Consider the following 115,343-nt stretch of genomic DNA (forward strand, 5'->3'; position numbering starts at 1 on the left):
TCGTACCACTGGCGGGGTTTGAGCGCGGTGTCGTCCACCTCTTTGCGCAACACCTCTTTGGACAGCGGCGGGCGGTCGTAGGGCAGGTGCACCTCGTCGCTGACGATGGTGATGGGCCCGGAATACTCCGAGCGCCGCAGCTGCTCGGCGGTGCGGGCGGCGGCCAGGCCGCCGCCGACGATCACGATTCCGTTGCTGGCGCTTGCGTCACTACTCACGTGGAGTTCTTAGCACGATGGCCGCTCAGTACTTTAGGGCGCCCTTATCAACGGGGATCTGCGTGCCGGTCAGCGTGCCCGAGCCGTCGCCGGCCAGCCAGGCCACCACGTCGGCGACCTCGTCGGCGGTCATGAAACCGTTGGGCTGCACCGGCATTGGCGGGAAGCTGTGCACGAAGCTGGGATGGCGGGCGAAGATCTCCATCATCGCCTCGGGCTCGATCATCGGGGTTTCGACCGAGTACGGGTGGATGGAGTTGACCCGGATACCGTATTCGCCGAGCTCGATGGCCAGCGTGTTGGTGAGCGCGGTCAACCCGTGTTTGCTGGCCGAGTAGTGGCCGTTGCCGGGGGTGGCCTTGAGCCCGGCCGAGGAGCTGACCACCACGATGGAGCCGCCGTTGCCCGCCTCGATCATCGCCGGCACGGTGGCGCGCAGGGTGCGCCAGGTGCCGGTCAGGTTGACGCCGATGACGGTGTCCCACTGCTCGTCGGTGAGTTCCCAGACGCGGCCCCAGCTGAGCACGCCGGCGTTGGCCACCACGACGTCCAGCCGGCCGAACTGCTCCATGCCGTCGGCGACCAGCTCCCGCAGGGCGGCGTCGTCGCGGACGTCGAGGACGCGGGTCAAGGCCTTGCGGCCCTGATCTTCCACCAGCCGGGCGGTCTCGTCGAGGTCCTCGGGGCTGGCCGGGGCGTAGGTGACGCTGGCCGACACCGGCGCGCAGATGTCGCACGCGATGATGTCGGCGCCCTCGGCGGCCAGCCGCACCGCGTGCGAGCGTCCCTGCCCGCGGGCCGCCCCGGTGATGAATGCCACCCGCCCCTGCAGTGATCCGGCCTGTCCCGCCACAGCTCATCCCTTCGACCGCCAGTAGACCAAGCCAGGCTAGCAGCGGAACTGAAACGTGTTCTAATTCGCCCGGCGGTTGCCGGAAACCGCGTCAGATCTCGGCGATGATCGCGGCCCGCCGGCTGTTGTATTCCTGCTCGGTGAGCGCCCCGCTGGCGTGCAGATCGTTGAGCTCCTGCAGCCGCGCGGCGATCGACGGTCCCGGCGGGGCGGCCACCGGCGCCGACGGCTGCCCGGTCGCCGGTTGCCCCGCCGGCGCGGGTTGCCCGGCCGGCGCCTGCTGCTGGGCCGCCCGGCGCACCACCGCCTGGATCTGGGCGCGCAGCGCCGGGTTCGACCGGATGTCGACCATCCGGTTCAAAGGGATGTTGTTGGCCTTGAGGATCTGCATGATCTCCATCAGCGGGCCGGCCTGCCCGCTCAGGTCGTAGGTGGTGTTGTCCTCGGCGACGGTGAACTGCGCCGGCACCAGGCCGTTGACCAAAGCGCTTCGCTCCCAGTCGATTCGGTATTCGTTGGTGGTGGGATTGACCAGCACCACCACCTTGCGGGCGTTGAGGTTGCCCAGCCGGGTGACGCTGGCGATGACGCGGTCCTCGCTGTCGAACGGCACCAGCCCGGGGCCGGCGATGTGCAGGTGCACCTTGACGACCTGCTGGTTGTTCACCCAGGTCCCGGTTTCGGTGATGCCGGTGATCTGGGCCAGCGCCAGCACCCCGTTCTGCTCGAGCGCGGCCAGTTTCTCCGACGACTTCGCCCCGTAGTTGGCCAGCGCGAGCGCGATCAGCACGTCGGCCACGGTGATGAGCAGGCCGACGTAGAACATCCACTGCAGCAGGCTGCCGAGCCCCAGCGTGAAGTACACGACCAAGAAGATCGGCCCGACCAGGCCGCCGCACAGCAAAACCACCAACTGTGCTTTCAGGTAGCGCGCTAACACTTGCCCCTCCTCGGTCTTGCTGGGGAATCCGTGTCAGATTAGCGCTCACGGCGTCGCCGCGGCGGCGATACGCGCAAACCGCTTACCCGGACTCCGGCGGCACGATGGGCACTCGGCGCACCGGGGCGGTCGCGGGTTGCGCCTGGGCGGGGGCGTGCGGCGCGGGGCGCGCCGAGACAGGCAGCGCCGGCCGGCCGAGGTCTGCGGCGCCGCTCGGGCTGCGCGGCCGCCGCGGCGTGCCGGCCGGCGCCGGCGCCGACGAAGCCGCCGGCTGCACGGGGACGGGAACCGGCCGGCGCGTACGCGGCGTCGCCACCCGGCCGGCCGGCCGGGCGGTGGCCGAGGCCAGCGTCGCCGATCCCGCGGGGCCGCCGCGACCGGCGTGCCGGCCGGCCGGGGTGCCGCGGCGCCGCCGGCGCCACCGCCGCCGCCAGGGCGCCGCGGGTGCCGTCGGCGCCGAACCGCCCACCGCGCCGCTGACCGCCGGCAGCTGCGCGGCCACCGATGCCGGGCCGGCCGCGCTCTGCAGCGGCGTGGTGTTGGCGGCCTCGGTGACGGCGTACTGCAGCGCGCCGCCGTTCATCAACTGCACGAACTGGCTGTGGAAGGCGGCGGCCTGGGCGGACAGCGCCTGATAGACCTGGGAGTGGGCGTCGAACAGGGCGGCGATGCTGGCCGACACCTCGTCGGCGCCGGGAGCCAGCACCCCGGAGGTGGGACCCAGCGCCGCGGTGTTCGCGGAACTGATCGTCGACCCGATCCGGGCCAGATCCGTCGCGGCAGCCGCGACGAATTCCGGAGTCGCTTGAACGAACGACATCGGCACCACCCCGCCACGTCCTACGGTCCCCGAGGGACAACTACCGCAAAATCCTAGTGCAGGCCGCGCGGTCGGCGCATTATTTCTCCGGCGTCGATCCGGGTCCGCGGGGCGCACAGCAGAACAAAGCCCGGATCGCCGCGTGGGCAATCCGGGCTTTGAACCGACTGAGCGAACTACTTGATGATCTTGACGACCCGGCCGGCGCCGACGGTGCGACCACCCTCGCGGATGGCGAACCGCAGACCCTCGTCCATGGCGACGGGCTGGATCAGCTTCACCGAGATGTTGGTGTTGTCACCGGGCATCACCATCTCGGTGCCCTCCGGCAGCGTCACCACACCGGTCACGTCGGTGGTGCGGAAGTAGAACTGCGGGCGGTAGTTGTTGAAGAACGGCGTGTGCCGGCCGCCCTCGTCCTTGGACAGGATGTAGACCTGGCCCTCGAACTCGGTGTGTGGCGTGGTGGTGCCGGGCTTGGTGACGACCTGACCGCGCTCGACGTCCTCACGCTTGATACCACGCAGCAGCAGACCGACGTTGTCACCGGCCTGGCCCTGGTCGAGCAGCTTGCGGAACATCTCCACACCGGTGACCGTGGTCTTGGTGCTGGACGGGCGGATGCCGACGATCTCGACTTCCTCGTTCACGTTGATCACGCCGCGCTCGACACGGCCGGTGACCACCGTGCCACGACCGGTGATGGTGAAGACGTCCTCCACCGGCATCAGGAACGGCTTGTCCGTCTCGCGGACCGGGTCCGGGATCGACTCGTCGACGGCCTCCATCAGCTGCTCGACGGACTCCACCCACTTGGCGTCGCCCTCGAGCGCCTTGAGCGCCGACACCCGCACCACCGGGGCGTCCTCGTCGAACTCCTGGGCGGCCAGCAGCTCGCGGACCTCCATCTCGACGAGCTCGAGCAGCTCCTCGTCGTCGACCATGTCGGCCTTGTTCAGCGCGACCAGGATGTAGGGCACACCGACCTGACGGGCCAGCAGCACGTGCTCGCGGGTCTGCGGCATCGGGCCGTCGGTGGCGGCGACCACCAGGATCGCGCCGTCCATCTGGGCGGCGCCGGTGATCATGTTCTTGATGTAGTCGGCGTGACCCGGGGCGTCGACGTGAGCGTAATGCCGCTTGTCGGTCTGGTACTCCACGTGGGAGATGTTGATGGTGATACCGCGCTGACGCTCCTCGGGCGCGTTGTCGATCTGGTCGAACGCGCGGGACTCGTTCAGGTCCGGGTACTTGTCGTGCAGAACCTTGGTGATAGCCGCGGTCAGCGTGGTCTTGCCGTGGTCAACGTGACCGATGGTCCCGATGTTGACGTGCGGCTTCGTCCGCTCGAACTTCGCCTTCGCCACTTCTGTGTCCTCCTGGACTAGTTGGTGCTTGTTAAAGCAGTGTTGGTGTTTTCAGTTGTGCCGCGCCCAAGGCATTCCAATGACCCGGCAAGATTACTCCGCTGCCAGTAGCTACTGACCCGTCGCCTTCGCTGAGCCGATTGCTCGGCTCCGAGCCAGTGAGTTGACACTCACTGACCCGTCGCCTTCGCGATGATCTCCTTCGACACGTTGGCCGGCACTTCGGCGTAGGAGTCGAAGACCATGGAGTAGTTCGCCCGGCCTTGGGTCTTGGACCGCAGGTCGCCGACGTAGCCGAACATCTCCGACAGCGGCACGTGCGCCTTGACCACGCGAGCGCCGCTGCGCTCCTCCATGGCCTGGATCTGGCCACGGCGGGAGTTCAGGTCGCCGATCACGTCGCCCATGTAGTCCTCGGGCGTGGTGACCTCGACGGCCATGATCGGTTCCAGGATGACCGGCTGGGCTTGCGCCGCAGCCTTTTTCAGCACCTGCGAACCGGCGATCTTGAAGGCCATCTCCGACGAGTCGACCTCGTGGAAGGCACCGTCGAGCAGGGTCACCTTGAGGTTCACCAGCGGGTAACCGGCCAGCACACCGTACTGCATGGCGTCCTGCGCGCCGGCGTCGACCGACGGGATGTACTCGCGCGGGATGCGGCCACCGGTGACCTTGTTCTCGAACTCGTAGGTCGCGCCGTCCTCGCCGGTGAACGGTTCGAGGTTGATGATGACCTTCGCGAACTGGCCCGAGCCACCGGTCTGCTTCTTGTGGGTGTACTCGACGTTCTCCACCTTGCGGCGGATGGTCTCCTTGTAGGCCACCTGCGGCTTGCCGACGTTGGCCTCGACCTTGAACTCGCGGCGCATCCGGTCCACCAGGATGTCCAGGTGCAGCTCACCCATGCCACCGATGACGGTCTGGCCGGTCTCCTGGTCCAGGTGCACCTTGAAGGTGGGGTCCTCCTCGGCGAGCTTCTGGATCGACAGGCTCAGCTTCTCCTGGTCGCTCTTGGTCTTGGGCTCGATGGCCACCTCGATGACCGGGTCGGGGAAGGTCATCGACTCCAGCACGATCTGGTGGTTCGGATCGCTCAGGGTGTCACCGGTGGTGGTGTCCTTCAGCCCGATCACCGCGTAGATGTGACCGGCCGAGGCGGTCTCCACCGGGTTCTCCTTGTTGGAGTGCATCTGGAACAGCTTGCCCAGCCGCTCCTTCTTGCCCTTGGTGGAGTTGATGACCTGGCTGCCCGAGTCGACCTTGCCCGAGTACACCCGGACGTAGGTCAGCTTGCCGAAGAACGGGTGCGTGGCGACCTTGAACGCCAGCGCGGAGAATGGCTCGTCCGTCGACGGCTTGCGGGTGATCAGCTCTTCTTCCTTGCCGGGGACGTGGCCCTCGGCGGGCGGGACGTCCAGCGGCGACGGCAGGTAGTCGATGACCGCGTCCAGCATGGGCTGCACGCCCTTGTTCTTGAACGCGCTGCCGCACAGCACCGGGTAGGCCTCCGAGCTGATGGTCAGCTTGCGGATGGCTCCCTTGATCTCCTCGATCGTGAGCTCTTCACCGCCGAGGTACTTGTCCAGCAGCGCCTCGTCCGTCTCGGCGACGGCCTCGAGCAGCTTGGTGCGGTACTCCTCGGCCTTCTCCTGCAGGTCGGCGGGGATGTCGACGACGTCGTACTTCTCGCCGAGCTTGGCCTCGGCGCTCCACACCTTGGCCTTCATCTCGACCAGGTCGACGACGCCCTCGAAGTCGCCCTCGGAGCCGACGGGGATCTGGATCGGGATGACGTTGGCGCCCAACCGCTCCTCCATGGTGCGCACGGAGAAGTAGAAGTCGGCGCCGATCTTGTCCATCTTGTTGACGAAGCAGATGCGCGGGACGTCGTACTTGTCGGCCTGGCGCCACACCTGCTCGGACTGCGGCTCGACGCCCTCCTTGCCGTCGAACACCGCGACCGCGCCGTCGAGCACGCGCAGGCTGCGCTCCACCTCCACGGTGAAGTCGACGTGGCCCGGGGTGTCGATGATGTTGATCTGGTTGTCGTTCCAGAAGCAGGTGGTGGCCGCGGAGGTGATGGTGATCCCCCGCTCCTGCTCCTGCTCCATCCAGTCCATGGTGGCGGCGCCGTCGTGCACCTCACCGATCTTGTAGCTGATGCCGGTGTAGTAGAGGATGCGCTCGGTCGTCGTCGTCTTGCCGGCGTCGATGTGCGCCATGATGCCGATGTTGCGGACCTTGGTCAGGTCGGTCAGCACGTCCTTCTGTGCCACAGAAGTCTTCCCACTCTTTCGATTGCTCGGTTAGTTCGCTGTCGCCGCCGCCACTGTGCGCGCGGCGTTGATCACCAGCGGTAGTGCGCGAAGGCGCGGTTGGCCTCGGCCATCTTGTGGGTGTCCTCGCGCCGCTTGACGGAGGCCCCGAGGCCGTTGCTGGCATCCAGGATCTCGTTTGCCAGCCGCTCGACCATGGTCTTCTCCCGGCGTTGCCGCGAGAAGCTGACAAGCCAGCGCAGCGCCAGCGTGGTGGACCGGTCCGGACGCACCTCGACGGGCACCTGGTAGGTGGCACCGCCGACCCGGCGGCTGCGCACCTCGAGGGCGGGCTTGACGTTGTCGAGAGCACGCTTGAGCGTGATCACGGGATCGGTACCTGTCTTCTCCCGGGCGTTCTCGAGCGCACCATACACAATGCGCTCGGCGAGCGATTTCTTCCCCTTCAGCAGGACTTTGTTCACCAGCTGGGTGACCAGTTGCGACCCGTAGACCGGGTCGTTGACCAACGGGCGCTTCGGCGCGGGCCCCTTGCGCGGCATCAGCTCTTCTCCTTCTTGGCGCCGTAACGGCTGCGAGCCTGCTTGCGGTTCTTGACACCCTGGGTGTCCAGCGAGCCGCGGATGATCTTGTACCGCACACCGGGCAGGTCCTTCACCCGGCCGCCGCGCACCAGCACCATGGAGTGCTCCTGCAGGTTGTGGCCCTCGCCGGGGATGTAGGCGGTGACCTCGACCTGGCTCGTCAGCTTCACGCGGGCGACCTTCCGAAGCGCCGAGTTCGGCTTCTTCGGGGTGGTGGTGTACACGCGGGTGCATACGCCACGGCGCTGCGGGCTGCCCTTGAGAGCCGCGGTCTTGACCTTGCCGATCTTGTCCCGACGACCCTTGCGGACCAGCTGCTGAATGGTTGGCATCTAGGCGGCTTTCTGTGTTGGTGTTGGCGTCTTTTGGGCGGTGTCAAGTCTTCGTAGTGCAGTTATGACCGGTCGGGTCACCCCGCGGCCGGGTGTGTCGCATGCGCTGCGCACCGGACCGGGGTCCGATGCATCCTGGACACGCGAATTCGCCCGGCATTCACTTCCTTACGGTTAGGCGCCGTAAGCCGCCAGGCACGAGGAACCACAATACCCGCCGCCGGTCTCGCAGGTCAAAGCGGCGAACTAGCCGTGCGCGGTGCGCCGTTCCAGACCCGCCGCCAGCCGCAGCACCATGTCGGAGAACAAGGCGTCGGTGTCGATGTCGTCCATCACGCCGGTCATCTCCAGCAGCACGAAGCCGTGCAGGGCGGACCAGAATTCCAGCGCGGCGTGGAACGCCTCCTCGCCGTCCAGCCCGTAGGAGGACAGCACCGAGATCACCGGTGCGGCCGCGCCGCGGGTGGCGGCGGTGTACTCGGGATCGTCACCGCCCAGCGGCATCCGGGTGAAGGCCGAGTAGCGGCCGGGGTGGTGGTGGGCGTAGCTGCGGTAGGCGCCGGCCATGACCAGCACCGCGTCGTCGCGGGCGCGGCCCTCGCCGACCCGGTTGAGCATGGTGATGATGTCGTCGATGACCCGGATCCGCACGGCGCGGCGCAGGTCCTCCAGGCTGTCCACGTGGTTGTACAGCGACGGCCCCTTGGTGCCCAGCTGGGTGGCCAGGGCGTTGATGGTCAGCGCGTCCCAGCCCTCGCGATCCAGGAACGTCAGCGCGCCGTCGATGATCCCCTCGCGGCTCAGCTTGGCCGGGCGGGCGGCGGGCCGTCCCGCGCGCTGCCGCCCGGCCGCCGTCGGCGGTTCGGGTTGAGCTGCCATGCGGTCGCCCTTCGATCGGGTACGGATCAACTAATGACTCTAGTTGACGCGCGCCGAAGGAAAAGAAACTCTGCCCTCCGGCGGGCATCTGCACGTAATGTCATGCTTGCCTCGTTCGAGCATCTTCGAGCCGCGTGACAAAAGGGGGCCCGCCGTGAAGTGGACGACCGTCGCCGGGTCACTGGCCGCCTGCGCGCTTGCCGTCCTCGCCGGGGCGGTTGCCCCGCCGCGGGTCGCGCAGGCCAAGAACGGCGACACCCACATCATCGGGCAGGACACCGAGCAGACCATCGACTGCAACGACGCCACCCTGCTGGTCAACGGCACCGGCAACGTCGTCACCGCGCTGGGCAACTGCTATGCCGTGACGGTGATGGGTTCGTCGAACACCGTTATCGCCGACTCGGTTTCGCACGACATCACCGTGTACGGCTATGACCAGACGGTGTTCTACAAGAGCGGTCAGCCGTTCCTGTGGGACCGCGGCCGCGAATTGGGCATGACCAACCGGCTCCAACAGGTGCCTGGTTAAAGCACAGCAGCACAACATAATTCGAATCAAGGGGGAACGAGGAACCATGCCCGCCCGTACGCCCACACCTGTCCGTGACCGCTGGCTGCGCCTGACCGTGGCACCGGCCGCGGCCGCGCTGCTGCTGGCCGGCTGTAGTTCGACGGCCAACCCGCCGGCGGGCTCGTCGACGACCACCACCAAGAGCACCGCCACGACGAGTGCCGGCGCGGCGCCGACGACGGGATCGGGCGGGGCGAGCACCACCGCGTCCATCGAGATCGGCAACACGATCAATTACGGGTCGATGGGCACCACCACCACCCTGGACTGCGCCGGCGGCAAGTCGCTGAACGTGGGCGGCTCGGACAACACCCTGACCGTCACCGGGACCTGCGAGTCGGCGACCGTCAGCGGCACCAACAACAAGATCACCTTCGACAAGGTCAACACCCGCATCACCGTGCTGGGGATGAACAACACGATCACCTACAAGGACGGTGACCCCAAGGTCGATAAGATCGGCCAGAGCAACACCATCAACAAGGGCGGCTGACCCTCAGCCGGCCCTCAAACCGCGGAGGCGCCGTGCCGTCCCGCGCCCGCGGCGAACCGGCCGGCGCCTTCGTTGGCCTCGGCGGCCACCCGGGAGATGCTGGCGAATTCGAAGTCGAGTGCCTCGGATTCCGTTGCGCCCCACTGATGTAGCGCCGAGAGCCGGTCCGAGCGCAGGCACTGCTGCGGCAGCGCGGCCAGTTGCGCCGCCAATTCCTCGGCCGCCCGGCGCGATTGACCTTTGGGGACAACGCGATTCGCCAAGCCGATGGCCTGGGCTTCGTCGGCGGCCACGGCGCGGCCGGTGAGGATCATGTCCATCGCGCGGCTGTGCCCGATCAGCCGCGGCAGCCGCACCGTGCCGCCGTCGATCAGCGGGACCCCCCAGCGGCGGCAGAACACCCCGAACACGGCGTCCTGCTCGACCACCCGCAGGTCACACCAGATGGCCAGCTCCAGACCGCCGGCGACGGCGTAGCCGCTGACCGCGGCGATGACCGGTTTGGACAGCACCATCCGGGTCGGGCCCATCGGGCCGGGGCCACTCCGGTGCACGGCGTTGGCCTCGGGCGTGCCGAACGCCTTCAAATCGGCTCCGGCGCAGAATGTTCCGCCCTCGCCCCACAGCACGGCCACCGACGCGGAGTCGTCGCGGTCGAACTCCTCGAACGCCGCGTACAGCGCGGCCGCCGTCGGGCCGTTGACCGCGTTGCGCGCCGCCGGCCGGTTGATGATCACCGTGGTGACCGGGCCGTTGCGTTCGATTCGCACCGGATCGCTCATGTCGCCTCCGCAAATAGTGGGTCGCGCCGCGCCATCAGCTCCGCGGCGAAGTCGTGGTAGGCCGCCCGCAGCCGGGTGCCGGGCCAGTCCGGGGGCAGCAGTTCGTCGGGCAGCACCGGGTCGGTGAGCAGGTGCCGGACCATCGCCGCGGCCACCACGAAACGGCCGGGAACGTCTGGCGCCGCGGCCATCTCGTCGAGCAGCCGATGCCCGGCCCGGGCCCAGTCGGGCAGGTCCCACAGCCGCCCCGCCAGGTCGGCGGGGTCGTCGTCGCGGGCGGTGATCACCCGCGCCCGGTCGGTGACGTCTGGTCCGAGCTGGGTGTCGATATTGTCCGGGCGCATCCACACGCCCTCGCGCAGTTCACCGAACCGCTTGTCGTGCATGGCATTTCGCAGCGCAGCGCGGGTACGCGCGTCGTCGCCCACGCTGGTCACGATCAGCGTGACCCACTGCCCGCGCCAGGGACGGACCTTGGGGTCGATGGCGTCGTCCTGTCGCCGCTGGCGCGCGAGCAGGCGATCCGAGAGCCGGTAGCCGTCGGCCGAGCGGATCAGGTCGCCGGCATTCACCATCCGGGTCAGCGCCACCCGCAGTGTCGACTCCTTGATGCCGAAATCGGAAGTGAGCCTGACCAATTCGCCGGCCCGGGCGTGCGCGGGGTGCGCACCGAGCAGCACGCTGAGCACCACCGACCGCGCTGTCAGATCCGGCATCGCTACACCTGCGAGGCCTGCCGGCCGTGGTCGCCGAACGGTTCGTCGCGATGCCGCACCGCCTCACGGAATCCGTGCTTCACGGCGTCGGCGACGAAGGCGTGGCCCTCCGGGGTGTGCCGGGCGACGCCGTCGAACACCGTGCTGACCATCCGGCTGGTGGCCACCCCCTGTTGCAGCAGAGCGGAATTCAGCGCGAGCTTGACCATGATCAGCTGGTTGACCGGCACCGCGGCGATCCGCTGCACCAGCCGCTCGGTGCGCTCGTCGAGATCGGCCGGATCGGGCGCCTCGACGGCCAGACCCCATTCGGCGGCTTGCGCGCCGGTGATGCAATCGCCGGTGAACAGCAGCCGCTTGGCGCGCTGATCGCCCAGCCGGTGCGCCCACAGGCCGGCGGCCGGCACGCCCCACACCCGCGTCGGCGGGTAGCCGATCTTGGCGTCGGCTGCGGCGATCACCTGGTCGGCGTGCAGCGCGATGTCGGTGCCGCCGGCCACGCAGTAGCCGTGGATCTTGACCACCGTCGGTTTGTCGGCGTGCATCAGGGAGGAGAAGCCCCGCACGAAACGGCTCATCATCTGATAGTCGATCATCGGGTCCCACGGCTGATCGGGTAAATGGTTGACCGCCTGGGTTTTTCCGTCCAGCACGGTGCCCGCATAGGCACCGGTCCCGCCGGCCGAGCCGGTGCGATCGGCGTAGGCGCTCAGGTCGAAGCCCGCGCAGAAACCCGCGCCGCGGCCGGAGACCAGGATGACGTGCACGTTGGGATCCAGGTCGGCCCGCTCCACCAGCGCGGAGAGCTCCAGCGGGGTGTCCGCGACGATCGCGTTGCCCTTCTCAGGGCGGTTGAAGGTGATCCGGGCAACCCGGTCGGTGACCTCATAGGTCATCGTTTTCAGGTTGTCGAAGTCGACCGGCCTGATCGCGTGGGTCATCGGCGCCGCCCCTCCTCATCGCCGTGCTCTGCATCGTCGCCGGCGCAAGTCATGTTGTGGTTCAGCCCTTTACCAGGGCCCGCTCGAGGATGGGCGCCAGGTCCAGCCCGTCGGGCATGGTGCCGAAGGCGCCTCCCCACCGGCGGTCCAGCCGGGTGGTCAGGAACGCCTCGGCGACGGCCGGATGGCCGTGGCGCACCAGCAGCGAGCCCTGCAGCGCCAGGCAGATGTCCTCGGCCACCTTGCGGGCCCGGTACTGGATGGTGTCCAGCTCGGCCAGGTCGGCCCGCAGCCGGTCGACGTGGCCGCCCAGGCGCGGATCCTGACCGGCGGCCTCGGCGAGTTCGTCGAACAGCACCTCGACGCATTCCGGGCGAGTTGCCATGGCGCGCAACGTGTCCAGCGCGCTGACATTGCCCGAGCCCTCCCAGATGCCCATCAGCGGCGCCTCCCGGTACAGCCGCGGCATGCCCGAGTCCTCGACGTAGCCGTTGCCGCCCAGGCATTCCAGCGCCTCGGCGGCGTGCGGGGTGGAACGCTTGCACACCCAGTACTTGCTGGCGGCCAGGCCGATGCGGCGCAGCAGGGCCTCACGCTGATCGCCGCGCACCGCCTTGTCGGTGGCGCCGGCCATCCGCATCGCGACCATGGTCGCGGCCTCGGCCTCGACGGCCAGATCGGCCAGCACGTTGCGCATCAACGGTTGGTCAATCAGGTAGGCGCCGAACGCCTTTCGGTGCTGGGCGTGGTAGATCGCGCGGGTCAGGCCGGTGCGCATGCTGGTGGCGCTGCCCAGCGTGCAGTCCAGCCGGGTCAGGTTCACCATCTCGATGATGGTCGGCACGCCGCGGCCCTCCTCGCCGACCAGCCAGGCGACGGCGCCGTCGTATTCGACCTCGCTGGACGCGTTGGCGTGGTTGCCGAGCTTGTCCTTGAGCCGCTGCAGGAACATCCGGTTGCGGGTGCCGTCGGGCAGCACCCGCGGCAGCAGGAAGCAAGACAGCCCGCCGGGTGCCTGGGCCAGCACCAGGAAGATGTCGCACATCGGCGCCGAGGTGAACCACTTGTGGCCGGTCAGGCGGTAGGAGCCGTCGCCGTTCGGCACGGCTTGGGTGGTGCCGGCGCGCACGTCGGAGCCACCCTGCTTCTCGGTCATCGACATGCCCGCGGTGATCCCGGCTTTGGTGGTGGCCACCCTGAGTTCCGGGTCGTATTCGCGGCTGGTCAGCAGCGGCTCGTACACCTTGGCCAGCTCGGGGTTGAAGCGCAGCGCGGGCACCACGGCATAGGTCATCGAGATCGGGCAGACGTGTCCCGGCTCGACCGTCCACACCGAGGTCTTGGCGGCGCGGACGACGTGCGCCCCCGGCCGGTCGTCGGCCCACGGCGCGGCGTGCAGGCCGTGGGCGATCGCGGTACGCATCAGCTCGTGGTAGGCCGGGTCGTACTCGACCTCGTCGACGCGGTAGCCGTTGCGGTCGTGGGTGTGCAGGATGGGCCGGTTGCGGTCGGCGAGCTCGCCCCAGCGCTGCGCCTGACGGCTGGCCGACAACGCCCCCACCTCGTTGACCTCGTCCAGGCCCCACTGCCCACCCTCGCGGATCAGGGCCTCGACGAGCACCGGGGAGCCGGCGGGGTTGTAGTTGTCCAGGGGTGGCACCTGGTTGGTGACGACATGCGTGTCCGACATGCCACCAATGTTACATTTTTCCGACAGTTGCACAAGAGGTGTAACAGCGCGCCGGGGTGCTCAGCTCTTGGTGTGCTCCCGCAGGAAGGCGATGTCGTCCTTGCGGCCCTCGTCGGCGGTTTCGCAGATCACCGGCGCGGCGGCGGCCTTGACCACGGTGACCAGCAGGTCGGGGTCGATCTGGCCGGTGCCGAAGTTGGCGTGTCGGTCGGCCCCCGAGCCCGCCGCGTCCCGGGAGTCGTTGCAGTGCACCAAATCGATGCGCCCGGTCAGCGCCTTGATCCGGTCCACGGCGTCGATCAGCGCCTCACCCGCGGCCCAGGCGTGGCAGGTGTCCAGGCAGAAGCCAATCCCCTTGTCGCCGATGCGATCCCACAGCCGGCCGATGGTGTCGAAGTGGCGGGCCATCGCGTGGTCGCCGCCGGCGGTGTTCTCCAGATACACCTGCACGTCGGTTTCCAGGTAGTCGAGCGCCTTCACCCAGCGTTCGAAACCGGCCTCCATGTCGTTGTCGTCGGCGTGGCCGCCGTGCACGATGACGGCCGTGGCGTTGATCTCCGCGGCGGCGTCGCAGGTGTCCTGCAGGATCTTGCGCGACGGGATGCGCACGCGGTTGTTCGCCGAGGCGACGTTGATGAGATACGGCGCGTGCACGTACAGCGGCACGCTCGACGCCTTGAGCGCCTCGGCGTCGTCGCGGGGTTGGGGTTTCTTCCAGCTCTGCGGGTTGGAGAGGAAGAACTGCACCGCGTCTGCGCCGTCCGCCTGCGCGGCGGCCAGCGGGTCGTCAATGCGGACGTGAGAACCGATGAGCACGTCGGCCAGTCTAGTGAGCGGTCGCGACAGACGGCGATGCCGAGCGTGCACTCATTGCGAAATCTCGCGCGAAAAGGCGCAGCCAGTACACGCTCGGCGGATGCGCCAGCGCAGTTGACTGACTTTCGCTGCAGGATGGTCCGACTAAAATTCGGTCCATGCCGTCGGAACTGCGCATTGATACCGCTGCCGTGCTGGCGATGGCCGACCGGTGGGGCGTTTCAGCGGGCGAACTAGGGCAAACAGCGGCTCCCGCAGGACTGGGTCTGTCGTGTCAGGCGAGCGCGGCCGCCGTGAACGCCGCCCACGCCGACGTCACCGCTTTCACAGCCGCGTTGGCCAGCCAGGTAGAAAGCCGCGCAACGCATGTCGCCGTCGCCCACACCTATTACGTTGCCAACGAAGCTGACTCGGCCACCGAGCTCGCCGCGGTGACACCGCCGGTGACCGGCGTGTAGCAATGTCCGCGGTCGTAGGTAGTCCCAGTCTTTCGCAACTGTTGGCCTGGCCCACCGAGCATCTGACCCAGGCGGCCGACCACTGGGAGACCGTCGGTGCGCGCAGCTACGGAGTGGCCAACCGGGTCTGGCGGGATGCACTCTCGATCGGTTGGCAAGGCGACGCAGCGGAATCGCTGCGTACCGCAACCCATGCCGACATGGTGACGACAAGCGCGGCAGTCGACCAGATGCACGCGGCGGCCAAAGTCGCGCGCAGCGGGGCTTCAGATCTCTCTGCGGCTCGATCTCGGGTGCGCTACGCAGTCGAAGATGCCCGTACGGCGGGGTTCAATGTCGGTGAAGACCTGTCAGTGACCGACCGCTCGAGTGGTGGGTCGGCCGCGCTGCGCGCCGCCCGACAAGCCCAAGCACAAACCTTGGCCAGTGACATCCGCCAACGCGCCGCGCAACTGGTCGGCCTCGATCAACAAGTAGCCGGCAGAGTGACCGCAGCCATGGCCGGTATCCGTGAGACCTTCCCGCAGAGCCCTAGTACCAATACACCTCCGAAACCCCAAATCCAAGCCGTTGATCGTCACTGGAAACAAGACCCAGCGCCAACGCCTGAACCGGATCCTGACACACCGTGGCAGGACCGGCCTCCTCCGCGGACATTGAAAGACGTCCGCGATGCGTTGCGGCAATTGCGTCCAGGCGTAAATAAGCCGGTTCGAGAAGTAGATACTCCCGACGAGTTAAAGAATTTCTGGGACTGGCTTACCAAAGGAGCTCGTGATTTGCCGCCACGCGGCGATACCTTGCGGAAGGCGCTGGGTGACGGGACCGAGATTGATCTTCGGCCAGACAGTGAATCGGGCGGACCGACCATTGAAGTAGTTACGCCGTCTGGCAAGAACCCGAAAGTGCACTTGCCGTTGCCGTTCGTCGATGACCCACCCGAGCCGCCCCCAGTGGTCACTCACCCTCCTGGGGCACCCGTGACGCCAGCGCCCGGTCATCCGCTTCCTACCCCGCTGCCGCGCGCGCAGTTCCCCGATCCGGCCGACTTGCCGCCGTGGCTGCAAAATCCTTCGCCGCCTGGGTTCAGCGTGAACCCGGTACAGCAACCACCTGTGTTCGCTTGGGATCAGCCGGACCCACCGGCACCACCGGTGCCCCACTCGGCGCCACCACCGGTGGGTGGCCACTCGTGGCTGCCGGAAATCGGCCATGATCTCAGTGAGGGAGGCAAGGCGGTGTTCGGCTGGGTGATGGTTGGCGGAGTTCTTGTGTGGACGATCCTCTCCGGGGGCGGCCAAAGCAGTGAGGGGGCCGTGCCATGAGCGGATCTTCTCCGTCACAAGGCTGGCAGCCGCTGCAAGCATCCTCGTTGGCCGAGATGCTTGCCGACGACGAAGACATCGAGGATGTCACCTTGTTAGCGGAACACCAGGTTCCCGGATGGCTGCAGCGGTTAGACGTTCCGCCGCACTGGCAGCTCATCGATTTTCCCGACAGCGCGGAACCGTCGCTAACGCGGATGGCCGTCCGTGGACCACTCGGTAATGGTGAATGGCAGGCCGCCGACACGATCAGTGTCTTCGCCTACACCGGCTGGCCCGCGTTCTATGACGTGTTCCAAAGCGCCGATCGGACGCTGCGTGGCCTCAATGCCGCCGGGATTGCCGTCAGGGTTCTGCCCGTGCCCCCCGTGCAACGGACAGCCGCAATTCGCAGCATCGGCTCGGCCGCAATCGGTGAGCGGAATGTTTGGGTCGAGCAAACCCACTATGTGGCTGGTTCTGAGCAACCGCAGGCGAGCCGGTTGATCGTGCACACCATTTTGGTCGAGGCCACATCCCGTCCCCGGTTCGCCGAGGACGTGAACCGGTTGAGCAACGCGGTTTACCAGGGTTTCGTTGGCACACTCGCCAACGAGTGCAGCAACGGCTAGTCAGTCGTCGCTGGCAACCACCAACGCCAAACGTTCGGTCCTCCGATCGATAAGCACAAACTCGAAGAAGCCCGTCACCGAGCCCACCGAGCTACCCCAGTCGTGTTCGGCGACACCGCGCAGATCGGGCAACTGGTACCGGCTGGTGGCCTCCAGGACACGCGGATACAGCTCCCGCTCCAATTCGTCACGGCGGTCGGCGGGCAGCGGTGCCGCGTACTCGGCCCACGTGCGGATCAACGTTTCGGCGCTGAAAGCCGATACGGGAAAGAAAACTTCGGGCGTAATGGCGTACAACCAATACGGCCCGTGAATGGTCTCCATGTCCTTCTCGCCGGTGCCGCCGTAGCTGTCGCGGTAGCGAACATGGCGGATCAATGACGCCAGAACCTCATAGTCGTCGGCTTCCGCCGGCAACGCGAATAGTTTGATGCTGACCCACTGATAGGTGTGGTTGCGGAAATTGATGAACACTTCGCCTCGGTAATCCAACCGATCTTCCGCGGGCACCGGTTCAGCCCCGACATTGTCAGGCTGCGCCATCGCGTTCACCTCCGCTGCTTTCGCACTTGTCGCATAAGAGCACACTCGGAATCTCGGCGAGAAGCAAGCCACTCGACCGGTAGCGCACGAAAAAGCCCCCGCACACGGCGGGGGCTTTTCGCACTGACTAGCGGTAGTCGCTGTAGCCGTAGTCGTCCAGCGGCACCGCGGCGCCGGTGGCCTGGCCGAAGTCCGGGCTATAGTACTGATCCTCGTACGACGGGATCGTGTACGCGGCGGCCCGGGCCTCCTCGGTCGGCTGCACCTGGATGTTGCGGTACCGGTTGATGCCGGTACCGGCCGGGATCAGCTTCCCGATGATCACGTTCTCCTTCAGACCGTTGAGCTTGTCGCTGCGGCAGTTGATCGCCGCGTCGGTCAGCACTCGCGTGGTCTCCTGGAACGACGCCGCGCTCAGCCACGAGTCGGTGGCGAGGCTCGCCTTCGTGATACCCATCAGCACCGGACGCCCGGCGGCGGGCTCGCCGCCCTCGGCCACCACCCGGCGGTTCTCCGCCTCGAACTCCGCGCGGTCGATCAGCGAGCCGGGCAGGAACTCCGTCGAGCCCGAGTCGATGATGGTGACGCGGCGCAGCATCTGGCGGACGATCACCTCGATGTGCTTGTCGTGGATCGACACACCCTGGGCGCGGTAGACCTCCTGGACCTCGCGGACCAGGTGGATCTGCACCTCGCGCGGGCCCTGCACACGCAGCACCTCATGCGGGTCGGCCGAGCCTTCCATCAGCTGCTGGCCCACCTCGACGTGGTCGCCGTCGGACAGCACCCGCTCGGAGCCGTCCTCGTGCTTGAACACGCGCAGCCGCTGCCGCTTGGACAGCTTGTCGTACACGACCTCCTCGCTGCCGTCGTCGGGAACGATGGTGATCTTGTAGAAGCGCTCACCGTCCTCGAGACGGACCCGCCCGGTGACGTCGGCGATCGGCGCCTTACCGCGCGGGATGCGGGCCTCGAACAGCTCCTGCACCCGGGGCAGACCGCCGGTGATGTCCTCACCGACACCACCCTGGTGGAAGGTACGCATGGTCAGCTGGGTACCGGGCTCACCGATGGACTGGGCGGCGACGATGCCGACGGCCTCGCCGATGTCGACCAGCTTCCCGGTGGCCATCGACCGGCCGTAGCAGGTCGCGCACACGCCGGTGCCCGTGGTGCAGGTCAGCACCGAGCGCACCTTGACCGACGTGATGCCGGCCGCCAGCAGGGCGTCGATCTCCGGGTCACCGAGGTCCTCGCCGCGGGCGACGATGACGTTGCCGGCCTCGTCGACCGCGTCGGTGCCCAAAGTCCGTGCGTACGCCGAGGTTTCGATGTACGGGTCACGGATCAGGGTGCCGTCGGGCTGACGCTCGGCCAGTTCGACGACGATGCCCCGCTCGGTCTCGCAGTCGTGCTCGCGCACGATGACGTCCTGGCTGACGTCCACCAGACGACGGGTCAGATAACCCGAGTCGGCGGTACGCAACGCGGTGTCCGCCAAGCCCTTTCGAGCGCCGTGCGTGTTGATGAAGTACTCCAGCACGGTCAGGCCCTCGCGGAACGACGACTTGACCGGACGCGGGATGAACTCACCCTTCGGGTTGGTCACCAGACCCTTCATGCCGGCCAGCGTCCGGGTCTGGGTGAAGTTACCGGTGGCGCCCGAGTCGACGATCGTGATGATCGGGTTGTCGGCCGGGTAGTGCTCGCGCAGCGCCTGACCGACCTCGTCGGTGGCTTCCTTCCAGATCTCCACCAGCGCCTCGTTGCGCTCGTCGTGGTTCAAAGCACCACGCTGGAACTGCTTTTCGACCTTCTCGGCCCGCTCCTCGTACTGGTCGAGGATCTCCTTCTTGCGCGGCGGAACCAACACGTCGGCCATCGACACGGTGACACCGCTGCGGGTCGCCCAATAGAAGCCGGCGTCCTTGAGCTTGTCCACGGTCTGCGCGACCACGATCATCGGGTAGCGCTCGGCCAGGTCGTTGATGATCGACGCCTGCACCTTCTTGTGCATCTGCTTGTTCACGAACGGGTAGCCCACCGGCAGCAGCTCGTTGAACAGCACCCGGCCCAGCGTGGTCTCGGCCATCCAGGCGTCGCCCGGCTGCCAGCCGTTGGCGCCGAACAGCTCGGCCTCGATCTCGGCGGGCGGACGCAACTGGGTCAGCCGCACCTTGATCTTGGCCCGCACCGAGAGCACCCCGCGGTCGGCGGCCATGATGGCCTCCGCCGGCGAGGAGTACACGCCCACCTCGGGGGTGTCCTTGGCCGCGGGCCGGTACTCGCCCTTGTCGCCTTCGACCTCGGTGGTCAGGTAGTACAGCCCGGTCACCATGTCCAGTCGCGGCATGGCCAGCGGCCGGCCCGACGCGGGAGACAGGATGTTGTTGGACGACAGCATCAGGATGCGGGCCTCGGCCTGCGCCTCGGCGCTCAACGGCAGGTGCACCGCCATCTGGTCACCGTCGAAGTCGGCGTTGAACGCCTCACACACCAACGGGTGCAGCTGAATTGCCTTGCCCTCCACCAGCATCGGCTCGAAGGCCTGGATGCCCAACCGGTGCAGGGTGGGCGCGCGGTTCAGCAGCACCGGGTGCTCGGCGATGACCTCTTCCAGCACGTCCCACACCTGCGGACGCTGGCGCTCCACCATCCGCTTGGCGCTCTTGATGTTCTGCGCGTGGTTGAGGTCGACCAGCCGCTTCATCACGAACGGCTTGAACAGCTCGAGCGCCATCAGCTTGGGCAGGCCGCACTGGTGCAGCTTGAGCTGCGGGCCGACCACGATGACCGAACGGCCCGAGTAGTCGACGCGCTTACCGAGCAGGTTCTGCCGGAACCGGCCCTGCTTGCCCTTGAGCAGGTCGCTCAACGACTTCAGCGGGCGGTTGCCCGGCCCGGTGACCGGGCGGCCGCGGCGGCCGTTGTCGAACAGCGCGTCGACGGACTCCTGCAGCATCCGCTTCTCGTTGTTGACGATGATCTCGGGCGCGCCGAGGTCGATCAGCCTCTTGAGCCGGTTGTTGCGGTTGATCACCCGGCGGTAGAGGTCGTTGAGGTCGCTGGTGGCGAACCGGCCACCGTCGAGCTGCACCATCGGGCGCAGCTCCGGCGGGATCACCGGCACGGCGTCGAGCACCATGCCCATCGGCGAGTTGCCGCTCTGCTGGAACGCGGCGACCACCTTGAGCCGCTTGAGGGCGCGAAGCTTCTTCTGCCCCTTGCCGTTTCGGATGACGTCACGCAGCTGCTCGGCCTCGGCGTCGATGTCGAAGTTCTCGATGAGCTTCTGGATCGACTCCGCGCCCATGGCGCCGGTGAAGTACTCACCGTAGCGGTCGACCAGCTCGCGGTAGAGGTTCTCGTCGACGATCAGCTGCTTGGGGGCCAGCTTGGTGAAGGTGTTCCAGATGTCCTCCAGCCGGTCCAGCTCGCGCTGGGCGCGGTCGCGGATCTGGCGCATCTCCCGCTCGCCGCTGTCGCGGACCTTGCGCCGCGCGTCGGCCTTGGCGCCCTCGGCCTCCAGCTCGGCCAGGTCGGCCTCCAGCTTCTGGGCGCGCGCCTCCAGGTCGGCGTCGCGCTGGTCCTCGACGGCCTTGCGCTCCACCATCATCTCGGCCTCGAGGGTGGAGAGCTCGTTGTGCCGCATCTCCTCGTCGACGGACGTGATCACGTACGCGGCGAAGTAGATGATCTTCTCGAGGTCCTTGGGCGCCAGGTCGAGCAGGTAGCCCAATCGCGACGGCACGCCCTTGAAGTACCAGATGTGCGTGACGGGCGCGGCCAACTCGATGTGGCCCATGCGCTCGCGGCGCACCTTGGCGCGGGTCACCTCGACGCCGCAGCGCTCACAGATGATGCCCTTGAAGCGCACGCGCTTGTACTTGCCGCAGTAGCACTCCCAGTCGCGAGTCGGTCCGAAGATCTTCTCGCAGAACAGGCCGTCCTTCTCCGGCTTGAGCGTGCGGTAGTTGATGGTCTCCGGCTTCTTGACCTCGCCGTACGACCATTGCCTGATGTCCTCCGCGGTGGCCAGACCGATCCGGAGTTCATCGAAGAAGTTGACGTCGAGCACGTAACTCCCTTTCCCCTTGCGGGTTTGGTTAGTGAAAAAGTTGGTTAAGCCAGGTCCTCGACGGACGCGGATTCGTTGCGGGACAAGTTGATTCCCAGGTTCGCCGCGGCCCGCTCCAGGTCCTCGTCCTCGCCTTCGCGCAGCTCGATCGCCGCGCCGTCGGAGGAGAGCACCTCGACGTTGAGGCACAGCGACTGCAGCTCCTTGAGCAACACCTTGAAGGACTCGGGGATACCCGGCTCCGGGATGTTCTCGCCCTTGACGATCGCCTCGTACACCTTGACCCGGCCGACCGTGTCGTCGGACTTGATGGTCAACAGCTCCTGCAGCGTGTACGCCGCGCCGTAGGCCTGCATGGCCCAGCACTCCATCTCACCGAAGCGCTGGCCACCGAACTGCGCCTTACCGCCCAGCGGCTGCTGGGTGATCATCGAGTACGGGCCGGTGGAGCGGGCGTGGATCTTGTCGTCCACCAGGTGGTGCAGCTTCATGATGTACATGTAGCCGACGGTCACCGGGTACGGGAACGGCTCCCCGGACCGGCCGTCGAACAGCACCGCCTTGCCGTCGCCGTCCACCATGACCTCGCCGTCGCGGTTGGGCAGCGTGCACGACAGCATGCCGGCCAGCTCCTCTTCCTTGGCGCCGTCGAACACCGGTGTCGACACGATCTGGTTCGGCTGTGCGTGCCGCAGCTCCTCGGGCAGGTTGACCGCCCACTCGGGATTGCCGTCGATGTTCCAGCCGGACTTGGCCACCCACCCCAGGTGGGTCTCCAGGATCTGGCCGATGTTCATCCGTCGCGGCACACCGTGGGTGTTCAGGATGATGTCCACCGGCGTGCCGTCCGGCAGGAACGGCATGTCCTCCTGCGGCAGGATCTTGCCGATGACGCCCTTGTTGCCGTGCCGGCCGGCAAGCTTGTCACCGTCGGAGATCTTGCGCTTCTGGGCCACGTAGACGCGGACCAGCTCGTTGACCCCGGCGGGCAGCTCGTCGTCGTCCTCGCGGGAGAACACCCGGATGCCGATGACCTTGCCGGACTCGCCGTGCGGCACCTTCAGCGAGGTGTCGCGGACCTCGCGGGCCTTCTCGCCGAAGATGGCGCGCAGCAGCCGCTCCTCCGGCGTCAGCTCGGTCTCCCCCTTCGGGGTGACCTTGCCGACCAGGATGTCGCCGTCGCGGACCTCGGCGCCGATGCGCACGATGCCGCGCTCGTCGAGGTCGGCCAGCACCTCGTCGGAGACGTTCGGGATGTCCCGGGTGATCTCCTCGGCGCCCAGCTTGGTGTCGCGGGCGTCGATCTCGTGCTCCTCGATGTGGATCGAGGTGAGCACGTCCTCCTCAACCAGCCGGTTGGAGAGGATGATCGCGTCCTCGTAGTTGTGGCCTTCCCACGGCATGATCGCCACGAGCAGGTTCTTGCCCAGCGCCATTTCGCCGTTCTCGGTGCACGGACCGTCGGCGATGACCTGGCCCGCCTCGACCCGGTCGCCGGCGTCGACGATCGGGCTCTGGTTGGCGCAGGTGCCGTGGTTGGACCGCTCGAACTTGCGCATCCGGTAGGTGTGCCGGGTGCCGTCGTCGGCCATAACGGTGATGTAGTCGGCGGAGACCTCCTCGATCACCCCGGACTTCTCGGCGACGACGACGTCGCCGGCGTCGATCGCGGCGCGCAGCTCCATGCCGGTGCCCACCAGCGGCGCCTCGCTGCGCACCAGCGGAACCGCCTGGCGCTGCATGTTGGCGCCCATCAGGGCACGGTTGGCGTCGTCGTGCTCGAGGAACGGGATCATCGCGGTGGCCACCGACACCATCTGGCGCGGCGACACGTCCATGTAGTCCACCTCGGACGAGGGCACGTACTCGACCTCGCCCGCCTTGCGGCGGACCAGCACCCGGGCCTCCGCGAACCGGCCCTTGTCGTCGATCGGCGAGTTGGCCTGCGCCACCACGTGGCGGTCCTCCTCGTCGGCGGTCAGGTAGTGGATCTCGTCGGTGACCACGCCGTCGACCACCTTGCGGTACGGCGTCTCGATGAACCCGAACGGGTTGACCCGCGCATACACCGACAGCGAGCCGATCAGACCGATGTTGGGACCCTCCGGGGTCTCGATCGGGCACATCCGGCCGTAGTGGGACGGGTGCACGTCGCGGACCTCCAGCCCGGCCCGCTCCCGGGACAGACCACCCGGGCCCAGCGCCGACAGGCGGCGCTTGTGGGTGAGCCCCGACAGCGGGTTGTTCTGGTCCATGAACTGGGACAGCTGGCTGGTGCCGAAGAACTCCTTGATCGCCGCCACGACTGGACGGATGTTGATCAGGGTCTGCGGCGTGATGGCCTCGACGTCCTGGGTGGTCATCCGCTCGCGGACGACGCGCTCCATCCGGGACATGCCGACCCGGATCTGGTTCTGGATCAGCTCACCGACGGTGCGCAGCCGGCGGTTGCCGAAGTGGTCGATGTCGTCGGTCTCCACCGGCACCTCGATGCCGCCGGGGACGGTCATCGTGGGCTGACCCTCGTGCAGGCGCACCAGGTACTCGATGGTGGCGACGACGTCTTCCTCGGTCAGCGTCGAGCTGGTGATCGGCTCACCGGCGTGCAGGCCGAGCTTCTTGTTGACCTTGTAGCGGCCCACCCGGGCCAGGTCGTAGCGCTTCTCCTTGAAGAACAGGTTCTCCAGCAGGGTCTGCGCGGACTCCTTGGTCGGCGGCTCGCCCGGGCGCAGCTTGCGGTAGATGTCCAGCAGCGCCTCGTCGGTGCCGGCGGTGTTGTCCTTCTCCAGCGTCGACATCATGATCTCGGAGAAGCCGAACCGCTCGGTGATCTGCTCGTTGGTCCAGCCCAGCGCCTTGAGCAGCACGGTGACCGGCTGGCGGCGCTTGCGGTCGATGCGCACGCCGACGGTGTCGCGCTTGTCGACGTCGAACTCCAGCCAGGCGCCGCGGCTGGGGATCACCTTGACGCTGTGCAGCGTCTTCTCGGTGGACTTGTCGATGGTCTCGTCGAAGTACACGCCCGGCGAGCGGACCAGCTGGCTGACCACCACGCGCTCGGTCCCGTTGATGATGAAGGTGCCCTTCTCGGTCATCATCGGGAAGTCGCCCATGAACACCGTCTGGCTCTTGATCTCGCCGGTGTTGTTGTTGATGAACTCGGCCGTGACGAACAGCGGGGCCGCGTACGTCATGTCCTTGTCTTTGCACTCGTCGACCGGCGCCTTGACCTCGTCGAAGCGGGGGTCGGAGAAAGACAGCGACATCGAGCCCGAGAAGTCCTCGATCGGCGACAGCTCGTCGAGCACCTCTTCCAGCCCGCCCTTGGGCTCCGCGTCGCCGCGGGCGATCGCGGCCTCACGCCACCGCGGCGCGCCGATCAGCCACTCGAAGGAGTCGATCTGCACGTCCAGCAGGCCGGGAACCTCGAGCGGTTCGCGCAGCTTGGCGAAGGAAACTCGGTTGGGCGCTCCGGGCACGGAGCCGTTCAAGGAACTTGATCCGTTTGAGGAACTTTGTGGGCGATCCGTCTTGCTCTGGCGGAAATCTGCCAAGATGCATCCTTCCAGCACCTCGTGCGACTCACGAAGGCCGGGGCCACCGGCTGCGTTCGCCGCGAATTGTGTCGGTTCGGCCGGCAAACGAACTGTCCGGATCTCACGCGCGCAACTAAAGAACTAAGCCACATCAAGGGGCTCAGGCTTAGACCACGGTGTCAAGTGGCGGGTGAGGTGGGCAGGAGGTAGCCAGCGCAACGTCCAACAATAGCGCAGGGCGGCGCATTCCTCAACTGTCCAGCACAAGCAATCCAGGGACATCGGCGCTGGCTGGCGTCTCGAGTTTCCGCTGGATACATGCTGCCCAACAGACTGGCCCGTTTACGGCCCGTCGTCAAGAGGGCGGGCCGCCAAGTTACGCGAAGTTATCGCGAACTTTCGGGCCGGCCGCGCTAGTCGCCGACCTCGTGTGCCCGGTACTTGTGGGTGCCCTCCAGGTCGTCGAGGATCGCCGCCTGCGCCTTCTGCGGCAGGGTGTGCAGGATCTCGCGCACCCGGGCCTGGCGCCGGGCGACGGCCTTGCGCTCCGGCATGCCCGGCGAGGCGACGATCTGGGGCGGCACGCCCTCGATCTCCTCCACACCGCCGGCGTGCTGGCCGGCCTCCAGCGCGGCCTGCTCTTCGGCCATGGTGGCCTCGTCCTTCTCCTCGGACATGCCGATCGGCCCGATGCGGCGGCCGTTGAGGAACTGCTTGACCACGGGCTCGTCGCTGGTCAGCAGCACCTCGCGGGGGCCGAACATGACCAGCTTGCGGCGGAACAGCATGCCCATGTTGTCCGGCACAGTGCGGGCGATGTTGATGTTGTGCGTGACGATCAGGACGGTGGCGTCGATCTGGGCGTTGATGTCGAGGATCAGCTGGCTCAGGTAGGCGGTGCGCACCGGGTCCAGACCGGAGTCCGGCTCGTCGCACAGGATGATCTGCGGGTCCATCACCAGGGCGCGGGCCAGGCTGGCGCGCTTGCGCATACCGCCGGAGATCTCGCCGGGGAACTTCTTCTCGTCGCCGCCCAGACCCACCAGTTCCAGCTTCTCCATGACGATGTCACGGATCTCGCTTTCCTTCTTCTTGGTGTGCTCGCGCAGCGGGAAGGCGGCGTTGTCGAACAGGTTCATCGAACCGAACAGGGCGCCGTCCTGGAACATCACGCCGAACAGGGTGCGGATCTCGTAGAGCTCCTTGGCCGAGCACTGCAGGATGTCGGTGCCGTCGATGACCACCGAGCCGCGCTCGGGGCGCAGCAGACCGATCAGCGATTTCAGGAACACCGATTTGCCGGTACCCGACGGCCCCAGCAGCACGCTGACCTCCCCGGCGGGGATTTCCAGGGTCACGTCCTCCCAAATTCGTGACGATCCGAAGGACTTCGTGAGGCCGTTCACCTCAATAGCGACACCCATGGGAGATCCTTCCGTCGACGCTCATGCCCGCCACCTGCCCTTTTCTGTGGCATGAGTCACTGTAGCGCACGCCTGCCACACGGCATCAGGGTTGCGCGGCACCGCCGTGCAAATTTGGCCGTCCCGAGATCACCCGGAACCGCGCGCGGCACAACTTATTTGACGCACGTGTTAGCCAGCGGGCACCCAGTTGCCGTGGAAGCCCATCGGGACCCGCTGCGGCAGGTGCACGGCCGCCACCTGCTCGAGACTCTGGGCGTCCAGCAACACCAGCTGGTTTTCGTCGCGGCCGCGGTGATAGCCGAAGCCCATCAGGATGCCGTCGTCCTCCGTGCCGTCTTGGCCGCCGGCCGGGTTGGGCACGAAGCACATCTCGCCGATCAAAAGGTCGGGGTCCAGCGGCGCGACCCGGCGCGAGCCGGTGGCGTAGTCGTGCTTGTACAGGCCGGTGGACATCTCCGAGGCGCCGTCGGACAGGTAGCCGCCGTCGGTGCCGACGGTGTAGCCGAAGCGGTGCCGCCGGCCCAGCAGGGCCTCGTTGATCCGGGGGAACTCCTGCGGGCGGTCGTCGCGCAGCTCGCTGCCGACCGCCCCGGTCGCCAGGTTGACGGTCCAGCGGTCCAGCGTCGGGCGGGTGTCGCCGGGACCGCGCAGGTCGCGGTCGAACATCCGCGAGTAGCGCACCACGTCGAGCACCAAAACCTTTGCGCCGTCACGTATTTCGGAGTAGGCGTTGAGCGGGTGGTAGACGTAGCAGGGCTCGATGTCGAACCACCGAACCTCGTCGTTACCGCCGTCGCGGGGCATGACGCCCAGCCGCGCCGGGTAGGCGTCGTTCCACCGGTAGGGCATCCGGTGCAGCGGCTGCCGATTGCGGTTCATCGCCGTGGCCATCGGGCCGGGCAGCTGCACCCGCCCGAGCAGCGACTGCACGACCAGCCGGGCCGGTGCGCTCAGCCAGCGCGGCACGTCGGCCGGCATCACCTGCACGGGGTCGAACGTCACCGGCAGGTCGTAGATCACCACGTACTCGTCGGTGAGCGAGAAGTCGTGCATCATCGGCGACCCGCTCACCTCGATGTCGACGGTGCGCCGCGCGCGCCCGGCGGTGTCGATCACCGAGTACTGCACGCGGCGCCCCCGCCCGAACGAGTAGGAGACGGCGTGCAATTCGCCGGTGCGGGGGTCGCGGTGCGGGTGGGCGGTGTAGCCGCCGAACAGGGTTCCGTCGAAGTCGCAGGTGCCGACGGTGTCCAGGTCCTCGGTGAGCCGGTAGTTGGCGCCGCCCCCTTCGACCAGGGCCAGCGTCTGCCCGGCGTGGCTGAGCACGTCGGTGTTGGGTCCGACGGACAGCATTCCGGCGCGCGGGTCCAGCCCGCCGGGCGCGGGCTCGCCGAGCGCGGCGCACACGTGCGCGGTGCGCACCCAGCGGTTGCGATACCAGCGGGCCCGCCCGTCGCGCAGCGCGACGCCGTGGACCATCCCGTCGCCGCTGAACCAGTGGTAGGTCGCCGGGTCGACCTCGGCGACCGGGTTGGGGCCGTTGCGCAGGTAGCGCCCGTCGAGGTGGTCGGGAATGCGTCCGGTGACGGGCAGGTCGAACGCGGTGACTTCGGCGCGCACCGGCGCCAGGAAGCCGTCCAGATAGGGATTGGCGACGGTGCGCGTGGTGGTCATGCCCGACTCCTATAACATTGATATGACGCTGTTATTGCGACGGTACGCCGGGGAAGGGACGATCGCAACGATGACTTCGCAACCAGCCCCGCAGCGCAACGTCCGCGACGGCATGCTCGCCGCGGCCGTGGCGCTGCTGCACGAGCACGGTGCCGACGCGCTGCAGACCCGCAAGGTCGCCGGGGCGGCGGGCACCTCGACGATGGCGGTGTACACACATTTCGGCGGGATGCGCGGGCTGATCGCCGAGGTGGCCGAGGAGGGGCTGCGGCAGTTCGACGCCGCGCTGACGGTGCCGCCGACCGACGACCCGGTCGCGGACCTGTTCGTGATCGGCGCGGCCTACCGGCGCTACGCGATCAAACATCGGCACATGTATCGGCTGATGTTCGGCAGCACCAGCGCGCACGGCATCAACGCGCCCGCCCACAACGTGCTGACGCTGACGGTGGCCGAGATCGAGCAGAACTACCCCAGCTTCGCGCACGTGGTGCGCGCGGTGCACCGGTGCATGCGGGCCGGGCGGATCACCGCCGGCTCGGCCGACGACGACGGCGCGGTGGTGGCGACGGCGGCCCAGTTCTGGGCGTCCATCCACGGGTTCGTGATGCTCGAGCTGGCCGGCTACTGCGGCGACGACGGCTCGGCGGTGCTGCCGGTGCTCGGCTCGATGACCTCGAATCTGCTTGTCGCTCTTGGCGATTCACCCAAGCGGGTGTCGCAGTCGATGCGCTCAGCGATGCTCGGGAGCTGAGCACACGAAACCCCCGGGGCCTGCACGGGCAGGCGTCCCGGGGGTATCGCGCGAACCGGCTTACTTGACGGTGACGGTGGCGCCGGCGGCCTCGAGCTTGGCCTTGGCGTCGTCGGCCGCCTCCTTGGCGACCTTCTCCAGCAGCGGCTTGGGCGCGCCGTCGACCAGGTCCTTGGCCTCCTTGAGGCCCAGGCCGGAGACGATCTCGCGGACCACCTTGATCACGCCGATCTTCTTGTCGCCGGCGGACTCGAGGATCACGTCGAACTCCGACTGCTCCTCGGCGGCCTCGGCGGGCGCGCCACCGGCGGCCGGGCCGGCCGCGGCGACGGCGACCGGGGCGGCCGCGGTGACCTCGAAGGTCTCCTCGAACTTCTTCACGAAGTCGGAGAGCTCCAGCAGGGTCATCTCCTTGAACGCGTCGAGCAGGTCGTCGGTGGACATCTTTGCCATGGGTGTGGGTCCTTCCTTGTTCTTCCCAAGTTCCGGGTTTGGTGGTTATTCGGCGTCGGCCGGGGCCTCGGGGGCCTCGGCGGGTGTTTCGGCAGCTGGTTGCGGGGCCTCGGCGGGGCATTCGGCGGCCTTCTTCTCCTGCAGGGCGGCCGCCAGGCGGGCGACCTGCGAGGCCGGGGCGTTGAATAGCCCGGCCGCCTTGGCCAGGTTGCCCTTCATCGCGCCGGCCAGCTTGGCCAGCAGCACCTCGCGGGACTCGAGGTCGGCGATGCGCTCCACCTCGGCGACCGAGAGCGCCCGGCCGTCCATGTAGCCGCCCTTGATGACCAGCGCCTTGTGCTCCTTGGCGAAGGTCTTGATGGCCTTGGCCGCGTCGACCGGTTCCCCGGTGACGAACGCGATGGCCGTCGGGCCGGCGAAGAGCTCGTCCAGGCCCTCGATGCCGGCCTCCGACGCCGCCCGCTTGACCAGCGTGTTCTTGGCCACCGAGTAGGTGGCCGCCCCGCTCAGCGAGCGCCGCAGCTCGGCCAGGTTGGCGACCGTCAGACCCCGGTACTCGGTGATCAGGGTCGCGGTCGCCTCCTTGAACTGCTCGGCGATGTCTGCAACGGCGGTGGCCTTGTCAGCCCTGGCCATGCCTACCTCCTGCTCCTGAAGTGAAAGTCAGTGCGACGTGTCGTCTCGTGTCCCCCGAAAACGACGAACGCCCCGGCGCAGGACACGGCCGGGGCGTAACGAACAACCGGCGCTGATGCCGGCGCTGCTGCCTCGTCCTCCTGCGTGGGCCGCCGGGATGTTCCCGGACCTTCGACCGATTGCTCGGTGACCGACGGTCTTCGGTGGATCGGCTAACACCATAGCGCGGGCCGCGCGATCAGCCAAAACGGCGTCTTCACGGTTCAGGTGACGGCTCGGTTCACGGCTCAGGTGACGGCTCCGGTGACCGCGACGGTGAGCAGCACATAGGCACCCAGCAGCAGGACCACCCGCAGCCGGTGGCGCCGGTCCCAGCGCGCCGCCAGTTCGCGCGACAGCTGCCCGGTGGCCGGCCATTTCGCGATCCGGTTGTTGATCGGCACCAGCATGGTCACCGTCACCAGCACCACCACGGCCATCAGGCCGGCGGCGACGCCGACCAGCCAGTCGTAGGGGGCGCCCCGTTCCTGCACGGCGAGCGAGCCCAGCAGCAACAACGTCATCGCGTACCAGAACGGCATCACCGTGCCCAGCGCCCGCGCGGCGCCGCCGCGGGCGGTGCGGAAGGCGTCGTCGGGCAGCCGGGCGATGAGCGGGTGGAAGAACACCGCGACCGCCAGCTCCACGCCGACCATCAGCCCCATGATCACGACCGCGAGTGCGTCGATGCTGTGGTCCATCGGGTCAGCCTAGGAGCCGGCGGGTCGCGCCAGGGTCGCCAGCCGGGCCGCGCCGATCAGTCCGGCATTGCCGCCGAGTTCCCCCGGCACCACCGTCAGCCCGGACAGGAAGTCCAGCCCGGCGTAGTGGGCCAGCCTTTCGCGCAGCGGGTCGAACAGCAGCGGCCCGGACTGGGCGACGCCTCCCCCGATCACCACCACGTCCAGATCGCACACCGCACCGACCGAGGCGATCATCGCCGCCAGCGCGTCGGCCGACCGGTGAAACGCCTTCTGCGCCAACGGGTCTGAGGCCGCGGCGGCGGCCAGGTCCCGGGCGCCGGCCCCCGGCGCCGCCGACCACCCGTTTTCGCGCGCCCAGCGCACCATCGACGGCCCGGAGGCCACCGTCTCCACGCAGCCGTGCCCGCCGCAGGTGCAGGGCCGGCCGTCCAGTTCGACCACCACGTGCCCGACGTGACCGGCGTTGCCGGTGCGGCCCGGGTAGGGGGCGCCGTCGAGCACCAGGCCGCCACCCACCCCGGTGGAGACCACCATGCCCAGCAGGAAGCGGACGCCGCGTCCCGCGCCCAGCCACTGCTCCCCCAGCGCCATGCAGAGCCCGTCGCCGCCCAGCACCACCGGTGTCGCGGGCACCACCGCGGCGACCTTGTCGCGCAACGGGAAACGGTGCCAGCCGGCGATGTTGATCGGGCTGACGGATCCGCTGGGTAGGTCGACGGGCCCGGCCGACGCGATACCCACGGCCGCGATCGGGGCGCCGGCCGCCCGCACCTCCTCGGCGATCAGGGCGTGCACCACATCCCACACGTCGTCGGCGGGTGCCGGGTTGGGGGTGGGGCGGACGGCGGTGTGGACCAGCGTGCCGGCCGAATCAACAAGTGCGGCAGCGATTTTGGTGCCGCCGATATCCAGGCCGAGAGTGAGCATGCCGATCAGTGCCGATGCGTGTTGTCGGGTTGGCGGGGGTCGCCGGGATGCTCGTAGCCGGGCGCGAGCCGCACCAGCGCGGCGCGGCGTTCGTCCAGCCACAGCCGGAAGGCCCGCCGCCGCGCCGCGCCGCGCAACTGCTCGCGGATCGCCGGTCGCACCTCGTCCAGCGGCGGGGCAACCAAAGCCGTTGTGTGCCAAACATTTTGGACGGGCTGCGACGGGGCGAACCGGAGCGGGTTGCGGGCGTGGTAGGCGGCCAGCTCCGGCTCGGCGACGTCCACCGCGGCGGTGACGTCGGCGAACAGCGCCCGGGCCAGCGGGTCGGCCAGCACGGCGGCGGCCACGCTGCCGATCTCCAGCCGGGCGGTCACGTCGGGCAACAGCTCGGCCTCGTTCGGCGCGCCGGCCGGGTCAGGCCGCGCGCGGCCGCCTCGGCGGCGATGACGCGGCGGGTCACGATCAGTTGGGTCAGCCAGCGCCGCAGTTGCCGGCCCTCGCTGGTGCCGGGTGGCGGCAGCGCCGCCGTGCCGCGCCCGCCGCGCAACCGGGCCTCGGCGGCGTCGACCTCGACGGAGGAAACCGGGACGCCGGCAACGGTCGCAACCGGGTGGCCGCTCATGTGACCGTCACCCGCACCGCCGGCGAGTAGAGCAGTTCGCCGGCGCAGCCGATCCGGACCAGCGCCCACCACTGGCCGGGGTCCAGCCAGGCCGGCGGGGCCAGCCGGAAGCCGAGGTCGACGGCGCCGCGGGCGGGCAGGACGGCGCCGACCGCGGCGGGCCCCATCCAGTCCCAGGTGCCCCACGGGCTGATCAGGTGGGCCTCCAGCGCCAGCTCGGCGCGGGCGTGGCTGCCGACGGCGACGGTCAGGTCCACGGCCTCGCCGGGTTCCAGTGTGACCTCGGCCGGCTCGTCGGCGAGGTAGATCAGCGGCGCCCGCTCGGCGTCGCCCACCGCCACCACGCACACGTCCTCGACGCCCTGGCGCCAGGACGCCGGGAGGTGCTCCCCGCTGAGGCGCAGTTCGGCCCGGACCGGATAGAGCCCCGGTGCGGCGCGGGCCGGGACCGACACCGCGATGTCGGCCTGCAGGTGCTGGCCGGCGCACAGCCGCAGCGGCAGCTCGGCCGGGTCGGCCGACCAGCCGTCCGGGCAGCGCAGCAGCACCGCGCCGGCCAGCGTGGCGTCGGTGCAGTCGCTGGCCGCCGACAGCCGCAGCGTGACCCTGCTGTCCGGGTCGGCCGACGCCCGCGCCGGATGCAGGTGGGCGACGGCGGGCAGCCCGCCGAGCGGCGCGGGGCCCCGGTTGTGCAACCAGTAGCGCGCGTAGAGCGGCTGGGCGGCCTCGGCGTGCGGCGCGAGCGCGGCGGCGCCGGCCGGGGCGGCCGGCGCGTGCAGGCGGGCCAGCACCGTGGCCACCTGGTAGCCGTGCAGGTCGATCGAATTCACTTGGCGGGACGGCTTTTCCAGCAGATCGGCGGCGTGCAGGTCGCTCACCGTGGCCACGTCGGAGTCGACGGCGACGCGGGTGCCCGCCCCGGCGGTTTCCACCAGCCGCAGGGCCACCGCGGTCGGGTCGGGCCGTGCCGCGCTGCCCGACGCCAGCGGGTTGCCGGCCGCCTTGAGGGCGGCCAGCTGGACCGATTCGGCGGGCTGCACCCGCAGCAGCGAACCGGCCGGCGGCAGACCGGGCCCGGTGCCCGCGCCGCCGCCCGCCGCGACGGCTAACAGCGGATTCCCGAATTGCGCGCTGCGAGCGGGGATTTCGGCGCGCCGCCAGTCGCCGGGGCCGCTGACCAACGCGTAGTCGAAATGGTGCGTCCAGTGCTGCAGCTGGAAATTGGAGCCGTCCGGCGCGCTGCGGCGCGGGTCGTCGATCCAGATGCCCGACGGCCAGCCGGTGCAGGACCGCAGCAGCGCGGTGTGCAGGGTGCCCGCAGTGTCGACGGCGAAGCTGGGCACACCCCGGTTCAGCAGCGCGACGGTGTAATCGTCGAAATCCTCTGTCCGCGAAGGCGATTGCTGCGTTACGGTGATCTCGGCGTCGCCGAGGTCGTCGACCAGCGCGGCGATCGCCGCGCGCAGCTCGCGCTCGTCGCGGCCGTCGACCACCAGCACCGGCAGCGCCCGCGCGTCGCGCAGGTCGGCGTCGGGCAGCCACACCGCGGCCAGCGGGGCGCGGGCCGGCACCCACAGCCTGGCCCGGCCGGTCGCGGCCAGCTGACGCCGCAGCTCGTCGGCGTAGGCCGGGTCGGCGTCGGCCAGCACGGCCGCGGTGAAGGCGTTGCGGCGCGGCCCGCCCAGCGCGACTCGCACGTCGGGCAGGTTGGAGTCGACCTCGAGGTGGCCGTAGCGCGGCCCGTCGGCGGCGCTGCAGGTGGCCGTGACGCCCGCCCGGACCAGCGCGACCAGCAATTCCCGGGCCAGCGGGCCGGACGTCGTCTCCGCCGGCGACACCACCTCGGCCACCGACAGGCACCGGAGGCCGCCGTCGCTGATGCGGACCCGGGCCGCCGAGGACAAGCCGAACCAGCCGTAGGCCGGGTTGTCCAGGGTCCACGGGTGCCGGGCGGTGTCCAGCGCCCGGTCCCCGTCGTGCAGCAGCGCGAAACCGCGGCCGACGACGGCGTCGCCGACCTCGCTGACCGGCATGGCCCCCGGCACCGGGCACGGCCAGCGCAGCCGCACCAGCCGGTCGGCGCCGGTGAACTCGTCGATGGTGGTGCGGCAGTCCACCCGCGCGACGCCGCGCCACAGCGTCAGGGTCTGGGTGTAGCGCAGCAGCGTGCCGATCCGGCCGTGCACCACCACCCGCTCCCCGAGCGGGCCCCGGTAGGCCCGCACCCGCGCCCGCGTCGCCGACGAGCACACCACCGGCCCCTTGGGCAGCAGGTGCCACGGGCCCTCGCCCTGGCTCGGGTGCGACGGGTACTCCTCGTAGACGGCCAGCTCGTTGCCCACCCGGCCCTCGCCGATCAGCTCGCGACCGTCGGCGATCAGCGACGCCACTGTCCCGCCGCGCTCGGCGTCGACCGCCAGCCGGTAGTGCTCGTTGGCGATCGCGCTGCCCGGCAGTGGCGCCCACCCGCTCGCCGCCTCGCCCGCGACCAGCCGGTAGGCCCGCCAGCCCAGCGACGGCACGTCGCGGGCCAGCCAGCTGACCGAGCGCCCGCCGTGCTCGACGTGCGCGGGCACCTCAGCGCCGTCCGCGTCGAGCACCCGCACGCCGGCGCCCGGCGCCGTGTCCAGCCGCGCGGTGACCACGTCGGTGCGCCGGCCGTTGAGCGGGTTCCACACCGTCACGTCGGCGCCGTCGACCCGGCGAGACAGCAGCGCCAGCGCGTCGTCGCGGACGGTGCGGCCCAGCTCCCAGGCGTCCCGCCAGCCGGTCAGCAGGTCCAGGTAAACCTGGTCGGATTCCGAGCCGGTGATGGCGTCGTGGTGGGCGCCGTAGGCCAGCTGCACCCAGGCCTTGGCCAGGGCCGCCTGCGGGTATTCGGCGCCGGCCAGCAGCCCGGCGAACACCGCGAAGCGCTCGGCGGCCAGCACCGTGTTCTCGGCGGCCCGGTTGGCCTGCTTGGTGTCGATGTAGGACACGTCCTTGCCGGTGTAGATCGGGTTCATGTCGCGGGTCTGCGGGGACGGCGCGCCGCCGCGCTGCGCCAGTTCGGCGCGCACCGCCGCGAAGAACTCCCGGGGCAGCGCGCACACGAACCGCGGCCAGGTGTAGCGGGCCGCCCAGTCGCGGTGGATGGCGGTGACCCACTTGTTCGGTGGGGTGTAGTCGGTGCCGACCGGCAGCAGCACGTTGCGGGTCAGCGCGACCTTTTTCAGCTGGACGAACAGCGCGTAGGTGGCGTCCTGCGCCTCGGCCAGCGACGCCGCCGAATCCATCCACCAGCCCGCCGAATAGTGCGCGGGCATGTAGTGGGTGAGCAGGCCGCGGCCCGACGGCGCGATCCACTCGAATTCGCTGGAGAACTGCATGCGCTCGACGCCGCCGTCGGAGCCGTCGCCGGTCGCCGGGCCCCACTGGTGGTGCGGCCCGCGCGCCCAGGAGCTCGACGTCAGGCCGGCGTCGGCGGCCAGCCCCGGGAACTGCGGATCGTGACCGAACACGTCCAGCTGCCACGCGGTGGCCGGGTCGGCCCCCACCACGTCGCGCTGAAAACCCGTGCCGTGCACCAGGTTTCGGATGGTCGTCTCCGGGCTGGTGAGGTTGGTGTTGGGTTCGTTGTAGGTGCCGCCCATCACCTCGACCCGGCCCTGCGCGATGAACCGGCGCAGGTCGGCGCGGTCTTCGGGGCGGGTGTCCCAGTACGGCTTGAGGTAGTCCACCTCGGCCAGCACGAACTTGTACTCGGGCTCGCGGCGGGCCATCTCCAGATGTGCGTGCACCAGGTCGAAGCCGTTGGTCTGCCGGGCCCGCCCGGGCGGGTCCTCGGTCCACTCGCTGGTGTAGGCGCCCTGGGTGTTCCACCACACCGGGTCGTAGTGGAAGTGGCTGACCATGAACATCGTCCAGCCCGGCTCGGCCACAGTGAATTCGAACGGCAGCTCCGCCTCGCCGGCGCCCGCCCGGGCGGGCCGGCGCTGCCCGACGACGGGTTCGTCGACCGTCACCGCCACCTCGATGACCTCGGCGCCGGGTTCGGCGAGCGCGCGCCCGCGCAGACCGGGGCCGTCGACGCGGACCGGGGTGGGCTCGGCGCAGCCGGCGACGGCGACGCGCACCCGCTGCAGCGGCGCCTCGGGCGGCCCGACGAACAGCTCGGTCGAGAGCGCCGACGTTATTTCCATGCCGAAACCACCTGCATCCCCGCACTTTACGGCCCGCACAGCCTAAGATCGACCGATGCCCGCTCTCGCCCGTCCGGTGGCCGACGAACGCAGTGCCCTGTGCGAATTCCTGGCGTATCACCAAAGCGCCTACTTCGCGGTGTCGCACGGCCTGACCGACGAGCAGGCCCGCTCGGCGCCGTCGGTCAGCGCCTTGTCGATCGGCGGGCTGATCAAGCACGCCACCGGCATGCAACGCAGCTGGATGGCCCGCGTCGCCGCCGCGCCCGGCGCACCCCCGAAGGACACCCGCCCGTTCGAGCAGGTCGCCGCCGAGTTCGCCGACCAGCACGTGATGCGGCCCGACGAGACGCTGCAAGAGCTGCTGGACGCGTTCGAGGCCCAGAACGCCGAATCGCTGCGGCTGGCACGGACCGCCGACCTGGACGCCGCGGTGCCGGTGCCGCACGACATCCCCTGGTTTCCCAAGGACCAGCAGGCCTGGTCGGTGCGCTGGGTGATCCTGCACGTCATCAACGAGCTGGCCCGGCACGCCGGGCACGCCGACATCATCCGGGAGACGATCGACGGCGCCACCATGTACGAGTTGATCGCCGCGCGGGAGGGCTGGGCCATCGAGGGCTGGGTGCAGCCCTGGAAGGGCGGCGATCGGCGCTAGCGGATTGGGACTCGCCAGCGCCGATTTGGCACACTGCACTGATGAGCTCTACCAAACATCGAGAGGTGGCCAAGCTCGACCGGGTGCCGTTGCCGGTCGAGGCGGCCCGGGTAGCGGCGACCGGTTGGCAGGTCACCCGCTCCGCCGCTCGCGTCCTCACCAAGCTGCCGGCCAAGGGCCCGTGGCAGCAGAAGGTGATCAAGCAGCTCCCCCAGACGTTCGCCGACCTGGGGCCCACCTACGTCAAGTTCGGGCAGATCATCGCGTCCAGCCCCGGCGCGTTCGGCGAATCGCTGTCCCGGGAGTTCCGCGGCCTGCTGGACCGGGTGCCGCCCGCCGACCCCGACGAGGTGCACAAGCTGTTCCTCGAGGAGCTCGGGGCCGACCCGTCCGAGCTGTTCGCCAGCTGGGACGAGACCCCGTTCGCCTCGGCGTCCATCGCCCAGGTGCACTACGCCACCCTGCACACCGGCGAGGAGGTCGTCGTCAAGATCCAGCGGCCGGGCATCCGCCGCCGGGTCGCCGCCGACCTGCAGATCCTCAAGCGCTTCGCCCAGGCCGTCGAGCTGGCCAAGCTCGGCCGCCGGCTGTCCGCCCAGGACGTGGTCGCCGACTTCTCCGACAACCTGGCCGAGGAGCTGAACTTCCGGCTGGAGGCCCAGTCGATGGAGGCCTGGGTGTCGCACCTGCACGCCTCGCCGCTGGGCAAAAACATCCGGGTGCCGCAGGTGTACTGGGACTTCACCACCGACCGGGTGCTGACCATGGAGCGGGTGTCCGGGATCCGCATCGACGACGTCGCCGCGGTCCGCAAGGCCGGGTTCGACGGGGTTGAGCTGGTCAAGGCGCTGCTGTTCAGCCTGTTCGAGGGCGGGCTGCGGCACGGCTTGTTCCACGGCGACCTGCACGCCGGCAACCTCTACGTCGACGAGGCGGGCCGCATCGTGTTCTTCGACTTCGGCATCATGGGCCGCATCGACCCGCGCACCCGCTGGCTGCTGCGCGAGCTGGTGTATGCGCTGCTGGTCAAGAAGGACCACGCCGCGGCCGGCAAGATCGTGGTGCTGATGGGCGCCGTGGGCACCGTGAAACCCGAAGCCCAGGCCGCCAAGGACCTGGAGAAATTCGCCACCCCGCTGACCATGCAGACCCTGGGCGACATGTCCTACGCCGACATCGGCCGCCAGCTGTCGGCGCTGGCCGACGCCTACGACGTCAAGCTGCCCCGCGAGCTGGTGCTGATCGGCAAGCAATTCCTCTACGTCGAGCGCTACATGAAGCTGCTGGCACCCAAGTGGCAGATGATGTCGGATCCGCAACTGACCGGGTATTTCGCCAACTTCATGGTCGAGGTCAGCCGCGAGCACTCCTCCGAGTTCGAATCCGACGTCGAGGTCTAGGGGCCTTCGATGGTGCAGGTCCGCACGGGGCACGCCATATCAGGCGACCTGAAGCTCTACTACGAGGACATGGGCGACATCGACGACCCGCCGGTGCTGCTGATCATGGGGCTGGGCGCCCAGCTGCTGCTGTGGCGGACCGCGTTCTGCGAGAAGCTGGTGGGCCGCGGGCTGCGGGTGATCCGGTACGACAACCGCGACGTGGGGCTGTCCAGCAAGACCGAGCACCGCAGCTCGGGGCAACCGCTGGTCACCCGGCTGCTGCGGTCCTGGCTGGGCCTGCCCAGCCAATCGGCGTACCGGCTCGAGGACATGGCCGACGACGCCGCGGCCGTGCTGGACCATTTGGGCATCGACGACGCCCACATCGTGGGGGCGTCGATGGGCGGCATGATCGCCCAGATTTTCGCCGCCCGGTTCCGCCAGCGCACCAAAACCCTGGCGGTCATCTTCTCCAGCAACAATTCCGCGCTGCTGCCGCCGCCGGCGCCGCGGGCGCTGCTGGCGCTGCTGAAGGGGCCGCCGCCCGACTCGCCGCGCGAGGTGATCATCGACAACGCGGTGCGGGTCGGCAGGATCATCGGCAGCCCGCGCTACCGGGTGCCCGAGGAGCAGGCGCGCGCCGAGGCCGCCGAGGGCTACGACCGCAACTACTACCCGCAGGGCGTCGCGCGACACTTTTCCGCCGTGCTGGGCAGCGGCAGCCTGCGCCGCTACAACCGTCGGACCACCGCGCCCACCGTGGTGATCCACGGCCGGGCGGACAAGCTGATGCGGCCGTTCGGGGGCCGCGCGGTGGCCCGCGCCATCGACGGCGCCCGATTGGTGTTATTCGACGGGATGGGTCATGATCTGCCACAGCAGTTGTGGGATCAGGTGATCGGCGTGCTGGCGAACAACTTCGCCAAGGCCAGCTGAGCCAAAAACTCTCGGTAGAAACGGTTCCCCGCAATTTTCAGTCCAAGTCACAGAGTTGTACGGTTGTCGAAGGAGGGTGGGTGTAACCGATGGCCAAGCTGAAGCCGTATTACGAAGAGTCGCAAGCAACCTACGACATTTCCGACGACTTCTTCGCGTTGTTCCTTGACCCCAACATGGTGTACACCTGCGCCTATTTCGAAAACGACGACATGACGCTGGAACAGGCGCAGCTGGCCAAGCTGGATCTGGGGCTAGACAAGCTGAACCTCGAACCGGGCATGACGCTGCTCGACGTCGGCTGCGGCTGGGGTGGGGCCGTTGTGCGGGCGCTGGAAAAATACGACGTGAACGTCATCGGTATCACGCTCAGCCGCAACCACTATGCGCGCACCAAGGAGAGGCTGGCCGCGATCCCGACCACCCGGCGCGCCGAGGCCCGGCTGCAGGGTTGGGAAGAGTTCGACGAGCCCGTCGACCGGATCATCAGCTTCGAGGCCTTCGACGCGTTCAAAAAGGAACGCTGGCCCGCGTTCTGGGATTGGGCCTACAAGAGGCTGCCCAACGACAGCCGGATGCTGATGCACAGCATCTTCACCTACCCGCAGTCGCAGTGGAAGGAACGCGGCATCCCGATCACCATGTCGGATCTGCGGTTCTTCCACTTCCTGGGCAAGGAGATCTTCCCCGGCGGGCAGATGTGCGGCGAAGCCGACATCGTCGACCTGTCCCAGGCCAGCGGCTTCTCGCTGGAGCAGGTCCAGTACCTGCGGCCGCACTACGCCCGGACCCTGGACACCTGGGCAGCCAACCTGGAGGCCAACCGGGAGCAGGCCATCGCCATCCAGTCGCAGGAGGTCTACGACCGCTTCATGCGCTACCTGACCGGCTGCGCGGAGCTGTTCCGCAAAGGAATCTCCAACGTGGCCCAATACACCCTGACCAAGTAGCGCAGTAGACTTTGCATCCGCGGTCGGGCCCGCGACGCGCACTCGCACCGTCAGGAACGCCTCCTCCAGGAGAACAGGACGAACATGGCTGAGCAACCGAGTAGCCCGACCAAGACGCGGACACGTTCGGAGGACATCCAGGCGCACTACGACGTCTCCGACGATTTCTTCGGCCTGTTCCAGGACCCGACCCGGACCTACAGCTGCGCCTACTTCGCGCGCGACGACATGAGCCTGGAAGAGGCCCAGTACGCCAAGATCGACCTCAACCTGGACAAGCTGGACCTCAAGCCGGGCATGACGCTGCTGGACATCGGCTGCGGGTGGGGCACCACCATGAAGCGCGCCGTGGAGCGGTTCGACGTCAACGTGATCGGCCTGACGCTGTCCAAGAACCAGCACGCCCGCTGCGAGGAGCTGCTCGCCTCGCTGGACAGCAACCGCTCCCGCCAGGTGCGGCTGCAGAACTGGGAGGACTTCAACGAGCCGGTCGACCGCATCGTGTCCATCGAGGCGTTCGAGCACTTCGGCCACGAGAACTACGACGACTTCTTCAAGCGGACCTTCGACATCATGCCCGACGACGGCCGGATGACCGTGCAGAGCAGCGTCAGCTACCACCCCTACGACCTGGCCGCCCGCGGCAAGAAGCTGAGCTTCGAGACGGCGCGGTTCATCAAGTTCATCGTCACCGAGATCTTCCCTGGCGGCCGGCTGCCGTCCACCCAGATGATGGTCGATCACGGCGAGAAGGCGGGATTCGTTGTGCCCGAACCTCTTTCGTTGCGGCCGCACTACATCAAGACGCTGCACATCTGGGGCGACACGCTGGAGTCGAACCGGGACAAGGCCATCGAGGTCACCTCCGAAGAGGTGTACAACCGCTACATCAAGTACCTGCGCGGCTGCGAGCACTACTTCACCGAGGAGATGCTCGACTGCAGCCTGGTGACCTACCTCAAGCCGGGGGCGGCCGCCTGATTTTCGCGGCGGCTGTCGGATTAGGGCTGCGCCGTTCGTCGAGTAGGTAGAGAGTGGAACACACGGTTCCGCTCACCACCTGGAGGTGACGACATGCAGTACTTCGCGCTGTTGATCAGCAGGGAGCAGGAGCGCAAGCCCGACGACGCGGCCGCCGCCATGGCGGCGTGGGAAAGCTTCCACGCCAAGGCCGGTCCGGCGATCAAGGCCGGTGACGCGCTGGCGCCCGCCGCGGCCGCGGCCGTCATCACCGGCGGCCCCGACGCGCCGGTGGTGACCGACGGCCCGTTCGCCGAGACCGCGGAGGTGGCCTGCGGCTACTACATTTTCGAGGCCGAGAACCTGGACGAGGCGCTGGCGCTGGCGCGCGACGTGCCGGTCGCCGCGTTCGGGGCGGTGGAGCTGTGGCCGGTGGTGCACGCGGTCGAGCCGTCCCGCAGGATCACCGGCAACGACTGGCTGGCGCTGCTGCTGGAACCGGCCGAATCCGCCCACACGCCCGGCACGCCGGAGTGGGAGGCGGTGGCCGCCAAGCACGCGGAGCTGCACGCGGCCGCCGGCGACCACATCATCGGCGGCGCCGCGCTGCACGACAAGTCCACCGCCACCACGGTGCGGGTGCGCGACGGCGAGGTGCTGATCACCGACGGGCCGTATGTGGAGAGCGCGGAGATCGCCACCGGGATCTACCTGCTGGGCGCCGCCGATCGCGACGAGGCCGTCAAGATCGCGTCCATGATTCCCGCGTCCACGGTGCAGCTGCGCCAGCTGGCGGGAGTCTCCGGCCTGTAGGCGCATGGCCGACCTGGACGGCGTCTTCCGCCGGGAGTGGGGACCCGCCGTCGCCGCGCTGGCGCGGTGGTCGGGTGACCTCACCGTCGCCGAGGACGCCGTCCAGGAGGCCTGCGCCGAGGCGCTGCGCGCCTGGCGCCGCGACGGGATGCCCGCCAATCCGGGCGGCTGGCTGGTCACCGTCGCGCGCAACCGCGCCCGCGATCGGCTGCGCCGCGAATCCGTGCGTCCCGGAAAGGAATTGGCCGCCGTGCTGGACGACATTCGGGCGCGCACCGATGCCGCCGACCCGCATCCGGTGCGCGACGACGAGCTGCGGATGATGTTCACCTGCGCGCACCCGGCCCTGGACCGACCGTCGCAGCTGGCGCTGACGTTGCGCTTGGTGTCCGGGCTGACCGTCGCCGAGATCGCCCGGGCGCTGCTGCAGTCCGAGGCCGCCATCGGTCAGCGAATCACCCGCGCCAAGAACAAGGTTCGCCACGCCAACATCCCGCTCAGGGTGCCGCCCGCCGAGCTGCTGGGCGAGCGCACTCCGCACGTGCTGGCCTGCGTGTACTCGGTGTTCACCGAGGGCTACTGGTCCACCGCGGGGCCGTCGGCGATCCGGGACGACCTGTGCGACGAAGGCATTCGGCTGGGCGCCGAGTTGTGCGCGCTGCTGCCCGACGAGCGCGAGGCACACGCGCTGTCCGCGCTGATGCTGCTGCATGATTCGCGGCGCGCCACAAGGGTCGACGCCCGCGGTGTGCCGGTACCGCTCGAGGAGCAGGACCGTACGCGCTGGGACCGCCGGCGCATCACGGCCGGACTGGACCGGTTGCGTTATGCCGAGGGGTCGAGCGGCGCCTACCTGCCGCAGGCGGTCATCGCCGCGCTGCACGCCACCGCACCGTCCTGGGAAGAAACCGACTGGGTCACCATCTGCGCCGCCTACGACCGGCTATGGCAACTGACCCGTTCACCGGTGGTGGCCGCGAATCGCGCGCTGGCGATCGGGCTGCGCGACGGTCCCGACGCCGGCTTAGCCGCCTTGGAGGAGGTGGACGAACCTAAGCTGGAACGCTCGAATCTCATCGCGACGCTCCGCGCCGATCTCCTGCGGCGCGCCGGGCGGCCCGCCGAGGCGCTGCCCTGGTACCGAATCGCGTTGCAGTCCAACGGTTCCGAGCCGGGCCGCGAATTCCTGAGACGGCGCATCGCCGAGTGCACTTCAGCTGCCGAAAGTGCAACTGGCGACGCATTTCCCGAGAACGGCCGTCGCTAGTTGCACTCTCGCGGCGGGACCTAGGCCTCGGCGAAGTTGCGGGTGATCGACGGGTCCACCGGAATGCCCGGGCCCGTCGTCGTCGACACGGTGATCTTCTTCAGGTACCGGCCCTTGGACGCCGACGGCTTGAGCCGCAGCACTTCGTCCAGCGCGGCACCGTAGTTCTCCGCGAGGGCCTTCTCGTCGAACGACGCCTTGCCGATGACGAAGTGCAGGTTGGCCTGCTTGTCCACCCGGAAGTTGATCTTGCCGCCCTTGATGTCGGCGACGGCCTTGGCGACGTCGGGGGTGACGGTGCCGGTCTTGGGGTTGGGCATCAGGCCGCGCGGGCCGAGCACCCGGGCGATGCGGCCCACCTTGGCCATCTGGTCGGGCGTGGCGATGGCCGCGTCGAAGTCCAGGAAGCCGCCTTGGATCTTTTCGATCAGGTCGTCGCTGCCGACGATGTCGGCGCCGGCGGCCTGCGCCTGCTCGGCCTTCTCGCCGACGGCGAACACCGCGACCCGGGCGGTCTTGCCGGTGCCGTGCGGCAGGTTGACCGTGCCGCGCACCATCTGGTCCGCCTTGCGCGGGTCGACGCCGAGCCGGATCGCCACCTCGACGGTCGCGTCCTGCTTGGTCGACGACGTCTCCTTGGCCAGCTTGGCCGCCTGCAACGGGGTGTAGAGGTTGTCGCGGTCCACCTTCTCGGCGGCCGCGCGATATGCCTTGCTGCGCTTGCTCATTGACTCATCCAATCTGGTGTTGGGTCGTGGTTGGCGGGCCGAAGCTGGCCCTCCCACGGGGTTGTTTCTCGTCGAATAAGCCCTTCGCACTCCTACGCTGGGCCTCGTTCCTCGGCCCGCTCCGTCGTGCTCAGGTTTATTCGACGAGGGTCCTACTCGACGGTATCTTTGCGTCGATTCGTCCTTCGCATTCCTACGCTGGGCCTCGTTCCTCGCCCCGCTCCGTCATGCTCGGACTACTCGACGGTGATACCCATCGACCGGGCGGTGCCGGCGATGATCTTGGCCGCGGCGTCGATGTCGTTGGCGTTCAGGTCGGCCTTCTTGGTCTCGGCGATCTCCTTGACCTGGTCCCAGCTGACCTTGGCGACCTTGTTCTTGTGCGGCTCGGCCGAGCCCTTACCCACACCGGCGGCCTTGAGCAACAGCTTGGCCGCGGGCGGGGTCTTGAGCGCGAACGTGAAGCTGCGGTCCTCGTAGACGGTGATCTCGACGGGGATGACCTGGCCGCGCTGGTTCTCGGTGGCGGCGTTGTAGGCCTTGCAGAACTCCATGATGTTGACGCCGTGCTGACCGAGCGCGGGCCCGACCGGCGGCGCCGGGTTGGCCTGCCCCGCCTGGATCTGGAGCTTGATCAGCCCGACGACTTTCTTCTTCGGGGCCATGAGATGTTGTTGTCCTTCCTGGTTTGTGCCCGGCGCCGGTGCCGGTTCAGAGCTTGGAGACTTGGCTGAAGGTCAGTTCCACCGGCGTTTCGCGGCCGAAGATGGACACCAGCACCTTGAGCTTCTGCTGCTCGCCGTTGACCTCGCTGATGGTGGCCGGCAGGGTGGCGAACGGTCCGTCCATCACCGTCACCGACTCGCCCACCTCGTAGTCGACCTCGATGGCCGGACGCTCCAGGCCGCCCGCCTCGGCGGCGGCCGCGGTGCTGGCCGCACCCTTGGCGACCTTCTTCGTCGCGCCGCGCGGCAGCAGGAACTTCACCACGTCGTCGAGCGACAGCGCCGACGGGCGCGACGTCGCGCCGACGAACCCGGTGACCCCGGGCGTGTTGCGCACCGCGGCCCACGAGTCGTCGGTCAGATCCATCCGCACCAGGATGTAGCCGGGCAGCACCTTGCGGTTGACCTGCTTGCGCTGGCCGTTCTTGATCTCGGTGACCTCTTCGGTGGGCACCTCGACCTGGAAGATGTAGTCCCCGACGTCGAGGTTCTGCACCCGCGTTTCCAGGTTGGCTTTGACCTTGTTCTCGTATCCCGCGTAGGAGTGGATGACGTACCAGTCGCCGGGCTTGCTGCGCAGTTCGGCCTTGAGCGCGGCGGCCGGGTCAACCTCTTCCGCCGGTTCGCCCTGCGTCTCGGCCGACTCGGCGGCGTCCTCGGTGGTCTCGGCGGCCTCGTCGGCGGCCTCGGTGGCCTCGTCGGTCTCCCTCAGGTCGACCGCGTCACCCGCGGACGGGTCACCGTCGAAGGTAGTCACGGGTTGAGTCCTCTCTGTCACTTTCAAAGCGGCGTCACTCGCTCAGCCGAACACCAGCAGCACCAGCTTGGTCAGGCCGAAATCCGCCAGGCCGACCAGCGCCACCATGAAGGCCAGGAAGGCCAGCACGACGGAGGTGTAGGTGAGCATCTGCTTGCGGTTGGGCCAGATGACCTTCCGCATCTCTGCAACGACCTGCTTGAGGTAGTTGTAGACGAACACAAACGGGTTCGCCCGGGTGTCCGCGGATTTCTTCGGCTTCGCGGCCTTCTTGCGCTTGGCTTTCTCGGCTTTCTCCGGCGCGGAGACCTCGGCCTCGTCCGACGGCTCCGCGTCGGCGTCCCCCGCCGCCCGCTGCCGTGACCGCTTGCCGGTAGGGCGCTGCGGCCGCGTCACCACCGCGGTCCGGCCACCGCCGGCGCGGTCGTCCGTCGTGTCAGCGCCGTCGCTTGCGGCGTCGTTGGCAACGTCGCCTTCGTCGCTCACCGCATGCTCCTTTGTTTGCTAGTACCCCAAGAGCCGTCCCATCAGTGGCGGCATGTCTTCCAGTGTCCACCATGACACGGATCCCTGTTCAGCAGGGGCGACAGGACTTGAACCTGCAACCTGCGGTTTTGGAGACCGCTGCTCTGCCAGTTGAGCTACGCCCCTTCGCGGTTGGCAGGCCAACCTGCGCTTACCTACCGGGGCTTACATGACACGCGCGCCTCCCGATTGCTCGACTCACGGAAAGCGCGCTGATGCTGGGAAAACCCCGAGGCCCGAGTGTACATCGGAGCGGGAGTCAGATACCAATTACGCCGTTCTGACGACCTGGCCGGACTCGGAGTCCCAGCGCAGCTTCGCCGACTGGTCGCCGTTGAACTGACTCATCAGCGTGGTGTAGGCCTCCAGCACCAGCTCACCGTCGTCGTTGGTGCAGATGTTCTTGGTGACCACGATGTCGGCGCCGAACCGCTCGTCCACCGACACGATGTCCATCCGCGCCCACAGCTTGTCGCCGGCCTTGATCGGCTTGGAGAACACGAACCGCTGGTCGACCTGCACGATCACCAGGGTCTCCATGCCGATGTCGACGTGCCGGAAGAAATCCAGCTGGACCAGCTTGGCGAAAATGGTCGCGAAGGTCAGCGGCGCGATGATCGCGTCGTGGCCGAGTTCGGCGGCGGCGTCCTCGGAGAAGTGGGCCGGGTGGCGGTTCTTGACGGACAGGGCGAACTGACGCAGCTGTTCGCGCCCCACAACGAAGTAGTCGGGATAGCGCCAGATCATTCCCCGGATGTCTGTTTTGAGCGCCATGGCCTACGCAAGGATCGCGGACGCGATGGCCCTACCGAAGATCTTCTTGCCGCCCGTGGTGGCCGTCAGCGCGATGGTGACCGACTTGGTCTCCGGGTCCGCCGACTTCACCCTGCCGTTGAACACCAGCTCGGCGCCCTTGCCGTCGTTGGGCACCGGCACCACGGCGGTGAACCGCACGTTGTATTCGGTGACCGCGCCCGGGTCGCCGATCCACGCGGTGACGTAGCCCCCGCCGATGCCCATGGTCAGCATGCCGTGCGCGATCGCGGTGTCCAGGCCGACGACCTTGGCCATCTCGTCGTCCCAGTGGATCGGGTTCAGGTCGCCGGACACCCCCGCGTAATTCACCAGATCCTGACGGGTCAGCGGGTAGACCTTCTCCGGAAGCAGGTCACCCACCTTCACGGAGCTGAACTCACGCAGTGGCATCAGTAAATCCCTCTTCTCCATCCTCGCCGGCACGGCCCGCCAGGGTCGTGTAGGTCTCTTGCACGACGTCACCGGCCTCGTTGGTGATGACATTCTTGGTGACGATGATCTGGGTGCCGTGCGACACCCGCACCGAGTCCACGTAGACGTCGCAGTAGAGCTTGTCGCCCGCCACCAGCGGGGCGTAGAACTTCAACACCTGGTCCACCTGGACGATCTGGGCGTCCTTCACCGCGATGTTGGCATGCTTGAAAAACGACGACTGCGCCATGTAGCCGAAGACGCAGACAAACGTGAGCGGGGCCAGCAGGCCCTTGTAGCCGAGCTCGGAGGCCGCCTTCTCCTCGAAGTACCACGCGTCGTCGTTCTGCACGGCGACCGCGTACTCGCGGATCTTCTCCCGCTCCACCTCGTAATGGTCGGGGTAGCGGTAGTGCATCCCGACGAGGTTTGTGGTTAACGGCACGGTTCTTAAACTACCTAGTCAATCGGAGTGAACGCGCGCGGCCGGCCGCTAGCGTGTCTCCCGATGCGCCTGGTGCTTACCGCAGTTGGGGCAGTACTTCTTCAGCTCCAGTCGGTCCGGGTCGTTCCGGCGGTTTTTCTTGGTGATGTAGTTGCGGTGCTTGCACACCTCGCACGCCAAGGTGATTTTCGGCCGTACGTCGGTACTGGAAGCCATGACGGTTCTGCCTCGATTCGTGAAAAAATCCGTGCTGTTGGGTTGTAGCGATGGCCGGACTCGAACCGGCGACCTAACGATTATGAGTCGTTCGCTCTAACCGACTGAGCTACATCGCCTCTGGCCACCCCTTTTGGGGTCGGGGCCGCCACGCCTGCTCGGCGTCCGCCGAGCCCCCTAACGGAATCGAACCGTTGACCTTTTCCTTACCATGGAAACGCTCTACCGACTGAGCTAAGGGGGCCGTTCACCCGAAGCGACCAGTCGCGCGGGCCTAGAAGAGGGTACAGCCTGGTTCGCAGCGGCACCAAACCACGCCGGATGCCGATCAGCCGCTTTCGGCGTTCCGCCGAGGCTGCCAGGCGCTGAGGTCGCTGAACTCGTCGTACTCGTCTTCGGATGCGACGGAATCGCCCTCGTGCAGCAGGGTCCGCAACGCGAGATTGACGGCCTCGCGGGCGTCGGCGAGATGGAAGCGGCGGATCGCCTCATCGACCAATTCGAGGTCGACCTCGATTTCAACCTTCTTCCTCATGCGGCAACAATACCCACTGACCACCCGCCGAAGCCGTTGCTGGCAGGCCGTGTGCGGCAAAGTCCGGCCGGCCGAATCCGCAAGGGGTGGCGGGCCACCCGCGGCCGCGTCATAGTCTGGTCAGGTGTCCGACGACCGGCTGTACTTTCGCCAACTGCTCTCCGGTCGCGACTTCGCCGCCGGCGACATGTTCGCGACGCAGATGCGCAACTTCGCCTACCTGATCGGTGACCGGCAGACCGGGGACTGCGTGGTGGTCGACCCCGCCTACGCCGCCTCCGACCTGCTCGACACGCTCGAGGCCGACGGCATGCACCTGTCCGGCGTGCTGGTGACCCATCACCACCCCGACCACGTGGGCGGCTCGATGATGGGGTTCACGCTGGCGGGCCTGGCCGAACTGCTGGAGCGGGCGCCGGTGCCGGTGCACGTCAATAGCCATGAGGCGCTGTGGGTTTCGCGGGTCACCGGGATCAGCGCAAGCGACCTGACCGCGCACGAGAACCACGACAAGGTCAGCATCGGCGACATCGAGATCGAGTTGCTGCACACCCCCGGTCACACGCCGGGCAGCCAGTGCTTCCTGCTGGACGGCCGGCTGGTCGCCGGGGACACGCTGTTCCTGGAGGGCTGCGGGCGCACCGACTTCCCAGGCGGCGACTCCGACGAGATGTACCGCAGCCTGCAGCGGCTGGCGAAGCTTCCCGGGGACCCGACGGTGTTTCCCGGGCACTGGTACTCGGCCGAGCCGAGCGCCTCGCTGTCGGAGGTGAAGCGGTCCAACTACGTCTACCGGGCCTCCGACCTTGACCAATGGCGGACGTTGATGGGCGGCTGAGCCGTCCGGTGATCGCTCGATCGTGATCACCCCGCGGCCGGCCCTGTGATATAAGCGGAGGGTGGATTCCATGGGTTGGATCCAGGACAGCTGGCATGGGGTCACGCACGTCGGGTCCAGCACCTGGATCGCGTGGGCAGCATGGGCGGCGATCGCGCTCGCCGTCATCACGCTGATCTTCACCAACAGCCAGATCGCCCGCAATCGCCGGGCGGCCGCCGAGCAGACCCGCCCGCACGTCGCGATGTTCATGGAGCCGCACCCGGCCGACTGGCACGTCATCGAACTGGTGGTCCGCAACTTCGGCCAGACCGCTGCCTACGACATCGAATTCTCCTTCGACAATCCGCCCACCGTGGCCGAATACGAGAGCGCCACCGACGGCTACGCCGACGTCGTCGAACTGCGACTGCCCCGCCAGCTGCCGGTGCTGGCGCCCGGCCAGGAGTGGCGCACGGTGTGGGACTCCGCGCTGGACCGCGCCGAGATCGGCAGCGGCATCGAATCCCGCTTCACCGGCACCGTCACCTACTACGACCGGCCGGCGCCGGCCGGCGGCCGGCGGTTCTGGCAGCGGGAACGCACGCCGCTGCACACCGACGTCGTGCTGGACTGGGACGCCCTGCCGCCCGTGCAGCGCATCGAGTTGATGACCACCCACGACCTGGCCAAGCGGGAGAAGGAGAAGCTGGAGCTGCTGCGCGGGCTGCTCACCTACTTCCACTACGCCAGCAAGGAAACCCGTCCCGAGGTGTTCCGCAGCGAGATCGAACGGATCAACGCCGCGGTCCGGGAAACCCAAGACAGGTGGCGCAGCCGCCAACTCGACGAACCCACCGATGTCAGCCTGCGCTGGAGCAACGCCGAAGACGACCTGGGCAAGCACCACAGCCAGCCGGCGTGACGGCAAGGAGCAACTCATGAGCGGCCCGGTCCACTACAGCACCAAGGGCCCCGTCGCCGTCATCAGGATGGACGACGGCAAGGTCAACGCGCTGGGCCCGACCATGCAGCAGGCCCTGGGCGAGGCCATCGACCGGGCCGAGGCGGACAACGCCGGGGCGCTGGTGATCACCGGCAACGAGCGGGTGTTCAGCGGCGGCTTCGACCTGAAGATCCTCACCTCCGGCGAGGTACAGCCCGCGGTCGACATGCTGCGCGGCGGGTTCGAGCTGGCCTATCGCCTGCTGTCGTATCCCAAGCCGGTGGTGATGGCCTGCACCGGGCACGCCATCGCGATGGGCGCGTTCCTGTTGTCGTCGGGCGATCACCGGGTGGCCGCGCACGCCTACAACATTCAGGCCAACGAGGTCGCGATCGGCATGGTCATCCCGTATGCCGCGATGGAGATCATGAAGCTGCGGCTCACGCCATCGGCCTACCAGCAGGCCAGCGGGCTGGCCAAGACGTTCTTCGGTGAAACCGCTTTGGCCGCAGGCTTTGTCGACGAGATCGTGCTGCCCGAGGTGGTGGTCGACCGCGCCGAGGAGGCCGCCGCCGAATTCGCCGAGCTGAACCAGCGCGCGCACGCCGCCACCAAGTTGCGGGCCCGCGCCGACGCGCTGGCGGCCATCCGCGCCGGGATCGACGGCATCGAAGCCGAATTCGGTCTGTAGGCCCGGAGCGTATTTCGGCGTTTCGGCCGCAACGACCGGGGAAGTCACCGGTGTGGCAACAGATCGCATCGCGAACCCGTGGGGGACGCGCACACCCTATGCGCCCGGCACCCGATGGCCGGAACGCGTCGACACCTATCTGGCCGACGGGGTCACCGCCGAGTCGGTGGACCGCTGGGTGCAATCGGCGGCGGTATTGCATTCCAACGGCGACGGTTTGGACATCGCCGTCAAGGACGGGCGGATCGTGGGGGTGCGCGGGCGCGCCGTCGACCGGGTCAACCACGGCCGGCTCGATCCCAAGGATCTGTTCGGCTGGCAGGCCAACGCCTCCGCCGACCGGCTCACCACGCCGCTGCTCCGGGTGCGCGGCGCGTTGCGGCCGTGCGACTGGGACACCGCGATGGAGCGGATCGTCGCGCGCAGCCGCGAACTGCTGGACCGCCACGGCCCCAGCTCGATCGGCTTCTACACCTCCGGGCAGTTGTTCGCCGAGGAGTACTACACCCAGGCGGCCATCGCGCACGGGGCGATCGGCACCAACCACGTCGACGGCAACACCCGGCTGTGCACCGCGACGGCCGCCGAGGCGTTGAAGGAATCGTTCGGCTGCGACGGCCAGCCCGGGTCCTACACCGACGTCGACCACGCCGACGTCATCGCGCTGTTCGGGCACAACGTCGCCGAGACGCAGACGGTGCTGTGGGCGCGGATGCTGGACCGGCTGGCCGGCAGCGACCCGCCGGCCATCGTCTGCGTCGACCCCCGGCTGACGCCGGTCGCTCGCCACGCCACCGTGCACCTGGCGCCCCTGCCGGGCACCAACGTGGCGCTGATGAACGGCCTGCTGCACGAGATCATCGGCAACGGCTGGATCGATCGGGACTACATCGACGCGCACACCGTGGGTTTCGACGAATTACAGTGCAGGGTAAGCGAATTCACGCCCGAGTGGGTGGCCGAGATCTGCGGTGTGGCCGCCACGGACCTCCGGCGGGCCGCCCGGCTGATCGGCACCGCGCAGCGGCTACTGTCCACCGTGCTGCAGGGTTTCTACCAGTCGTACCAGGCCACCGCGGCGGCCGTGCAGGTCAACAACATTCACCTGGTGCGCGGCATGCTGGGCAGGCCCGGCTGCGGGGTGCTGCAGATGAACGGGCAGCCGACCGCGGAGAACACCCGCGAGTGCGGCGCCGACGGCGACCTGGCCGGTTTCCGCAACTGGTCCAACGACTCCCACGTGGCCGAGTTGGCGGACCTGTGGAACCTCGAGCCGCTGCAGATCCCGCACTACGGTCCGCCCACGCACGCCATGCAGATGTTCCGCTTCGCCGAGGAGGGGACGCTGCGCATGCTGTGGGTGACCGCCACCAACCCCGCGGTGTCGCTGCCGGAGTTGCCGCGCATCCGCGACATCCTGTCGCAGCAGCGGCTGTTCCTCGTCGTCCAGGACATCTTCTTGACCGAGACCGCCGCGCTGGCCGACGTGGTGTTGCCGGCCGCGGCGTGGGCGGAGAAGACGGGCACCTTCACCAACGCCGACCGCACGGTGCACCTGTCCGAAAAGGCCGTGGAGCCACCGGGTTCCGCGCGTTCGGACTTGGAGATCTTCCTGGACTACGCGCGCCGGATGGATTTCCGCGACAAGGACGGCCGGCCGTTTCCGCCGTGGACCGATCCGGAGTCGGCGTTCGAGGCGTGGAAGAAATGCAGCGCGGGCCGACCGTGCGACTACACCGGCTTGAGCTACGCGAAGCTGCGTGGCGGTAGCGGCATCCAATGGCCTTGCAACACAGATCATCCCGACGGTATCGAGCGGCTGTATGAGGATGGGAGATTTCCGGCCGCGCCCGACTACTGCGAGGCGTACGGCAAGGACCTGATCACGGGCGCCCCGCTGCAGCCCGACGAGTATCGCTCGCTGAACCCGTCCGGCAAGGCCATCATCAAGGCGGCGCAATACCTGCCCCCGCACGAGCGGCCCGGCCCGGATTACCCGTTCGCGCTGATCACCGGCCGCACCGTCTACCACTTTCACACCCGCACGAAAACGGCTCGGGCCCAACAGCTTCAGGACGCCGCGCCCGAGGTGTGGGTGGAGGTCTCCGAACGCGACGCGCGCCGCCTGGGCATCGAGGCCGGCGATCTGGTGCACGTGAGCACTCCGCGCGGCCGAATCACCTGCGCCGCGCGCGTCGGCGGCATCCGCGACGGGGTGCTGTTCGTGCCCTTCCACTACGGCTACTGGGACCGGGATGGCGGGGATCATCAACGGGCCGGCAACGAACTCACGGCGACCGACTGGGACCCGGCGTCCAAGCAGCCGAGCTTCAAGACGGCCGCCGCCCGGCTCGACAAGGCCCCGAGCCACAGGGCGGCGCCGGTGAGCGAGGCCGTCGCGGCCGGGAGCCCGTCATGAAACTGAGGCTGGCGATCCGCGAACTGCACCGCTCCGAACGCAAGCTGGCCCACCAACTGACCGTGCTGGCCGCCCGGCACCACAGCGACCAGGACATCTGCCACCTGGCCCGCGACCTGGCCGGCTGGTCGCACCGGCACCTCGGCGAGCTGGCCCGGCACGGCCGCCACTACGGTCTGCGGCTGTCCGCCGATCCGCGCACCGGTGCGCGCACCGGTGTCGTGCAGCAGCGGATCAGCGGTCTGCTGCGGCACCGGCCGGAACCCGGGCTGGTGCTGCTGGCCGACCTGCGCCGGATCCACCGGCTGGCCGCCGGCGTGTCGCTGGACTGGGAGCTGCTGGCCCAAGGTGCGCAGGCGGCCAAAGATGCCGAGCTGCTGGGCCTGGCGTCGCGCTGTCACCCCGAGACGCTGCGCCAGATGCGTTGGGCCAACGCGATGCTCAAGGAGCTTTCGCCGCAGGTGTTGATGAACTGAGAGGCGAACGCGGTGGCCGCTGCTCGCCGCCACCGCGTTGCTCGCCTCCTCGCCGCCAGTGTGGCACGTGCGCGCCGGGCCGTCACTTCACCCGCGCCCGCCCGGATACCGGAACCGGTCCAGGTAGGCCTGCCAATCCCAGGTCGACAGGAACGCCTGGGCGGCCGCATAGCCGCTGTCGTACAGCTCTTCCAGGCGAGACCTGGGGACGTCGAAGTCGAGCACGCCGACGTTCGTCGATTCCACCGCGATGGCTCGGGCGGCGACCCACGGCTGGCTGAGATGGGTCTGGTCGTGGCCGGCCAGCATGGTGATCAGCAGGCTTTCCAACAGCGCCGTCTGCGGCAAGAAGCGCAGCGGTTTCAGGGCCGGCATCACCGCACCGATGCCCTCGGTGGGGCTCGGCATGACCGTGATCCCGAAGGTGGGCCAGCGCGGCGCCCGGCCGTCGGGCCGGTCGAAGGTGTCGATCGGGAAATTCGACAACACCCCGCCGTCGACCAGGGTGCAGGCGGTCCCGTCGGCTCTGGCCAGCTTGACCGGCCGGTAGAAGAACGGGATGGCCATCGAGGCGCGCACCGCGTCGGCCACCGGCTGCTCGTCGGGGTCCAGGCCGTAGAGCCGCCGGTAGTCCCACGGCAGCCGCACCAGCTGGGCCGCGGTGACGTCGGCCACGGTGACCACCAGTCGGCGGCGGCGCTCGTCGGGCAGATCGTCGCCGTCGAAGACGAGGTCGCCGAAGGTGCTGACCCCGAAGTTCTTCAGCTCGCTGCGAATCCAGTCGTGCGCGACGTCGCCGCGGTACATGCTGGTGTCCCGCGCCAGCCCCCACGCCGCACCCAGATAGGGCACCGGCCCGGCGTCGCGCCATTTGTGCAGCGGGACGGAGAAGGCGAGTTCCTTGACCTGCGCGCCGGTCAGCTCGCCGGCGTGGCAGCCGGCCGCCAGGATCGCCGCCACCACCGAGCCGGCCGAGACCCCGGAGACCCTTTTGATCGAATAGCCGGCATCCATCAGCGCCACGATGGCACCCACCAGACCGATGAACTTGACGCCGCCGCCGGAGAGCACCAGGTCCACCGGCTTCGCCGGCTCCGTCTTGGGCGTCACCTACTGCTCCGATGAAACCCATTGGTAGGGAAGGAATTTCCCGTCGAAGGTGACCACCACCCGGTCGCCGGACGGGTGTGGTTTCTTCTGCAGGTCGACACTGAAGTTGATCGCGCTCATGATCCCGTCGCCGAACTGCTCGGCGATCGCCTCTTTGAGGGCGCCGCCGTAGACCTGCAGGGCTTCGTAGAAGCGGTAGATGGTGGGGTCGGTCGGCACGGCGGCGGGCAGGCCGCCGCGCATCGGCGGCGCCGCCAGCACCGGCACCGCCGACTCGTCGAGGCCCAGCTTGTCGACGAGGATCCGGCCCAGCTCGGCCGGTATCGGGTGCTGTCCGAGCAGCGCCGAGGTGGTCCACAGCAGCGGGCGGCCGATGGCGTCGGCCAGCTCCTGCCAGGTCAGCCCTTGGCCAGCCGGGCGACGACGATCTGTTCGGTGAGTTGGTTTCTCGTCATGCGTCCCAGCATGCACGCCGCGTCGGGGGGTAGCCATGATCCGTTCCATGGCCGAGCCACTTGACCCGCTGCTGTTCTGACTATTCGGGTTTCGTGGCGGTGACGATCCGCGTCGAGAACCAGGGGCCGCCGTACCACATCCGCCAGCCGAGGTTGCGCCGCCGCACGTTGCGCCAGCCCAGCTCGCGCAGCCGGGCGGCGTGCTGACGCGTCTCCCACAGATCCGCGATGGCCAGCCGGCCACCCGGCCGCAGCACCCGCACCGCTTCGTCGAGCGCCTGGCGCCGGCCGGCGCGCGTCGGAATGTTGTGGATCGCGAGGTTGCTCACCACCACGTCGACGCTCTCGTCGGCCAGGGGCAGCGCGGTCATGTCGGCGGTGTGCAGCTCGACGCGGTCGGCGACGCCCTCGGCCGCCGCGTTGGCCAGCGTGGCGTGCTCGGAGTTGTCCGTCTGGTCCGCCTGCCACAGGTCGACGCCGATCGCCCGGCCCCGCGGCAACCGCTTGGCCGCGGCCAGCAACACCGCACCCCGACCGCAGCCGAGATCGAGCAGGGTTTCGTCGCCGGCGAGCCGCAGATCGCTCAGAATCCGGTCCCACACAACGAATTTCCCGGACCGCGTCGCGTACATGTACAACGCGGTGTTGGCCGCGATGCCGGCGCTCGACAGCGCGGCCAGCGCGGCCCTGCGCCGCTTGCCGCGCGCCCAGCTGATCCCGGCCCACACCGCCAGGCCGGCGGCCTGGGCGCCGATGCCTATCGCCTGCGCGCGTGCCGAGACCGTGTGAAAGGACCCGTCGACTCCGTATTCGCCCCGGTGGTCATGCACGCCCATCAGCTTACGACTCGGCAAGGCGCCGAACGTTTTTCGGCTGCGCGCTCACCAACGGCCGCGGTGCACGACCTCGGTGAACGGCCGGCGGTTCGGCTTGCGGATCGGGGTGAGCGGGCGATCGGCGGGATAGCCCACCCCGAGCAGGAACGCCACCAGATGACCGTCGGGCACGCCGAGGATGGCGCGCGCCTTGTCCTGATCCCCCACCGACGAATGCCCGGTCCCGATGCCCAGGTCGGTGGCCGCGATCATCATCGCCATGGTGGCCTGGCCGACGTCGTAGTTGTCGGTGACCACCCGGCGCTCGTCGGGCGGCTCGGGCACCACGATCGCGATCGCCGCCGGCGCCCCGGCGATGTGGCCGGCGCCCCGCCACACCGTGGACAGCTCCTGCAGCTGGGTCCGGTCGGTGACGATGACGAAGTCCCACGGCTGCCGGTTCTTCGCCGACGGCGCGCGCCAGCCGGCCTCCACGATGCGGTCCAGATCCTCCCCGGCAATCGCCCGCGGCTGGTACTCCCGCACATTGCGTCGCGCACAGATCGCGTCCCAAGCTTCCATGAAGCGTCCTTCCAGTGACTGTTCTCCCTGCTCAACCCGCGTAGGATGGCGTGAATTCCCGGATGGCGATGGCGCGGTCGCCCGCCGTCCGGCGCGACAAACGTGGGTAGACGGGTGCGGGCGCAGCCAAACACCCTGGCCCACAAATCAACACGCATCGCCCGGTTAGACGATGTGGAACCGGGGAAGCCGAGGTGAACCGACTCACCGGCCCGTTCGTGACAACCCCAATGGCCCCGAGTCAGAAAGGCGAGTAGCCGCCGTGGCAGAGAATCTGACACCGCACTTCGAAGAGGTACAGGCCCACTACGACTTGTCCGACGACTTCTTCCGGCTGTTCCTCGACCCCACCATGACCTACAGCTGCGCCTATTGGGATCGCAACCGCGACATCTCGCTGGAGGAGGCGCAGCTACGCAAGATCGACCTGTCACTGGGCAAGCTGGGGCTGCGGCCCGGGATGACGCTGCTCGACGTGGGCTGCGGCTGGGGCGCCACCATGCGCCGCGCCGTCGAGAACTACGACGTCAACGTCATCGGCCTGACCCTGTCCCGGCACCAGGCCGCCCACGTGCAGCAGCTGCTCGACGCGATGGACACCCCGCGCAGCAGGCGGGTGCTGCTGCACGGCTGGGAGGAGTTCGACGAGCCGGTCGACCGGATCGTCTCCATCGGCGCGTTCGAGCATTTCGGCTACGACCGCTACGACGACTTCTTCGCGACCGCCTACCGGGTACTGCCCGACGACGGGGTGATGCTGCTGCACACCATCACCATGCTGACCCCGGAGCAGATCGTGGAGCGCGGCCTGCCGCTCACCGAGGAGCAGACCAGCTTCAACGAATTCATCGCCACCGAGATCTTCCCCGGCGGGCAGCTGCCGGCCATCGAGGTCGTGGAGTTCCACTCCTCGAAGATGGGGTTCACCCTCAAACGCCGGCAGTCCCTGCAGCTGCACTACGCCCGCACGCTCGACCACTGGGCCGATGCGTTGCGCGCGCACCACAGCGAGGCCGTCGCGATCCAGTCCGAAGAGGTCTACCAGCGCTACATGAGGTATCTGACCGGCTGCGCCGACGCGTTCCGGGCCGGCTACATCGACGTCAACCAGTTCACGCTGGCCAAGTAACCCCCGCCCGTCGGTGCCCGGGTTTATCGTGACAGCGCAATGCCGCTTCACCTGCACCGTGCCGAGCGCACCGATCTGCTGGCCGACGGTCTCGGCGCGCTGTTGGCCAATCCACCGGCCGACCCGTTCGCCCTCGAGCTCGTCGTGGTGCCCGCGCGCGGGGTGGAGCGCTGGCTGAGTCAACGGCTGTCGCATGTGCTGGGCCGCGCCCGCGACGGGGACGGGGTCTGCGCCGGCGTGCAATTCCGCAGTCCCGGCTCGCTGATCGCCGAGATCACCGGCACGGCCGAGGACGATCCCTGGTCGCCGGACGCTCTGGCCTGGCCGCTGCTGGAGGCGATCGACTGTTCGCTGGACGAGCCGTGGTGCCGCACGCTGGCGACGCACCTGGGCCACTTCCACACCGGCGCCGAGGCCGAGCTGCGCCGCACCCGCCGCTACGAGGCGGCGCGCCGGCTGGCCGGGCTGTTCGCCGGCTACGCCCGGCAACGGCCGCGGCTGCTGGTCGACTGGCTCGACGGCGACCCGGGCGATCTGGACGAGGACCTGCGCTGGCAACCGCCGCTGTGGCGGGCGCTGGTGGCCCGGGTGGCCGCCGATCCACCGCACGTTCGGCACGCCGAAACCATCGCCCGGCTGCGGCGGGCGCCCAGCGACCTGCCGCAGCGGCTGTCGCTGTTCGGGCACACCCGGTTGGCGTGCACCGACGTGGAGCTCCTGGACGCGCTGGCCACCCACCACGACCTGCACCTGTGGCTGCCGCACCCGAGCGACCGGTTGTGGCGCGCGCTGGCCGGCACGCACGGCGTGATCCCCCGGCGCGACGACACCAGCCACCGCGCCGTCGCCCACCCGCTGCTGGCCACGCTGGGACGGGATCTGCGCGAACTGCAGCGCGGCCTGCCGGCGGATCCGCGGACCGACGAGTACCTGGCCGGCGACGCCCGCCCCGACACGCTGCTGGGCTGGCTGCAGTCCGACATCGCCGCCAATGCCGTTCGCCCGGTTGGCCGCTCGCTGGCCGCCGGGGACCGCTCGGTGCAGATCCACAACTGCCACGGGCCGGCCCGCCAGGTCGACGTGCTGCGCGAGGTGCTGCTGGGCCTGCTCGCCGACGACCCGACGCTGCAGCCGCGCGACATCCTGGTGATGTGCCCCGACATCGAAAGCTACGCGCCGCTGATCATGGCCGACTTCGGCCTCGGCGACGTGGTGCACGGCGCGCACCCCGCCCACCAGCTGCGGGTGCGGCTGGCGGACCGTTCCCTGATCCAGACCAACCCGCTGCTCGGGGTGGCCGCGCAGCTGCTAGCCCTGGCCGGCGGCCGGGTGCGGGCCAGCGAGGTGCTCAACCTGGCCCAGACGCCGGCGGTGCGCGCCCGGTTCGGCTTCACCGACGACGATCTGGACACCATCACCGGATGGGTCCGCCAGGCCAACATCCGCTGGGGGCTGGACCGGCAGCATCGGCGGCCCTACCACGTCGACTTCGTGCACAACACCTGGCGTTTCGGCATCGACCGGATACTGGCCGGCGTCGCGATGTCCGACGACTCGAACGCGTGGATCGACGCGACGCTGCCGCTCGACGACGTCAGCAGCAATCGTGTCCAATTGGCCGGCCAGCTCGCGGAATTCGTCGCCCGGCTGCAGCACGTCCTGGACTCGCTCACCGGTGCCCGGCCGCTGACCGAATGGCTCACCGCCGTCGCCGACGGCATCGCCCTGCTGACCCGGGTGCGCGATGCCGACGAATGGCAGAGCGGTCAGCTGCAGCGCGAGTTCGCCGCGGTGTCCGCGCAGGCCGGATCCCGCGCCGACACCGTGCTGCGGCTGCCCGACGTCCGCGCGCTGCTGACCCGGCACCTGTCCGGACGCCCGACCCGCGCGAATTTCCGCACCGGCACGCTGACGGTGTGCACCATGGTGCCGATGCGTTCGGTACCGCACCGGGTGGTGTGCCTGGTCGGTCTGGACGACGGGCTGTTCCCGCGGCTCGGTGTCGTCGACGGTGACGACGCACTGTCGCGCTGCCCGATGACCGGGGAGCGCGACATCCGTTCCGAGGACCGGCAATTGCTGCTCGACGCGATCGGCGCGGCCACCGAGAAGCTGGTGATCACCTACACCGGCGCCAACGAGTATTCGGGTCAGCCGCGCCCGCCGGCGGTGCCGCTGGCCGAACTGCTGGACACCCTCGACATAACCACCGCCGAGCCGGTGCGCGACCGCATCGTCGTGCGACATCCGTTGCAGCCGTTCGACATTCGCAACGTCATCCCCGACGAGCTGGTGCCCGGGGTGCCGTTCAGTTTCGACCCCACCGTGCTGCGCGCGGCGCGCGCGGCCACCGGCGAACACTGCGAGCCACCGAAGTTCATCTCCGCGCCGCTGCCGCCCCCGCCGCCCGCTGACGTAATCCTGGCCGATTTGGTCGGCTTCTTCAAAGACCCGGTGCAGGGGTTCTTCCGGGCCCTGCAGTTCACGCTGCCCCACGACGTCGACGGAGTGCAGGACGCGATGCCGGTGGACATCGACGCCCTGCAGGAGTGGACGGTCGGCGATCGGATGCTGCGCGACATGCTGCGCGGGATGACCCCGGAGGACGCGCGGCAGGCCGAGTGGCGCCGCGGCACCCTGCCGCCGGGACAGCTGGGCTGGCGCAGGGTGACCGAGATCCGCGACCAGGCAGCCCGATTGGCGCGGGAGGCGCACCAGCACCGGGCCGAGCAGCCGGGCGGCGCCCACGACGTCGACATCGATCTGGGCCGCGGGCGCCGGCTCACCGGCACGGTGACCCCGGTCTACGGCAACCGCCTGGTCGCGGTGACCTATTCGCGGCTGGACGGCAGGCATCTGCTCGAGTCGTGGATTCCGTTGCTGGCGTTGGCCGCTCACGATCGCGGCCGCGACTGGTCGGCGGTGTGCATCGGGCGGATGCGCCGGGGCACCGGCATCCGGGTGCAGCGGCTCGGGTCGCCGGACGACGATCCCGTCGAGCTGCTGCACGAGCTGGTGAGCATTTACGACGCCGGGCGGCGCGAGCCGATTCCGTTGCCGCTCAAGACCTCCTACGCGTGGGCGGCCGCCCGCTACGGCGGCGACGACCCGGTGGCCGAGGCCCGCTACCGGTGGAAGTCCAGCGACCGCTACCCAGGGGAGGACCAGGCGCCGGCGCATGTGCGGGCCTGGGGACGCGGTGCGCCGCTGGACGACCTGATGCAGCCGGTACGCCCGGGCGAGGAGTGCGACGGCGAGGACAACCGGCTCGGCGCCTACGCGGCCCGGCTGTGGCTGCCGATGTTGCGGGCCGAGCGGACGACGGCGTGATGGAACGCTTCGACCTGTTGGGCGCATTGCCGGCCGCGCGCTCCACCACGGTGCTCGAGGCCAGCGCGGGCACCGGAAAGACGTTCGCGTTGGCCGGGCTGGTGACCCGCTATCTCGCCGACGGCGCCGCGACCCTGGACCAGATGTTGCTGATCACCTTCGGCCGGGCCGCCAGCCAGGAGCTGCGGGAACGGGTGCGCTGTCAAATCGTCGACGCGGTAGCCGCTTTCGCCGACCCGTCGCGGGCCGCCGACAACGAGCTGGTGGCCTACCTGCTGGACGGCACCGAGGACCGGCTCGCCGCGCGGCGGCAACGCCTGCGCGACGCGCTGGCCGGCTTCGACGCGGCGACGATCGCCACCACGCATCAGTTCTGCCAGCTGGTGTTGCGCTCGCTCGGGGTGGCCGGCGACACCGCCGCCGGGGTGACCTTGCTGGACAGCCTCGACGAGCTGGTGGCCGAGATCGTCGATGACCTGTATCTGGCGCATTTCGGGCAGGACCGCGACGACCCGGTGCTGCACTATCGGGAGGCGCTGCGGTTGGCCCGCGACGTGGTCAACAACCCGTCGGCGCAGCTGCGGCCGCTGCACCCCGAGCCCGGTTCGCGAGCGGCGGTCAGCCTGCGCTTCGCCAATGACGTTCTGGCCGAGCTGGATACGCGCAAACGCCGGCTCGGCGTGCTGGGCTACGACGATCTGCTGACCCGGCTGGCCGACGCGCTGGCCACCGAGCACTCCCCCGCCCGGCTGCGCATGCACCAGCGCTGGCCGATCGTCATGGTCGACGAGTTCCAGGACACCGACCCGGTGCAGTGGCAGGTGATCGACCGCGCGTTCAGCGGCCGTTCGACGCTGATTCTCATCGGCGACCCCAAGCAGGCGATCTACGCGTTTCGCGGCGGTGACATCGTCACCTACCTGCGGGCGGCCGAGACCGCGGGGCAGAAAAAGACGCTGGACACCAACTGGCGCAGCGATTCCGCGCTGCTGCAGCGGCTGCAGGTGGTGCTGCGCGGCGCGCAGCTCGGTGACCCCACGATCGTGGTGAACGACGTCGCGGCGCACCACCGGGGTCACCGGCTGTCCGGGGCACCGCGCAACGACCCGTTCCGGCTGCGGGTGGTGTCACGAAACACGTTGGGACGTCGCGGTATTGCCAATCTTCCCATCGACGAGCTGCGCCAGCACATCGGCGCCGATCTCGCAGCCGACATCCGTGCGCTGCTGGCCGCCGGCGCCACCTTCGACGGGGAACCGTTGCGGGCGGGCGACATCGCGGTCATCGTGGAACGGCACCGGGACGCCCAGGCCTGTTTCACCGCGCTGTGCGACGCCGGCGTTCCCGCCGTCTACACCGGCAACTCCGACGTGTTCACCTCGCAGGCGGCCGAGGATTGGCTGTGCCTGCTGGAGGCGTTCGATCAGCCGCACCGGCCCGGCGTGGTGCGCGCGGCGGCGGCGACGATGTTCTTCGGCGAGACCGCCGAGACGTTGGCGGCCGGCGGTGACGCGCTGACCGACCGGATCGCCCAGACCTTGCGGGAGTGGGCCGGTCACGCCCGCGAACGCGGCGTCGCCGCCATCTTCGAGGCCGCCCAGCTGCTGGGGATGGGCAATCGGGTGCTCGGCTGGCAGGGCGGGGCGCGGCACATGACGGACCTGGCGCATCTCACCCAGCTGCTGGGCGAGGTGGCCCACCGCGAACACCACAACCTGCCCGCGCTGCGCGACTGGCTGCGCCGGCAGCGCGACGAGCGAAGCGGCGCGCCGGAACGCAATCGCCGGTTGGACAGCGACGCCGCCGCCGTCCAGATCATGACCGTCTTCGTCAGCAAGGGGCTGCAGTACCCGATCGTGTACCTGCCGTTCGCCTTCCACCGCAACACCACCGACAGCGACGTGGTGCTGTTCCACGACGAGGACGGCACCCGCTGCCTCCACGTCGGCGGCAAGGACAGCCCCGACTTCAAAACCGTTGAGCGGCTTGGCCGTAAGGAGGACGCCAGCGACGACAGCCGGCTGACGTACGTCGCGTTGACCCGAGCGCAGGCCCAGGTGGTGGCGTGGTGGTCACCGGCCTACCACGAGCCCAACGGCGGCCTGTCCCGGCTGCTGCGGGGCCGCCGGCCCGGCGAGCCGGTGGTGCCGGACCGCTGCGAGCCGGCGAAGATCTCCGACGAGGATGCCCTGGCTCGGCTGCGCGAGTGGGAGGCGGCCGGCGGCCCGGTCATCGAGGAGGCGGTGCCGGCGCCGGCGCCGCCGCTGCCCGGTGTGCCGGTGCCGGCACGGCTGGAGAACCGCCACTTCCACCGCGGCATCGACACCGGTTGGCGGCGCACCTCCTATTCCGGCCTGATCCGGCAGGCCCAGCCCAGCGGGGTGGGCAGCGAACCCGAGGCCGCCGGGCTCGACGACGAGGTCGGCGACATTCTTCTGGCCCCGGCGACATCCGTCGGCGATGTTGCCTCGCCGATGGCGGACCTTCCGGCGGGCGCCACCTTCGGCACCCTGGTGCACGCCGTGCTGCAGACGGCCGACCCGTTCGCCCCCGACCTGGCCGCCGAGCTGACCGCCCGGATCCGGGAGCACTCGGTGTGGTGGCCGGTGGCCGCGACCCCCGAAGACATGGCCGCGGCGATGGTGCCGATGCACGACACACCGCTGGGCCCGCTGGCCGGCGGCCTGACGCTGCGCCGGATCGGGTTGTCGGATCGCCTGTGCGAGCTGGACTTCGAGCTGCCGCTGGCCGGCGGCGATCGGCGCTCGGCCCCGCCGGAGGTTCGGCTGGCCGATCTGGCGCCGCTGTTGCGCGCGCATCTGCCGGCCGACGATGTGCTGGCCTGCTACGCCGACCGGCTGGCGGACCGCTCCCTCGGCGCCGAACCGCTGCGCGGATATCTGACCGGCTCGATCGACGCCGTGCTGCGGATCCCGGACGGGGCGGGGCACCGCTACCTGGTGGTGGACTACAAGACCAACCGGCTCGGTGATGCGCAGCGCCCGCTGACCGCCGCCGATTACGACCGGCCCCGGATGGTGGAGGCGATGTTGCACTCGGATTATCCGCTGCAGGCGCTGCTGTACAGCGCTGTGCTGCACCGGTTTCTGCGCTGGCGGCTGGCCGGCTACGATCCGGACCGCCATCTCGGCGGCATCCTCTATTTGTTCGTGCGGGGCATGTGCGGCCCGGACACGCCGGTGCGCGACGGTCACCCGTCGGGTGTCTTCGGTTGGCGTCCGCCGTCGTCGTTGATCACGGCGCTGTCCGACCTGCTGGATGCCCAGGGGGTGGCGGTGTGACGGCGGACCTGTTGCCGGAGCGGGTGTTTGACGCCGGGTCGCTGAGCCCGTTCGCCGACGCCGGCATCTTCGAAGCGGCCGATATCCATGTGGCGCAACGGCTTACCGCGCTCACCGGCGAGTCCGACGATCGGGTGGCGCTGGCCGTCGCCCTGCTGGTGCGCGCGCTGCGGGGCGGTTCGGTGTGCGTCGATCTGCGGGCGGTGCCGGCGCAGGTCGGCGCGGCGGACCTGCCCTGGCCCGCCGCCGGCGATTGGCTGGCCGCGGTGCGGGCCAGCCCGCTGCTCGGGCCGCCGCCGGTGCTGCGATTCTTCGGCGATCTGCTCTACTTCGACCGGTACTGGCTGGAGGAAGAGCAGGTGTGCACCGATCTGCTGGCCCTGTCGGCGTCGGCGGGTGATGTCGAATCATCGTGCTATGAAAGGCTTTTCCCGCCCGGCTACGAAGAACAGCGGGCGGCAGCCCGGATCGCGGTGTCCCAGGCGCTGACCGTGCTGACCGGCGGGCCGGGCACCGGCAAGACCACCACGGTCGCGCGGCTGCTCGCCCTGCTGGTCGAGCAGGCCGAGCGCGCCGGTGAGCCCCGGCCGAGGATCGCGCTGGCCGCCCCGACCGGGAAGGCGGCCGCGCGGCTGGCCGAGGCGGTGGCCGCCGAGATCGAGCACCTTGACCCAGCCGACCGGGCGCGGCTGGCCGGGCTGGCCGGCACCACGCTGCACCGGCTGCTGGGGTCGCGTCCCGATACGTCGGTGCGGTTCAAGCACAATCGCGGCAACCGGCTGCCGCACGACATCATCGTGGTCGACGAGACGTCGATGGTGTCGCTGACCATGATGGCCCGGCTGGCCGAAGCCGTCCGGCCGGACACCCGGCTGATCCTGGTCGGCGATCCCGACCAGTTGGCCTCGGTGGAGGCGGGCGCCGTGCTGGCCGATCTGGTCGACGGGCTGGCCGGCCGCGCCGGGGTGCGGGTCGCCGCGCTGGCCACCCCGCACCGGTTCGGCACCGCGATCGGCGCGCTGGCCGCGGCGATCCGGGTGGGCGACGCCGACCGGGTGCTGGAGTTGTTGGCGGCCGGCGGGGAGCACATCGAGTGGGTGGATTCCGAGCGCCCGGCCGACCGGCTGCGCGAGGTGCTGGTGTCGCACGCGCTGCGGTTACGCTCGGCGGCGCTGCTGGGCGCGGCTCAGGCCGCGCTGGCCACGCTGGACGAACACCGGCTGCTGTGTGCGCACCGCGACGGGCCGCACGGGGCGGTGCGGTGGAACACGTTGGTGCACAACTGGATTGCCGAAGCAACCGGTCAGCCGGCCTGGTCGCAATGGTATGCCGGGCGTCCGCTGCTGGTGACGGCGAACGACTACGGGCTGCGCCTGTACAACGGCGACACCGGCGTGACGGTGGCCGGTGCGGACGGGCTGCGGGCCGTCATCGCCGGTGCGGCCGGCCCGCTGGACTTCGCCACCAGCCGGCTGGGCGAGGTGGAGACGATGCACGCCATGACCATCCACAAGAGTCAGGGCAGCCAGGCCGACGAGGTGACGGTGCTGATACCGCCGGAGGATTCGCGGCTGCTGACCCGGGAACTGTTCTACACGGCGGTGACCCGGGCCAAGACCCGGGTGCGGGTGGTGGGGCCCGAGGCGTCGGTGCGGGCCGCGATCGAGCGCCGGGCGATCCGGGCCACCGGGTTGCGGCAGCGGCTGCGGGCGGTCGGGTGACGGCCGGCATGGGCGACCAGGACGCCCCGGCATCGCGGCGGGCTCACATCCTGCGCCTCGCCGTGTTCGCCGGCTTTCTGGCCGTGGTGTTCTATCTGGTGGCGGTGGCGCGGGTGATCGACGTCGGCGAGATCCGGGCCGTGGTGTCGGCCACCGGCCCGGCCGCGCCGCTGACCTACGTGGTGGTCTCGGCGGCCGCCGGCGCGTTGTTCGTGCCGGGCTCGATACTGGCCGCGGGCAGTGGGTTGCTGTTCGGTCCGCTGCTGGGCGTCTTCGTGACGCTGGGCGCGACGGTGGGCACCGCGACCGCCGCGAGTTTCGTCGGGCGGCGGGCCGGCCGCGACAGCGCCCGGGCGCTGCTGGGCCCGGCGCGGGCCGACCGCGTCGACGCCCTGATCGGGCGCGGCGGCCTGTGGGCGGTCGTCGGGCAGCGCTTCGTGCCGGGCATCTCGGATGCGCTGGCCTCTTACGCCTTCGGGGCGTTCGGAGTTCCGTTGTGGCAGATGGCCGTTGGCGCGTTCATCGGTTCGGCCCCGCGCGCCTTCGCCTACACCGCGCTGGGCGCATCGATCGGGAATCGGTCCTCGCTGCTGGCCTATGCCGCGATCGCGGTGTGGTGCGTGAGCGCGATCGTCGGCGCGTTCGCCGCGCATCGCGGTTACCGACACTGGCGTGGCCGGCCCAGGGACGAGGGCCGCTGACCGACCGCCGTTGTCAGCGGGCCGGTCCCAGCATCGTCTTCCACCCCTCGTCGCCGATGGTGGCCGAATTGGCCACCGAATACACCACCCCGTCGGGGCCCACCACCGTGCCGCTGCGCACGTCGTAGAGCGCGCTGGGGGTGTACGTGCACGGGTTGGGCTGCTGCCCGTTGCACACCACGCTGCCCGATCCCGGCCGCTGCAGCGGGTCGCTGATCGGCGGTGGGGTGCCCGGCAGCCGGTCGGCGGGCAGCGGATTGAGGCCGTTGTCGACCGAGGGTGCGGGGATCACCAGGCCCGGCTTCACCGGTTGGTCACACCGCGCGCTCGGCGCGGGACAGGTCAGTATCTGGTCGGGGTCGCCGTACCAGGGGTTGGTGCCCTGCGGCACATAGGGTGCGGTGCTGCGGCACTCCCGCGGTGTGGCCGCCCGCTTGCCCGGCACGTCCACGCACGGGTAATTGCGGGCTCCCCGAACGACATTGGTGGCGTCCATCGGGATCTTGCAGTAGGTGCCGGCCGGCAGCGGCGCCGTGCTGGTGTCCGCCGGGGCGCGCCACTGCGATGCCGGCAGGAAACCGGTCAGGCAGGGCGGCGGCTGGTTGAGCGAGATGGCGCCGACGCCCAGTGCGGCCTGGCCCGGCGATTGCGCGGTCACCGACTGGGCGATCGCGCCGGACTGCGGCAGGAACACCAACGCCTGCTCGACGCCGTTGTGATAGCGCTTGAGCATGTCGATCACGACCTCGAGATTGGCCAGCGTCTGCGGCAACGACTCCCGCACGCCGCCGAACGTGGCCCGCACCTGCTCGGCCGTCGGCGCCGCGTTGGCCAGGATGCTGCGCAGCGCCGGATCCTGCCGCGCGGTCTGGGCGGCCAGCGTGTTCAGGTTGGCGGCCCAACGCCCAAGCGAGTCAGCGGAATCGGCCTGGCTGTCGATGATCGGCGCGGAGCGCTCGATGATGTCGTCGACGTCGTCGATGCTGCCCCGGAAGTCGTGGGCGATCGCCTGGGTGGCATCCACCAGGCGCCGCAGCGACGGCCCCAGGCCGCCGACCGCCTGGGAGGTTTCGTAGAGCAGCGAGGCGATCTTGTCCCGGGACAGCACCGCCAATCCGCGGTTGGCGGCGTCCAGCGCGGGACCGATCTGGCTGGGCACCGTGCTCTTGTGGATGGTCTGCCCGTCGGCCAGATACGGTTCCCGCCCGGCGGTCGAGACCAGGTCGACGTACTGCTCGCCCACCGCCGAGACCGAATGCACGTGGGCGGTCGCGTCGGCCGGGATCCGATACCCGTCCTCGATGCTCATCGTCGCCCGCGCGCCGCGCTGGGTCGGCTCGACGCCGGTGACCTTGCCGATGGTGATTCCCCGGTAGGTGACGTTGGCGGTCCGGTACAGGCCGCCGGATTGCGGCAATTCGGCGTACAGGGTGTAGCGGCCGATGCCGGCCAGGCTCGGGATCCGCAGGTAGTACCAGCCGAGGACGACCACCGCGGCCACCGCCACCGCCGTCAACAGCACCAGCTGAGTTTTGATCAGGCGGGGCAACATCTTTCATTCGCCCCTTTCCACCAGCGGTCCGCCGGGAGCGTCGTTGGGGTTGGGCGTGTAGCGGACGTCGGGGATCATCGTGGCGGGGTCGCGCCCCCAGGACTGCTCGAGCGCGCGCAGCGCGCCGGACAGGCCGGTGCCGGTGAGCATGGTGTTGTCGATGGTGGACAGCGTCAGGTCGAGCGCGGCCGAGACGTTGACGTAGTCGCCGCGGATCACCTGGGAGACGTCGTCGATGTTGAACGGGGCCGTCAGCCCCAGCTTCAGCGCGCCGGCCAGGAAGGGGGCGGCCGGGACGAGCTGGCGCAACGGCCGTTGCAGCGACAGCAGGCTGCGGTAGAGGTTGGCCCGGGCGTCGGTGAGCGCCCGATCGGCCGCGTCGCTGAATCGGCCCAGCGATTCGGTGGCGTCGGCGAAAAGTTCGCGGGTATCGGCGAAATGCCGGATCAGCGGCGGCAGCTCGGTCAGCACCCGGTCCAGGGTGTCCCTGCGGTTGGCGAACACGGTCAGCAGTTCGTTGCTCGAATCGATCGCCCGGGTGAGGTCGTCGCGTTGTCGGCTCAGCTCGGTGATGAAAGTGTCTAGCCGACCGAGGAATTCGCGGATCTGCCCGGCGTGCCCGTCCAGGATGTTGAGCACCTCGGTCTGAATGGCGTCGAGGTTGGCGATGCCGCCGCCGTTGAGGATCACCGCGACGCTGGCCAGCGTCCGTTCGACGGTGGGATAGGCCGACGAGTTCTGCAGCAAGATGGTGTCGCCGCTCTTCAATCGTTGCGCGGACGGGTTTTTCGGCGCGGCCAGCTCGACGTGCTGGGTGCCCAGCAGGCTGGTCTGGCCGATCTTCGCGGTGGCGTTGGCCGGCAGCCGCACGCCCGGATCGAGGTCCAGCCTCAGCGTGGCGACCCAATCCTTGAGCGTGATGGCGCGCACGGTGCCGACCCACACGTCGGCCACCCGGACCCGGCTGTTGGTGTTCAGCGCCAACGTGTCGGGCATCTGCACGTAGATCGTCATGTGGTCGCCGCCGGTGCCGCGGCCGACCGGCAGCGGCACGTCGGCGATGCCCCGCCAGGTGCACGACGTCAAGATCGCCGCCAGCGCGACCACCAGCGCGCGCCGCCCCGCGACGGCGATCCGGCGCATCACCGGCCCGGCCCCGGCGATGTGGGCCGCGAAAACCACGGCGGCGACGGCGGATTCGACTCGTCGTAGGCGTTCGGCGGCCCGGTGGCGGTGACCCCCGGCGGCGGCGGCGCGGCGTCCGGGCCCCCCATGAGCTCGGCCAGCGATTCGGGGGTGAGCATGCCGGCGGTGAACGGCTGGACGTCGGTGCCCTGCATTCCGGGCGCGACCACCCACCCCGGCTCGTGGTTGCCGTGGGAGAACGGGGTGTCGCGGGAGAAGATTCCCGGGACGGTGGTGTCTTTGTATCCGGGCGGCGGGCGCAGTCGCTCCTCGGAGTAGGCCACCTCCTTGGGCAGGGTGGCCGCCGAGTTGAACGGGTTCAGGCCGGCCGGTGGGTAATTGAACTTGATGGCGTCGAGGACCGGGGCCAGATACTGTGCGCACAGTTCGGCCGAGTCCTGGTAGCCCAGCCGGCTGCCGGCCTGAATGGCGCTGCACAGGAAGTGAATCGGGTTGGCGAAGTTGGGGAACACGAACAGGCCGACCAGCGAGCTGTGCGCCGGCTGGTAGAGGTTGTTGAAGTTGCCGGCGAAGGTGGGCAGCACGTGCAGCGCGGTTTCCAGGCCGTCGCGCGGCTCGGGCTGCAGGATCGTGGTGGTCACGTCGGCGAGGTTGCCGACGTCGTGGGTCAGTGCGGATCCGTTGTCGTTCACGAACTTTCGGGCCGCCTCTAGCACCTGGTCGAGGTGGGTGATGGTGTCGCTCACCTGGTGGTCGGATTGGGTGAACCAGTCGGTGAACTGGGCCAGGTTGTCGTTGAGTGCGACGAACTGTTGCTTGTGCTGGTACAGCGCGGTGACGAACCGGGCCAGGCTCTTGGTGATGGCGACGAAATCGCCGCGGCCCTCGTTGAGCGCGGTCAGCGCCTGCGACAGGCTGTTCAGGGTCTCGTTGACCTGTTTGCCCTTGCCGGACAGGTTGTCGGCGGCCGATTCGATGATGTCGCCGAACGGCCCCGCCGGCTGCTGGGGGGTGGGGCCGAGCTGGCGCAGGATGGCGTTGATGGAGTCCCGCAGTTGATCCCACTCGACGGGCACCCGGGTGCGTTCGATCGGGATGACCGCGCCGTCGCGCAGCACCGGCCCGCCGGTGTAGGGCGGCGACAGCTGGATGGTGCGCGAGGCCACCAGGCTGGGGTTGAGGATCGACGCGGTCGCGTTCGCCGGGATCCGGTATTTGTTGTTGTAGTGCAACGTGACTCGCATCTTGTCGCCGGCCGGCTCGATCTTGTCGATCGAACCCACCCGCACGCCCATGATCTGCACCCGGTCTCCGGGATACAGCGCCAGCGTCTCGGAGAAGTAGGCCACGACGGTGGTCGTGGTGAGCTTGCGGTACAGCTGGACGCCGGCGACGGCCGCGATGAAGACGAAGACCGCCGCCAGCGCCGCGATCACCAGCATCCGGGCGGACACCTTGGGCAGCCGCAGGTTTCGGATGTCGAAGATGGTGCTCATCGGGTGCTCCCCCCTGTCGCGTCGGGTGGGTTCTCGGTGCGCGCCCCCGGTGGGGCGTGCGCCGGCAGCGGCACCGGGGTGCCGGGGACGTCGGGCGGGGCCTCACCCGGGCGTCCCGCGCTCGGCACCCCGTGCGACGGCGGCGGCCCGTCCGGCGCCGGCTGCGACGTCTCGACATCCAGCGGGGCCGGGAAGCCGTCGGGGACCGGGCCGAACGGCCCCTGACCGGAAAGGGCGCACGGCAACGGGTTTCCCGGCCGCGGCGGGCTGTCGGCGGCCGGCGTGTACGAACAGGGCGACCCGGGTGGGACGGCCGGCCCGGGATGGTCCGGGGTGCCCTCGGCCACCGGCGGGGCCGGCGGTGGCGCGCCGTTGGGCAACCGGGTGCCGTTGGGGTCGGGCCAGCGGAACGCCGGCAGCCCGGCGCTGCGCCAGAAGTTCTCCGGGTCGATGCCCCGTTTCTTGAACGCCGCGTCGACCCACGGCTGAAGTACTTGGTAGGGAAGCAGATTCGCCACGATCGCCTTGAAGAACGGGCCGGAGGCGACGGCTTCGGTCAGGGATGCGGTGTACCTGCTGACCAGCACGAGCACATCGGAGAGTTCCTTCTTGCGCTTGACCAGCTCGTCGCTGACGGTGCCCAGCTGCCGCAGGACCCGGTGCGCATCGGGGTTTTCCTTGATGAATCCCGACACCTGGGTGGACACCGCCGACACGTTGCTCAGCAGGGCGCTCAGCGCCTGGCTGCGCTGCCGGAACGCGGCGAGCAGGGTTTTGGCGTTGACCAGCAGGGCGTCGACCTGCCCGCTGCGGTCGCCGAGCACGCGGGTGATCTTGTCGGCGTTGGTCAGCAGTTGTTTGATCTGTTCGTCCCGGTTGCCGATGGTGCCGGAGAATCTGGCCACCCCGTCGAGGGCGGCCTTCAGGTGCGGCGCGGTCTGATCGAAGGTCTCCGACAACACGTTCAACGACCGCTTGACGACGTCGATGTTCCAGTCCGTGGCCGCCTTGGTGACGTCGACGAACGCGTCGTAGATCTGGTAGGGCGTGGTGGTCTGCCCGGACGGGATTATCCCGTTGGGCGGCAACGGATCCGCGCCGCGCGGCTGGATGGCCATGTTCTTGCGTCCCAGGAAGGTGTCGGTGCGGATCGCCGCCCGGCTCTGCGCGCCGATCGTCTTGCCGGGCATCGAGAAGCCGACCAGCACCCGGTCGCCGCGGATCACCAGCGAACTCACCAGTCCCACGTTCACCCCGGCGATCTGCACCTTGTCGCCGACGTTGATACCGCCGGCGTCGGTGAATTGCGCGTAGTAGGTCGGCGTGGCGAACAGCATCGGCACGCTGGTGAAGCTTTGTCCCACACCGACAACCAGCACCGTCACCAGCGCGCCCATCAGGCCGACCCGGGTGCGGTTGAACTCGGTCAGCGTCCTCATTGCGGCGTGCACCTCCCGGTCGGCTGTCCGAAGAGCTTGATGGTGCGCACCGGACCGCCGGGCTGTAATCCGTTGACTTTGATCGAGATGTCACACAGGTAGAAGTTGTAGAAGTCGCCGTAGATGCCGCCGGCGCGGCCGATGACGCGGAACGCGCCCGGCAGTTTCTCCAGCACGTTGTCGACGGTGGGCAGGTCGTTGATGAGCGCTTGCTGGATGCCCTCGAGGTGTCCGAGGGTGCCGTGCAGCGACGGCCGGTCCTCGCCGAGCAGCCCGGCCACGGTTGCAGCCGCGTCGCTGATGTGTGCCGCGGCCGCGGCCAGCGGGTCGGCCCGGTTCTTCAATCCGGTGATCAGCAGTTCCAACTTGTCGACCGTTCGGTCGAACTCCTTCTCGTGCTTGACGGTGGTGGCGAGCACGGTGTTCAGGTTGTTGATCACCTCGCCGATCGCCTTGTCGCGGTCGGCCAGCGCGGCGGTCAGCGCCGCGGTCTGGTCGAGGATGTCGGCGATGGTGGCGCCCTGTCCCTGGAACACGGTGATGATGGACTGGGCGATGCTGTTGACCTTGTTCGGGTCCAAGGCCTGGAACAGCGGCCGGAATCCGCCGATCAGCGCGTCGAGATCCAACGCCGGCTGGGTGTGCTCGACGGGGATGCGGCCGCCCGGGGGCAGCCGGCGGCCGCTGGTGCCGCGCTTGAGTTCCAGATAGCGGTCGCCGATCAGGTTGAGGTAGCGGATCGACGCGGTGGTGCCCTGGTCCAGTGCCAGTGAGCGGTCCACGTTGAACTCCACCAACACCCGGCTGTCCTTGTCGGAAAGCGTCACGGCGGCGACCTTGCCCACCTCCACCCCGGAGGCGCGCACGAATTGCCCGGCCCGTAACCCGCCGGCGTCGGTGAACACCGCGGAGTAGCCGGTGGTCCGATCGAATCGGACCTGGCCGAACACGACGATGATCATCACTGTGAACATCGCCAGCACGGACCAGAAGACGACGAGTTTGACTGCGGTACCGGTGATTCTCATGGGTTGATCGTGTTCTCCCCGTACTGGCGGCCCCAGACGAATTCGGTGGCCAGCGGCTGACCGATCTCGAGGTGGTTGTAAGGAGCCAGGCTGGCGCCGGTGTCCATCACCAGATACGGCGCGGGCCACAGGTCCCGGGTGATCTTCTGCCAGCAGCCGGGCCGCCCGCCCGGGCCGCCGTGCGCGTTCACCCGCGGCAGGTTGTCCGGGTACACATAGGGATTCGGCGCGCCGACGATCGATCCGGCCGCCGCCAGCGAATAGCCGTTGCCGCCGGCCGCTTTGGCGACCTCAGGGGCGGCGTCGTGGAAATTGCGGATCATGCAGAACAGTTCGGGGCTGTAGGTGTCGAGCAGCTCGGCGGTGGGCACCAGGTCCGCCGCCCCGCGCGCCAGATACGGTCCGCCGCGGGCGAAGATGTCCTCGCCCGCATGGCCCACGCCGACGGCCGCCAGCAGCGCGGCGTCCAGGTCGCCCTGTTGCCGGGTCAGCGTCCGCGCGGTGGTCACCGCGTTGGACAGGAAGTCCAACAGGTCGGGTGCGGCCTTGGTGTACACGCCGGCCAGGTCAGCCAGGCGGCGCACGTCGTAGCGGATCTGCGGCATTCGCGGATTCAGCCGGGCCAGAATCTGATTGCCGTTGACGATGGATTCGCCGAACTTGCCGCCCAGCCCGTCCAGCGCCTGCGCCAGCGCGGACAGCGTGGCATTGAGCTCTACCGGGCTCACCTTCTCCGCGATCGAGGTGACCGTCTCGAACAGGGTGTTGAATTCGGTGGTCACCGACCGCGCGTCGATCACGTCGCGGGGCGAGATCGGCTGCCGCGACGGGTTTTCCGGGGCGCTCAACGACACGTACTTGTTGCCGAACAGCGTGGCCGCCTCGATGGTGGCCACCACGTTCGCCGGAATCAGGTTGACATAGCGCGGATCGACGTCCAGCACCAGTTTGGCGGCGGGGGCGCCGTCGCGCTCGATCTCCGAGATGTCGGCCACCCGGCCGATCGCGACGCCGTTGTAGGTGACCTTGGATCCCGTCTCCATCACCAGGCCGGCCCGGGTGGCGACCATGGTGAGCTTGGTCTTGGGGGTGAAGTCCCCGCGAAATTGCAGGTATACCAAGGTCAGAACCAGCGCGCAGGCCAGCAGCAGGAGCACCCCCTCGACGTACACCCAGGCGCGTCGGCCCCGCTGCGGCACCGGTGTGGTCATCGCGCTCACACCGTCAGGTTGAAGTTCGGGTCGCCGCCGTAGAGCGCCAACTGGGCGAGCAGGACCACCACCACCACCGAGACCAGGGAGAACCGCATCGATCGGCCCACCGCGTGCCCGACGCCGACCGGGCCGCCGCTGGCGGTGTAGCCGTAGTAGCAGTGGGTGATCATCACCACCACCGCGATGATGACGACCTCGAACACCGACCAGCCCACGTCCTCGGGGCGCAGGAAGGTGCGGAAGTAGTGCTCGTAGGTGCCGTTCGACTGGCCGTAGAACACGGTCGTGACGACCTGTCCGGAGGTGAAGGCCATGTCCAGGGCCAGCGCGTACAGGGGCACGATCACCGCCAGCCCGCCCAGGATCCGGGTGGACACCAGGAACGAAATCGATTTGATGCCCATGACTTCCAGCGCGTCGATCTCCTCGCTGATCCGCATGGCGCCGAGCTGGGCGGTGGCGCCCGCGCCGACCGTGGCGGCCAGCGTCACCCCGGCGACGATCGGTGCGGCGATGCGGGTGTTGGCCAGCGCGGCGAAGAACCCGGTGAACGCCTCGACGCCGATGTTGCCCAGCGACGCGAAACCCTGGATGGCGATCAGCGAGCCGCCGGACAGGGTGACGAAGCCGATGATCGCCACGGTGCCGCCGATGACGGCCATCGCGCCCGTGCCCATGCCGATCTCGGCGACCAGGCGCAGCGTCTCGCGCCGGTAGTGGCGCAACGCCCAGCCGATCTGGCCGACGCTGATGCGGGCGAACCGCGCGAAAATGCCGATCTGCCAAAGCCTTCGGACGGTGCCGCCGCCGTAGCGGTCGAGGTTGGCGGCGGTTCGCGGATAGCGGGCGCGCAGGGCGCCGGGCGCGGAGATCGCTGCCATGTCAGCGGCCCGTCCCGAACCGCACGCCGATGGTGGTCAGCACCACGTTGACGGCGAACAGCGCGATCACGCACAACACCAGCGTCTCGTTGACGGCGGTGCCCACCCCCTTGGGACCGCCCTTGGTGGTCAGTCCCCGATAGCAGCCGACCAGGCCGGCGATGGTCCCGAAGGTGGCCGACTTGACCACCGAGATCACCACCTCGGGCAGGCCGGTGATCAGGGTGAGGGTGCCGACGTAGGCGCCCGCCGAAATGTGTTGGATGAAAACGCCGAACACGAATCCGCCGACCAGGCCGATGGTGATCACCGCACCGTTGAGCAGGGTGGCGACGATGGTGGCGGCGACCACCCGGGGCACCACCAGCCGGTGGATGGGGTCGATGCCCAGCACCTCCAGCGCGTCGATCTCCTCGCGGATGGTGCGCGCTCCCAGGTCCGCACAGATCGCCGTGGAGCCGGCGCCGGCGATCACCAGCACCGTGGTCAGCGGCCCCAGCTGCGTCACCGCGCCCAACGCCGCACCGGCGCCGGAGATGTCGGCGGCGCCGAACTCGGCCAGCAGGATGTTGAGGGTGAAGATGATCAGCACGGTGAGCGGGATCGCGACGGCGAGGGTGGGCAGCAGCGAGACGCTGGTGATGAACCAGCCCTGCTCGATGGTCTCCCGCCACTGGAAGGGCCGCCGGAACAACGCCTTGCCGGTCAGCACGCACGTCCTGAAGAAGCCGCCGACCGCGTCGATCCCGGGCTGAATCTGGCCCCGCAGGTAGTTCGCGATCACGGCTTGGCTGCTCATCGCCGCTCCAGCGCGCCGATCATGGTGGCGTTGGCGAGTTCGAGGACCTCGCGGGCGCCGCGGCCCGCCTCGTCCGCATCGCCGGCACAGATCGCCTGGGCCAGTGCACGATACGCGTCGGTGCGGTTGATCTCGGCGGGAATCGCGGCGGCCAGCACACCCAGAGCTCGCTCGTAGGCCGCGCGGAAAGGGTTGTACATCAGCCGGAATACGATCGAGCCGGAGCTGTCGACCATGTGATCCCAGAACTCGAGAGTGCCGCGATGCCACTCGACCGCGCTGTGCGAGGCCTCCAGCCGGCGCAGCGAATCGTCGAGCAGCGCAGCCAGTTCCGGGCCGTGCTGTTCGGCGGCCAGTTCCGCGACCTTCGGACCGATCCGCAGCCGCGTCTCCAGAATGCTGCGGAACACCCCCGCGTCGAGTTCGCCGTCGCGAAACACCAACTGCGGCAACAGGTCAAGACCGGCGTGCCGCCGGAAGTCGCGCACCGTCGTGACGCCGCCGTGGCGCACCTCGACGAGGCTGGCCGCCGACAGCCGCTTGAGCGCCTCGCGGACGGCGGGGCGCGACACCCCGAAGACCTCCGCCAGCCGGCGCTCGCTGGGCAACGCCGAACCCGCTGGCAGCTCACCGCTGAGCACGTCGGTGGCGATCTGGTCGAAAACCGCTTCGGGCACCGATCGGCGAATCACCGGCTGCAGCGCCATGCGGCCAGTGTGGCGGGCCGACGGCCAGTCAGGTGGTCAGACCACCGGCGTGTCGCGCATCTTTCCGCGACTCACCCAACCCGCCGGCAAGCGCGCGATACCAATTATTGGCATGGTGAGCGTTGTGGGGTAAAAACACGTCTTTCAGCCTCGACGAGCACTACAGCGCCTTTCGAGAGCGAGGTCGCCTCGGGACGCTACCGGTCGGCCAGTGACGTCGTGCGCTCCGCGCTACGGCTGCTCGAGGATCGCGAAACCCAGCTACGGGGGCGCTGCGCGAAGCTCTCGAAGCCGGCGAACGCAGCGGCACCTCGACGCCGTTCGACTTCGACACGTTCCTCGACCGTAAGCGGACCGAAGCTTCGGACGGCCGTTGAGCAGCCGACACCTTCTCTCGCCGCCGGGTAACATCCTCTTCTACCGGGTGACTGCTTTCTGTGCCGGCATCGTGCGGCGTTAGGTTCGACACCATGGCGCAACGGATCCTGGTGATCGGAGCCGGCATTGCGGGCCTGGCGACGGCGGTGGCGATGCAGCGGCGCGGATACGCAGTCACCGTCGTCAAGGAGCGCACCGACACGTCCTCGGGCGCCGGGATCAGCATCTGGCCCAACGCGCTGGCCGCGTTGGACCGCATCGGCGTCGGCCAGGCTGTCCGCGATGCCGGCGGCCGCATCACGGCGGGCGCGTTGCGTTGGCGAGACGGCTCGTGGCTGCGTCGGCTGGCTTTCACCCTGCCGAAAGGCTAGGCCTTCTGGTCTACCGCCGCTGCGCGGCGACGAACAGGTTCCCCGGCACGAAGTCGCGGACCTCGGCCGGCGCCGGCCGCCCGTAGCCGGCCATCAGCTCGTCCGACGGCGTCACGCGCACGTCCCAGCCGTGCCGGCCGAACCACTCACCGACGTCCTCGCGTTCCTCGAAGTACCACAGCTCGTCGGTTCTGGGCACCGCCCGATCCGGATCGATCCGTGCCATCAGGGCCTGGATCCGGTCCATCCGTTCCCGGCGCTTGGCGCGGGCCTGCGGGTCGAGGAACTTGGGCCCCAACGCCTCCACCGCGACCCGGCTGCCGGCGACGGTGAGGCCCTGAATGCGGTCGAACAGCAAGTCCTGGGCGGCAGCCGGCAGATACGGCATCAGCCCCTCGGCCGACCACACGCTGGGCGCCGACGCGTCAAACCCGGCCTGCCGCAACGCTTCCGGCCAGTCGTGGCGCAGATCCACCGGCACGGCGACCCGGTTGCAGGCGGGCTGCGCCCCGTGTTCGGCCAGGGTGGACTCCTTGAATTCGAGCACCCGGGGCTGGTCGAGCTCGTAGACCGTGGTCCCGGCCGGCCAGGGCAGCCGCCAGGACCGCGCGTCCAGCCCGGCCGCCAGGATCACCGCCTGACGGATGCCCGCACCGGTTGCCTCCAGGAAGAACGAGTCGAAAAACGCTGTGCGCGAAGCCATGTAGCTAACCATGGCCTGCTGCTGCAGCGGTATGGTCGGTTCGGCCTCGATCAGCTCGGGCGGCAGCTGCGGCGCGGAGTGCCAGTTCCACACGCCGTCGCCGGCGGCGTCCAGGAAGACCTGTGCGAACGGATCTTTGATCAAAGGGTTTTCGCTGCGGGTCTCCGCGGCGCGGGCCGAGGCCACCCCCAGCGCGGTCGCCCCCACGCTTTCGGTGATCTCCCAGCTGTCGTCGTCGCTCCGGGCTGTGCTCATCGGTCGGGTCGGGTCCTTTCCGTGCGTTGCGCCGCCACGAACCGCGTCTGCGGTGTGGCGTCTTCGATGTCGTGCGGTGGTCTGCGGTCGTAGCGGGCCATCAGTTCGGGCGCCGGGGTGACCGTCACGTCCCAGCCGTGCCGGCCCAGCCAGTCGCCCACGTCCTCGCGTTCCTCGAAGTACCAGAGGTCTTGCACGTCGGGGATGTCGCGGTCGGGCTCCAGGTCGGCCATCAGGTCGCGCACCCGCTGCATGGTCTGGCGCTGCCGCTCGCGGGCGGCCTCGTCGAGGAAGTCGGGGCCGGGCGCCTCCACCGCGATCCGGCTGCCCGGCGCGGCGAGGGTCTGCACCCGCTCGAACAACAGCTGCTGGGCGGCCGCCGGCAGGAACGGCAACAGGCCCTCGGCCGACCACGCGCTGGGCGCGTGCGCATCGAATCCGGCCTGGCGCAAGGCGGCCGGCCAGTCGTGGCGCAGGTCCACCGGGACGCTGACCAGGTGGCAGGTCGGCCGGGCCCCGTGCTCGGCGAGCGTCGTCACCTTGAACTCCAGCACCCGCGGCTGGTCCAGTTCGTAGACCGTCGTGCCGTCTTCGAACGGCAGCCGCCACGCCCGGGAGTCCAGGCCCGCCGCCAGGATCACCACCTGACGGACGCCCGCGCGGGTCGCCGCGAGGAAGAAGTTGTCGAAGAACGCCGTCCGCGCGGCCATGTAGTCGACCATGCCCTGCATCCGCGGCTTGAGGTCGGGTTCGGCCTCGGCGATCTGGGCGGGCAGGTTGGGCGCGGCGAACCAGTTCCACATGCCGTCGCCGGCGGCGTCCAGGAACACCCGCGCGAACGGGTCGCTGATCAGCGGGTTCTCGCTCTCGGTCTCGGCGGCGCGGGCGGCGGCCACCCCGAGCGCGGTCGCCCCCACGCTCTCGGTGATCTCCCAGCTGTCGTCGTCGGTCCTGGGCACGTGCGCCTCCTCCCCACTTCGCTAGCTCGGCTACCTATACGACCCTACGCGCGCTGCATGAGTGGGAGCTGTCAACCAAGCGGGGATTGAGTTAACTTGTCGGCGGGCCGATCAGCGGCCGTGAGCGCGGTATCGGCGATGCCGGGCGAATCCGGAGGATCGTTGATAGATGCGAGTTGACGGGCGCGACATCATCGTCTCCGGCAGCTTGCTGCAGCCGCTGACCCGGCGGACCAACGACATCCTGCGGCTGGGGATGGCGCTGATCTTCCTGGCGGTGGTGATCACGGGTTCGGTGATCACCCGCCCGCAGTGGATCGCGCTGGAGAAATCGGTCTCCCAGATCGTCGGTGTCCTCTCGCCCACCCAATCCGATGTCGTCTACCTGGTGTACGGGTTGGCGATCGTGGCCTTGCCGTTCATGATCCTGATCGGTCTGATCGCGGCCGGGCAGTGGAAGCTGTTGGGCGCCTACGCCGCCGCGGGGCTGAGCGCCATCGTGTTGTTGTCGATCAGCGGCACCGGATTGGCCGCGCCGCGATGGCATTTCGACGTCCTCGACCGGCTCACCACGCTGCCGGCGCAATTGCTCGACGACCCGCGCTGGATCGGGATGCTGGCGGCGGTGCTGACGGTGTCGGGACCGTGGCTGCCGGCGCGCTGGCGGCACTGGTGGTGGGCGCTGCTGCTGGCGTTCGTGCCGATCCACCTTGTGGTCAGCGCGATCGTCCCGGCGCGCTCGCTGGTCGGTTTGGCGGTCGGCTGGGTGGTCGGGGCGCTGGTGGTGCTCGTCGTGGGCACGCCGGCGCTCGAGGTTCCGCTGGACGCCGCGGTGCGGGCGTTGGCCAAGGCCGGCTTCGAGGTTTGCCGGCTCACCGTGGTCCGGCCGGCCGGCCGCGGCCCGCTCATTCTGTCCGCCGACGGCCAGGACGCCGACCACACGGCCCTGATCGAGTTGTACGGCCCGCACCAACGCAGCGGCGGGGCGCTGCGCCAGCTGTGGGGCAAGCTCAAGCTGCGCGACGCCGAGACCGCGCCGCTGCTGACCTCGATGCGCCGCGCGGTGGAGCACCGCGCGCTGATGGCCATCGCGATCGGCGAGGCCGGCCTGGCCAACACCGCGACGGTGGCCGTCGCCACCCTGGACCGGGGCTGGATGCTGTACTCGCACAAGCCTCCTCGCGGCACGCCCATCGACCGATGCGCGAAAACCACACCGGTGCAACGGCTCTGGGAGGCGTTGCGGGTGCTCAACGACCACCAGATCGCCCACGGGGACCTGCGCGCCCACCACATCACCGTCGACGACGGGGCCGTGTTGTTCGGCGGCTTCGGCAGCGCCGAGTACGGGGCCACCGAGGCGCAGCTGCAATCCGACATCGCGCAGCTGTTGGTGACGACGTCGGCGCACTACGACCCGAAGTCCGCGGTGCGCGCCGCCATCGACGTCTTCGGCGCGGACACCATTTTGTCGGCGTCCCGGCGGCTCACCAAAGTCGCTGTGCCCAAATCGGTTCGGCGTTCGGTGCCGGACTCGGGGGCCGTCATCTCGGGCGCCCGCGCCGAGGTGAAGCGGCAAACGGGGGCCGACCAGATCAAACCGCAGACCATCACCCGGTTCACCCGCAGCCAGATCATTCAGCTGGTGCTGTTCGGGGCGTTGGTCTACGTCGCGTATCCGTTCATCAGCACGGCGCCGACGTTCTTCTCCCAGCTGCGCACCGCGGACTGGTGGTGGGCGCTGCTGGGCTTGCTGGTGTCGGCGCTGACCTATGTCGGCGCTGCCGCGGCGCTGTGGGCCTGCGCCGACGGCATGGTGAACTTCTGGATGCTGTCAATCGCGCAGGTGGCCAACACCTTTGCCGCGACCACCACCCCGGCCGGTGTCGGCGGGCTGGCGTTGTCCACCCGCTTCCTGCAAAAGAGCGGCCTGTCGGCGATGCGGGCCACTGCGGCGGTCGCGCTGCAGCAGTCGGTGCAGGTGATCGCGCATCTGGCGCTGCTGGTGCTGTTCAGCGCGGCGGCCGGCGCATCGATGAATCTGTCGCATTTCGTGCCCAGCGCAACCATGCTGTATCTGATCGCGGGTGTGGCGCTGGGCATCGTCGGCACCTTCCTGTTCGTGCCCACACTGCGCAGGTGGCTGGCCACCGAGGTGCGCCCGAAGCTGGACGAGGTGGTGAGCGACCTGGCCAAGCTCGCCCGCGAACCGCGGCGGCTGGCGCTGATCCTGTTGGGTTGCGCGGGAACGACTCTCGGTGCGGCGCTGGCGTTGTGGGCCAGCATTCAGGCCTTCGGCGGCGACACCACGTTCGTCGCCGTCACCGTGGTGACGATGGTCGGCGGGACGCTGGCCTCGGCGGCGCCGACGCCCGGCGGTGTCGGGGCGGTCGAGGCGGCGCTGATCGGTGGGCTGGCCGCGTTCGGGGTGCCGGCGGCCATCGGGGTGCCGGCCGTGCTGCTGTATCGGATGCTGACCTGCTGGCTGCCGGTATTCGTCGGCTGGCCGGTGATGCGCTGGCTGACCAAGCACGAGATGGTCTGAGGGTCAACGGCTCTCCGGTTCGGCCTGGGTGTCCACCAGAACCGTTGTGGTGCGGGTGCTTTGGCCGACGGTGGTGGTCAAGGACACCAGGTAGTAGTCCTGGGGCACCGTCGGTGCCACGGTGATCGGGACGGACACCGACGCCGCCCCGCCGGCGTCGAATTGGCCGGACGTGGGCGTCACGGCGACGCCGGGGTCGGAGGCGGCGCCGGAGACGGTGTATCCACCGGCGCCGTCGATCATGCGTTGCGCGTCCAGGGTCACGCTGCCGCGGTGCCCGGGCGCGATGCTGACGACGGGTTGCGGCACGTTGACCGCCACCGCCGAACTCCCCGCCCCGAACGACGGCGGCGCATCAGATTCGGCCGTGCCCCAATGCTTGTCGGGGTAGGCCGCGAGCGAGAACGCCAGCGTGCCGCCGGTGCGGATGATCGACTCGGGCAGCCAGGTGTGCTCGGTGGGCCGGCCGTCGACCTTCAGGCCGCTGATGTAGGCCGGGTGGTGCGGCCCGGACGCGCCGGGGGCGGCGATCCGGATGGATTTGCCTGCCGGCAGCGCGATTTCGATGCGGTCGAACAGCGGCGCGGCCACCGTCAGGATGGGGGTCCCCGGGGTGGCCGGGTACAGTCCCAGCGCCGCCCACACGTACCAGCCGGCCAGCGCGCCCAGGTCGTCGTTGCCCGGTTCGCCGTCGGCGGTCGGACCGAACAGCCCGCGCACCCGGTCGACGGTGTGTTGGGTCTTCCACGGTTGGCCGATGTAGTTGTACAGCCACGGCACACCGAAACTGGGCTCGTTGCCGGCCCACAGGTACGGCTGGTTGGGACCGACGTTGAGTTTCTTGGTGAACCGGTCCAGCCGCTCGGCCACCGCGGCGCGCCCGCCCAGCGCGGTCACCAGGCCCGCGACGTTGTGCGGCACCGACCACACGTACTGCTCGGCGTTGCCCTCGTCGTACCCGACCTGGCCGAAGTTGTCCGGGGACACCACGACCGCGGGCCCGGGGCGGAAGAATCCGCTCCAGCTGCGCGGCACCACCGAACGGGTGCTCGGATTGAACAGGTTCTGCCAGTACTGCGCCCGGTTCGCGAATTCGGCGGCGGTAGCGGCGTCGCCGAGCGAGTCGGCGAACCGGGAGATGGCGAAGTCGTCGATCGACCATTCGAGGGTGATCGACGCGTCCGCGATCCAGCCGTTGCGGCCGAATTCCAGGGTGAACGGCGCGTAGCCCAGCCGCAGGTAGGTGGCGATGCCGCGGCGTTCCACGTAACCGGCCAAGCCCACCCCGCCCTTGGTCGCCCCGTCCACCATGTAGCGCAGCGCCGCGGCGGTGTCGAAGTCGTTGGCGCCGAACGTGTTCAGGTTCACGATGAGCGGGACCACGCTGTCGCCGCTCATCTCGCCGGTGGCGGCGTTGGCGAACGCCCAGCGCGGCAGCGCGCCGCTCTGCTGGGCGTCGGTGACCAGCGATTGGGCCATGTCGGCGGCCCGGTCCGGGAACAGCAACGCCTGCAACGCCGCCAGGCAGCGGTAGGTGTCCCAGTCGGAGAAGTTGGCGTACTGGACGTGACCGTCGGCCACCCGGTGGATGCCGCCGTCGAACCCGACGTAGCGCCCGTCGGCGTCGTTGAACATGTTGGGGTGCAACATGGTTCGGTACAGGGCGGTGTAGAAGGTGGTCAGGTCGTCGCTGTTGCGGCCGGCCACCGTCACCCGGGACAGCGCGGCGTTCCATTGCCGGGCCGCGGCGGCGCGGACGTCGTCGAAGCCGGCGTTGCCCTCGGCCGCCAGGTTGGCCCGGGCCCCTTCGATGCCGACGTAGGAGATCGCGGTGCGCACCTCGAGCACCGAGCCGGCCGGGAACTCGACATACCCGCCGCTGTACGGCGCGTTCGCGCTGCGGGCCCCGGGGTAGACGATGCTGCCGTCCCAGGACCCGTACGAGATGAACGGCCGGCTGAACTTCATCGCGAAGTAGACGGTGTAGGCGTTGGGCTTGTCGCAGAAGCCGCCGCTGGTGGCCCAGCCGGTGATGGTGGTGTTGTCCTCGCCGAGGTGGATGGTGGCGCGGGAGTTGCCGGCCAGCGACGAGCCGGAACGCACCTGCAGCAGGGCGGGCCGGCCGTCGCCCGGGTAGCTGAACCGGCCGACGCCGGTGTGCGCGGTGGCGGTGAGTTCGGCGGTCACCCCGGCGCCGGGGAGTCGCACCGTGTAATAGCCGGGCACCCCGCGCTCGGTGTCGTCGTGGGCGATGCGTTCGGTGGCGTTCCAGGGCTGCACGCCGAGCCCGCCGGTGACCGGCAGCATCGAGATGTCGCCGAACGCAGCGCATCCCACCGAGGCGTGCGTCATGCTGAACCCGGTCGCCCGCGGGTTGTCGTAGTTGTAGCCGGCGTAGTTGCCGGAGGTGTCCGGCGAGTACTGCACCATCCCGAACGGCACGGTGGCGCCGGGGAAGTTGTTGATCTCCCCCACCGTCTCGCCGCCGGTGCCGGTGCCGATGAGCGTCACGACGTGGTCGACGGGATTGGCCACGAACAGCGGCGGTCCATCGTAGCCCCGGGGCGGCGCCGGCGCGATCACCGTCATCACCACGGCCAGGGTCGCGACCAGCGCAATCGGGGCCGTTCGCGACCGCATACCTGTCTAATACTGGATCGCCGGTGGTTGGCGGTGTATTGCCGTGGCGTTTTCGGCCACTAATTGGAATAACGATCGCCGGCCGGCCCGCGCGGCCGGCCGCCAGCAAAAAGTCCAAAAGATACCGGCAAACTTGCGAAGCATTTCCGCTACTGTTGCGGCAGCCTGGTCGGCCGCAGGTACCGACCCCAATTGTCGGGAGATTGGATTAATGAAACACTTGACTCTAGCAACGATTTCCGTGGCGCTGAGTTTAGCGCTGGTGGGCTGCGGCCACGATCACAAATCCGGTGACAAAACGTCGACGTCGACGTCGACCTCGACCTCCACGTCGACGGCGACGTCCTCGAAATCCAGCACCGCACCGGCGGCGCAAGCCAAATACACCATCGCCGACTACGTGAAGGACAACCACATCTCCGAGACCCCGGTCCACCACGGCGATCCCGGCCCGAACGTCGACCTGCCGGTGCCCGCCGGCTGGCAGCTCAACCAGAACTCCGGCACCTCCTACGGCGGCATCGTGCAGAGCCAGCCCGCCGACCCGTCCGACCCGCCCACGGTGTCGGCGCTGTTCTCCAAGCTGACCGGCGACGTCGACCCGGCGAAGATCATCCAGTACGCCCCGGGCGAGGTGCAGAACCTGCCCGGGTACTCCGGCAGCGGTGACGGCTCGGCGTCCACGCTGGGCGGTTACCAGGCCTGGCAGTTGGGCGGCACCTACCAGCGCGGCGGCAAGACCCGCGTCATCGCGCAGAAGACGGTGGTGATCCCCAGCCAGGGCGCGGTCTACGTGCTGCAGCTCAACGCCGACGGGCTGGAGAGCGACCAGGGCCCGTTGATGGACGCCACCCACATCATCGACGAGCAGACCACCATCACGGGCTGACGGCGGCGGCGTTCAGCCGGAGCCGGCCTCGCCGGCGCCGGGCGGGCGCAGGTGGGCGGTGCGCAGCCGCTGGTCGAACCGCGAGCGCGCGGTGATGACCTCCTTGCCCAGCGCGGTGAAGTCTTCGGCGATGCGCTGCGCCAGCACCGACAGCTTGATGTTGCCGTGCTGGGACAGCGATTTGAGCATGTTGAACGCCGCGTCCTCGTCGATGCCGTAGACCAGCATCAGCATCCCCTTGGTGCGGTCGATGACGCCGCGCCGCCCGGCGATCTCGGAGACCTTGGCGCTGATCGAGTCCTCGCGGTTGCGGGTGGCGGCCGGGGTGACCTCGATGTAGAAGCCGTGGGTGCCGACGAGCTCGCCGCTGTCGTCGAAGAGCTGGTCGCCCACCACCACGACGTGGTGGATGATGCCGGCGGTGTCCACGATGCGGTGCCGGGTGCTGAACGCCTGCCGGCGCCGGATCATGTCGTTGATGCCGTCGATCACCTGCGGGCGATCGGCCGGATGCTTGTGCGACAGCACCAGTTCGGTGGTGGGGGTGACGGTGCCGGGTTGGTAGCCGTGCATCCGCTGCACCTGGTCGGACCACACCCAGCGTTCGCCCTCGAAGTAGAAGCGGAACCAGCCCACCCGCTGCGGGGTGGCGCCGGCCAGGCCCCGCTCCAGCGCCGCGGCCTGCCCGTCTAGATTCCAAGCCACGGCGGACATTTCGGGTCGAGAGCGGCGGCGCACAGCGGTAGCGATCCGGCGCGGATCGCCACTGGCGGCCCCGGAGAACTGGCACGGCGCGTGCAGGAGTCAACTGCCCCCATGGCGGTCAGGTTACATTTTCTGACCAGCGGTCACCGCCAAAACGGTGAAATTGCCGGGCGAGTAAGTTTCGCGCTACAGCTGCCGTCGCAGTCTTTCCACCAGGGCGAGCAGCTTCGCGTGGTGTGACCCGGGCCAGTAGATGCGGCCGCATCGGGTGCAGCGGCTGAAGTCGTCGTAGTACCGCCGGGTCAGCGGCGGCAGCTGGTCGCTCACCTCGTCCTTGGCGACCGCGGTCAGGGTCCCGTTGCAGCGCACGCAGCGCGACAGCGGCGCCAGCCGCCCGGTCAGGTCGAGCCGGCGGATTACGCCCAGCGCCTGCTCCTCGGGATCGTCGGGGCGCACGAACAGTCCGTGGGTGACCGCGCGGCGCTTGAGCAGCCCGCGGTCGCGGGTCAGCAGGATGCGGTGCTGCTCGCCGCTGATCGCGGCCAGGGTCTGGTCGTCGGCGTCGTTCGACCACCACACGTCGAACCCGAACAGCCGCAACAGCCAGGCCAGCCGGCCCAGGTTGACGTCGACGACGAACCGGGGATCGCGCAACGGCACCGGCCGCAGCCGGGCGGTGGGCCCGATGTCGAGCGCCTCGAACATCGGGTAGGCGGCGATGCGGTCGCCGGCCCGGGGGCGGTGGTCGAACCCGTGGACGGAGCCGTTCACCACGATGAGGTCGACCTCGGTGTGCGGAATTCCCATCGCCTCCAACACATCCTTGACGGTCTGGTGCGCCCGGAACGGGCGGCGCACCGCGGCGCCGCGCGACTCGGCGGGCAGAAAGTCGTTGAGTTCGGCGTAGGCCCGAACCTCCACGTAGCCGGCCGGCTCGCTCACCGGCACGGGCCCGCGCCAGCGGCGGCGCGGGTTCGGGTGACGACGGGTTGTGCGAAGCCGGCCTGCGCCGCGGCCGCCGCACCGCCTGCCCGATCGCCTCGGCGCGCTGCACGGGCGCCAGGGCGATCACGCAGCCGCCGAACCCGCCGCCGGTCATCCGTGCCCCCAGCGCGCCGGCGCGCAGCGCGGTGTCGGCGACCAAATCGATGCGTTCGGTGGTGATGCCGAAGTCGTCGCGCATGGAGGCATGCGAGGCGGTGAAGATCCGGCCCGCCTCGGGGTAGTCCGAATTGTTCAGCGCCGCAACGCAATCGATGACCCGCCGGTTCTCGGTGAGCACGTGGCGGGCGCGGCGGGCGTCGACGGGGTCGCGCACCGCGGCCAGGTCGGTGCAGCCGCGGTCGGCGGCCTCCCGCAGCGAGGACGCGGACAGGTCGGCGGCCGCCCGCTCGCACGACAGCCGCCGGGCCGCGTAGTCGCCGCCGGCGTGGGTGTGGCGCTCCCGGGAGTCGATCAGCAACAGGGCGACCCGGCGGCGTCGGGGTCGAAGGCCACCGGGGTGACGGCCAGGTCGGCGAAGTCGATCAGCACCGCGGTGGCCGGGCGGCCGTACAGCGCGGCCAGCTGGTCGAGCAAACCCGTTGGGGCGCCGACGTATTCGTTTTCGGCGCGCTGGGCCAGCCGGGCCTGTTCGGTGGCGTCGATGCGAATCCCGGCGGCCGACGAGATCGCGCCCAGCACGGCGCATTCCAGCGCCGCCGAGGACGACAGGCCCGAACCCATCGGCACGTCGCTGGTGATCGACATCGCCCCGCCGGGCACCGGGTGGCCGGCGGTGCGCAGCGCCCACATCACCCCGGCCGGATAGGCCGCCCAGCCGGTGACGTCGCCGGGGCCGGTGTCGATCGGGATCCGCACCGGCGCGTCCGCGCGGTCGCTGACCACCGTGATGGCATCGTCGTCGGCGGGCGTGAAGCTGGCCACGGTGCGCTGGGGCAGGGCGATCGGCAGCGCGAAACCCAGGTTGTAGTCGGTGTGTTCGCCGATCAGGTTGATCCGGCCGGGCGCGGCGTAGCGGACGGTCATCGCAGCTCCCGCAGCCGCTGGGCCACGCTTTCCGGGGTGACGTCGCTGATGAAGGCGTCCATCGCCGATTCGGAGGCGGCGAGGTATTTGAGCTTGGTCGCGCTGCGCCGGATGGACATCAGTTCGACGTGGAAGTAGCCCTGGGCCTGAGCACCGGTGCCGGTGTATTGGTGCAGCGCCGAAATGTAGGGCAGCGATGCGTCATACATCCGGTCGAAGCGGCGCAGCACGTCCAGATAGATGGCCACGAACCCGTCCACCTCGTCGTCGCGCAGTGCGGTCAGGTTGGGCACGAACCTGTTCGGGTAGATGTGCACCTCCACCGGCCACCGCGCCGCGAACGGCACGAACGCGGTGAACAGGTCGTCGCGCGCGATGATCCGGCTGCCGTCGGCGACCTCGCGGGCCAGCAGGTCACCGAAGAGGTTGCCGCCGTGGCGTTTTCGATGCTCGTCGGCCTGGCCCAGCATGGCGGCGGTGCGCGGGGTCAGGTAGGGGTAGCCGTAGATCTGGCCGTGCGGATGGGTCAGGGTCACCCCGATCTCCTCCCCGCGGTTCTCGAAGCAGAACACCTGCTCGATGCCCGGGGTGGCCATCAGCTCGGCGGTGCGATGCCGCCAGGCCTGCACCACCAGCCGGGCGTGCGCGGGTGGCAGCCCCGCGAACGACCCCGTGTGGTCGGCCGAGAAGCAGACCACCTCGCAGCGGCCGTGCGCGGGCGCGGACACGAACCCGTCGGCGCCGGCGGCCGGCAGCCCCGGTGCCGCACCGGACAGGCTGGGAAAGCGGTTCTCGAACACCACGACGTCGTAGTCGGCGGCGGGCACCTCGCTGGTCAGCCCGGTCGGCCCGGGGCAGAGCGGGCACGCGTCGGGCGGCGGCTTGTAGGTGCGGTCCTGGCGCAGCGCGGCGATGATCACCCACTGCCCGGTGGACCGGTCGAACCGCAGCTGCGACTGTCCGCCCGGCGCAACGGTTTCGGCGGTTCGGGGCGGCAGGGGGCGGCGGTCTTCGACCGGCGAAGCGCGGTGCCCGGGCAGCGAGAAGAACAGCAGGTCGCGACCGTCAGCCAGCTTCGCCCGCGTCGGCCCCATGATGTCGAACACTAGCTTGGTCGCCGCCGCGCGGTTCGGGTAACCATGGGGGGTACGCGCAAGAGAGGCGGTCATCGCAATAACGGATCTCTACGAACGCGCCCGCAACTGGGTGATCGGCTCCGATCCCGGCTTGCTGCGGCTGCGCATGGCGACTCGGACCACGGCCGCGCTCGGGCTGTCACTGCTGGCGCTGTGGCTGCTGACCAGGGCGACGGGACAGCCGTTGACCGTCGCGTTGCTGGGTGTGGTGATCACCATGGTCGCGTCGCGCTCGGTCAACGAGCCCGATCCGCGCCAGCAGCGGATCACCATGGCGCTGTTGCCGGTTCCGGCCGCGGTGGCCATCACGGCCGCTGCGGCGCTGGCGCCGCACCCGGTGGCCGGCGACGTGGTGTTCGTGCTGATCGTGTTCGCGGCGGCCTACATTCGCCGCTTCGGCGCGCGGGGCCGCGCGCTGGGCATGGTCGCGTTCATGTCCTACTTCTTCACGCTGTATCTGCGTGCCCGGGTCTCGGAGCTGCCCTGGATGATCGGGGCGGTCGCGGTGGGCACGGTGTGCACGTATGTGATGACCAGCCATGTGCTGCCCGACCGGCCGGAGCGGGTGCTGCGGGCCACCATCCGGGCGCTGCGGGCCCGCATGGCGATCGTGATCGATACCACCGCCGAGGCGGTGCGCACCGGCCGGCTGGACGAGCGGCGGCGCCGGCGCATGCGGGCCCGCACCGTCCGGCTCAACGAGACCGCCCTGATGGTGCAGAGCCAGATCGAGGACAGGGCCGACCCGGGCACGCTGTGGCCCGGAGTCACCGCCGAACAGCTGGCCCCCTGGCTGCTGGACGCCGAGCTGGCCATCGAGTGGGTGGCGACGGCCGGGCGGCGGGCCGCGGCCCTGGGCGCCGAGTTACCCGAGGCCGCGCGCGCCGAATTGGTCTCGGCGCTAACCCAATTGGGCCGCGCGATCCGGTTGCCCGAACCGGGTGGCCTGCGCGACGCCGCCAGCCGGGCGCGCCGGCTGCTGGACGCGGCCACCGACGACCGGCCCGCCGGCACCGCGGTGCGCCGGCTGGCCCTGGCGATCATCAACGCCGCGACGGCGACCGCCGACGTGCGGGCCATCGTCGACGGGCCGCCGGCGCCGCGGTGCCCGACGTCGCCGGCAGCGAGCGCCCGCCGGCGGCCGCCGGCGCCGCGGCCGAGGAGCCCGCCGAGCAAGAAGAAGAACAACCGGCGGGTCTGCGGCCCACCACCCGGCAGGCCATCCAGGTGTCGGTGGCGGCGTCGCTGGCCATCATCACCGGCGAGCTGGTGTCGCCGGCCCGCTGGTATTGGGCCGTGATCGCCGCGTTCGTCATCTTCGCCGGCACCAACTCGTGGGGCGAAACCCTGACCAAGGGCTGGCAGCGGCTGCTCGGCACGATGCTCGGCGTGCCCGCCGGCGTGCTGGTGGCCACGCTGCTGACCGGACACGAGGCGGCCGCGCTGGCCGGCATCTTCGTGTGCCTGTTCTGTGCCTTCTATTTCATGACGGTGACCTACAGCCTGATGACGTTCTGGATCACCACCATGCTGGCGCTGCTGTACGGGCTGCTCGGCCAGTTCTCGTTCGGGGTGCTGATGCTTCGCATCGAAGAGACCGCGCTCGGCGCGGTAATCGGTGCGACGGTGGCCGTCGTGGTGCTGCCGACCAACACCCGGACCGCGATCCGCGCCGACACCCGGGCCTTTCTGACCAGCCTGTCCGCGCTGATCGAGGCCTGCGCGGCGGCCATGTCCGGCGGCGCGGCCAGCCCGTCCGAGCAGGCACGTCAGCTGGACCGCGACCTGCAGCAGTTCCGGGTGACCGCCAAGCCGCTGCTGGCCGGTGTCGCCGGGCTCGCAGGCCGCCGCGGCATCCGCCGCGCGCTGCGGATCTTCACCGCCTGCGACCGGTACGGCCGGGCGCTGGCGCGCAGCAGCGAGCAGTACCGCGGCTCGCCCGGGCCCGGCCCCCAACTGGCGCAAGCCTTTTCGGCGGCCGCGGCCCAGACGCGGCGCAACCTCGACGCATTGCTGGAGGCGATCGACAGTGGCCACCCGCCGACGTTGGTCTCGGCGGCCGACGAACTCGACGCCGCGGAAACCGCGGCCCGCCAGCACGACAGCGACGGTGACGGCGAGACACGGCCCGACGTCCGGCGATTCCTGACCGCCGTGCACGCCCTGCGCCAGATCGAGCGGGCCGTCATCAGCACGGCCACCAATCTCGGTGGCCACGAAGACGTCAGGACGGCCACCGCCGCGCCGCGCTGACCGGACGGGGCCACGTTTGCCACCGGCGGGTTAGCCGGGCTGCGGGCTCGTCGCATCGCGGCGCTCATCGGTGGCGATGAAGTCCTCGATCAGCTCCACCACCCGCATCGGCGCCTCGACCTGCGCGAAGTGCCCGACGTCGGGCAGCACCTCGAGCCGGGCGTCGGTGCGCGCCTCGTGCGCGGCGTAGGCGTGGTCGACGGGAATGATGCCGTCGCGCTCCCCCCAGATGGCCATGACCGGTAGCTCCTCGCGCAACTGCAGCCGGTTGAGCGCGCTGACCGCCTGCCCGCGGTAATCGACCACCGATCGCAGCGTCTTCAGGAACGATTGGCGGGTTTCGCCGTCCGACAACGACGAGTAGGCGTTCCACAACTCCGCCCCGCGCGGCGACTGGATGCCGGCGCCGCGCAGCCAGGACCGCAGCTTGTTGCCGACGGACAGCACGGGCGTCGGCGCGATGACCGGCAACACCAGCTCCGCGCCGGGCGCCGACAGCAGCCGCAGCACCCATCCGACGTCCGGGCCCAGGCCGCCGCTGCTGATCAGGATCAACCGCTGGGCGTAATCGGGGTGCTGGTACACGAACTGCATGGCCACCCCGCCGCCGAGCGAATGGCCGATCACGGTGGCCCGGCTGACCCCGAGTTCGTCCAGGAAGTCACGAAGCCAGACCGCGAAGGCACCCAGCGAGTAGTCGGTGCGCGGTTTCGCCGACTCGCCGTGCCCGAGCAGGTCGGGGGCGATGACTCGGAACTTCTTGGCCAGCGGCGGTATCACCGACCGCCAGGTCTCCGAGCTGCCGGCCATGCCGTGGATGAGCAGCAGCACCTCGCCCTCCCCCTGGTCGCGGAAGGCGACGCGGTCGCCGTGCAGTTCGAGAAACTTCAGCTCGCTCATGTGGCTCGGATACCCACCCGACGCCGTCTATCTCGGCAATGATCGAAGGCATGTCCGAACCGGTTGCCCCCCGCGTGGCCGTCTACCTCGACTTCGACAACATCGTGATCTCCCGCTACGACCAGATTCACGGCCGGAACTCGTTCCAGCGGGACAAGGCCAAGGGGCTCGAGCAGTTCACCGAGCGGCTCGAGCAGGCGACGGTCGACGTCGGCGCGATCCTGGATTTCGCGTCGTCGTTCGGCACGCTGGTGCTCACCCGCGCCTATGCCGACTGGTCGGCCGAGATCAACGCCGGGTATCGCGGGCAGTTGGTGGCCCGCGCGGTCGACCTGGTGCAGCTGTTCCCGGCCGCCGCCTACGGCAAGAACGGCGCCGACATCCGGTTGGCCGTCGACGCAGTGGAGGACATGTTCCGGCTGCCCGACCTGACGCATGTGGTGATCGTCGCCGGTGACTCCGACTACATTCCGTTGGCCCAGCGCTGCAAGCGGCTGGGCCGGTACGTGGTCGGCATCGGGGTGGCCGGCGCGTCGAGCCGGGCGCTGGCGGCGGCGTGCGACGAGTTCGTCATCTACGACGCGCTGCCCGGGGTAACGGCGCTGGACCGCACCCCCGCGCCGGCCGAAACGGTGCCCGCCAAACCGCGCACCCGCCGCGGCAAGGCAGCCCAACCCGAGGAACCCGACCCGCAGGCCGCGGCCACCGCGCTGCTGACCCGCGCGCTGCAGATCGGTTTGGAGAAGGACGACGTCGACTGGCTGCACAACTCGGCCGTCAAGGCCCAGATGAAGCGGATGGATCCGTCGTTCAGCGAAAAGTCTTTGGGTTTCCGCTCGTTCAGCGATTTCCTGCGGTCGCGCTCCGACGTCGTCGAGCTGGACGAGACGTCGACGACGCGGATGGTGCGGCTGCGCCCGCACGAGTGAATTCGCCGCCCCGATCCGCCCCGGCCGAACCCCGCCCGTCCCAGCCCATCCCGGCCCAATACCGGCCATGCATTTTTCGTTTGGTGTATGGCGTTTCGTGCCTGCGGCGCCGTCGGTCGTTGACACTCCCCCGACCTGGCCATACATTGACTGAAAGTCGTCCGCAGCGTGCTGCGGGGTCACGTCCCGTGGAGTGGTGTAAGAGCGGTCGCGTGTCCGCGTGTGGCTCTGTGGTAGCCACTATGCCGTGAGAGCGGCTGTGGGGGCAATGGTTTCGGCACTTTGGTCACTGACGTCGAGCAGAGCGAGGCTGGTCTCGGAGAGGTAGCGCTTGTCGGCGACCTGCCATTCGTCGTGGGCCTCAACGAGTACCGAGCCGGCCAGCCGTAACAGCGCGGCGGGGTTGGGGAACACGCCGACGACGTCGGTGCGGCGTTTGATTTCCTTGTTCAATCGCTCCAGTGGGTTGGTTGACCAGATCTTTTTCCAGTGGGCCACCGGGAAGTCGGCGAAGGCGGTGATGTCGGCGGCGGCCTCGCGCAACATGGTTTCGACCTTGGGGAACTGGCGGCCGAGCATGCCGGCGATGGTGTCGAGTTGTTCGCGCACGTGCTCGGCGTCTGGCTGGGCGAAGACGGTGCGGATCGCGGCGGCGACCATCTCTGCGGAGCCCTTGGGCACTTGGGCGAGCACGTTGCGCAGGAAGTGCACTCGACACCGCTGCCAGGCGGCCCCGATCAGCACGGCGTCAATGGCACTGCGCAGTCCGGCATGGGCATCGGAGATGACCAGTTGGACTCCGGCCAGACCGCGGGATTTCAACGACCGCAAAAACGCGGTCCAGAACGCCCCGTCCTCGGAGTCTCCGACCTCAAAGCCCAGTACCTCGCGGCGCCCGTCAGCGGCCACCCCGGTGGCGATGACCACCGCCTGCGACACCACCCGATGATTCACCCGGGCCTTGCAGTAGGTGGCGTCGAGGAAGACATACGGAAAGCGCTGATCACCCAACGGCCGGTCCCGGAAGGCCGCGACCTCGGTGTCGAGGTCTTTGCAGATCCGGCTGACCTCGCTTTTGGAGATCCCGGTATCGGTACCCAGTGCCTTGACCAGATCGTCGACCTTGCGGGTGGAGGTGCCGTGCAGGTAGGCCTCCATCACCACCGCGAACAAGCACTGATCGACCCGGCGACGCCGCTCCAACAACGCCGGGAAAAATGACCCGGTGCGCAGCTTGGGAATCCGCAGTTCCAGGTCCCCTGCGACCGTGGACAGCGTGCGCGGACGCGAGCCGTTGCGCTGATTGGAGCGGGTCTCGGTGCGCTCATGGGGAGAAGCCCCGATGAACGCGGTCAACTCCGCGTCGATCAAGGCTTGGTAGATCGTTTCGGCGGCTTGAGTGATCCGCTCACCGGCATCGGCGGTGCGCAGTGCGTCGAGCACCTCCAGCAAGGCAGACTGGTCCAGGGCCATCGCGATGTTCCTCTCGGTAGTGATTCTTGGTCGTTTCACCACAGAGACTCACGCGATGGCCCTCTTACGTCAGGGACCGACACGCCGCCATCACTTACACCACTCCCCGGGACGCTCCCTGCTGCGGGGTCGATGAGGAGACCGCGATGACCGTCGGTGCCGCTCCGCCAAGCGTTTTCGACTCCGACCTGCCGACGCTGCACTACCACTCCGAGGAGACACCGGCGCAGGTCTATCCGCGGCTGCGCGAGGCGCAGCGGCGGGCCGCCGTGGCGATCGGGCCGCACGGCCCGGAGGTGCTCTCCTATCACCTGGTCCGGTCCGTGCTGCGGGATCCGCGGTTCCAGATTCCGCCGGGCATCAATTTGCTGGCCCAGGGCATCGACTCGGGCCCGCTGTGGGACAAGGTCGCCAACAGCCTGCTGTGCCTGGAGGGCGACGCGCACCATCGACTGCGCAGCCTGTGCTCCAAGGCGTTCACCCCGCGCACGGTCGCCCGCCTGCACGACACCATGGCCGCCGTGATGAACGAGTTGGTCGACCGGGTGGCCGCGGCGGGTCGCTGCGACGTCGTCACCGACATCGCCCGCCCCTACCCCGTGCCGATCATCTGCGCGCTGCTCGGCGCGCCGCGCGAGGACTGGCGGCGGTTCTCGTCGTGGGCCGACGACGTGTTCAAGGCGTTCAGCTTCACCGTCGACCTGCGCGAGGTCGAGCCGGTCGTGATGCGCGCGTGGCGCGAGCTCGACGACTACGTCGACGAGATGGTCGCGCGCCGCCGGCACAGCCTGACCGACGACCTGCTCTCCGACCTGATCCGCGCCGGGGACGAGGGCGACCGCCTCGACGCCGCCGAGCTGCGCATGCTGGCGGGCGGCCTGCTGCTGGCGGGCACGGACACCACCCGCAACCAGGTGGCCGCCTCGGTGCAGGTGCTCTGCGAGCACCCCGACCAGTGGGAGCTGCTGCGGCAGCGCCCGGAGCTGGCGATGCGCGCCGTCGAGGAGACCATGCGGCATTCGCCGATCGCGTGCGGGACGCTGCGCCTGGTCGTCGAGGACGCCGAGCTCGACGGCCACCTGTTCCCCGCCGGCACCGCCGTGCTGGTGAATACCTTTGCGGCCAACCGTGATCCGGTGGTCTACGACGACCCCGACCGGGTCGACATCACCCGCGAGGCGGCACCGCCCATCCTGACCTTCGGCGGCGGCGTGCATTACTGTTTGGGCGCCAACCTGGCCCGGCGGGAGATCGCCGAGGCGCTCAACGTGCTGGCCAACCGGCTGCGCAACCCGCGGCTGGCCGGGCCGGCGCCGTGGAAGCCGATGGTGAGCCTGAGCGGGCCGACGAGCCTGCCCATCGAGTTCGACCGATAGTCGCCGCGGGACGCACGAGTCGCGCAACGGGCCGGGGCGGCCGTACGCTCCTGTGGTTACGAACTCACTGGGGGATTTTCATGCGCGCAGCCCGGCGCTCCACGGCGCGACGCCGACCGGCCGCGAGCCGAGGCGCCGCGCTGGCGGCGCTGGGGTGCCTGGCCCTGGCGTCGTGTTCGGACACCGTGCCCGCGCCGCCGCTCACCGCGACCACCTCGACGTCGAAGTCCACGTCCAAAGCCGGGCCCGATTCGGCCGCCGCACCCTCGATGACGGGCCCGCTGGAAAAGGACTGGAAAAGCTACGGCGGTACCGCGTATTTCGGTTGCCCGCAAAGGTTTTCGGTTAGCAAGTCCGCGCTGCAGGACATCCGGCCGAAGGTGTTCGACCCGAAGACCGGACAGTACCTGGCACCCGGTGTCCCGTCCGTTCCGGCCGGCGAGACGGTGACCGGCGCGATCTGCGCGCTGACGGGCACGGCGGAGCAGCTGCGGGTGGTGTACGTCGTGACCACCGCCGCCAAAACCACCGGCTACGTTTTCGACCTGACGAGCGGCCAGCCGCTGGTCGCCAAGGACCTGCAGGCACCGGCCCCCGATCAGCGGCTGGCCGCGCCGAAGGACTGGTCCCTGGCCTCGACCGCCTCGGGCGTGGCGTGGCTGAACGCCGTCACCGACGGCCACGCCGCCGCGGCGCCACCGCGGACCGTGGTGCTGTCGGGTCAGGACCTGTCGACGCTGTGGAGCGATCCAGAGCCCGCCCGGGTCTGGCCGGACGTGCTGGCGTTCACCCGCAGCAGCGATCCCGCCCAGACTCCGGGCGTCCGGCTGCGCCGGCCCGGCGGGGAAGAGATCTACCAGGACAACGACGTCGTGTCCGTCGACGCCGAATTGACCGACGGCTCAAGCAAATTGGTACAGCTCACCCGTCGGGATCCGGCCAACCCCGCCGAGGTGTCGACGATGTTCTATGACCTCGACGCCAAGTCGGTCATCAAAATCGGTGACTCCGACCGGATTTCGGGAGGCGGGCTGACCGCGGCGCTCTCGGACGGGAAACTGTTCGTCGACGGCCACAACCGCGACAATTCCCAATTCGGGTTCGGGGTATGGAACCTGCGCGGCCAGCAGTGGGACTTTCTGAAGAACCGCGACGACGCCCGGAAGCTGTCGCTTGCCAAGGTGGCGTTCTTCGAAGACCACCTTTACCTCACCGGCAGCGGCGGAACGTTCTCCGTCATCGCCCTGCCCGCGGGAGATCCCGTCGCATCCAACTGGGCGCTGCGCCCGTTCCAGCGGATCTCCGGATGGACGCTGGTGTGCCGCGGCGAGACCGCACCGGGCGCCAACGGGGAGTGCAAGGAGATCGTCATGGTGCAAGACCGCGACGGCCACTACCCCGGGCCGTGGTTCTGACCTCAGCCCCAGCCGAGCGCCTGCGGCACCATGTACAGGCCGAAGCCGATGGTCACCAGGCACAGCGCGCGGGTGACGTGCTTGTGCAGGCCACGCATGCGCCACTGCTCGGGCAGCGCCCGGGCTTCCAGCGCCAGCAGCAGGCCCAGCACGATGGGCAGCAGCAACGCGTTCATGATCTCGACGTCGACCGCCAGGTTGACCAGGTCGACGCTGGCCAGCACCAGCACCGCGCCCACGATGTGGGCCAGCGAATAGGTGAGGTAGAACTTCGCGGTGGCGCGGTTGGGCCGCTGGTTGAGCGTGTGCTTCCAGCCGAACACCTCCGCGAGTCCCCACGCACCGGCCAGCGACGCCACGATCGCGGCCACCAGCGCCGCACCCAGCATGCCCAGGCCGAACAGCACCGTGCCGCCGACGTGGCCCAGGTAGGGCGTCAGCGACTGGGCGATTTGGCCCACGGTCTCCAGCGGGGCACCGTCGCCGTGCCGGCCGATGGTGGAGGCCATGGTGATCACCACCGCGATCATGATCAGCTGGGTCAGCACCGCACCGAACGCGGTGTCGTAGCGGGCCTGCCGAATTGTGCTCTCCGACAGGTGTTTATCGACCACCGCGCCCTGCTGGTAGAAGATCATCCACGGCATGATCACCGCGCCCACGTTGGCCGCGATCAGCAGCAGATACGACGAGTCGCCCAACGGCATCGACGTCAGGCCATGCGCCAGCGCACCCGGGTCGGGCCGGGCCATCACCATGGCCACCAGGAAGGCCAGTTCGGCCGCGCCGACGGCCAGGCCGATCCGCTCGACGCGCCGGTAGCTGCCGGTGAGCGCCAGCGCCAGCAGCGCGATGGTCGCGACCGGGATGCTCACCCAGCGTGAGACACCGAAGAGTTCGCCCACCCCGGCGACGCCGGCGAACTCGGTCAGCAGCGCCCCGATCGCCGAGGCGAACAGGGTGAACGCCGACAGCCACGCCCAGCCGCGGCCGAACCGCTCCCGGATCAGCGAGCCGTGGCCGCGCCCGGTGACGATGCCCAACCGCACCGTCATCTCCTGCACGACGTAGAGCACCGGCATCAGGATCAGCTGCGGCAGCACCATCCGGTAACCCCACTGGGCGCCGGACTGGGAGGCGGTGATCAGCGAGCCGGCGTCGGTGTCGGCCAGCATCACGACCAGGCCGGGACCCCATACCGACAACAGCCCCCACCGCAGCCAGCGGCCACGGGTCCGCAGTGACACCGACGGCCGATCCGCGACGGCGTCGGCCACCGGCTGCGTGGTTGTCTCGGTCACCCTTGCCACTTCCTCCCAGGACTGCGGCCGCGCGCCGCGATCCGCCCCGTGGATGATAGCCAAGGTTTACCTAACCGACGGAGCTTTCCCGGGAAGCGCCGGCACGGCGGAGGAGTCGGGCCCTATTTCGTGTCGCGGGGCAGCCGCAACCGGTGTAGCCCGAGATCACCAGGTTTCCATCGCTCTTCGGGTTTGGAGGTCACGCAACGAATACGGTGACGCCGGGCCCGTCCACCACAAGGCCCATTCGGGATTGCGGCCCGATACCTTGGGCTCTGCGCGGGTGCATCAGGACCACAACGGGTTGCACCGCATCCAGGCGGCTTTCGGAGGTTGACGATGACGGTACCCAACGACGACACGTGGGGTCCGGCCACCAGCGTGGGAACGACGGCCACGATGGCGGCGGCGGCAAGGGCCATCGCGACCCGGGATGGGGTCATCAACGATCCATTCGCCGAGCCGTTGGTGCGGGCGGTCGGTGTGAATTTTCTGACCCGCTGGGCTATCGGTGAGCTGGTCGCCTCGGATGTCGACGTCGAGGGCAGCCCATGGGGCTTGGCGCAGATGCCTGCATCGATTGCGGCCCGCACCCGGTACTTCGACGAGTTCTATGCCGATGCCGCAGCGGCAGGCATCCGCCAAGCCGTCATCCTCGCCTCGGGGCTGGACACCCGCGCCTATCGACTGGACTGGCCCGCAGGCATGACGGTGTTCGAGATCGACCAACCGGCCGTCGTCGAGTTCAAAACCACGACACTGGCCACGCTGGGAGCCGAGCCAAAAGCCGACTTGCGCACGGTCGCGGTCGACCTGCGCGACGATTGGTCGACGGCACTCGCGACGGCGGGTTTGGACAGCAGTAAACCCACGGCGTGGATCGCCGAAGGTCTGTTCGGCTACCTGGCACCCGAGGCACAAGATGGGCTGCTCGATGCCGTCACCGCGCTGAGCACGCCAGGCAGCCGACTCGGGAGTGAGGCTGTGCCGAATACCGCCGACATGGACCCCCACGCAGCGCGCGAACGGATGCGCGCGGCGACGGCCAAGTGGCGCGACCACGGCTTCGAACTCGACGTCGACGTGATCTCATTTGCGGGTGAGCGCCACGACGTCGGCACGTACCTGCAGGCGCTCGGCTGGACGACGGTCGCAACGCCGATGGCCGAGCTGCTCGCCGACCAGGGGTTGCCGGCGATCGCGCGTGCCGACGATGATCGACAGACGATGAATGGCGTCACCTACTACACGTCGACGCTGGGCACAGGCCGGCAGCGTTAGCGGCGCTCCCGTTCACAGGTTTTGACAATTGCTCCTTGTAGGGCTCGGCCGATCTGTTGGCTCTGTGCCGCGTAGTCGGTGTAAGCGCGCTGGAAGTTCTGGCTTGCCGAACCGCTCTCCGATCCGTTCTGTGACTGTCCCGAAATGGTCTGGCGCCAAACGGCGAGCATTTTGTCCTCGAGATTGACTAGAGCGTAAGCCTTTTCACGCAAGCCAGGATCGTGGATCTGGTCGGCGTAGTGTCGCAGACGGGTTTCGCGACTTTGGTACGCATCCACGAGTTTTTGCGGGTCGTCGATACTGGTCGGAATGAGATCGCGTATTCGCGCGCTCTCCGATCTCGAGTACTTGAGCATGTCGTTGACGGTCGCGCAATCCGATGTAGGTTTCGGCCTGAAATACAGCCATACCGACACCCCGGCTATCACGAGCATCAGCACACCAGCGGCGGCAGCGGTGACGACAGTGTGCTTAGTCGCCACGGGTCATCACTTGCCGGATTTTAGGGCGGTAGCCGAGCCGGTGCTATTCACTCCCCGGCCGGCCGCCGGCAATTGCGAAACGGTCGGGCTCAGTGGCAGGTGCAGAGCTGAGAAACCCCGAGACCGAGCTGCGATAGTACTGTCCACCGATGCGATCCAGCTGAAGCATGCGGGCGGTCAGCGCCTCACGGCTCCGCGGCGCGGCCAGAAATACGCTCTGACCCTGTGGTGGCAGGTACAGGATTCGAACCTGTGAAGCTTTCGCGACGGATTTACAGTCCGCTCCCATTGGCCGCTCGGGCAACCTGCCGCCAGACAGGTTACAACGAGCGAGTAGACAAAGCACAAACGCCTGTCACTCGATGAAAGGACGGAATGCATGGCGGACTCATCGTTCGACATCGTCAGCAAAGTGGACCGCCAGGAGGTCGACAACGCGCTCAACCAGGCCGCCAAGGAGCTGGCCACCCGCTTCGACTTCCGCGGCACCGACACCACCATCGCCTGGAAGGGCGACGAGGCTATCGAGCTGACGTCGTCCACCGAGGAACGTGTCAAGGCGGCCGTCGACGTCTTCAAGGAGAAGCTGATCCGCCGCGACATCTCCATGAAGGCCTTCGACGCCGGCGAACCCCAGGCCTCCGGCAAGACCTACAAGGTCAACGGCACCCTCAAGCAGGGCATCAGCAGCGAGAACGCGAAGAAGATCACCAAGCTGATCCGCGACGAGGGCCCCAAGGGCGTCAAAACCCAGATCCAGGGTGACGAGATCCGGGTGAGCAGCAAAAAGCGCGACGACCTGCAGGCCGTCATCGCGATGCTCAAGCAGGCCGACCTGGACGTGGCGCTGCAGTTCGTCAACTACCGGTGATTCCCGGCGCACGAACGCGAGCGCACCTGAACCCCAGCCCGGGGCCCAACGAGCCTGTTCACTAGCCCAACCAACCGGTGGGTCTCTACCCTGGTGACCAGTCCCACAATTCGAGCGAGGTTCGCGATGACCGTGACTCCCCAGGAAGCCGCCGACCACGGCGCAGCCGAGGCCGACTATTTCGACGTCCTGATCGTCGGCGCCGGGATCTCCGGCATCGACGCGGCCTACCGGATCACCGAGCGCAATCCGCAGCTGAGCTACGCGATCCTGGAGCGGCGCGCGCGGATCGGCGGGACGTGGGACCTGTTCCGCTACCCCGGTGTGCGCTCGGACAGCAGCATCTTCACGCTGTCCTTCCCGTTCGAGCCGTGGACCCGCAAAGAGGGCGTGGCCGACGGGGTGCACATCCGCGAGTACCTCACCGCCACCGCGCACAAGTACGGCATCGACCGCCACATCCGGTTCAACAGCTACGTGCGCTCGGCGGACTGGGACTCGACCAGCGACACCTGGACGGTCACCGTCGAAGACGGGGCGCGGGACGGCGAACGCAAGCTCTACCGCGCTCGCTTCCTGTTCTTCGGCAGCGGCTACTACAACTACGACGAGGGCTACACCCCCGAGTTCCCGGGCATCGAGGAGTTCACCGGCACCGTGGTGCACCCCCAGCACTGGCCCGAGGACCTCGACTACACGGGCAAGAAGGTGGTGGTGATCGGCAGCGGGGCAACCGCGGTCACGCTGCTGCCGTCGTTGAGCGACCGCGCCGCCAAGGTGACCATGCTGCAACGCTCCCCCACCTACCTGATCTCGGCGTCCAAGTACGGCAAGGTCGCCGCGGTGGCGCGAAAAGTGTTGCCCCGCAAGCCCGCTCACCTCGTTATCCGGATGTACAGCGCGCTGACCGAGGCGGTGTTCTTCGCGCTGTCCCGCAAGGCGCCGCGGTTGGTGCGCTGGCTGCTGCGCCGCAAGGCGATCAACAGCCTGCCCCCCGGCTACGCCGTCGACATTCACTTCAAGCCGCGCTACAACCCGTGGGACCAGCGGATGTGCCTGATCCCCGACGCCGACCTGTACAACGCCATCACCGCCGGGCGCGCCGACGTGGTCACCGACCACATCGACCACTTCGACGCCACCGGCATCGCGCTGCGGTCCGGTGCCCACCTGGACGCCGACATCATCATCACCGCCACCGGCCTGCAATTGCAGGCCCTCGGCGGGGCCACGATCAGCCTGGACGGCAACGAGATCAAGACCAACGACCGGTTCGTCTACAAGGCGCACATGCTCGAAGACGTGCCCAACCTGTTCTGGTGTGTGGGCTACACCAACGCGTCGTGGACGCTGCGGGCCGACATCACCGCCCGGGCGACGGCAAAACTGTTGGAGCACATGACGACTCACGGCTACACGCACGCCTACCCACATCGCGGCAACGAGCCGATGACCGAGAAGCCGTCGTGGGACATCAACGCCGGGTATGTGCTGCGCTCGGTGCACGCGCTGCCGAAGTCGGGCACCAAGCGGCCCTGGAACGTGCGGCAGAACTACCTCGCCGACGCCATCGACTACCGCTTCGACCGCATCGAAGAGGCGATGGTGTTCGGCCGGGCCGCCGACCGGGCTGCGCTGGCCGGCTGATCGGCGGGCGCCGGGGCGAGTTGGTGAATTCCTTCTAAAAGTCAGATGTCGGCAATACGCTGATCGCCATGGCGGCTCAGATGCGTGAACCCAAAGTCGTTGTGCTCGGAGGCGGCTCCTGGGGCACCACCGTGGCGTCGATCTGTGCGCGCCGCGGGCCGACGCTGCAGTGGGTGCGCTCGCGGGAGACCGCCGACGACATCAACGAGAACCACCGCAACAGCCGCTATCTGGGCAACGACGTGGTGCTGAGCGACACGCTGCGCGCCACCACCGATTTCTGCGAGGCGGCCAACACCGCCGACGTGGTGGTGATGGGGGTCCCCTCACACGGCTTTCGCGGGGTGCTCACCGAACTGGCGCGGGAGTTGCGGCCGTGGGTACCGGTGGTGTCCTTGGTCAAGGGGCTCGAGCAGGGCACCAACATGCGGATGTCGCAGATCGTCGAGGAGGTGCTGCCCGGTCATCCGGCGGGCATCCTGGCCGGGCCGAACATCGCGCGCGAGGTGGCCGAGGGCTACGCCGCCGCGGCGGTGCTGGCGATGCCCGACCAGCATCTGGCGACCCGGCTGTCCGGGCTGTTCCGCACCCGGCGGTTCCGCGTCTACACCACCGACGACGTCGTCGGGGCGGAGATGGCCGGGGCGCTGAAGAACGTGTTCGCCATCGCCGTGGGCATGGGGTATTCGCTGGGCATCGGCGAGAACACCCGCGCGCTGGTGATCGCCCGCGCGCTGCGCGAGATGACCAAGCTGGGGGTGGCGATGGGCGGCAGCCCCGACACCTTCCCGGGACTGGCCGGACTCGGCGACCTCATCGTCACCTGCACCAGCCAGCGCAGCCGCAACCGGCACGTCGGCGAACAACTGGGCGCCGGCAAACCGATCGACGAGATCATCGCGTCGATGAACCAGGTCGCCGAGGGCGTCAAAGCGGCCAGCGTGATCATGGAGTTCGCCAACGAGTTCGGCCTGACCATGCCGATCGCCCGCGAAGTCGATGCGGTGATCAACCACGGCTCGACGGTGGAGCAGGCCTATCGGGGGCTGATCGCCGAGGTTCCCGGCCACGAGGTGCACGGCTCCGGCTTCTGACCTGGGCGTCGCGCGCTGGCCGAATTCAAATCTTTGCGTTCTCTATGGGCCGGTCACGTCGGCTTGACCGGTGTTTGCCAGCAAAATACCGTCAGTCCAGGTAGCCAGTGGTTCTCCGGTGCGCTCCCGCGGGTCATCCGGCTGTAATCCGCTGCACGCCAACCCGTTACGACGACGTAACTGGCCGCAAGACGGGGCGCATATCGGAACATCCCCCGCAAACTCCTAACGAGGGACGGGACCGATGCAAGACATTCAACGGGCGGACGATGCCCTGCCCACCGCGTCGCGCGCCGAGCGGTTGCGCGGCGTCATCCGGCACGACCTGCCCTCCTCGCTGGTGGTGTTCCTGGTGGCGCTGCCGCTGTCGCTGGGCATCGCGATCGCGTCCAACGCCCCGGTGCTGGCCGGTCTGATCGCGGCCATCGTCGGCGGAATCGTCGTCGGCGCCCTGGGCGGATCGCCGCTGCAAGTCAGCGGCCCGGCGGCCGGGCTGACCGTCGTGGTCGCCGGTCTGGTCTCCGACTTCGGTTGGGGCGTCACCTGTTTCATCACCGTCGCGGCCGGAGCCCTGCAGGTTCTGTTGGGGCTCAGCCGGGTGGCGCGCGCCGCCCTGGCGATCTCGCCGGTGGTGGTGCACGCCATGCTGGCCGGCATCGGGATCACCATCGCCCTGCAGCAGACGCACGTGCTGCTGGGCGGGAAATCCAAGAGCACGGCCTGGCACAACCTGATCGGCCTGCCGGGGCAGATCATCGGCGCGCACCGGCCCGGGGTGCTGCTGGGCGTGCTGGTGATCGTCATCCTGGTCGCCTGGCGCTGGGTTCCCGCCAAGGTGCGCCGCGTTCCCGGCCCGCTGGTCGCCATCGTGGCGGTGACGGTGATCTCGGTGGTCTTTCCCTTTCACGTGCGCCGGATCGACCTCGACGGGTCGCCGCTGGATGCCCTGCAGCTGCCCGACCTGCCGCACGGCAACTGGAGCGGTGTCGCCGTCGGGGTGATCACCGTCGCGCTGATCGCCAGCGTCGAGAGCCTGCTGTCCGCGGTGTCGGTCGACCGGATGCACAACGGGCCGCGCACCGACTTCAACCGCGAATTGGTGGGACAGGGCGCGGCCAACATGATCTCCGGCGCCGTCGGCGGGCTGCCGGTCACCGGGGTCATCGTGCGCAGCTCGACCAACGTCAACGCGGGCGCCCGATCCCGCGCCTCGGCGATCATGCACGGCGTGTGGATCCTGCTGTTCACCATTCCGTTCGCCGGGCTGGTCGACGAGATCCCCACGGCCGCCCTGGCCGGGCTGCTCATCGTCATCGGCATCCAGCTGCTCAAGCCGGCGCACATCGAAACCGCAATGAAGCACGGCGATCTCGCGGTGTACGTGGTGACGGCCGTCAGCGTCATCTTCCTCAACCTGCTGCACGGGGTGATGATCGGGCTGGCGCTGGCCATCGCGCTGACCGGCTGGCGGGTGATCCGGGCCAAGATCGAGGCCGCCCAGCTCGACGGCGAGTGGCGGGTGACGATCGAGGGCGCGGCGTGCACCTTCCTGGCGCTGCCGAGGCTGACCCGGGTGCTGGCGTCGGTGCCGCGGGGCGCGACGGTGACGGTGGCCATCGCGGTGCACTACCTCGATCACGCCGCCCACCAAGCGATCACCGACTGGCAGCGCCAGCAGGAGGCGACGGGCGGCACGGTGCGCATCGAGGGCGCCGTGGTGGCGACGGGCCGCCGCGACGAACCGCAGGTGGAAGCCGAAATACCCGGCGCCGCAGCATAATTGGCCCGGCCCGTCGATCAGTCGACGTCGATCCTGATGTGTAATCGCTTGCCGCACACCTGCGCCAGCCGTTGCAGCATGTCGACCCGCGGCACCTCGGTCCCGCTCTCCCACGCGGCGACGCTCGCCCGGGGAACACCCAGCGCCTGCGCCAGCGCGGCCTGGTTCATGCCCGCGCCGGCGCGTGTCTCGAAGATCAGGTCGGGCAGATCCAGCGCCAGCCCGGCCTCGTGAATGTCCAGTGAGTCAGAGTCCGGCATCGCCATCACCGCTTCCATCAACGGCCAGCTCGAGGACTGCATACACCCCCGATGCTACTGCCGTGGTGGCGGCGGGCGCAGCGATTGCCCGCGCATGACCGCGGGCACGCGCGGCCGACGTCAGCGCCCCGCCATGGATTCCAGGCGGCGGATCCGGTCCTCGATCGGCGGGTGCGTGGAGAACAGCGAGCCGATCCGTTCACCGGCCCGGAACGGGTTGGCGATCATCAGGTGCGCCTGGCTGGCCAGCTGCGGCTCGGGCGGCAGCGGCGCCGCCTGCACCCCGCCGGAGATCTTGCGCAGCGCCGACGCCAGGGCCAGCGGGTCGCCGGTCAGCACCGCGCCCGACTCGTCGGCCTGGTATTCGCGCGACCGGGACACCGCCAGCCGCACCACGGTGGCCGCGATCGGGCCCAGCAGCGAAACCAGCAGCAGCGCAAAGGGATTCTCGCCGTCGCGGTCGTTGCCGCCGAACATGCCGGCGAACATGGCCATGTTGGCCAGCGCGGTGATCACCGACGCCATCGCGCCGGCGATGCACGAGATCAGGATGTCGCGGTTGTAGACGTGGGACAGCTCGTGTCCCAGCACGGCGCGCAGCTCACGCTCGTTGAGGATGCCCAGGATGCCGGTGGTGCAGCAGACCGCGGCGTTGCGCGGGTTGCGCCCGGTGGCAAACGCGTTGGGCGCGTTGGTGTCGCTGATGTAGAGCCGGGGCATCGGCTGGTGCGCGGCGGTGGCCAGCTCGCGCACGATCCGGTACATCGCCGGCGCCTGCAGCTCGGAGACCGGCTGCGCGTGCATGGCGCGCAGCGCCAGCTTGTCGCTGTTGTAGTAGGTGTAGACGTTCATGCCGATGGCGAACAGCACCGCGAAGAACATCGCGGTCCTGCCGAACAACGACCCCACGAACACGATCAACGCGGACATGCCGACCAACAGGGCGAACGTCTTGAACCTGTTGGCATGCGGATGCCAGGTCATCGCTGTCCTCCTCGCAGTGCACGGGCACACACGCGCTCTTGCTGACTTGCGCTAATTGAACGCTCGAGACGGCCCGGTTGGTTCCGCGACGCGCTAGCCGTGCCGGCTGATGGTGAAGTCGACCAGTGTTTGCAGCGCGCGCCGGCCCGGGACGTCGGGCAGCTGGTCCAGCTCGCGATGCGCCTGCGCCGCGTACTCGCGCAGCGACTGCTTGGCCTTGGCCATGCCCGGCGACGCCCGCAGCAGCGTCAGCGCCTCGGCCACCGCCTCGTCGTCGTCGATCGGCCCGACCAGCAACTCGCGCAGCCGCGCCGCGTCCGGCCCGGGTTCGCGCAGCGCGTAGACCATCGGCAGGGTGTGCACGCCTTCGCGCACGTCGGTGCCGGGCAGCTTGCCGGATTCGTGCGAGTCGCTGTCGATGTCGATGATGTCGTCGGAGATCTGGAACGCGGTGCCCACGATGCCGCCCAGCCGGCTCAGCCGCTCGACCTGGTCGGCATCGGCCCCGGAGAACATGGCCCCGAACCGGCCCGCCGCGGCGATCAGGCACGCCGTCTTCTCGTACACCACCTTGAGGTAGTGCTCGATCGGGTCCGACCCCTCCTTGCGGCCGCGGGTCTCGCGCATCTGCCCGGTCACCAGCTGGGCGAACGTCTCGGCGATCAGCCGCACCGCCTCCGGGCCCAGCCGCGACACCAGCCGCGACGCCGTGGCGAACAGATAGTCCCCGGCCAGGATCGCGACGTTGTTGCCCCAGCGCACGTTGGCGGTGGGGGTGCCGCGGCGCACCTCCGCCTCGTCCATCACGTCGTCGTGGTAGAGCGTGGCCAGGTGCACCAGCTCGATGACGGCGCCGGCGATGGTCACCTCGGCGGCGTCGGGGTCGGGGCCGATCTGCGCGGACAGCACGGTGAACAGCGGGCGGAACCGCTTGCCGCCGGCCTTGAACAGATGGGTCAGCGACTCGGTCATGATGTCGTCGGCGCTGCGCAGCTCGGTGTCCATGAGCTGCTCGATGCGCCCGACGCCGTCGCGCACGGTCGCCGCGAAAGCCGGGTCACCGAAATCCACGCCCGCCACCACCGTCGCCGGAGTATTCACCCGACCAAACATACTGGTGTGCATGACGACGGCAGCGACCCGAGCCGATCTGGTGGTGGTGGGCGCCGGGCCCGCCGGATCCGCCGCGGCGGCCTGGGCCGCGCGCGCGGGGCATGACGTGCTGGTGGTCGATGCGGCGCGCTTTCCCCGCGACAAGGCCTGCGGCGACGGGCTGACCCCGCGCGCCGTCGCCGAGTGCGAACGCCTGGGCCTGGGCGGCTGGCTGGACAGCCGCATCCGGCACCGGGGGCTGCGGATGAGCGGGTTCGGCGCCCAGGTGCAGGTCGACTGGCCCGGCCCGTCGTTCCCGTCCACCGGCAGCGCGGTGGCCCGCACGGAGTTGGACGACCGGATCCGCAGGGTCGCCGAGGATTCCGGGGCGCGGATGCTGCTGGGAACCAAAGCCGTTGGGGTGCAACGTGACTCGTCGGGCGCGGTGACGTCGCTGATGTTGGCCGACGGCACCGGGGTGCAATGCCGTCAGCTGATCGTGGCCGACGGGGCGCGTTCGTCGCTGGGCCGCACGCTGGGCCGACGCTGGCATCAGGAGACGGTGTACGGCGTGGCCGCCCGCGGCTACCTGAGCACCCCGCACGCCGACGACCCCTGGCTGACGTCGCACCTGGAACTGCGCGGACCCGACGGCGCCCGGGACAAGGTGCTGCCCGGCTACGGCTGGATCTTCCCGCTCGGCAACGGTGAGGTGAACATCGGCGTCGGGGCGCTGTCGACGTCGAGGCGACCTGCCGAGCTGGCGCTGCGGCCGCTGATCGACCACTACACGGACCTGCGCCGCGACGAGTGGGGCTTCGTCGGCAGACCCCGGGCGGTCGCTTCGGCGCTGCTGCCGATGGGCGGCGCGGTGTCCGGGGTGGCCGGGCCCAACTGGATGCTGATCGGCGACGCGGCGGCCTGTGTGAACCCGCTCAACGGCGAGGGCATCGACTACGGAATGGAGACGGGACGGCTGGCCGCGGGCCTGCTGGGGTGCCCGGACCTGTCGCAGGAGTGGCCGGCGCTGCTGCGGGAGCACTACGCGCGCGGCTTCTCGGTGGCGCGCCGGCTGGCGTTGCTGCTGACCTACCAGCGGTTCCTGCCCGCGACGGGGCCGGTCGCGATGCGTTCCACGACGCTGATGAGGATCGCGGTGCGCGTGATGGCCAACCTGGTCACCGACGACGACGCGGACTGCGTGGCGCGGGCGTGGCGGGGCGCCGGGCGGCTGTCGCGGCTGATCGATCGGCGGGCACCGTTCAGCTGAACGACCCTGTCCAGGCGTGTATAGTCCGGCTAATGAAGGGAACGATGCTGGCTACTATCGGTGCCGCCGCCGTTGCTGCTTTCGCGCTGGCCGCGCCCGCGCAGCTGTCCGCGCCCGCGCAGGCGGATCCCCCGCCGACGGCGCCCTACCCGACGCCGCGGACACCGTCGCCGCCGAGCGACTACGACGCGCCGTTCAAGAACACCGTCAACGGCTTCGGCATCTACCAGCCGCAGGACCAGTTGGCGTGGCTGGGCAAGATCACCTGCGACCGGCTGGACCACGGCGTCGACCACGACGCCCACCAGTCCGCGACCTTCATCCAGCGCAACCTGCCGCGCGGCACCTCCGAGGGCCAGTCGCTGCAGTTCCTCGGCGCGGCGGTGGACCACTACTGCCCCGAGCACATCGACGTCGTCCAGGCGGCCGGCCGGTAAGCACCGCTCAGCGCGGCGGCCGGTGGGCGGCGTGTAGCGCGACGATGCCGCCGGTCAGATTGCGCCAGCGCACCCCCGCCCAGCCGGCCCCGGCGATCTGGTCGGCCAGCGCCGCCTGATCCGGCCAGGCCCGGATCGACTCGGCGAGGTACACGTAGGCGTCGGGGTTGCTGGACACCGCCCGCGCCACCCGCGGCAGCGCCCGCATCAGGTACTCCTTGTAGACGGTGGCGAACAGCGCGTTGGTGGGGGTGGAGAACTCGCACACCACCAGCCGCCCGCCGGGCCGGGTGACCCGGGCCATCTCGCGCAGCGCCGCCTGCGTGTCGACCACGTTGCGCAGCCCGAAACTGATTGTGACGGCGTCGAATACGTCGTCGGCGAACGGCAGCCTGGTGGCGTCACCGGCGACCTTGGGCACCCGGCGGGCGGCACCGGCCGCCAGCATGCCGACCGAGAAGTCGGCGGCCACGCACCACGCCCCGGATTTGTTCAGCTCGACGGTCGACACCGCGGTGCCCGCGGCCAGGTCGAGCACCTTCTGGCCGGGTCCGATGCCCAGCGCCGAGCGGGTGGCCTTGCGCCAGTACCGGTCCCGGCCCAGCGACAGCACGGTGTTGGTCAGGTCGTACCGGCGGGCCACGCCGTCGAACATCGACGCGACGTCCCGGGGATTCTTGTCCAACTCCGCGCGGCTCACCCGCTTGACGCTACCCGGTGCGGGAATGCCGCCGCGACGCCAGCGTTGCACCTCTGCGTTGCTAGAGATCGCGCCGTTCGGTGTGCACCTCACGCTGGTCGACTCGGCGGTGTCCGCGGCCGCGCTGATGAAGGTGGTCGACGCCGAAAAGCCGCCGCTGCGAGTCTTTTTCGGCTCCTCCCCGCTGGAGACGGCCAAGGCCGACTACGAAAGCCGGCTGCGCACCTGGGAGGAATGGCAGCCGGTCGCCGAGCTGACGCAGGGCTGACCGGCGCCGGGCCGGCTCATTCGCCTTGCGCGTAGCGCCCAGCGCGGACCTGGCGCCGGACGAACGGCGACAGCACCGCCTCGTAGTGGCCGAGTAGCTCGTCGCAGATGACCGGCCAGCTGCGGCCGAGCACGCTGCGCCGCGCGGCCGGCGCGTAGCGGTGGCGTTCGCCGATCAGATGGGCGACGGCGGCCGGCAGCTTGGTCTCGAATTCGTCGACGGCCAACAGCAGACCCGTGCGCCACGGGGTGACGAGGTCACGTGGGCCGCCGGCGTCGGGGGCGATCACCGGCAACCCCGACGCCAGCGCTTCTTGCACGACCTGACAAAACGTCTCGTGCTCGCCGGGGTGCACGAAGACGTCCATGCTGGCGTACGCCGCGGCGAGCTCGTCGCCGTACAGCGCGCCCGTGAAAACCGCTGTGGGCATTGCCGATTGCAGCTTGGCGCGGTCGACGCCGTCGCCCACGACGACGAGCTGAACCGCGTCGCTCGCGGCCAGCCCGGCCAGGCGCTCGACGTGCTTTTCCGGCGCCAGCCGGCCGACGAAGCCGACGATCGGCTTGCCCTGTGGCGACCACCGCCGGCGCAGCGCCTCGCTGCGCGCGGACGGCGCGAACCGCAGCACGTCGACACCGCGCCCCCACCGGTGAACCCGCGGAAAGCGGTGCGCGACAAGGGATTCCATCGTCACGGTGGACGGCGCCAGGGTGCGGTCGGCCAGCGTGTGCAGATGGCGGAACCACGCCCACGCGGCGCGCGCCGTCATCGGAATGCCATAGGAGGCCGCGAAACCCGGAACGTCGGTCTGATACACCGCGACCGTGGGCACCCCCAGCCAGCGCGCGGCCCGCAGCCCGCCGTAGCCGAGCAGCGCCGGCGAGGCCAGATGCACCACGTGCGGGTCGAATCCGCGCAGCACGCTCACCAGCCGGGGTGTGGGCACCCCCAGCGGCAGCGTGGTCACCTTCGGGAACATCCGCGACGGGACCCGGTGGACACGGATGCCGTCGTGGATGCGTTCGGCCCGGGGCTGCCCGGGCGGGGTGTCGGGTGCGATGACGAGGGCCTCGTGGCCGGTCCGGCGCAGGTGCTCGAGCACCCGGATCACCGAGTTGCTGACCCCGTTGACTTCCGGCAGGAAGGATTCCGCGACGATGGCAACGCGCACACCATCACGGTGTCAGCGCCGCTTGTCGGAAAGGTTGCCTGCGGGCATACGTCATGCGAAATCTGCAGGTCCGGCACCTTTGCCGCGCCGGTCCAGCCATTTGTCCACCAGGGCCAGCAGCGCCAGCAGCACCGCCGCGCCCAGCCAGCCCACCACCGCGATGGACCCGGCCGGGATGATCGCCAGCCCGGCGTTGCGGTGCTGCACCCGAACCAGGTTGGGATCGTTCTTGTTGTATTCGACGTAGATCCGCATCCCGGTGGCCAGATGCGACGGGTAGAGCACGCCGAGTTCGGGGCGATAGGTGACCCGCTCGGGGGTGACGAACTCGATGGTGGACCGGCGCGGCCCGGCGCTGAGCACCTCGGCCTGCGCCACCCCCATGTTGTGGGTGATGGCCAGATCGTTGCGCCACGCCCCGGCGACCAGCAGCACCGACTGCAGCGTGACCAGGCCGGTGACGATCAGCACCGCAATCCTGGCCCAGCGCAACGCGATCCGACCCCGGGTTGTCTCCGGCGGGTCGCTGCGTCCGTGAATCAGGATGTGCAGCAATGCTTTTGGGGATATCGTCACAGCGCCGCCTTGATGGCGGCGTGCAGTTGCCGCAGCGACGAGCGGTCGGCCTTGACCTCCAGCACCCGCATCCCGGGCCCGGGTTCGTCGAGGGCGGCGGCCAATTCGCCGACCTCGATCTGGGCGCTCTCGACGTGATATGCCCGGCACAGCGCCCCCACGTCGACGTCGTGCGGGGTGCCGAAGACCCGCGACGACACGTCGGAGAACCGCGGGTCGCCCTGTTCGAGCAGCTCGAAGATGCCGCCGCCGTTGTCGTTGGACACCACGATCGTCAGCCGGCGCGGGGTGGGCTCGGTCGGCCCGATCAGCAGCCCGGAGCTGTCGTGGACGAACGTCAGGTCGCCGATCAGCGCGACGGTGCGCCCGTCGTGCGCCGCCTCGTGGGCCAGGGCCGCGCCGATCGCCGTCGACACCGTGCCGTCGATGCCGGCCACCCCGCGGTTGGAGCGCACCCGGATGTGGTGGCTGTCCAGCCCGACCAGCGCCGCGTCGCGGACCGGGTTGGACGCCCCGAGCACCAGCTGGTCGCCGGGCCGCAGCGCGTCGGCCACTGCCGCCGCCACGTGCAGGCCGGTGGTCAGCGGGTGCGCCGCCAGCTGGCCGCGCACGGCGGCCACGGCGTGCCGGTTGGCCTGTTCGCAGCGGTGCAGCCAGGCCGGGCTCGGCGCCCCGGTGGTGACCGCCCGGGTCCCGGTGGCCTGCGAGTTGCCCGACACGTCGGGCCAGCGCGGGCCGGTGGTCAGCGCGTACACCGGCACCTGCGGGTCGGCCAGCAACGCCGACACCGGCCGGTGCAGGGTGGGCCGGCCCAGCATGATCACCTGCTTGGGGCGCAGCAACCGCAGCGCCAGCGGGTGCAGCGGGTTGTCCGGGGCGGGTGCCGTCGGCTCGGCCACGGTCGGCAGCTGGGCAAGGTTGGGATGCGTCCCGGCGCCGTGGCCGGCGATGACGACGGTGTCCGGTGACAGGTCGATGTCCAGCGGCTGGTCGAAGCTGACCGGCGGGGTGTAGGTCCACGGCCGGCCGCCCGGGCGGCCGGCCGGGGTCGGGGCGCCGTGCGGCTCGGGATCGGGCACCAGCGGCTCGCGCAGCGGGATGTCGAACTGCACCGGGCCGGCGTTGGCGGTGCGGGATCCGGTGGCCGCCGCCAGCACCCGGCAGGTGGCGGAGCGCCAGGTGGCGTTGAGCGCGTCCAGCCGCTCGGGGGCGTCCTCGGCCAGGCCCAGGCTGATGGCGGCCCGGACCTGGGTGCCGAAGTAGCCCAGCTGCTCCATGGTCTGGTTGGCGCCGGTGCCCAGCAGTTCGTAGGGCCGGTTGGCGCTCAGCACGATCAGCGGCACCCGGGCGTAGTTGGCCTCCACCACGGCCGGGCCCAGGTTGGCCACCGCGGTGCCCGAGGTCATCGCGACGCACACCGGAGCGCCGGCCGCGATGGCCAGGCCGATGGCCAGATAGCCGGCGGTGCGCTCGTCGATGCGCACGTGCAGCCGGATCCGGCCGGCGCGGTCGGCGTCGGCCAGCGCGAAGGCCAGCGGGGCGTTGCGCGAACCGGGGCACAGCACCACATCGCGGACACCGCCGCGGATCAGCTCGTCGACGACGACGCGGGCCTGGGTCGTCGAGGGGTTCACCCATACAGCGTGTCACAGCCGGTCGATGAGGCGTCCAACGTGGAGTTGTTGCGGCCCGCCGGCGCGATCTCGCCACACAAGTCGACGTTGGGCGCCTAGTGCTGCTCGCCGAAGAACTTGAGCATGGCCGCGTTGACGGCGTCGGGCCGCTCGAAGAAGCCGAGGTGACCGGTGTCGGGGATCTGCACGTAGCGGCCGTTGGGCAGCGCGTCGGCGACCTCGCGGCCCAGGTACGGCGGGGTGAGCACGTCGTCGGAGAAGCCGATCACCAGCACCGGTATCGCGATGCTGCGGTAGGCGGACAACCGGTTGGTGTAGGGGGCGACGTCGAGCTGGGCCCGCATGCCCGGGGTGGACTTGACCGGCCAGGTGGAAAACATCGCGATCCAGTCGGCGACGGCGGTGTCGTCG

The 115,343-nt window shown here is 69.3% G+C and carries 97 protein-coding genes, 4 tRNA genes and 8 pseudogenes (2 of these 109 only partly in view); 39 read left to right on the top strand and 70 right to left on the bottom strand.

From position 1 onward, the window contains the following. From NF20_RS18890 to NF20_RS18930, 9 genes are all read right to left on the bottom strand, one after another. Positions 1–218 carry the beginning of an NAD(P)/FAD-dependent oxidoreductase gene (locus tag NF20_RS18890; RefSeq protein ID WP_033712965.1) on the bottom strand. Its footprint begins 979 nt before the window's first position, so the window shows 218 of its 1,197 coding nt (coding positions 1–218); the start codon lies at positions 216–218; its stop codon lies off the left edge, out of view. A gap of 25 nt (positions 219–243) precedes the next feature. Beyond that, a complete protein-coding gene (locus NF20_RS18895) occupies positions 244–1,071 on the bottom strand; it encodes a mycofactocin-coupled SDR family oxidoreductase (RefSeq protein ID WP_003879429.1) in 828 nt (275 codons plus the stop codon). 91 nt (positions 1,072–1,162) lie between these two features. Further along, entirely contained in the window at positions 1,163–2,011 is an 849-nt protein-coding gene (locus NF20_RS18900) for an SHOCT domain-containing protein (RefSeq protein WP_009979115.1), read from the bottom strand. A gap of 82 nt (positions 2,012–2,093) precedes the next feature. After that, positions 2,094–2,831, bottom strand: coding sequence for a PE family protein (locus NF20_RS28745; RefSeq protein WP_322887919.1), 738 nt, complete (start codon positions 2,829–2,831; stop codon positions 2,094–2,096). 176 nt (positions 2,832–3,007) lie between these two features. After that, a complete protein-coding gene (gene tuf / locus NF20_RS18910) occupies positions 3,008–4,198 on the bottom strand; it encodes an elongation factor Tu (protein ID WP_003873538.1) in 1,191 nt (396 codons plus the stop codon). 170 nt (positions 4,199–4,368) lie between these two features. Further along, positions 4,369–6,474 (bottom strand): elongation factor G, encoded by a 2,106-nt coding sequence (gene fusA, locus NF20_RS18915; protein ID WP_003879424.1) that lies wholly within the window; start codon positions 6,472–6,474, stop codon positions 4,369–4,371. A gap of 71 nt (positions 6,475–6,545) precedes the next feature. Further along, the gene (gene rpsG, locus NF20_RS18920) at positions 6,546–7,016 is read right to left on the bottom strand and encodes a 30S ribosomal protein S7 (RefSeq protein ID WP_003873540.1); all 471 of its coding nucleotides are present in this window, start codon (positions 7,014–7,016) and stop codon (positions 6,546–6,548) included. After that, complete coding sequence (rpsL, locus tag NF20_RS18925) at positions 7,016–7,390, bottom strand: 30S ribosomal protein S12 (protein ID WP_003879423.1); 375 nt, start codon at positions 7,388–7,390, stop codon at positions 7,016–7,018. Before rpsL ends, rpsG begins: the two co-directional genes overlap by 1 nt. Positions 7,391–7,636: 246 nt before the next feature. Next, positions 7,637–8,269 carry a TetR/AcrR family transcriptional regulator gene (locus NF20_RS18930; RefSeq protein ID WP_003873542.1) on the bottom strand — a complete coding sequence of 211 codons (633 nt, stop codon included), beginning with the start codon at positions 8,267–8,269 and terminating at the stop codon, positions 7,637–7,639. A gap of 154 nt (positions 8,270–8,423) precedes the next feature. On the opposite strand from NF20_RS18930, the gene NF20_RS18935 reads away from it, so the two are divergent. Both NF20_RS18935 and NF20_RS18940 read left to right on the top strand, forming a co-directional pair. Beyond that, positions 8,424–8,801, top strand: a complete 378-nt coding sequence (locus tag NF20_RS18935; RefSeq protein WP_003873543.1) for a DUF3060 domain-containing protein — start codon at positions 8,424–8,426, stop codon at positions 8,799–8,801. Positions 8,802–8,847: 46 nt separating this feature from the next. Continuing rightward, complete coding sequence (locus tag NF20_RS18940; RefSeq protein WP_019732955.1) at positions 8,848–9,336, top strand: DUF3060 domain-containing protein; 489 nt, start codon at positions 8,848–8,850, stop codon at positions 9,334–9,336. A gap of 14 nt (positions 9,337–9,350) precedes the next feature. Here the strand turns inward: NF20_RS18940 and NF20_RS18945 are convergent, their stop codons facing one another. The 5 genes from NF20_RS18945 to NF20_RS18965 form a co-directional block, all read right to left on the bottom strand. Beyond that, complete coding sequence (locus NF20_RS18945; RefSeq protein WP_003873545.1) at positions 9,351–10,118, bottom strand: crotonase/enoyl-CoA hydratase family protein; 768 nt, start codon at positions 10,116–10,118, stop codon at positions 9,351–9,353. Beyond that, on the bottom strand, positions 10,115–10,834 hold the full coding sequence (locus tag NF20_RS18950) for a PaaX family transcriptional regulator C-terminal domain-containing protein (protein ID WP_019732956.1): 720 nt from the start codon (positions 10,832–10,834) through the stop codon (positions 10,115–10,117). Before NF20_RS18950 ends, NF20_RS18945 begins: the two co-directional genes overlap by 4 nt. 2 nt (positions 10,835–10,836) lie before the next feature. Beyond that, the gene (locus tag NF20_RS18955) at positions 10,837–11,775 is read right to left on the bottom strand and encodes a crotonase/enoyl-CoA hydratase family protein (RefSeq protein ID WP_009979124.1); all 939 of its coding nucleotides are present in this window, start codon (positions 11,773–11,775) and stop codon (positions 10,837–10,839) included. 61 nt (positions 11,776–11,836) lie between these two features. After that, positions 11,837–13,465: an acyl-CoA dehydrogenase family protein gene (locus NF20_RS18960; protein WP_033710816.1), complete on the bottom strand. Its 1,629-nt coding sequence runs from the start codon at positions 13,463–13,465 to the stop codon at positions 11,837–11,839. A gap of 60 nt (positions 13,466–13,525) precedes the next feature. Beyond that, a complete protein-coding gene (locus NF20_RS18965) occupies positions 13,526–14,281 on the bottom strand; it encodes a deoxyribonuclease IV (protein ID WP_033710815.1) in 756 nt (251 codons plus the stop codon). Between the two features lie 158 nt (positions 14,282–14,439). Here NF20_RS18965 and NF20_RS27730 point away from each other — a divergent pair, with 158 nt between their 5' ends. The 3 genes and pseudogenes from NF20_RS27730 (at position 14,440) to NF20_RS18975 (ending at position 16,675) form a co-directional block, all read left to right on the top strand. Then, complete coding sequence (locus tag NF20_RS27730; RefSeq protein ID WP_023862228.1) at positions 14,440–14,739, top strand: hypothetical protein; 300 nt, start codon at positions 14,440–14,442, stop codon at positions 14,737–14,739. A 2-nt stretch (positions 14,740–14,741) separates the two neighbouring features. Then, positions 14,742–15,341 (top strand): annotated as a pseudogene (locus NF20_RS26585) (hypothetical protein); the annotation flags it as partial. A gap of 770 nt (positions 15,342–16,111) precedes the next feature. Beyond that, positions 16,112–16,675, top strand: coding sequence for a hypothetical protein (locus NF20_RS18975; protein WP_023862226.1), 564 nt, complete (start codon positions 16,112–16,114; stop codon positions 16,673–16,675). Here NF20_RS18975 and NF20_RS18980 read toward each other — a convergent pair whose 3' ends face one another. The 5 genes from NF20_RS18980 to NF20_RS19000 all read right to left on the bottom strand — a co-directional run bounded on the left by NF20_RS18980 (position 16,676) and on the right by NF20_RS19000 (position 27,933). Next, positions 16,676–17,218: a hypothetical protein gene (locus NF20_RS18980; protein ID WP_129560148.1), complete on the bottom strand. Its 543-nt coding sequence runs from the start codon at positions 17,216–17,218 to the stop codon at positions 16,676–16,678. A gap of 127 nt (positions 17,219–17,345) precedes the next feature. After that, entirely contained in the window at positions 17,346–21,296 is a 3,951-nt protein-coding gene (locus tag NF20_RS18985) for a DNA-directed RNA polymerase subunit beta' (RefSeq protein WP_011726094.1), read from the bottom strand. A gap of 44 nt (positions 21,297–21,340) precedes the next feature. Further along, a complete protein-coding gene (locus tag NF20_RS18990; RefSeq protein ID WP_085978600.1) occupies positions 21,341–24,850 on the bottom strand; it encodes a DNA-directed RNA polymerase subunit beta in 3,510 nt (1,169 codons plus the stop codon). A gap of 395 nt (positions 24,851–25,245) precedes the next feature. Then, positions 25,246–26,256, bottom strand: a complete 1,011-nt coding sequence (locus NF20_RS18995; RefSeq protein ID WP_003873552.1) for an ABC transporter ATP-binding protein — start codon at positions 26,254–26,256, stop codon at positions 25,246–25,248. A gap of 171 nt (positions 26,257–26,427) precedes the next feature. Next, on the bottom strand, positions 26,428–27,933 hold the full coding sequence (locus NF20_RS19000) for a carotenoid oxygenase family protein (RefSeq protein ID WP_033710813.1): 1,506 nt from the start codon (positions 27,931–27,933) through the stop codon (positions 26,428–26,430). Positions 27,934–28,003: 70 nt separating this feature from the next. Between NF20_RS19000 and NF20_RS19005 the strand changes: the two genes are divergently transcribed. Then, a complete protein-coding gene (locus tag NF20_RS19005) occupies positions 28,004–28,687 on the top strand; it encodes a TetR/AcrR family transcriptional regulator (protein ID WP_011726096.1) in 684 nt (227 codons plus the stop codon). A gap of 60 nt (positions 28,688–28,747) precedes the next feature. Here NF20_RS19005 and rplL read toward each other — a convergent pair whose 3' ends face one another. The 6 genes and pseudogenes from rplL to NF20_RS19035 all read right to left on the bottom strand — a co-directional run bounded on the left by rplL (position 28,748) and on the right by NF20_RS19035 (position 36,249). Further along, a complete protein-coding gene (rplL, locus tag NF20_RS19010; RefSeq protein WP_003873555.1) occupies positions 28,748–29,140 on the bottom strand; it encodes a 50S ribosomal protein L7/L12 in 393 nt (130 codons plus the stop codon). Positions 29,141–29,185: 45 nt separating this feature from the next. Beyond that, entirely contained in the window at positions 29,186–29,776 is a 591-nt protein-coding gene (rplJ, locus tag NF20_RS19015) for a 50S ribosomal protein L10 (RefSeq protein WP_011726097.1), read from the bottom strand. Between the two features lie 287 nt (positions 29,777–30,063). Then, entirely contained in the window at positions 30,064–30,516 is a 453-nt protein-coding gene (locus tag NF20_RS19020; protein ID WP_011726098.1) for a DUF1772 domain-containing protein, read from the bottom strand. A 9-nt stretch (positions 30,517–30,525) separates the two neighbouring features. Beyond that, positions 30,526–31,446: an ROK family protein gene (locus NF20_RS19025; RefSeq protein WP_033710811.1), complete on the bottom strand. Its 921-nt coding sequence runs from the start codon at positions 31,444–31,446 to the stop codon at positions 30,526–30,528. Between the two features lie 5 nt (positions 31,447–31,451). After that, positions 31,452–32,068, bottom strand: a pseudogene (locus NF20_RS27335) (malonyl CoA-ACP transacylase). Then, entirely contained in the window at positions 32,065–36,249 is a 4,185-nt protein-coding gene (locus tag NF20_RS19035) for an NEW3 domain-containing protein (protein WP_033717390.1), read from the bottom strand. Before NF20_RS19035 ends, NF20_RS27335 begins: the two are co-directional and overlap by 4 nt. Before the next feature lie 76 nt (positions 36,250–36,325). Here NF20_RS19035 and NF20_RS19040 point away from each other — a divergent pair, with 76 nt between their 5' ends. The 7 genes from NF20_RS19040 to NF20_RS19070 all read left to right on the top strand — a co-directional run bounded on the left by NF20_RS19040 (position 36,326) and on the right by NF20_RS19070 (position 43,215). Further along, positions 36,326–36,907 carry a DinB family protein gene (locus NF20_RS19040; protein WP_009979144.1) on the top strand — a complete coding sequence of 194 codons (582 nt, stop codon included), beginning with the start codon at positions 36,326–36,328 and terminating at the stop codon, positions 36,905–36,907. Between the two features lie 41 nt (positions 36,908–36,948). Beyond that, the gene (locus NF20_RS19045; protein ID WP_010950242.1) at positions 36,949–38,307 is read left to right on the top strand and encodes an ABC1 kinase family protein; all 1,359 of its coding nucleotides are present in this window, start codon (positions 36,949–36,951) and stop codon (positions 38,305–38,307) included. Positions 38,308–38,316: 9 nt separating this feature from the next. Then, a complete protein-coding gene (locus NF20_RS19050; RefSeq protein WP_003873563.1) occupies positions 38,317–39,225 on the top strand; it encodes an alpha/beta fold hydrolase in 909 nt (302 codons plus the stop codon). An 89-nt stretch (positions 39,226–39,314) separates the two neighbouring features. Then, positions 39,315–40,175 carry a cyclopropane mycolic acid synthase family methyltransferase gene (locus tag NF20_RS19055; RefSeq protein WP_033710808.1) on the top strand — a complete coding sequence of 287 codons (861 nt, stop codon included), beginning with the start codon at positions 39,315–39,317 and terminating at the stop codon, positions 40,173–40,175. An 84-nt stretch (positions 40,176–40,259) separates the two neighbouring features. Beyond that, entirely contained in the window at positions 40,260–41,156 is an 897-nt protein-coding gene (mmaA4, locus tag NF20_RS19060; protein WP_003873565.1) for a hydroxymycolate synthase MmaA4, read from the top strand. Between the two features lie 93 nt (positions 41,157–41,249). After that, the gene (locus tag NF20_RS19065; protein WP_033710807.1) at positions 41,250–41,948 is read left to right on the top strand and encodes a YciI family protein; all 699 of its coding nucleotides are present in this window, start codon (positions 41,250–41,252) and stop codon (positions 41,946–41,948) included. Between the two features lie 4 nt (positions 41,949–41,952). Then, the gene (locus tag NF20_RS19070; protein ID WP_033710805.1) at positions 41,953–43,215 is read left to right on the top strand and encodes an RNA polymerase sigma factor; all 1,263 of its coding nucleotides are present in this window, start codon (positions 41,953–41,955) and stop codon (positions 43,213–43,215) included. A 20-nt stretch (positions 43,216–43,235) separates the two neighbouring features. Here NF20_RS19070 and rplA read toward each other — a convergent pair whose 3' ends face one another. From rplA to NF20_RS19130, 12 genes are all read right to left on the bottom strand, one after another. After that, positions 43,236–43,943 carry a 50S ribosomal protein L1 gene (gene rplA / locus NF20_RS19075; RefSeq protein WP_003873568.1) on the bottom strand — a complete coding sequence of 236 codons (708 nt, stop codon included), beginning with the start codon at positions 43,941–43,943 and terminating at the stop codon, positions 43,236–43,238. Positions 43,944–44,179: 236 nt separating this feature from the next. Continuing rightward, positions 44,180–44,608 carry a 50S ribosomal protein L11 gene (gene rplK / locus NF20_RS19080; protein WP_003873569.1) on the bottom strand — a complete coding sequence of 143 codons (429 nt, stop codon included), beginning with the start codon at positions 44,606–44,608 and terminating at the stop codon, positions 44,180–44,182. Positions 44,609–44,654: 46 nt separating this feature from the next. Beyond that, on the bottom strand, positions 44,655–45,425 hold the full coding sequence (gene nusG / locus NF20_RS19085; protein WP_003873570.1) for a transcription termination/antitermination protein NusG: 771 nt from the start codon (positions 45,423–45,425) through the stop codon (positions 44,655–44,657). Positions 45,426–45,467: 42 nt separating this feature from the next. Next, the gene (secE, locus tag NF20_RS19090; protein ID WP_003873571.1) at positions 45,468–45,911 is read right to left on the bottom strand and encodes a preprotein translocase subunit SecE; all 444 of its coding nucleotides are present in this window, start codon (positions 45,909–45,911) and stop codon (positions 45,468–45,470) included. A 92-nt stretch (positions 45,912–46,003) separates the two neighbouring features. Beyond that, positions 46,004–46,076: transfer RNA gene (locus NF20_RS19095), tRNA-Trp, on the bottom strand. Positions 46,077–46,220: 144 nt separating this feature from the next. Next, a complete protein-coding gene (hadC, locus tag NF20_RS19100) occupies positions 46,221–46,724 on the bottom strand; it encodes a (3R)-hydroxyacyl-ACP dehydratase subunit HadC (protein ID WP_003879407.1) in 504 nt (167 codons plus the stop codon). Positions 46,725–46,727: 3 nt separating this feature from the next. Continuing rightward, the gene (hadB, locus tag NF20_RS19105) at positions 46,728–47,156 is read right to left on the bottom strand and encodes a (3R)-hydroxyacyl-ACP dehydratase subunit HadB (protein ID WP_003879406.1); all 429 of its coding nucleotides are present in this window, start codon (positions 47,154–47,156) and stop codon (positions 46,728–46,730) included. After that, complete coding sequence (gene hadA / locus NF20_RS19110; RefSeq protein ID WP_003873574.1) at positions 47,143–47,595, bottom strand: (3R)-hydroxyacyl-ACP dehydratase subunit HadA; 453 nt, start codon at positions 47,593–47,595, stop codon at positions 47,143–47,145. Before hadA ends, hadB begins: the two co-directional genes overlap by 14 nt. Before the next feature lie 75 nt (positions 47,596–47,670). After that, complete coding sequence (rpmG, locus tag NF20_RS19115; RefSeq protein WP_003873575.1) at positions 47,671–47,838, bottom strand: 50S ribosomal protein L33; 168 nt, start codon at positions 47,836–47,838, stop codon at positions 47,671–47,673. A gap of 45 nt (positions 47,839–47,883) precedes the next feature. Beyond that, positions 47,884–47,957 (bottom strand) — tRNA-Met (locus NF20_RS19120). Positions 47,958–48,009: 52 nt separating this feature from the next. After that, a tRNA-Thr gene (locus NF20_RS19125) sits at positions 48,010–48,082 on the bottom strand. A gap of 84 nt (positions 48,083–48,166) precedes the next feature. Beyond that, a complete protein-coding gene (locus NF20_RS19130; RefSeq protein ID WP_003873576.1) occupies positions 48,167–48,373 on the bottom strand; it encodes a type II toxin-antitoxin system VapB family antitoxin in 207 nt (68 codons plus the stop codon). A gap of 124 nt (positions 48,374–48,497) precedes the next feature. Here NF20_RS19130 and NF20_RS19135 point away from each other — a divergent pair, with 124 nt between their 5' ends. From NF20_RS19135 to NF20_RS19155, 5 genes are all read left to right on the top strand, one after another. Then, the gene (locus tag NF20_RS19135; RefSeq protein WP_023900683.1) at positions 48,498–49,211 is read left to right on the top strand and encodes an MBL fold metallo-hydrolase; all 714 of its coding nucleotides are present in this window, start codon (positions 48,498–48,500) and stop codon (positions 49,209–49,211) included. Between the two features lie 70 nt (positions 49,212–49,281). Next, complete coding sequence (locus NF20_RS19140; RefSeq protein WP_003873578.1) at positions 49,282–50,115, top strand: hypothetical protein; 834 nt, start codon at positions 49,282–49,284, stop codon at positions 50,113–50,115. Positions 50,116–50,131: 16 nt separating this feature from the next. Beyond that, positions 50,132–50,827 (top strand): crotonase/enoyl-CoA hydratase family protein, encoded by a 696-nt coding sequence (locus tag NF20_RS19145; RefSeq protein WP_019732798.1) that lies wholly within the window; start codon positions 50,132–50,134, stop codon positions 50,825–50,827. A gap of 52 nt (positions 50,828–50,879) precedes the next feature. Next, positions 50,880–53,246 (top strand): molybdopterin oxidoreductase family protein, encoded by a 2,367-nt coding sequence (locus tag NF20_RS19150; RefSeq protein ID WP_019732799.1) that lies wholly within the window; start codon positions 50,880–50,882, stop codon positions 53,244–53,246. Continuing rightward, the gene (locus tag NF20_RS19155; RefSeq protein WP_019732800.1) at positions 53,243–53,722 is read left to right on the top strand and encodes a hypothetical protein; all 480 of its coding nucleotides are present in this window, start codon (positions 53,243–53,245) and stop codon (positions 53,720–53,722) included. Before NF20_RS19150 ends, NF20_RS19155 begins: the two co-directional genes overlap by 4 nt. A gap of 87 nt (positions 53,723–53,809) precedes the next feature. Here NF20_RS19155 and NF20_RS19160 read toward each other — a convergent pair whose 3' ends face one another. The 4 genes and pseudogenes from NF20_RS19160 to NF20_RS19175 all read right to left on the bottom strand — a co-directional run bounded on the left by NF20_RS19160 (position 53,810) and on the right by NF20_RS19175 (position 56,684). After that, on the bottom strand, positions 53,810–54,832 hold the full coding sequence (locus NF20_RS19160) for a patatin-like phospholipase family protein (protein WP_019732801.1): 1,023 nt from the start codon (positions 54,830–54,832) through the stop codon (positions 53,810–53,812). Then, a pseudogene (gene cynS, locus NF20_RS19165) lies at positions 54,833–55,299 on the bottom strand (cyanase). 68 nt (positions 55,300–55,367) lie between these two features. Continuing rightward, positions 55,368–56,117, bottom strand: coding sequence for a class I SAM-dependent methyltransferase (locus NF20_RS19170; protein ID WP_033710822.1), 750 nt, complete (start codon positions 56,115–56,117; stop codon positions 55,368–55,370). Positions 56,118–56,168: 51 nt separating this feature from the next. Beyond that, positions 56,169–56,684 carry a nitroreductase family protein gene (locus NF20_RS19175; RefSeq protein WP_003873585.1) on the bottom strand — a complete coding sequence of 172 codons (516 nt, stop codon included), beginning with the start codon at positions 56,682–56,684 and terminating at the stop codon, positions 56,169–56,171. A gap of 262 nt (positions 56,685–56,946) precedes the next feature. Here NF20_RS19175 and NF20_RS19180 point away from each other — a divergent pair, with 262 nt between their 5' ends. The 5 genes from NF20_RS19180 to NF20_RS19200 are packed head-to-tail and all read left to right on the top strand — an operon-like array spanning position 56,947 to position 66,867. After that, entirely contained in the window at positions 56,947–57,813 is an 867-nt protein-coding gene (locus NF20_RS19180; protein ID WP_003879399.1) for a cyclopropane mycolic acid synthase family methyltransferase, read from the top strand. Positions 57,814–57,852: 39 nt separating this feature from the next. Further along, positions 57,853–61,143 (top strand): exodeoxyribonuclease V subunit gamma, encoded by a 3,291-nt coding sequence (gene recC, locus NF20_RS19185; RefSeq protein WP_033710803.1) that lies wholly within the window; start codon positions 57,853–57,855, stop codon positions 61,141–61,143. Continuing rightward, positions 61,143–64,445, top strand: coding sequence for an exodeoxyribonuclease V subunit beta (gene recB, locus NF20_RS19190; protein WP_033710821.1), 3,303 nt, complete (start codon positions 61,143–61,145; stop codon positions 64,443–64,445). The genes recC and recB overlap by 1 nt, the downstream gene beginning before the upstream one ends. 8 nt (positions 64,446–64,453) lie before the next feature. Beyond that, positions 64,454–66,166, top strand: coding sequence for an exodeoxyribonuclease V subunit alpha (gene recD, locus NF20_RS19195; RefSeq protein ID WP_033710820.1), 1,713 nt, complete (start codon positions 64,454–64,456; stop codon positions 66,164–66,166). Between the two features lie 8 nt (positions 66,167–66,174). Beyond that, entirely contained in the window at positions 66,175–66,867 is a 693-nt protein-coding gene (locus NF20_RS19200) for a TVP38/TMEM64 family protein (protein WP_033710819.1), read from the top strand. A 13-nt stretch (positions 66,868–66,880) separates the two neighbouring features. Here the strand turns inward: NF20_RS19200 and NF20_RS19205 are convergent, their stop codons facing one another. From NF20_RS19205 to NF20_RS19245, 9 genes are read right to left on the bottom strand one after another with little or no spacing between them, the layout of a single operon-like run. Beyond that, complete coding sequence (locus NF20_RS19205; protein ID WP_033710802.1) at positions 66,881–68,419, bottom strand: MCE family protein; 1,539 nt, start codon at positions 68,417–68,419, stop codon at positions 66,881–66,883. A gap of 3 nt (positions 68,420–68,422) precedes the next feature. Continuing rightward, a complete protein-coding gene (locus NF20_RS19210) occupies positions 68,423–69,562 on the bottom strand; it encodes a virulence factor Mce family protein (protein ID WP_050593661.1) in 1,140 nt (379 codons plus the stop codon). Next, complete coding sequence (locus tag NF20_RS19215; RefSeq protein ID WP_033710799.1) at positions 69,562–71,061, bottom strand: virulence factor Mce family protein; 1,500 nt, start codon at positions 71,059–71,061, stop codon at positions 69,562–69,564. Before NF20_RS19215 ends, NF20_RS19210 begins: the two co-directional genes overlap by 1 nt. Beyond that, positions 71,058–72,500, bottom strand: a complete 1,443-nt coding sequence (locus NF20_RS19220) for a virulence factor Mce family protein (protein ID WP_033710798.1) — start codon at positions 72,498–72,500, stop codon at positions 71,058–71,060. Before NF20_RS19220 ends, NF20_RS19215 begins: the two co-directional genes overlap by 4 nt. Further along, positions 72,497–73,528, bottom strand: a complete 1,032-nt coding sequence (locus NF20_RS19225; protein WP_033710796.1) for an MCE family protein — start codon at positions 73,526–73,528, stop codon at positions 72,497–72,499. The genes NF20_RS19220 and NF20_RS19225 overlap by 4 nt, the downstream gene beginning before the upstream one ends. Beyond that, positions 73,525–74,739, bottom strand: a complete 1,215-nt coding sequence (locus NF20_RS19230) for an MCE family protein (protein ID WP_033710795.1) — start codon at positions 74,737–74,739, stop codon at positions 73,525–73,527. Before NF20_RS19230 ends, NF20_RS19225 begins: the two co-directional genes overlap by 4 nt. Before the next feature lie 5 nt (positions 74,740–74,744). Next, positions 74,745–75,623 (bottom strand): ABC transporter permease, encoded by an 879-nt coding sequence (locus NF20_RS19235; RefSeq protein ID WP_033710794.1) that lies wholly within the window; start codon positions 75,621–75,623, stop codon positions 74,745–74,747. 1 nt (position 75,624) lies between these two features. Then, complete coding sequence (locus NF20_RS19240) at positions 75,625–76,422, bottom strand: MlaE family ABC transporter permease (protein WP_003873599.1); 798 nt, start codon at positions 76,420–76,422, stop codon at positions 75,625–75,627. Then, a complete protein-coding gene (locus tag NF20_RS19245; RefSeq protein WP_033710793.1) occupies positions 76,419–77,129 on the bottom strand; it encodes a FadR/GntR family transcriptional regulator in 711 nt (236 codons plus the stop codon). Before NF20_RS19245 ends, NF20_RS19240 begins: the two co-directional genes overlap by 4 nt. A 122-nt stretch (positions 77,130–77,251) precedes the next feature. Between NF20_RS19245 and NF20_RS26600 the strand changes: the two are divergent. Beyond that, positions 77,252–77,506, top strand: a pseudogene (locus tag NF20_RS26600) (type II toxin-antitoxin system ParD family antitoxin). Positions 77,507–77,599: 93 nt separating this feature from the next. Beyond that, positions 77,600–77,851, top strand: a pseudogene (locus tag NF20_RS19250) (FAD-dependent oxidoreductase); the annotation flags it as partial. Between the two features lie 37 nt (positions 77,852–77,888). Here the strand turns inward: NF20_RS19250 and NF20_RS19255 are convergent. Together NF20_RS19255 and NF20_RS19260 are read right to left on the bottom strand one after the other, a co-directional pair. Continuing rightward, a complete protein-coding gene (locus NF20_RS19255) occupies positions 77,889–78,836 on the bottom strand; it encodes a class I SAM-dependent methyltransferase (protein WP_009979180.1) in 948 nt (315 codons plus the stop codon). Further along, entirely contained in the window at positions 78,833–79,795 is a 963-nt protein-coding gene (locus NF20_RS19260; protein ID WP_033710791.1) for a class I SAM-dependent methyltransferase, read from the bottom strand. Before NF20_RS19260 ends, NF20_RS19255 begins: the two co-directional genes overlap by 4 nt. A 169-nt stretch (positions 79,796–79,964) precedes the next feature. On the opposite strand from NF20_RS19260, the gene NF20_RS19265 reads away from it, so the two are divergent. Further along, a complete protein-coding gene (locus NF20_RS19265) occupies positions 79,965–82,340 on the top strand; it encodes a lysylphosphatidylglycerol synthetase family protein (protein WP_009979182.1) in 2,376 nt (791 codons plus the stop codon). Positions 82,341–82,343: 3 nt separating this feature from the next. On the opposite strand, the gene NF20_RS19270 is transcribed toward NF20_RS19265, so the two are convergent. Beyond that, positions 82,344–84,980: a GH92 family glycosyl hydrolase gene (locus NF20_RS19270; RefSeq protein WP_033717391.1), complete on the bottom strand. Its 2,637-nt coding sequence runs from the start codon at positions 84,978–84,980 to the stop codon at positions 82,344–82,346. 211 nt (positions 84,981–85,191) lie between these two features. On the opposite strand from NF20_RS19270, the gene NF20_RS19275 reads away from it, so the two are divergent. After that, the gene (locus NF20_RS19275) at positions 85,192–85,869 is read left to right on the top strand and encodes an LpqN/LpqT family lipoprotein (RefSeq protein ID WP_033710788.1); all 678 of its coding nucleotides are present in this window, start codon (positions 85,192–85,194) and stop codon (positions 85,867–85,869) included. Positions 85,870–85,881: 12 nt separating this feature from the next. Here NF20_RS19275 and NF20_RS19280 read toward each other — a convergent pair whose 3' ends face one another. The 4 genes and pseudogenes from NF20_RS19280 to galT form a co-directional block, all read right to left on the bottom strand. Continuing rightward, positions 85,882–86,583, bottom strand: a complete 702-nt coding sequence (locus NF20_RS19280) for a PAS and ANTAR domain-containing protein (RefSeq protein ID WP_003873608.1) — start codon at positions 86,581–86,583, stop codon at positions 85,882–85,884. Positions 86,584–86,760: 177 nt separating this feature from the next. Beyond that, positions 86,761–87,516, bottom strand: a complete 756-nt coding sequence (locus NF20_RS19285) for a Mut7-C RNAse domain-containing protein (protein WP_155947471.1) — start codon at positions 87,514–87,516, stop codon at positions 86,761–86,763. Next, a pseudogene (locus NF20_RS19290) lies at positions 87,513–88,602 on the bottom strand (galactokinase). The gene NF20_RS19285 and the pseudogene NF20_RS19290 overlap by 4 nt, the downstream one beginning before the upstream one ends. Further along, a complete protein-coding gene (galT, locus tag NF20_RS19295; protein WP_033710785.1) occupies positions 88,599–89,708 on the bottom strand; it encodes a galactose-1-phosphate uridylyltransferase in 1,110 nt (369 codons plus the stop codon). The pseudogene NF20_RS19290 and the gene galT overlap by 4 nt, the downstream one beginning before the upstream one ends. A gap of 100 nt (positions 89,709–89,808) precedes the next feature. Between galT and NF20_RS19300 the strand changes: the two are divergent. Next, a pseudogene (locus NF20_RS19300) lies at positions 89,809–91,991 on the top strand (FUSC family protein). Positions 91,992–92,021: 30 nt separating this feature from the next. On the opposite strand, the gene NF20_RS19305 reads toward NF20_RS19300, so the two are convergent. Further along, complete coding sequence (locus NF20_RS19305; protein ID WP_003873613.1) at positions 92,022–92,891, bottom strand: alpha/beta fold hydrolase; 870 nt, start codon at positions 92,889–92,891, stop codon at positions 92,022–92,024. Positions 92,892–92,929: 38 nt separating this feature from the next. Between NF20_RS19305 and NF20_RS19310 the strand changes: the two genes are divergently transcribed. Further along, positions 92,930–93,820 (top strand): NYN domain-containing protein, encoded by an 891-nt coding sequence (locus NF20_RS19310; RefSeq protein WP_009979192.1) that lies wholly within the window; start codon positions 92,930–92,932, stop codon positions 93,818–93,820. A gap of 240 nt (positions 93,821–94,060) precedes the next feature. On the opposite strand, the gene NF20_RS19315 is transcribed toward NF20_RS19310, so the two are convergent. Continuing rightward, on the bottom strand, positions 94,061–95,293 hold the full coding sequence (locus NF20_RS19315) for an IS256-like element IS1245 family transposase (protein ID WP_011725525.1): 1,233 nt from the start codon (positions 95,291–95,293) through the stop codon (positions 94,061–94,063). A gap of 146 nt (positions 95,294–95,439) precedes the next feature. On the opposite strand from NF20_RS19315, the gene NF20_RS19320 reads away from it, so the two are divergent. After that, positions 95,440–96,669: a cytochrome P450 gene (locus tag NF20_RS19320; RefSeq protein ID WP_023900668.1), complete on the top strand. Its 1,230-nt coding sequence runs from the start codon at positions 95,440–95,442 to the stop codon at positions 96,667–96,669. Positions 96,670–96,749: 80 nt separating this feature from the next. Beyond that, entirely contained in the window at positions 96,750–98,084 is a 1,335-nt protein-coding gene (locus tag NF20_RS19325) for a hypothetical protein (RefSeq protein ID WP_050485474.1), read from the top strand. 2 nt (positions 98,085–98,086) lie between these two features. Here the strand turns inward: NF20_RS19325 and NF20_RS19330 are convergent, their stop codons facing one another. Continuing rightward, on the bottom strand, positions 98,087–99,385 hold the full coding sequence (locus NF20_RS19330) for an NRAMP family divalent metal transporter (RefSeq protein WP_031349223.1): 1,299 nt from the start codon (positions 99,383–99,385) through the stop codon (positions 98,087–98,089). A gap of 339 nt (positions 99,386–99,724) precedes the next feature. On the opposite strand from NF20_RS19330, the gene NF20_RS19335 reads away from it, so the two are divergent. Then, entirely contained in the window at positions 99,725–100,666 is a 942-nt protein-coding gene (locus tag NF20_RS19335) for an SAM-dependent methyltransferase (protein ID WP_023900665.1), read from the top strand. Here NF20_RS19335 and NF20_RS19340 read toward each other — a convergent pair. Together NF20_RS19340 and NF20_RS19345 are read right to left on the bottom strand one after the other, a co-directional pair. Next, entirely contained in the window at positions 100,663–101,106 is a 444-nt protein-coding gene (locus NF20_RS19340) for a hypothetical protein (protein WP_033711469.1), read from the bottom strand. The two genes, NF20_RS19335 and NF20_RS19340, sit on opposite strands and share 4 nt — an antisense overlap. Positions 101,107–101,374: 268 nt before the next feature. Next, a tRNA-Tyr gene (locus NF20_RS19345) sits at positions 101,375–101,458 on the bottom strand. Positions 101,459–101,527: 69 nt separating this feature from the next. On the opposite strand from NF20_RS19345, the gene NF20_RS19350 reads away from it, so the two are divergent. The 4 genes from NF20_RS19350 (at position 101,528) to NF20_RS19365 (ending at position 106,540) form a co-directional block, all read left to right on the top strand. Beyond that, positions 101,528–102,019 carry a YajQ family cyclic di-GMP-binding protein gene (locus NF20_RS19350; RefSeq protein WP_009979204.1) on the top strand — a complete coding sequence of 164 codons (492 nt, stop codon included), beginning with the start codon at positions 101,528–101,530 and terminating at the stop codon, positions 102,017–102,019. Between the two features lie 126 nt (positions 102,020–102,145). Beyond that, on the top strand, positions 102,146–103,666 hold the full coding sequence (locus NF20_RS19355; RefSeq protein WP_023900663.1) for a flavin-containing monooxygenase: 1,521 nt from the start codon (positions 102,146–102,148) through the stop codon (positions 103,664–103,666). Between the two features lie 68 nt (positions 103,667–103,734). After that, positions 103,735–104,760 (top strand): NAD(P)H-dependent glycerol-3-phosphate dehydrogenase, encoded by a 1,026-nt coding sequence (locus tag NF20_RS19360; RefSeq protein WP_011726136.1) that lies wholly within the window; start codon positions 103,735–103,737, stop codon positions 104,758–104,760. A 244-nt stretch (positions 104,761–105,004) separates the two neighbouring features. Continuing rightward, positions 105,005–106,540 carry a SulP family inorganic anion transporter gene (locus NF20_RS19365; protein WP_023900662.1) on the top strand — a complete coding sequence of 512 codons (1,536 nt, stop codon included), beginning with the start codon at positions 105,005–105,007 and terminating at the stop codon, positions 106,538–106,540. A gap of 17 nt (positions 106,541–106,557) precedes the next feature. Here NF20_RS19365 and NF20_RS19370 read toward each other — a convergent pair whose 3' ends face one another. The 3 genes from NF20_RS19370 to grcC1 all read right to left on the bottom strand — a co-directional run bounded on the left by NF20_RS19370 (position 106,558) and on the right by grcC1 (position 108,885). Then, the gene (locus NF20_RS19370) at positions 106,558–106,818 is read right to left on the bottom strand and encodes a helix-turn-helix transcriptional regulator (protein ID WP_003873623.1); all 261 of its coding nucleotides are present in this window, start codon (positions 106,816–106,818) and stop codon (positions 106,558–106,560) included. Positions 106,819–106,920: 102 nt separating this feature from the next. Beyond that, positions 106,921–107,784, bottom strand: coding sequence for a zinc metalloprotease HtpX (htpX, locus tag NF20_RS19375; protein WP_003879358.1), 864 nt, complete (start codon positions 107,782–107,784; stop codon positions 106,921–106,923). A gap of 93 nt (positions 107,785–107,877) precedes the next feature. Then, complete coding sequence (grcC1, locus tag NF20_RS19380) at positions 107,878–108,885, bottom strand: nonaprenyl/(2E,6E)-farnesyl/geranylgeranyl diphosphat synthase (RefSeq protein ID WP_023900659.1); 1,008 nt, start codon at positions 108,883–108,885, stop codon at positions 107,878–107,880. A 22-nt stretch (positions 108,886–108,907) separates the two neighbouring features. Here grcC1 and menJ point away from each other — a divergent pair, with 22 nt between their 5' ends. Further along, a complete protein-coding gene (menJ, locus tag NF20_RS19385) occupies positions 108,908–110,146 on the top strand; it encodes a menaquinone reductase (RefSeq protein ID WP_033711468.1) in 1,239 nt (412 codons plus the stop codon). Between the two features lie 32 nt (positions 110,147–110,178). Beyond that, entirely contained in the window at positions 110,179–110,583 is a 405-nt protein-coding gene (locus NF20_RS19390) for a DUF732 domain-containing protein (RefSeq protein ID WP_003879355.1), read from the top strand. Positions 110,584–110,590: 7 nt separating this feature from the next. On the opposite strand, the gene NF20_RS19395 is transcribed toward NF20_RS19390, so the two are convergent. Beyond that, positions 110,591–111,283: a demethylmenaquinone methyltransferase gene (locus NF20_RS19395; RefSeq protein ID WP_033711467.1), complete on the bottom strand. Its 693-nt coding sequence runs from the start codon at positions 111,281–111,283 to the stop codon at positions 110,591–110,593. A gap of 64 nt (positions 111,284–111,347) precedes the next feature. Here NF20_RS19395 and NF20_RS19400 point away from each other — a divergent pair. Further along, positions 111,348–111,551: pseudogene (locus NF20_RS19400) on the top strand (short-chain dehydrogenase); the annotation flags it as partial. Positions 111,552–111,567: 16 nt separating this feature from the next. On the opposite strand, the gene NF20_RS19405 reads toward NF20_RS19400, so the two are convergent. The 4 genes from NF20_RS19405 to NF20_RS19420 all read right to left on the bottom strand — a co-directional run. Further along, positions 111,568–112,722 carry a glycosyltransferase family 4 protein gene (locus tag NF20_RS19405; protein ID WP_033711466.1) on the bottom strand — a complete coding sequence of 385 codons (1,155 nt, stop codon included), beginning with the start codon at positions 112,720–112,722 and terminating at the stop codon, positions 111,568–111,570. Between the two features lie 51 nt (positions 112,723–112,773). After that, complete coding sequence (locus NF20_RS19410) at positions 112,774–113,298, bottom strand: DUF3592 domain-containing protein (RefSeq protein WP_088294903.1); 525 nt, start codon at positions 113,296–113,298, stop codon at positions 112,774–112,776. Continuing rightward, a complete protein-coding gene (menD, locus tag NF20_RS19415) occupies positions 113,295–114,932 on the bottom strand; it encodes a 2-succinyl-5-enolpyruvyl-6-hydroxy-3-cyclohexene-1-carboxylic-acid synthase (protein WP_003879350.1) in 1,638 nt (545 codons plus the stop codon). Before menD ends, NF20_RS19410 begins: the two co-directional genes overlap by 4 nt. A 95-nt stretch (positions 114,933–115,027) precedes the next feature. Continuing rightward, positions 115,028–115,343: the 3' end of an alpha/beta fold hydrolase gene (locus NF20_RS19420; RefSeq protein WP_019734331.1), read on the bottom strand. The gene runs 470 nt beyond the window's last position; only the last 316 of its 786 coding nucleotides appear in the window; the start codon falls outside the window, past its right edge — the gene reads right to left on this strand; the stop codon is at positions 115,028–115,030.

Source organism: Mycobacterium sp. MAC_080597_8934 (assembly GCF_000523975.1).
Lineage (GTDB): Bacteria > Actinomycetota > Actinomycetes > Mycobacteriales > Mycobacteriaceae > Mycobacterium > Mycobacterium avium.

Coding starts and splice junctions, on each gene's coding strand:
- NF20_RS19210 (WP_050593661.1), bottom strand. CDS start 69,562: ATGCGCCGGATCGCCGTCGCGGGGCGGCGCGCGCTGGTGGTCGCGCTG.
- rplA (WP_003873568.1), bottom strand. CDS start 43,943: ATGAGCAAGCGCAGCAAGGCATATCGCGCGGCCGCCGAGAAGGTGGAC.
- NF20_RS18960 (WP_033710816.1), bottom strand. CDS start 13,465: ATGTCGGACACGCATGTCGTCACCAACCAGGTGCCACCCCTGGACAAC.
- NF20_RS19275 (WP_033710788.1), top strand. CDS start 85,192: ATGAAACACTTGACTCTAGCAACGATTTCCGTGGCGCTGAGTTTAGCG.
- NF20_RS19360 (WP_011726136.1), top strand. CDS start 103,735: ATGGCGGCTCAGATGCGTGAACCCAAAGTCGTTGTGCTCGGAGGCGGC.
- NF20_RS19320 (WP_023900668.1), top strand. CDS start 95,440: ATGACCGTCGGTGCCGCTCCGCCAAGCGTTTTCGACTCCGACCTGCCG.
- NF20_RS19305 (WP_003873613.1), bottom strand. CDS start 92,891: ATGAGCGAGCTGAAGTTTCTCGAACTGCACGGCGACCGCGTCGCCTTC.
- NF20_RS19140 (WP_003873578.1), top strand. CDS start 49,282: ATGGGTTGGATCCAGGACAGCTGGCATGGGGTCACGCACGTCGGGTCC.
- NF20_RS27730 (WP_023862228.1), top strand. CDS start 14,440: ATGCCGTCGGAACTGCGCATTGATACCGCTGCCGTGCTGGCGATGGCC.
- NF20_RS19055 (WP_033710808.1), top strand. CDS start 39,315: ATGGCCAAGCTGAAGCCGTATTACGAAGAGTCGCAAGCAACCTACGAC.
- NF20_RS18995 (WP_003873552.1), bottom strand. CDS start 26,256: ATGGGTGTCGCTATTGAGGTGAACGGCCTCACGAAGTCCTTCGGATCG.
- NF20_RS18945 (WP_003873545.1), bottom strand. CDS start 10,118: ATGAGCGATCCGGTGCGAATCGAACGCAACGGCCCGGTCACCACGGTG.
- NF20_RS19020 (WP_011726098.1), bottom strand. CDS start 30,516: ATGGACCACAGCATCGACGCACTCGCGGTCGTGATCATGGGGCTGATG.
- NF20_RS18950 (WP_019732956.1), bottom strand. CDS start 10,834: ATGCCGGATCTGACAGCGCGGTCGGTGGTGCTCAGCGTGCTGCTCGGT.
- rplJ (WP_011726097.1), bottom strand. CDS start 29,776: ATGGCCAGGGCTGACAAGGCCACCGCCGTTGCAGACATCGCCGAGCAG.
- NF20_RS19065 (WP_033710807.1), top strand. CDS start 41,250: ATGCAGTACTTCGCGCTGTTGATCAGCAGGGAGCAGGAGCGCAAGCCC.
- NF20_RS19245 (WP_033710793.1), bottom strand. CDS start 77,129: ATGGCGCTGCAGCCGGTGATTCGCCGATCGGTGCCCGAAGCGGTTTTC.
- NF20_RS19315 (WP_011725525.1), bottom strand. CDS start 95,293: ATGGCCCTGGACCAGTCTGCCTTGCTGGAGGTGCTCGACGCACTGCGC.
- NF20_RS19215 (WP_033710799.1), bottom strand. CDS start 71,061: ATGAGCACCATCTTCGACATCCGAAACCTGCGGCTGCCCAAGGTGTCC.
- NF20_RS19310 (WP_009979192.1), top strand. CDS start 92,930: ATGATCGAAGGCATGTCCGAACCGGTTGCCCCCCGCGTGGCCGTCTAC.
- NF20_RS19280 (WP_003873608.1), bottom strand. CDS start 86,583: ATGTCCGCCGTGGCTTGGAATCTAGACGGGCAGGCCGCGGCGCTGGAG.
- NF20_RS19355 (WP_023900663.1), top strand. CDS start 102,146: ATGACCGTGACTCCCCAGGAAGCCGCCGACCACGGCGCAGCCGAGGCC.
- NF20_RS28745 (WP_322887919.1), bottom strand. CDS start 2,831: ATGTCGTTCGTTCAAGCGACTCCGGAATTCGTCGCGGCTGCCGCGACG.
- menJ (WP_033711468.1), top strand. CDS start 108,908: ATGACGACGGCAGCGACCCGAGCCGATCTGGTGGTGGTGGGCGCCGGG.
- hadA (WP_003873574.1), bottom strand. CDS start 47,595: ATGCACTACCGCTACCCCGACCATTACGAGGTGGAGCGGGAGAAGATC.
- NF20_RS19230 (WP_033710795.1), bottom strand. CDS start 74,739: ATGACCACACCGGTGCCGCAGCGGGGCCGACGCGCCTGGGTGTACGTC.
- NF20_RS19070 (WP_033710805.1), top strand. CDS start 41,953: ATGGCCGACCTGGACGGCGTCTTCCGCCGGGAGTGGGGACCCGCCGTC.
- NF20_RS19365 (WP_023900662.1), top strand. CDS start 105,005: ATGCAAGACATTCAACGGGCGGACGATGCCCTGCCCACCGCGTCGCGC.
- NF20_RS19035 (WP_033717390.1), bottom strand. CDS start 36,249: ATGGAAATAACGTCGGCGCTCTCGACCGAGCTGTTCGTCGGGCCGCCC.
- NF20_RS19130 (WP_003873576.1), bottom strand. CDS start 48,373: ATGAGGAAGAAGGTTGAAATCGAGGTCGACCTCGAATTGGTCGATGAG.
- NF20_RS18980 (WP_129560148.1), bottom strand. CDS start 17,218: ATGGCGCAGCCTGACAATGTCGGGGCTGAACCGGTGCCCGCGGAAGAT.
- recB (WP_033710821.1), top strand. CDS start 61,143: ATGGAACGCTTCGACCTGTTGGGCGCATTGCCGGCCGCGCGCTCCACC.
- NF20_RS19205 (WP_033710802.1), bottom strand. CDS start 68,419: ATGTTGCCCCGCCTGATCAAAACTCAGCTGGTGCTGTTGACGGCGGTG.
- NF20_RS19220 (WP_033710798.1), bottom strand. CDS start 72,500: ATGAGGACGCTGACCGAGTTCAACCGCACCCGGGTCGGCCTGATGGGC.
- NF20_RS19005 (WP_011726096.1), top strand. CDS start 28,004: ATGACTTCGCAACCAGCCCCGCAGCGCAACGTCCGCGACGGCATGCTC.
- mmaA4 (WP_003873565.1), top strand. CDS start 40,260: ATGGCTGAGCAACCGAGTAGCCCGACCAAGACGCGGACACGTTCGGAG.
- rplL (WP_003873555.1), bottom strand. CDS start 29,140: ATGGCAAAGATGTCCACCGACGACCTGCTCGACGCGTTCAAGGAGATG.
- NF20_RS19200 (WP_033710819.1), top strand. CDS start 66,175: ATGGGCGACCAGGACGCCCCGGCATCGCGGCGGGCTCACATCCTGCGC.
- NF20_RS19175 (WP_003873585.1), bottom strand. CDS start 56,684: ATGGAAGCTTGGGACGCGATCTGTGCGCGACGCAATGTGCGGGAGTAC.
- NF20_RS19045 (WP_010950242.1), top strand. CDS start 36,949: ATGAGCTCTACCAAACATCGAGAGGTGGCCAAGCTCGACCGGGTGCCG.
- rpsG (WP_003873540.1), bottom strand. CDS start 7,016: ATGCCGCGCAAGGGGCCCGCGCCGAAGCGCCCGTTGGTCAACGACCCG.
- NF20_RS18930 (WP_003873542.1), bottom strand. CDS start 8,269: ATGGCAGCTCAACCCGAACCGCCGACGGCGGCCGGGCGGCAGCGCGCG.
- hadC (WP_003879407.1), bottom strand. CDS start 46,724: ATGGCGCTCAAAACAGACATCCGGGGAATGATCTGGCGCTATCCCGAC.
- NF20_RS19270 (WP_033717391.1), bottom strand. CDS start 84,980: ATGCGGTCGCGAACGGCCCCGATTGCGCTGGTCGCGACCCTGGCCGTG.
- NF20_RS19235 (WP_033710794.1), bottom strand. CDS start 75,623: ATGGCAGCGATCTCCGCGCCCGGCGCCCTGCGCGCCCGCTATCCGCGA.
- rpmG (WP_003873575.1), bottom strand. CDS start 47,838: ATGGCTTCCAGTACCGACGTACGGCCGAAAATCACCTTGGCGTGCGAG.
- NF20_RS19325 (WP_050485474.1), top strand. CDS start 96,750: ATGCGCGCAGCCCGGCGCTCCACGGCGCGACGCCGACCGGCCGCGAGC.
- NF20_RS18940 (WP_019732955.1), top strand. CDS start 8,848: ATGCCCGCCCGTACGCCCACACCTGTCCGTGACCGCTGGCTGCGCCTG.
- NF20_RS19240 (WP_003873599.1), bottom strand. CDS start 76,422: ATGAGCAGCCAAGCCGTGATCGCGAACTACCTGCGGGGCCAGATTCAG.
- NF20_RS19350 (WP_009979204.1), top strand. CDS start 101,528: ATGGCGGACTCATCGTTCGACATCGTCAGCAAAGTGGACCGCCAGGAG.
- NF20_RS19050 (WP_003873563.1), top strand. CDS start 38,317: ATGGTGCAGGTCCGCACGGGGCACGCCATATCAGGCGACCTGAAGCTC.
- NF20_RS19155 (WP_019732800.1), top strand. CDS start 53,243: ATGAAACTGAGGCTGGCGATCCGCGAACTGCACCGCTCCGAACGCAAG.
- htpX (WP_003879358.1), bottom strand. CDS start 107,784: ATGACCTGGCATCCGCATGCCAACAGGTTCAAGACGTTCGCCCTGTTG.
- NF20_RS19255 (WP_009979180.1), bottom strand. CDS start 78,836: ATGAGCACAGCCCGGAGCGACGACGACAGCTGGGAGATCACCGAAAGC.
- NF20_RS18955 (WP_009979124.1), bottom strand. CDS start 11,775: ATGACCCACGCGATCAGGCCGGTCGACTTCGACAACCTGAAAACGATG.
- recC (WP_033710803.1), top strand. CDS start 57,853: ATGCCGCTTCACCTGCACCGTGCCGAGCGCACCGATCTGCTGGCCGAC.
- NF20_RS19265 (WP_009979182.1), top strand. CDS start 79,965: ATGCGAGTTGACGGGCGCGACATCATCGTCTCCGGCAGCTTGCTGCAG.
- rpsL (WP_003879423.1), bottom strand. CDS start 7,390: ATGCCAACCATTCAGCAGCTGGTCCGCAAGGGTCGTCGGGACAAGATC.
- NF20_RS19390 (WP_003879355.1), top strand. CDS start 110,179: ATGAAGGGAACGATGCTGGCTACTATCGGTGCCGCCGCCGTTGCTGCT.
- NF20_RS19000 (WP_033710813.1), bottom strand. CDS start 27,933: ATGACCACCACGCGCACCGTCGCCAATCCCTATCTGGACGGCTTCCTG.
- NF20_RS19225 (WP_033710796.1), bottom strand. CDS start 73,528: ATGAGAATCACCGGTACCGCAGTCAAACTCGTCGTCTTCTGGTCCGTG.
- NF20_RS19335 (WP_023900665.1), top strand. CDS start 99,725: ATGACGGTACCCAACGACGACACGTGGGGTCCGGCCACCAGCGTGGGA.
- NF20_RS19145 (WP_019732798.1), top strand. CDS start 50,132: ATGAGCGGCCCGGTCCACTACAGCACCAAGGGCCCCGTCGCCGTCATC.
- NF20_RS19370 (WP_003873623.1), bottom strand. CDS start 106,818: ATGGAAGCGGTGATGGCGATGCCGGACTCTGACTCACTGGACATTCAC.
- hadB (WP_003879406.1), bottom strand. CDS start 47,156: ATGCCACTGCGTGAGTTCAGCTCCGTGAAGGTGGGTGACCTGCTTCCG.
- rplK (WP_003873569.1), bottom strand. CDS start 44,608: ATGGCCCCGAAGAAGAAAGTCGTCGGGCTGATCAAGCTCCAGATCCAG.
- NF20_RS19025 (WP_033710811.1), bottom strand. CDS start 31,446: ATGCTCACTCTCGGCCTGGATATCGGCGGCACCAAAATCGCTGCCGCA.